The organism is Pseudomonas sp. FYR_5, assembly GCF_043106315.1.
GTDB classification, from domain to species: Bacteria; Pseudomonadota; Gammaproteobacteria; order Pseudomonadales; family Pseudomonadaceae; genus Aquipseudomonas; species Aquipseudomonas putida_Y.
Window position 1 is genome coordinate 1 of sequence record NZ_JBICMK010000081.1, and the last position, 102,997, is coordinate 102,997.

General features: G+C 62.2%; 95 protein-coding genes and 2 pseudogenes. 49 read left to right on the plus strand and 48 right to left on the minus strand.

The annotated features are described in order from the left end of the window. Positions 1–12: 12 nt before the first annotated feature. Together ACF8RA_RS13490 and aspA are read right to left on the minus strand one after the other, a co-directional pair. On the minus strand, positions 13–1,005 hold the full coding sequence (locus tag ACF8RA_RS13490) for an AraC family transcriptional regulator (RefSeq protein WP_392461483.1): 993 nt from the start codon (positions 1,003–1,005) through the stop codon (positions 13–15). Positions 1,006–1,235: 230 nt separating this feature from the next. Beyond that, positions 1,236–2,660, minus strand: coding sequence for an aspartate ammonia-lyase (aspA, locus tag ACF8RA_RS13495; RefSeq protein WP_176682916.1), 1,425 nt, complete (start codon positions 2,658–2,660; stop codon positions 1,236–1,238). Between the two features lie 182 nt (positions 2,661–2,842). Between aspA and ACF8RA_RS13500 the strand changes: the two genes are divergently transcribed. From ACF8RA_RS13500 to ACF8RA_RS13520, 5 genes are all read left to right on the plus strand, one after another. Then, a complete protein-coding gene (locus ACF8RA_RS13500) occupies positions 2,843–3,760 on the plus strand; it encodes a LysR substrate-binding domain-containing protein (RefSeq protein WP_176682915.1) in 918 nt (305 codons plus the stop codon). 528 nt (positions 3,761–4,288) lie between these two features. Further along, positions 4,289–4,780, plus strand: coding sequence for a 5-(carboxyamino)imidazole ribonucleotide mutase (gene purE, locus ACF8RA_RS13505; protein ID WP_176682914.1), 492 nt, complete (start codon positions 4,289–4,291; stop codon positions 4,778–4,780). A 10-nt stretch (positions 4,781–4,790) separates the two neighbouring features. Further along, on the plus strand, positions 4,791–5,873 hold the full coding sequence (locus tag ACF8RA_RS13510; RefSeq protein ID WP_176682913.1) for a 5-(carboxyamino)imidazole ribonucleotide synthase: 1,083 nt from the start codon (positions 4,791–4,793) through the stop codon (positions 5,871–5,873). Between the two features lie 108 nt (positions 5,874–5,981). Further along, positions 5,982–6,227, plus strand: a complete 246-nt coding sequence (locus ACF8RA_RS13515; RefSeq protein WP_176682912.1) for a GlsB/YeaQ/YmgE family stress response membrane protein — start codon at positions 5,982–5,984, stop codon at positions 6,225–6,227. A 48-nt stretch (positions 6,228–6,275) separates the two neighbouring features. After that, entirely contained in the window at positions 6,276–6,809 is a 534-nt protein-coding gene (locus ACF8RA_RS13520) for a DUF3299 domain-containing protein (protein ID WP_176682911.1), read from the plus strand. A gap of 124 nt (positions 6,810–6,933) precedes the next feature. On the opposite strand, the gene ACF8RA_RS13525 is transcribed toward ACF8RA_RS13520, so the two are convergent. Together ACF8RA_RS13525 and ACF8RA_RS13530 are read right to left on the minus strand one after the other, a co-directional pair. Next, positions 6,934–7,830, minus strand: coding sequence for a D-hexose-6-phosphate mutarotase (locus tag ACF8RA_RS13525; RefSeq protein WP_176682910.1), 897 nt, complete (start codon positions 7,828–7,830; stop codon positions 6,934–6,936). A gap of 71 nt (positions 7,831–7,901) precedes the next feature. Next, positions 7,902–8,300: an acyl-CoA thioesterase gene (locus ACF8RA_RS13530; RefSeq protein ID WP_003253317.1), complete on the minus strand. Its 399-nt coding sequence runs from the start codon at positions 8,298–8,300 to the stop codon at positions 7,902–7,904. A gap of 361 nt (positions 8,301–8,661) precedes the next feature. On the opposite strand from ACF8RA_RS13530, the gene ACF8RA_RS13535 reads away from it, so the two are divergent. The 8 genes from ACF8RA_RS13535 to ACF8RA_RS13570 all read left to right on the plus strand — a co-directional run bounded on the left by ACF8RA_RS13535 (position 8,662) and on the right by ACF8RA_RS13570 (position 19,174). Continuing rightward, positions 8,662–9,951: an MFS transporter gene (locus ACF8RA_RS13535; RefSeq protein ID WP_014592874.1), complete on the plus strand. Its 1,290-nt coding sequence runs from the start codon at positions 8,662–8,664 to the stop codon at positions 9,949–9,951. Between the two features lie 236 nt (positions 9,952–10,187). Continuing rightward, entirely contained in the window at positions 10,188–11,186 is a 999-nt protein-coding gene (locus tag ACF8RA_RS13540) for a phosphate ABC transporter substrate-binding protein PstS (protein ID WP_176682909.1), read from the plus strand. A 138-nt stretch (positions 11,187–11,324) separates the two neighbouring features. Continuing rightward, complete coding sequence (locus tag ACF8RA_RS13545) at positions 11,325–13,613, plus strand: ABC transporter permease subunit (RefSeq protein WP_176682908.1); 2,289 nt, start codon at positions 11,325–11,327, stop codon at positions 13,611–13,613. Positions 13,614–13,684: 71 nt separating this feature from the next. Further along, a complete protein-coding gene (gene pstA / locus ACF8RA_RS13550; protein ID WP_176683051.1) occupies positions 13,685–15,301 on the plus strand; it encodes a phosphate ABC transporter permease PstA in 1,617 nt (538 codons plus the stop codon). A gap of 72 nt (positions 15,302–15,373) precedes the next feature. Continuing rightward, positions 15,374–16,207: a phosphate ABC transporter ATP-binding protein PstB gene (pstB, locus tag ACF8RA_RS13555; protein WP_021785270.1), complete on the plus strand. Its 834-nt coding sequence runs from the start codon at positions 15,374–15,376 to the stop codon at positions 16,205–16,207. A 101-nt stretch (positions 16,208–16,308) separates the two neighbouring features. Further along, a complete protein-coding gene (phoU, locus tag ACF8RA_RS13560) occupies positions 16,309–17,079 on the plus strand; it encodes a phosphate signaling complex protein PhoU (RefSeq protein ID WP_176682907.1) in 771 nt (256 codons plus the stop codon). Between the two features lie 162 nt (positions 17,080–17,241). Then, on the plus strand, positions 17,242–18,132 hold the full coding sequence (locus tag ACF8RA_RS13565; protein WP_176682906.1) for a response regulator: 891 nt from the start codon (positions 17,242–17,244) through the stop codon (positions 18,130–18,132). A gap of 145 nt (positions 18,133–18,277) precedes the next feature. Beyond that, on the plus strand, positions 18,278–19,174 hold the full coding sequence (locus tag ACF8RA_RS13570) for a peptidoglycan DD-metalloendopeptidase family protein (protein ID WP_209969111.1): 897 nt from the start codon (positions 18,278–18,280) through the stop codon (positions 19,172–19,174). A 12-nt stretch (positions 19,175–19,186) separates the two neighbouring features. Here ACF8RA_RS13570 and ACF8RA_RS13575 read toward each other — a convergent pair whose 3' ends face one another. From ACF8RA_RS13575 to phoB, 3 genes are all read right to left on the minus strand, one after another. After that, complete coding sequence (locus ACF8RA_RS13575; RefSeq protein ID WP_176682904.1) at positions 19,187–20,527, minus strand: hemolysin family protein; 1,341 nt, start codon at positions 20,525–20,527, stop codon at positions 19,187–19,189. Positions 20,528–20,700: 173 nt separating this feature from the next. Continuing rightward, positions 20,701–22,008, minus strand: a complete 1,308-nt coding sequence (gene phoR, locus ACF8RA_RS13580; RefSeq protein ID WP_176682903.1) for a phosphate regulon sensor histidine kinase PhoR — start codon at positions 22,006–22,008, stop codon at positions 20,701–20,703. 48 nt (positions 22,009–22,056) lie between these two features. Next, complete coding sequence (gene phoB, locus ACF8RA_RS13585; protein ID WP_003253341.1) at positions 22,057–22,746, minus strand: phosphate regulon transcriptional regulator PhoB; 690 nt, start codon at positions 22,744–22,746, stop codon at positions 22,057–22,059. Positions 22,747–22,918: 172 nt separating this feature from the next. On the opposite strand from phoB, the gene ACF8RA_RS13590 reads away from it, so the two are divergent. Continuing rightward, a complete protein-coding gene (locus tag ACF8RA_RS13590; protein WP_176682902.1) occupies positions 22,919–23,290 on the plus strand; it encodes a hypothetical protein in 372 nt (123 codons plus the stop codon). A 33-nt stretch (positions 23,291–23,323) separates the two neighbouring features. On the opposite strand, the gene ubiA is transcribed toward ACF8RA_RS13590, so the two are convergent. Together ubiA and ACF8RA_RS13600 are read right to left on the minus strand one after the other, a co-directional pair. After that, positions 23,324–24,214 carry a 4-hydroxybenzoate octaprenyltransferase gene (ubiA, locus tag ACF8RA_RS13595; RefSeq protein WP_176682901.1) on the minus strand — a complete coding sequence of 297 codons (891 nt, stop codon included), beginning with the start codon at positions 24,212–24,214 and terminating at the stop codon, positions 23,324–23,326. Next, complete coding sequence (locus ACF8RA_RS13600) at positions 24,214–24,771, minus strand: chorismate lyase (RefSeq protein WP_176682900.1); 558 nt, start codon at positions 24,769–24,771, stop codon at positions 24,214–24,216. The genes ubiA and ACF8RA_RS13600 overlap by 1 nt, the downstream gene beginning before the upstream one ends. A 199-nt stretch (positions 24,772–24,970) precedes the next feature. Here ACF8RA_RS13600 and ACF8RA_RS13605 point away from each other — a divergent pair, with 199 nt between their 5' ends. From ACF8RA_RS13605 to ACF8RA_RS13620, 4 genes are all read left to right on the plus strand, one after another. After that, the gene (locus ACF8RA_RS13605) at positions 24,971–25,138 is read left to right on the plus strand and encodes a rubredoxin (protein ID WP_003253349.1); all 168 of its coding nucleotides are present in this window, start codon (positions 24,971–24,973) and stop codon (positions 25,136–25,138) included. A 16-nt stretch (positions 25,139–25,154) separates the two neighbouring features. Continuing rightward, positions 25,155–26,303 (plus strand): NAD(P)/FAD-dependent oxidoreductase, encoded by a 1,149-nt coding sequence (locus tag ACF8RA_RS13610; protein WP_176682899.1) that lies wholly within the window; start codon positions 25,155–25,157, stop codon positions 26,301–26,303. A 187-nt stretch (positions 26,304–26,490) separates the two neighbouring features. Beyond that, positions 26,491–26,790 carry an HU family DNA-binding protein gene (locus tag ACF8RA_RS13615; RefSeq protein ID WP_003253355.1) on the plus strand — a complete coding sequence of 100 codons (300 nt, stop codon included), beginning with the start codon at positions 26,491–26,493 and terminating at the stop codon, positions 26,788–26,790. 148 nt (positions 26,791–26,938) lie between these two features. Next, positions 26,939–27,313 (plus strand): helicase, encoded by a 375-nt coding sequence (locus ACF8RA_RS13620; RefSeq protein ID WP_176682898.1) that lies wholly within the window; start codon positions 26,939–26,941, stop codon positions 27,311–27,313. Positions 27,314–27,491: 178 nt separating this feature from the next. On the opposite strand, the gene ACF8RA_RS13625 is transcribed toward ACF8RA_RS13620, so the two are convergent. From ACF8RA_RS13625 to exbB, 6 genes are all read right to left on the minus strand, one after another. Then, the gene (locus ACF8RA_RS13625) at positions 27,492–28,895 is read right to left on the minus strand and encodes an aminoacyl-tRNA deacylase and HDOD domain-containing protein (RefSeq protein WP_209969127.1); all 1,404 of its coding nucleotides are present in this window, start codon (positions 28,893–28,895) and stop codon (positions 27,492–27,494) included. Positions 28,896–28,973: 78 nt separating this feature from the next. Beyond that, positions 28,974–31,052: an ATP-dependent DNA helicase RecG gene (gene recG, locus ACF8RA_RS13630; protein WP_176682896.1), complete on the minus strand. Its 2,079-nt coding sequence runs from the start codon at positions 31,050–31,052 to the stop codon at positions 28,974–28,976. A 3-nt stretch (positions 31,053–31,055) separates the two neighbouring features. Further along, on the minus strand, positions 31,056–31,982 hold the full coding sequence (locus ACF8RA_RS13635) for a hydrogen peroxide-inducible genes activator (RefSeq protein WP_012274839.1): 927 nt from the start codon (positions 31,980–31,982) through the stop codon (positions 31,056–31,058). A 94-nt stretch (positions 31,983–32,076) separates the two neighbouring features. Continuing rightward, on the minus strand, positions 32,077–32,808 hold the full coding sequence (locus ACF8RA_RS13640) for an energy transducer TonB (protein WP_176682895.1): 732 nt from the start codon (positions 32,806–32,808) through the stop codon (positions 32,077–32,079). Then, positions 32,805–33,233, minus strand: a complete 429-nt coding sequence (exbD, locus tag ACF8RA_RS13645) for a TonB system transport protein ExbD (protein WP_176682894.1) — start codon at positions 33,231–33,233, stop codon at positions 32,805–32,807. Before exbD ends, ACF8RA_RS13640 begins: the two co-directional genes overlap by 4 nt. A 3-nt stretch (positions 33,234–33,236) precedes the next feature. Further along, entirely contained in the window at positions 33,237–34,211 is a 975-nt protein-coding gene (exbB, locus tag ACF8RA_RS13650) for a tonB-system energizer ExbB (protein ID WP_209969130.1), read from the minus strand. Positions 34,212–34,401: 190 nt separating this feature from the next. On the opposite strand from exbB, the gene ACF8RA_RS13655 reads away from it, so the two are divergent. Next, complete coding sequence (locus ACF8RA_RS13655) at positions 34,402–35,259, plus strand: SDR family oxidoreductase (protein WP_176682892.1); 858 nt, start codon at positions 34,402–34,404, stop codon at positions 35,257–35,259. A 169-nt stretch (positions 35,260–35,428) separates the two neighbouring features. On the opposite strand, the gene ACF8RA_RS13660 is transcribed toward ACF8RA_RS13655, so the two are convergent. From ACF8RA_RS13660 to ACF8RA_RS13680, 5 genes are all read right to left on the minus strand, one after another. Next, a complete protein-coding gene (locus ACF8RA_RS13660) occupies positions 35,429–36,160 on the minus strand; it encodes a hypothetical protein (protein WP_209969135.1) in 732 nt (243 codons plus the stop codon). Between the two features lie 56 nt (positions 36,161–36,216). After that, the gene (locus tag ACF8RA_RS13665; protein ID WP_003253379.1) at positions 36,217–36,597 is read right to left on the minus strand and encodes a RidA family protein; all 381 of its coding nucleotides are present in this window, start codon (positions 36,595–36,597) and stop codon (positions 36,217–36,219) included. A gap of 23 nt (positions 36,598–36,620) precedes the next feature. Next, positions 36,621–38,729 (minus strand): bifunctional GTP diphosphokinase/guanosine-3',5'-bis pyrophosphate 3'-pyrophosphohydrolase, encoded by a 2,109-nt coding sequence (spoT, locus tag ACF8RA_RS13670; RefSeq protein WP_176682890.1) that lies wholly within the window; start codon positions 38,727–38,729, stop codon positions 36,621–36,623. A 59-nt stretch (positions 38,730–38,788) separates the two neighbouring features. After that, positions 38,789–39,052: a DNA-directed RNA polymerase subunit omega gene (gene rpoZ / locus ACF8RA_RS13675; RefSeq protein ID WP_003253383.1), complete on the minus strand. Its 264-nt coding sequence runs from the start codon at positions 39,050–39,052 to the stop codon at positions 38,789–38,791. A gap of 239 nt (positions 39,053–39,291) precedes the next feature. Next, a complete protein-coding gene (locus ACF8RA_RS13680; RefSeq protein WP_176682889.1) occupies positions 39,292–40,164 on the minus strand; it encodes a LysR family transcriptional regulator in 873 nt (290 codons plus the stop codon). Between the two features lie 204 nt (positions 40,165–40,368). On the opposite strand from ACF8RA_RS13680, the gene ACF8RA_RS13685 reads away from it, so the two are divergent. From ACF8RA_RS13685 to ACF8RA_RS13695, 3 genes are all read left to right on the plus strand, one after another. Then, a complete protein-coding gene (locus ACF8RA_RS13685) occupies positions 40,369–41,751 on the plus strand; it encodes a glutamine synthetase family protein (RefSeq protein ID WP_176682888.1) in 1,383 nt (460 codons plus the stop codon). Positions 41,752–41,755: 4 nt separating this feature from the next. After that, complete coding sequence (locus tag ACF8RA_RS13690) at positions 41,756–42,523, plus strand: gamma-glutamyl-gamma-aminobutyrate hydrolase family protein (RefSeq protein ID WP_176682887.1); 768 nt, start codon at positions 41,756–41,758, stop codon at positions 42,521–42,523. A gap of 119 nt (positions 42,524–42,642) precedes the next feature. Continuing rightward, on the plus strand, positions 42,643–44,184 hold the full coding sequence (locus tag ACF8RA_RS13695) for an APC family permease (protein WP_392461489.1): 1,542 nt from the start codon (positions 42,643–42,645) through the stop codon (positions 44,182–44,184). Positions 44,185–44,315: 131 nt separating this feature from the next. Here the strand turns inward: ACF8RA_RS13695 and gmk are convergent, their stop codons facing one another. Beyond that, positions 44,316–44,936, minus strand: a complete 621-nt coding sequence (gene gmk, locus ACF8RA_RS13700) for a guanylate kinase (protein WP_209969144.1) — start codon at positions 44,934–44,936, stop codon at positions 44,316–44,318. A gap of 13 nt (positions 44,937–44,949) precedes the next feature. Beyond that, positions 44,950–45,813 (minus strand): YicC/YloC family endoribonuclease, encoded by an 864-nt coding sequence (locus tag ACF8RA_RS13705; RefSeq protein WP_176682884.1) that lies wholly within the window; start codon positions 45,811–45,813, stop codon positions 44,950–44,952. 228 nt (positions 45,814–46,041) lie between these two features. Here ACF8RA_RS13705 and rph point away from each other — a divergent pair, with 228 nt between their 5' ends. Both rph and ACF8RA_RS13715 read left to right on the plus strand, forming a co-directional pair. Continuing rightward, entirely contained in the window at positions 46,042–46,764 is a 723-nt protein-coding gene (rph, locus tag ACF8RA_RS13710) for a ribonuclease PH (RefSeq protein ID WP_021785246.1), read from the plus strand. Positions 46,765–46,787: 23 nt separating this feature from the next. Continuing rightward, positions 46,788–47,156: a DUF4870 domain-containing protein gene (locus ACF8RA_RS13715; protein WP_392519249.1), complete on the plus strand. Its 369-nt coding sequence runs from the start codon at positions 46,788–46,790 to the stop codon at positions 47,154–47,156. 33 nt (positions 47,157–47,189) lie between these two features. Here ACF8RA_RS13715 and ACF8RA_RS13720 read toward each other — a convergent pair whose 3' ends face one another. After that, positions 47,190–47,969, minus strand: a complete 780-nt coding sequence (locus ACF8RA_RS13720; RefSeq protein ID WP_003253401.1) for an exodeoxyribonuclease III — start codon at positions 47,967–47,969, stop codon at positions 47,190–47,192. Positions 47,970–48,049: 80 nt separating this feature from the next. Here ACF8RA_RS13720 and pyrE point away from each other — a divergent pair, with 80 nt between their 5' ends. Beyond that, complete coding sequence (pyrE, locus tag ACF8RA_RS13725) at positions 48,050–48,691, plus strand: orotate phosphoribosyltransferase (protein WP_003253405.1); 642 nt, start codon at positions 48,050–48,052, stop codon at positions 48,689–48,691. Between the two features lie 182 nt (positions 48,692–48,873). Here pyrE and argB read toward each other — a convergent pair whose 3' ends face one another. The 4 genes and pseudogenes from argB to coaBC form a co-directional block, all read right to left on the minus strand. Next, positions 48,874–49,779 carry an acetylglutamate kinase gene (gene argB, locus ACF8RA_RS13730; RefSeq protein ID WP_176682881.1) on the minus strand — a complete coding sequence of 302 codons (906 nt, stop codon included), beginning with the start codon at positions 49,777–49,779 and terminating at the stop codon, positions 48,874–48,876. A gap of 30 nt (positions 49,780–49,809) precedes the next feature. Further along, a pseudogene (locus ACF8RA_RS13735) lies at positions 49,810–51,177 on the minus strand (phosphomannomutase/phosphoglucomutase); the annotation flags it as partial. A gap of 144 nt (positions 51,178–51,321) precedes the next feature. Then, positions 51,322–51,777, minus strand: a complete 456-nt coding sequence (gene dut / locus ACF8RA_RS13740; RefSeq protein WP_176682879.1) for a dUTP diphosphatase — start codon at positions 51,775–51,777, stop codon at positions 51,322–51,324. Between the two features lie 5 nt (positions 51,778–51,782). Next, the gene (gene coaBC / locus ACF8RA_RS13745) at positions 51,783–52,994 is read right to left on the minus strand and encodes a bifunctional phosphopantothenoylcysteine decarboxylase/phosphopantothenate--cysteine ligase CoaBC (protein WP_176682878.1); all 1,212 of its coding nucleotides are present in this window, start codon (positions 52,992–52,994) and stop codon (positions 51,783–51,785) included. Positions 52,995–53,119: 125 nt separating this feature from the next. On the opposite strand from coaBC, the gene radC reads away from it, so the two are divergent. Beyond that, positions 53,120–53,800 carry a DNA repair protein RadC gene (gene radC / locus ACF8RA_RS13750; RefSeq protein ID WP_176682877.1) on the plus strand — a complete coding sequence of 227 codons (681 nt, stop codon included), beginning with the start codon at positions 53,120–53,122 and terminating at the stop codon, positions 53,798–53,800. Positions 53,801–53,934: 134 nt separating this feature from the next. Here radC and ACF8RA_RS13755 read toward each other — a convergent pair whose 3' ends face one another. Further along, on the minus strand, positions 53,935–55,524 hold the full coding sequence (locus ACF8RA_RS13755) for an ABC transporter substrate-binding protein (protein ID WP_176682876.1): 1,590 nt from the start codon (positions 55,522–55,524) through the stop codon (positions 53,935–53,937). A 361-nt stretch (positions 55,525–55,885) separates the two neighbouring features. On the opposite strand from ACF8RA_RS13755, the gene rpmB reads away from it, so the two are divergent. Both rpmB and rpmG read left to right on the plus strand, forming a co-directional pair. Continuing rightward, positions 55,886–56,122: a 50S ribosomal protein L28 gene (gene rpmB, locus ACF8RA_RS13760; RefSeq protein ID WP_003253504.1), complete on the plus strand. Its 237-nt coding sequence runs from the start codon at positions 55,886–55,888 to the stop codon at positions 56,120–56,122. An 11-nt stretch (positions 56,123–56,133) separates the two neighbouring features. Then, positions 56,134–56,289, plus strand: coding sequence for a 50S ribosomal protein L33 (gene rpmG / locus ACF8RA_RS13765; protein ID WP_003253507.1), 156 nt, complete (start codon positions 56,134–56,136; stop codon positions 56,287–56,289). A gap of 65 nt (positions 56,290–56,354) precedes the next feature. Here rpmG and ACF8RA_RS13770 read toward each other — a convergent pair whose 3' ends face one another. Then, positions 56,355–56,558, minus strand: coding sequence for a hypothetical protein (locus tag ACF8RA_RS13770; protein ID WP_020190325.1), 204 nt, complete (start codon positions 56,556–56,558; stop codon positions 56,355–56,357). A 95-nt stretch (positions 56,559–56,653) separates the two neighbouring features. After that, positions 56,654–57,013 (minus strand): cupin domain-containing protein, encoded by a 360-nt coding sequence (locus ACF8RA_RS13775; RefSeq protein ID WP_010955786.1) that lies wholly within the window; start codon positions 57,011–57,013, stop codon positions 56,654–56,656. A gap of 196 nt (positions 57,014–57,209) precedes the next feature. Between ACF8RA_RS13775 and ACF8RA_RS13780 the strand changes: the two genes are divergently transcribed. Together ACF8RA_RS13780 and ACF8RA_RS13785 are read left to right on the plus strand one after the other, a co-directional pair. Then, positions 57,210–58,703, plus strand: a complete 1,494-nt coding sequence (locus tag ACF8RA_RS13780; protein ID WP_021785237.1) for an aldehyde dehydrogenase — start codon at positions 57,210–57,212, stop codon at positions 58,701–58,703. Positions 58,704–58,812: 109 nt separating this feature from the next. Then, the gene (locus ACF8RA_RS13785) at positions 58,813–59,952 is read left to right on the plus strand and encodes an MFS transporter (protein ID WP_064493078.1); all 1,140 of its coding nucleotides are present in this window, start codon (positions 58,813–58,815) and stop codon (positions 59,950–59,952) included. A gap of 35 nt (positions 59,953–59,987) precedes the next feature. Here ACF8RA_RS13785 and ACF8RA_RS13790 read toward each other — a convergent pair whose 3' ends face one another. Together ACF8RA_RS13790 and ACF8RA_RS13795 are read right to left on the minus strand one after the other, a co-directional pair. Further along, positions 59,988–61,541 carry a phospholipase D family protein gene (locus ACF8RA_RS13790; RefSeq protein ID WP_392519251.1) on the minus strand — a complete coding sequence of 518 codons (1,554 nt, stop codon included), beginning with the start codon at positions 61,539–61,541 and terminating at the stop codon, positions 59,988–59,990. 60 nt (positions 61,542–61,601) lie between these two features. After that, positions 61,602–63,032: a PLP-dependent aminotransferase family protein gene (locus ACF8RA_RS13795; protein WP_176682872.1), complete on the minus strand. Its 1,431-nt coding sequence runs from the start codon at positions 63,030–63,032 to the stop codon at positions 61,602–61,604. Between the two features lie 178 nt (positions 63,033–63,210). Between ACF8RA_RS13795 and ACF8RA_RS13800 the strand changes: the two genes are divergently transcribed. Continuing rightward, positions 63,211–63,441, plus strand: coding sequence for a DUF1127 domain-containing protein (locus ACF8RA_RS13800; RefSeq protein ID WP_176682871.1), 231 nt, complete (start codon positions 63,211–63,213; stop codon positions 63,439–63,441). Between the two features lie 200 nt (positions 63,442–63,641). On the opposite strand, the gene ACF8RA_RS13805 is transcribed toward ACF8RA_RS13800, so the two are convergent. Continuing rightward, positions 63,642–64,934 carry an NAD(P)/FAD-dependent oxidoreductase gene (locus ACF8RA_RS13805; protein ID WP_392487787.1) on the minus strand — a complete coding sequence of 431 codons (1,293 nt, stop codon included), beginning with the start codon at positions 64,932–64,934 and terminating at the stop codon, positions 63,642–63,644. A gap of 78 nt (positions 64,935–65,012) precedes the next feature. Then, on the minus strand, positions 65,013–65,990 hold the full coding sequence (locus ACF8RA_RS13810) for an RHS repeat-associated core domain-containing protein (RefSeq protein ID WP_392461496.1): 978 nt from the start codon (positions 65,988–65,990) through the stop codon (positions 65,013–65,015). Between the two features lie 130 nt (positions 65,991–66,120). Between ACF8RA_RS13810 and ACF8RA_RS13815 the strand changes: the two genes are divergently transcribed. Beyond that, positions 66,121–66,474: a YkgJ family cysteine cluster protein gene (locus ACF8RA_RS13815; RefSeq protein ID WP_176682868.1), complete on the plus strand. Its 354-nt coding sequence runs from the start codon at positions 66,121–66,123 to the stop codon at positions 66,472–66,474. Between the two features lie 2 nt (positions 66,475–66,476). On the opposite strand, the gene ACF8RA_RS13820 is transcribed toward ACF8RA_RS13815, so the two are convergent. Further along, on the minus strand, positions 66,477–66,965 hold the full coding sequence (locus tag ACF8RA_RS13820; RefSeq protein ID WP_003253520.1) for an Lrp/AsnC ligand binding domain-containing protein: 489 nt from the start codon (positions 66,963–66,965) through the stop codon (positions 66,477–66,479). A gap of 156 nt (positions 66,966–67,121) precedes the next feature. On the opposite strand from ACF8RA_RS13820, the gene dadA reads away from it, so the two are divergent. From dadA to ACF8RA_RS13850, 6 genes are all read left to right on the plus strand, one after another. Then, positions 67,122–68,426 (plus strand): D-amino acid dehydrogenase, encoded by a 1,305-nt coding sequence (gene dadA / locus ACF8RA_RS13825; protein WP_392461498.1) that lies wholly within the window; start codon positions 67,122–67,124, stop codon positions 68,424–68,426. Positions 68,427–68,568: 142 nt separating this feature from the next. Further along, a complete protein-coding gene (alr, locus tag ACF8RA_RS13830) occupies positions 68,569–69,642 on the plus strand; it encodes an alanine racemase (RefSeq protein ID WP_392487785.1) in 1,074 nt (357 codons plus the stop codon). A 107-nt stretch (positions 69,643–69,749) separates the two neighbouring features. Next, entirely contained in the window at positions 69,750–70,298 is a 549-nt protein-coding gene (locus ACF8RA_RS13835) for a cupin domain-containing protein (RefSeq protein WP_021785230.1), read from the plus strand. 154 nt (positions 70,299–70,452) lie between these two features. Next, positions 70,453–70,857 carry a cytochrome c5 family protein gene (locus ACF8RA_RS13840; protein WP_176683050.1) on the plus strand — a complete coding sequence of 135 codons (405 nt, stop codon included), beginning with the start codon at positions 70,453–70,455 and terminating at the stop codon, positions 70,855–70,857. 314 nt (positions 70,858–71,171) lie between these two features. Then, the gene (locus ACF8RA_RS13845; protein ID WP_392461500.1) at positions 71,172–72,014 is read left to right on the plus strand and encodes an RHS repeat-associated core domain-containing protein; all 843 of its coding nucleotides are present in this window, start codon (positions 71,172–71,174) and stop codon (positions 72,012–72,014) included. Between the two features lie 77 nt (positions 72,015–72,091). Further along, the gene (locus tag ACF8RA_RS13850; RefSeq protein ID WP_392487784.1) at positions 72,092–73,951 is read left to right on the plus strand and encodes an acetyl-CoA hydrolase/transferase C-terminal domain-containing protein; all 1,860 of its coding nucleotides are present in this window, start codon (positions 72,092–72,094) and stop codon (positions 73,949–73,951) included. Positions 73,952–74,060: 109 nt separating this feature from the next. On the opposite strand, the gene ACF8RA_RS13855 is transcribed toward ACF8RA_RS13850, so the two are convergent. Next, positions 74,061–74,633 (minus strand): xanthine phosphoribosyltransferase, encoded by a 573-nt coding sequence (locus ACF8RA_RS13855; RefSeq protein WP_003253535.1) that lies wholly within the window; start codon positions 74,631–74,633, stop codon positions 74,061–74,063. Between the two features lie 111 nt (positions 74,634–74,744). Beyond that, entirely contained in the window at positions 74,745–76,754 is a 2,010-nt protein-coding gene (gene rep, locus ACF8RA_RS13860; RefSeq protein ID WP_021785228.1) for a DNA helicase Rep, read from the minus strand. Between the two features lie 294 nt (positions 76,755–77,048). Between rep and ACF8RA_RS13865 the strand changes: the two genes are divergently transcribed. After that, positions 77,049–78,716, plus strand: a complete 1,668-nt coding sequence (locus tag ACF8RA_RS13865; RefSeq protein ID WP_176682863.1) for a bifunctional diguanylate cyclase/phosphodiesterase — start codon at positions 77,049–77,051, stop codon at positions 78,714–78,716. Between the two features lie 248 nt (positions 78,717–78,964). Here the strand turns inward: ACF8RA_RS13865 and ACF8RA_RS13870 are convergent, their stop codons facing one another. After that, complete coding sequence (locus tag ACF8RA_RS13870) at positions 78,965–80,353, minus strand: NorM family multidrug efflux MATE transporter (RefSeq protein ID WP_176682862.1); 1,389 nt, start codon at positions 80,351–80,353, stop codon at positions 78,965–78,967. A gap of 156 nt (positions 80,354–80,509) precedes the next feature. On the opposite strand from ACF8RA_RS13870, the gene ACF8RA_RS13875 reads away from it, so the two are divergent. Then, a complete protein-coding gene (locus ACF8RA_RS13875; protein WP_176682861.1) occupies positions 80,510–81,436 on the plus strand; it encodes a LysR substrate-binding domain-containing protein in 927 nt (308 codons plus the stop codon). Between the two features lie 99 nt (positions 81,437–81,535). Here ACF8RA_RS13875 and ACF8RA_RS13880 read toward each other — a convergent pair whose 3' ends face one another. Continuing rightward, a complete protein-coding gene (locus tag ACF8RA_RS13880; RefSeq protein ID WP_209969175.1) occupies positions 81,536–82,930 on the minus strand; it encodes a VOC family protein in 1,395 nt (464 codons plus the stop codon). A gap of 175 nt (positions 82,931–83,105) precedes the next feature. Further along, positions 83,106–83,996 carry a LysR family transcriptional regulator gene (locus tag ACF8RA_RS13885; RefSeq protein WP_209969177.1) on the minus strand — a complete coding sequence of 297 codons (891 nt, stop codon included), beginning with the start codon at positions 83,994–83,996 and terminating at the stop codon, positions 83,106–83,108. A gap of 135 nt (positions 83,997–84,131) precedes the next feature. Between ACF8RA_RS13885 and ACF8RA_RS13890 the strand changes: the two genes are divergently transcribed. Beyond that, positions 84,132–85,622, plus strand: a complete 1,491-nt coding sequence (locus ACF8RA_RS13890) for an aldehyde dehydrogenase family protein (RefSeq protein WP_003253547.1) — start codon at positions 84,132–84,134, stop codon at positions 85,620–85,622. 157 nt (positions 85,623–85,779) lie between these two features. After that, entirely contained in the window at positions 85,780–87,066 is a 1,287-nt protein-coding gene (locus tag ACF8RA_RS13895) for an NAD(P)/FAD-dependent oxidoreductase (RefSeq protein WP_392487783.1), read from the plus strand. Positions 87,067–87,364: 298 nt separating this feature from the next. On the opposite strand, the pseudogene ACF8RA_RS13900 reads toward ACF8RA_RS13895, so the two are convergent. Next, positions 87,365–87,566 (minus strand): annotated as a pseudogene (locus ACF8RA_RS13900) (mechanosensitive ion channel protein MscS); the annotation flags it as partial. Between the two features lie 148 nt (positions 87,567–87,714). Between ACF8RA_RS13900 and ycaC (ACF8RA_RS13905) the strand changes: the two are divergent. From ycaC (ACF8RA_RS13905) to ACF8RA_RS13920, 4 genes are all read left to right on the plus strand, one after another. Next, a complete protein-coding gene (gene ycaC / locus ACF8RA_RS13905; RefSeq protein ID WP_392487782.1) occupies positions 87,715–88,344 on the plus strand; it encodes an isochorismate family cysteine hydrolase YcaC in 630 nt (209 codons plus the stop codon). 117 nt (positions 88,345–88,461) lie between these two features. Continuing rightward, complete coding sequence (locus tag ACF8RA_RS13910) at positions 88,462–88,770, plus strand: hypothetical protein (protein ID WP_176682857.1); 309 nt, start codon at positions 88,462–88,464, stop codon at positions 88,768–88,770. A gap of 40 nt (positions 88,771–88,810) precedes the next feature. Beyond that, positions 88,811–89,629: an alpha/beta fold hydrolase gene (locus ACF8RA_RS13915; RefSeq protein ID WP_392487781.1), complete on the plus strand. Its 819-nt coding sequence runs from the start codon at positions 88,811–88,813 to the stop codon at positions 89,627–89,629. Between the two features lie 337 nt (positions 89,630–89,966). Next, the gene (locus ACF8RA_RS13920; protein WP_392461524.1) at positions 89,967–91,808 is read left to right on the plus strand and encodes an amidohydrolase; all 1,842 of its coding nucleotides are present in this window, start codon (positions 89,967–89,969) and stop codon (positions 91,806–91,808) included. Positions 91,809–91,985: 177 nt separating this feature from the next. On the opposite strand, the gene ACF8RA_RS13925 is transcribed toward ACF8RA_RS13920, so the two are convergent. The 3 genes from ACF8RA_RS13925 to ACF8RA_RS13935 form a co-directional block, all read right to left on the minus strand. Next, the gene (locus tag ACF8RA_RS13925) at positions 91,986–93,584 is read right to left on the minus strand and encodes an MFS transporter (protein ID WP_176682855.1); all 1,599 of its coding nucleotides are present in this window, start codon (positions 93,582–93,584) and stop codon (positions 91,986–91,988) included. 1 nt (position 93,585) lies between these two features. Beyond that, positions 93,586–94,848 (minus strand): OprD family porin, encoded by a 1,263-nt coding sequence (locus ACF8RA_RS13930; RefSeq protein WP_392519254.1) that lies wholly within the window; start codon positions 94,846–94,848, stop codon positions 93,586–93,588. A 208-nt stretch (positions 94,849–95,056) separates the two neighbouring features. Beyond that, positions 95,057–95,968, minus strand: a complete 912-nt coding sequence (locus ACF8RA_RS13935) for a LysR substrate-binding domain-containing protein (protein ID WP_010955764.1) — start codon at positions 95,966–95,968, stop codon at positions 95,057–95,059. Between the two features lie 262 nt (positions 95,969–96,230). Between ACF8RA_RS13935 and ycaC (ACF8RA_RS13940) the strand changes: the two genes are divergently transcribed. Next, on the plus strand, positions 96,231–96,860 hold the full coding sequence (gene ycaC, locus ACF8RA_RS13940) for an isochorismate family cysteine hydrolase YcaC (RefSeq protein ID WP_012274792.1): 630 nt from the start codon (positions 96,231–96,233) through the stop codon (positions 96,858–96,860). 195 nt (positions 96,861–97,055) lie between these two features. On the opposite strand, the gene ACF8RA_RS13945 is transcribed toward ycaC (ACF8RA_RS13940), so the two are convergent. The 4 genes from ACF8RA_RS13945 to ACF8RA_RS13960 form a co-directional block, all read right to left on the minus strand. Beyond that, positions 97,056–97,634, minus strand: coding sequence for a PBECR2 nuclease fold domain-containing protein (locus ACF8RA_RS13945; RefSeq protein ID WP_392487779.1), 579 nt, complete (start codon positions 97,632–97,634; stop codon positions 97,056–97,058). 170 nt (positions 97,635–97,804) lie between these two features. Next, positions 97,805–98,098, minus strand: a complete 294-nt coding sequence (locus ACF8RA_RS13950; protein WP_209969199.1) for a hypothetical protein — start codon at positions 98,096–98,098, stop codon at positions 97,805–97,807. Positions 98,099–98,787: 689 nt separating this feature from the next. Next, positions 98,788–100,575 carry a monovalent cation:proton antiporter-2 (CPA2) family protein gene (locus ACF8RA_RS13955; RefSeq protein ID WP_339442837.1) on the minus strand — a complete coding sequence of 596 codons (1,788 nt, stop codon included), beginning with the start codon at positions 100,573–100,575 and terminating at the stop codon, positions 98,788–98,790. Positions 100,576–100,729: 154 nt separating this feature from the next. Continuing rightward, positions 100,730–101,704: a GlxA family transcriptional regulator gene (locus ACF8RA_RS13960; RefSeq protein ID WP_176682851.1), complete on the minus strand. Its 975-nt coding sequence runs from the start codon at positions 101,702–101,704 to the stop codon at positions 100,730–100,732. Positions 101,705–101,884: 180 nt separating this feature from the next. Here ACF8RA_RS13960 and ACF8RA_RS13965 point away from each other — a divergent pair, with 180 nt between their 5' ends. Further along, positions 101,885–102,247, plus strand: a complete 363-nt coding sequence (locus ACF8RA_RS13965; protein ID WP_020192890.1) for an AraC family transcriptional regulator — start codon at positions 101,885–101,887, stop codon at positions 102,245–102,247. A 71-nt stretch (positions 102,248–102,318) separates the two neighbouring features. Further along, entirely contained in the window at positions 102,319–102,945 is a 627-nt protein-coding gene (gene ycaC, locus ACF8RA_RS13970; protein ID WP_003253573.1) for an isochorismate family cysteine hydrolase YcaC, read from the plus strand. Positions 102,946–102,997 lie beyond the last annotated feature (52 nt).

Genomic DNA, 102,997 nt, shown 5'->3' on the forward strand with positions numbered 1-102,997 from the left:
GGCCAGGACAGGTCAACCACGAAAATGGCTCGGCGCCACGCCGCTCCAGCGCTGGAAGGCATGCCGAAAACTGGCCGTCTCACTGAACCCCAAAGTCTCTGCAATCCGGTAGATCGGCATCTGTTCATCGGCCAGCAACTGCTTGGCCCGCTCGAACCTCAGCTCGTCCAGCAGCTGTTGATAACTGCAGCCCAGTGCCTGCAAATGCCGGCGCAGGGTGCGCGACGAGCAGTTCATTTGCCGCGCAAGCCCTTCCAGTCCAGGGGCTGCGTCCAGTTGCTGCGCCAGCAGCTGGCGAATCCGTCCCAGCCATGCCTGGCGACCGGTGAACTCAAGGTTCAGGCGCCGGCAGCGCTCACTCATGGCTTTGTGAGTAATCGGGTCGGCCAGCGGCAGCGGCATATCCAGCCATCGCCGTTCGAAGGCAAAGGCATTGTCCTCGGCGGCGAAACCGATCGGGCATTGAAACGCTCCGGCATAGAGCGCGTGGTAACCAGGGCGAGGGTGCTCAAAGCGTGCGCCAAGCAGCGGCAACGGACGGCCAAGCAGGTCGTCGCAGGTGACTTTCAGCGACACCAGGCAGAACTCGGCGTTGAAAGCGCTCAGCGCCGGGCTGTCCTGGTAATCGCTGGCGCTGAACCAGACACGTTGGCCGTCGTCGAGCAAGCGCAGCTTGAAGACTGTTCCCAGCAGTGCCGGATACTGCAGCGCCAGGCGTAATGCGTCACCCAAAGTGGCACTGGAGAGCAGTGCGTAACCGAGCATGCCGTAGCACGACACATGCATGCGCTGGCCCAGCTCCAGGCCAATGTCCTCGCGTCGGGCCACGGCATTGGCGCAAACCTGCAACTCCTGCTGGGTGGTGATGCGCGCATCGGCATGCCCCAGGTCTGCCGGGCCAATGCCGCTGCCGGCCAGCAGCGCTGAAGCCTCGCAACCGTCTGCCTGGAAGACGTTGAGAATCAGCGAAACTGCGTTGAGGGTGGTCAGGTGGCTGTGCAGCATGCTGGGTAATCCCGTGGGGCTGGGACGCATTATGGAGCAAGTTGTGTGCCGATATCGGGGCTGCAGGTAAACCACATACTCTGCAGGCGCGGTCTGGTGTCGCGAAGGCCCGCAAAAGCGGCCCCCAAAACCTTCAGGCAAAAAAAAGGCCCGAAGCAAGCGCTCGGGCCTTGGAAAGGTTGAGAGGTGTCTAGTCCCTCGACCTGGTGAGACTGTTTACAGCGGCCTGATTACGCCTTCAGCGGAACCAGACGTGGAGCGATCATGTTTTCCGGACGCAGGATGTCGTTGAGCATTGCGTCGTCCAGCAGCTTCTCTTCGCGCACCAGTTCCAGTACACCGCGGCCGCTTTCCAGGGCAACGCGGGCGATACGGGTGGCGTTCTCGTAGCCGATGTACGGGTTCAGTGCGGTAACCAGGCCGATCGAGTGCTCGACCAGTTCACGGCAGCGCTGTTCGTTGGCGGTGATGCCGACGATGCAGTGCTCGCGCAGCATGTCCATGGCACGTTGCAGCAGGCGGATCGAGTCGAAGATCTTGTAGGCGATCAGCGGTTCCATCACGTTCAACTGCAGCTGGCCACCTTCGGCGGCGACGGTCAGGGCCAGGTCGTTGCCCATGATGGCGAAGGCCACCTGGTTTACAGCTTCTGGAATAACCGGGTTGACCTTGCCTGGCATGATCGAGCTGCCTGGCTGACGCGCTGGCAGGTTGATCTCGTTGATGCCGGTGCGCGGGCCGCTGGACAGCAGGCGCAGGTCGTTACAGATCTTCGACAGCTTGACCGCAGTGCGTTTGAGCATGCCGGAGAACAGCACGAAGGCGCCCATGTCGGAGGTGGCTTCGATCAGGTCGGCAGCCGGTACCAGCGGATGGCCGCTGATGGTGGCCAGGCGCTGTACGGCCAAGGCCTGGTAGCCAGGGTCGGCGTTGATGCCAGTACCGATGGCGGTACCGCCCAGGTTGATTTCGGTCAGCAGTTCCGGAGCCAGCGAGCGCAGGCGCTGCAGGTCTTCGTTCATGGTGGTGGCGAAGGCTCGGAATTCCTGGCCCAGGGTCATCGGTACGGCGTCCTGCAGCTGGGTACGGCCCATCTTCAGTACGTGGTCGAATTCTTTACCCTTGGCAGCGAAGGCCTGGATCAGGCTATCAAGGCTGGCCAGCAGCGCGTCGTGACCCAGCAGCAGGCCCAGGCGAATTGCGGTCGGGTAGGCGTCGTTGGTCGACTGCGCCATGTTCACGTCGTTGTTGGGGTGCAGGTACTGGTACTCACCCTTCTGGTGGCCCATGGCCTCCAGCGCAACGTTGGCAATGACTTCGTTGGCGTTCATGTTGGTAGAAGTACCAGCGCCGCCCTGGATCATGTCAACCACGAACTGGTCGTGGTAATCGCCTTTGATCAGGCGGGCGCAGGCTGCGGAAATGGCAGCGTGCTTGGCATCGCTCAGGTGACCCAGCTCACGGTTGGCGTCGGCAGCGGCCTGCTTGACCATGGCCAGGGCCACGACCAGCTTCGGGTAATGCGACAGCGGAACACCAGAGAGGTGGAAGTTGTTGGCAGCGCGCAGGGTCTGGATGCCGTAGTAGGCATCTGCAGGAACTTCAAGGGTACCCAACAAGTCTTTTTCGACGCGGAACGATGCAGCAGAGGACATGATGTATATCATCTCGATTTTGACCCGGCACCTGCCGGAATGGCGCCAATCCTAGGCCTGAAGGTGTTTTTGCGGCCAATGCTATTGCACGCTAACCTATGCACAAACGGCATAGTGTTTCATGTGACGCCAATTGATATTCGAGCGTGTTCCATTTTGGTGCACGCCGGGAGATGTGCTTTGTGAACCTTGAAAGCAAATGGCTGGAAGACTTCAGCGCTCTGGCCGCTACCCGCAGTTTTTCCCAGGCGGCAGAGCGGCGTTTCGTTACTCAACCGGCCTTCAGCCGGCGCATTCGCAGCCTTGAGGCGGCGTTGGGCTTGCAACTGGTTAACCGCTCTCGCACACCCATCGAGCTGACCGAGGCCGGACAGCTATTTCTCGTCACGGCGCGTACTGTTGTCGACCAGTTGAGCGAAATTCTCCGCCATTTGCATCATCTTGAAGGCGGGCAGGGCGAAGTGGTGCAGGTAGCTGCGGCACACTCCTTGGCGTCGGGCTTCTTCCCCCGTTGGGTGGCCCAGTTGCGCAACGACGGTTTGAACATCGCCACCCGCCTGGTTGCGACTAACGTCGGAGATGCCGTACACGCACTGCGCGAAGGCGGTTGCGACCTGATGCTGGCTTTCTACGACCCGGACGCGGCCTTGCAGATGGATGCCGAAATCTTCCCGTCGCTGCACATGGGCACCACTGAAATGCTGCCGGTATGCGCCGTGGATGCCGATGGCAAGCCATTGTTCGACCTGGAAGGCGAGGGCAGCGTGCCATTGCTAGCCTATACCGCCGGCGCGTTCCTCGGCCGCTCGGTCAATTTACTGCTGCGCCAGCGCAACCTGCGTTATACCACCGTCTATGAAACCGCCATGGCCGACAGCCTCAAGAGCATGGCCCTGGAAGGGATGGGCATCGCTTGGGTGCCGCGTCTGTCGATGCGTGGCGAGCTCGAACGCGGTGAGTTGGCGATCTGCGGTGGTAGCCAATGGCATGTGCCGCTGGAAATCCGCCTGTATCGCTGCGCTTTGGTGCGTAAGGCTAACGTCCGCTTGCTATGGCGCAAGCTGGAGTCGTCTGGAGCACAAGGTGAAGCGTCACGTTGAGTTGCCTTTCAGGTAATCAGTGATATTTGCACGATTCCTGCCGCTGTAGCGGTAGCAGTTGGATCGTGTCGGTACACGGGGGCGTGTACGTTTCACACACCCAGCCATTGAACTTCAGTTCGGCGTCTTCATGCGTGGCACCTGGCAGATGGCCAATTTCATGAGCTGGGCACGGTGAGCGAGCGGGCTGCGGAAGCGCTTGGCAATTGCATGCCGAGTACCAGGCCAAACGAAAGTGCGAAGAAGCATGGAGCGTTCATGTAGACGTACCAAAATGCTCGAGTAAGGATGCAGGCTTACAGCACTCGTCGACCCCGAGGCGGCGGGAAAAAGTTGTCCCACGAGACAGCTTGCCCTTTGATCCGACATGTGCTTGTAGGGGTGGGCGGCCAGCCTTTAAATACGTTACAATCCCGCGCCTTCGGCCGACCTGGTCGATTCAGAATCCGTATGACAAGCCACGCCGGCCCACCTGCGTGGCTTGTTGCTTTTAGCGCGCCAGAAGGCGCTTGCAGGAGAGGCTCGACGATGAGTGCACTGGTTGGCGTGATCATGGGCTCCAAGTCCGATTGGTCCACCCTTAGCCACACCGCCGAAATGCTGGAAAAACTCGGCATTCCCTACGAAGTGAAGGTGGTCTCCGCCCACCGCACCCCGGATCTGCTGTTCCAGTATGCCGAGGAGGCTGAGGGCCGTGGCATCGAGGTGATCATCGCCGGTGCCGGTGGCGCAGCCCACCTGCCAGGCATGTGCGCCGCCAAGACCCACCTGCCGGTGCTGGGCGTGCCGGTGCAGTCGTCGATGCTGTCGGGCGTCGATTCGCTGCTGTCGATCGTGCAGATGCCAGCCGGCGTGCCGGTTGCCACCCTGGCCATCGGCCGTGCCGGTGCGGTCAACGCTGCCTTGTTGTCGGCCAGCATCCTGGGCGCCAAGTACCCGCAGTACCACGCGGCGTTGAAGCAGTTCCGCACGGAACAGACCGACACCGTGCTGGACAACCCAGACCCGCGCCAGGCTTGAGGCTCAACCCATGAAGATCGGTGTAATCGGTGGCGGCCAGCTCGGCCGCATGCTGGCCTTGGCGGGTACCCCGCTGGGCATGAACTTCGCCTTCCTCGACCCGGCCCCGGACGCCTGCGCTGCCCCCTTGGGCGAGCACCTGCGTGCCGACTACGGCGACCAGGATCACCTGCGCCAGCTGGCCGACGAAGTCGACCTGGTCACCTTCGAGTTCGAAAGCGTCCCGGCCGAGACCGTGGCCTTCCTCTCGCAGTTCGTGCCGGTGTACCCCAGCGCCGAATCGCTGCGCATCGCCCGTGACCGCCTGTTCGAAAAGAGCATGTTCCGCGACCTGGGCATTCCCACCCCGGCCTTTGCCGACATCCTCTCGCAGGCAGATCTGGACGCCGCAGTGGCCAGCATCGGCCTGCCGGCCGTGCTGAAAACCCGCACCCTGGGTTACGACGGCAAGGGCCAGAAGGTGCTGCGCACGCCAGAAGACGTGGTTGGTACGTTCGCCGAGCTGGGCAGCGTGCCATGCCTGCTGGAAGGCTTCGTGCCGTTCACCGGCGAAGTGTCGCTGGTGGCCGTGCGTGGCCGCGATGGCGAAACCCGCTTCTATCCGCTGGTGCACAACACCCACGAGAGCGGCATCCTGCGCTTGTCGGTAGCCAGCCAGGCACACCCGCTGCAGGCTTTGGCCGAAGATTACGTCGGCCGCGTGTTGCAGAAGCTGGATTACGTTGGCGTGATGGCCTTCGAGTTCTTCGAGGTTGACGGTGGCCTTAAGGCCAACGAAATCGCCCCGCGCGTGCACAACTCCGGGCACTGGACTATCGAAGGCGCCGAGTGCAGCCAGTTCGAGAACCATCTGCGTGCCGTTGCCGGCCTGCCACTTGGCTCGACCGCCAAGGTGGGTGAGAGCGCGATGCTCAACTTCATCGGTGAAGTGCCGGCCGTGGACAAGGTTGTCGCCATCGGGGACTGCCACCTGCACCACTACGGCAAAGCCTTCAAGGTTGGCCGCAAGGTAGGACACGCCACCCTGCGCTGCGCTGACATGGCTACCCTCGAGCGCAAGATTGCTGAAGTAGAGGCGCTGATCAGCAACTGATCGGGCTTCGAATCGAACTTCTGCAAGCGGCATGCCCTCTGAATATGGCAACAAGTCGAAGCCCGTCTAGGCTTTGGCTTGTTCCAACTTCACTGCAGAGGGATTGCCATGGGTATCATTGGAACCATCTTCATCGGCCTCATCGTCGGCCTGCTGGCCCGCTTCATCAAGCCGGGCGATGACAGCATGGGCTGGATCATGACCATCCTGCTGGGTATTGCCGGCTCCTTGGTGGCTACCTATGGCGGCCAGGCGCTGGGTATATACCAGGCTGGGCAAGCGGCGGGCTTCCTTGGCGCGCTGGTCGGTGCCGTGGTGCTGCTGGTGATCTACGGATTCATCAAGAAGCGCTGATTACTGGTTAGAATGCTCGGCAATTCATTCGAGTTGCCGAGCATTTTCATGCGTGCCTTTTTCCTCATCCCCTTGCTGTTGGCCAGTACCCTGGCCCATGCCGAACTGCCCGAAACCGACTGGCTGGAGCTGATGCCCAAGTCGGACCAGAAGGCACTCGAACAAATGCCTGAAATCGACCACAACTCGCCGGAAGCCATGGGCACTTTTACCGCCAAGGGTGGCCTCAAGCAGAGCAAGGGGCTGCCTGCGGTGATGTATTCGACCAAGACCGTGGCGGCCATGAATGGCAAGGACATCCGCCTAGGTGGCTACCCTGTGCCGCTGGAGAGTGACGCCAAGGGCAACAGCACGTTGTTCTTCCTGGTGCCGTACCCGGGTGCGTGCATCCATGTGCCGCCACCGCCGCCCAACCAGTTGGTACTGGTGCGCTACCCGAAAGGCCTGAAGATCGATGACATTTACACCCCGCTGTGGGTCAGCGGCAAGCTGAAGGTGGAAAAGGTCAGCAATGACCTGGCCGATGCGGCCTATGCACTGGATGCGGGGAAGGTGAGGGTGGTGGAGGATGCTGATCTCTGAACGGCTGTGCCGGCCTCTTCGCGGGTAAACCCGCTCCTACGGAACCTCCACAGGCCTTGCATGCCGCGAGGTATCTGTAGGAGCGGGTTTACCCGCGAAGAGGCCGGCACAGGCACTGTAAAACTCAGATCATTTCGCTGACAATCCTGACCCCCAGCGAACTGCTGCGCCCAGGCTCCAACTCCACCAGGTCATCCCACACATTCGCCGTCTCGATGCACAACATCCGCTGCCAGCCATCGTCAGCCATGTCTGCCAGCTCCTTGGCCCGCTCGGTCCAAGGGTTCCAGATCACCGCCGAGCGCGAGCCGCTGCTGGTCAAGGTAATCCGCCGATTCCAATGCGGGTCGACGATGCTCAGGGTCTGCGGGGTGTTCAGGTAGATCCGGTCAGTTTCCCCGGCAAACATCAGGGCCCCTTGCTGCTGGCGCTGTTCCCAGTCCGCCAGGGTCTCGATGTAACCCAGCCCGTCGACACCCTCGACTCGTGCCTGGCGCACATCGCTCACTGCGAAGTAGCTATGCAGGGCCTGGCTGATGGTCACGGGGGTATTGCCCATGTTGCGGCTGGTCAGGCTCAGTTTCAGGTCTGCGCCCATCTCCACCACCAGTTTCAGCTCGACATCATGGGGCCAACCGGGCAGGTCGCCCTGTGCTTCAGGCAGTTCGAACTCGATCCGCAGGGTCTCCTCCACGTCCTCGATACCCAGCAATTGCCAGTCACGCGTGCGCGCAAGCCCGTGGGCAGGCGCCTGTGCTCCGTGGTACATGGCCTGGACGGCCTGAGGGTTACGCTGCAGGTTGCCAAACCATGGCCAGCACACCGGTACCCCGGCGCGTACCGACTTGCCCTGGCGGAAGAGGGCCTGGTCGCTCAGCCACAGCAGTGGCGGTTCGCCTACCTGCTGGTAGCTGAGGACCTGTGCGCCTTGCTGGGCGATCAGGAGTTCGGCGCGGTCACTGCTGATACGCCAGCAGTTGAGTTCGCCATGTTGCTCGGTTACGACCTGAAAGGTAGCCATTGCGTTCTTCTCATTGATTGCCAGTGGGCCTTGGACCCGGGCAGATGCAATGAGTTTACCGCCAGCGTGGCTCAGCGACGAGGCACCGAGCGGGTACGACCACTGCCGTCGATGGCGACGAAGACGAATACCGCTTCGGTGACCTTGCGCCATTCGCTGGACAGCGGGTCGTCGCTCCACACCTCGACCATCATCTGGATCGAGCTGCGGCCGATTTCCAGGGTCTGGGTATAGAAAGACAGCTGTGCGCCGACCGCGACGGGCACCAGGAAGGCCATGCGGTCGATGGCTACGGTGGCTACGCGGCCGCCGGCGACACGGCTGGCCATGGCCGTGCCTGCCAGGTCCATCTGGGCAACCAGCCAACCACCGAAGATATCGCCGAAACCGTTGGTTTCTCGCGGCAGTGCGGTGATCTGCAAGGCCAGGTCGCCTTGCGGGATTGGATCTTCTTGTTCGAGCTCAATCATGCGATGGGGCCTCTGACCCGTGACGCTTTTCGTTGGTGTGGCGCAAAGGCCGGGTAAACGATTCAGCTTGAAACATACTACGCCGATTTCGTTTCACTGGGCGGCCGTAGGGAAACTCTGCGAAACCGCCCGACAATAGTGACCGGCGTTTTCGCACAACATCCCACGTCAGGAGCAACATAATCCTACGAACTGCCAGTATATAGGGCATAACGGCCAGCGACGACCGCGTATTCATGAATATCTGTGTGGATTTTGTATCGCTTTCGGCGTAGCTCGGCAATTTGCTATCTTCGCCTGTCTCCAATCCAGAAGCCGCGCGCCAAGCGGCCTGCATGCCCTACAAAGAGAACAACGAGCGATGACTTCCGTGCCGAGCAGTATCGAGCAGCCCTCGCGGCCGCTGACCCGCAGCGACTACAAGACCCTCTCACTGTCCGCCCTGGGCGGCGCGCTGGAGTTCTACGATTTCATCATCTTCGTGTTCTTCGCCACGGTGGTGGGCAAGTTGTTCTTCCCGGCCGACATGCCCGAGTGGCTGCGGCTGATGCAAACATTCGGCATCTTCGCCGCCGGCTACCTGGCGCGGCCGCTGGGCGGCATCATCATGGCTCACTTCGGCGACTTGCTCGGGCGCAAGAAGATGTTCACCCTGAGCATCTTCATGATGGCCCTGCCGACCCTGATCATGGGCCTGCTGCCGACGTATGCGCAGATCGGCATGTGGGCACCGATCCTGCTGTTGCTGATGCGCGTGATCCAGGGCGCGGCAATCGGCGGCGAAGTACCGGGCGCATGGGTGTTCGTCTCTGAACACGTGCCGGCTCGCAACACCGGCTACGCCTGCGGCACCCTGACCGCCGGCCTGACCGCCGGCATTCTGCTGGGCTCGCTGGTAGCGACCTTGATCAACAGCGTGTACAGCGCGGAAGAGGTGGCTGACTACGCCTGGCGTATCCCGTTCCTGCTTGGCGGTGTGTTCGGCCTGTTCTCGGTTTATCTGCGCCGTTGGCTGCACGAAACCCCGGTGTTCGCCGAAATGCAGCAACGCAAGGCACTGGCGGAGGAGTTGCCACTGCGCGCCGTGCTGCGTGACCATCGTGGTCCGATCATCCTGTCGATGCTGCTGACCTGGATGCTTTCGGCCGGCATCGTGGTGGTCATCCTGATGACCCCGGCGCTGCTGCAGAGCATCTACCACATCAGCCCGACCGACTCGCTCAAGGCCAACAGCCTGGCCATCGTGTTGCTCAGCTTCGGCTGTATTGGTGCCGGCAGCCTGGCTGACCGGTATGGGGCGGGTCGGGTGTTCGTGATCGGCAGCCTGCTTTTGCTGGCCAGTTCCTGGGTCTTCTACCACAGCCTGCCGACCCGGCCCGAGTTGCTGTTCCCCCTGTATGCCGTGACCGGCCTGTGCGTGGGCGTGATTGGCGCAGTGCCTTATGTCATGGTCAAGGCGTTCCCGGCGGTGGTGCGTTTCAGCGGGCTGTCGTTCTCGTACAACGTGGCCTACGCCATCTTTGGCGGGCTGACGCCGATGGTGGTGACCGCGCTGCTGAAGGTGAGCCCGATGGCGCCTGCCTACTACGTGGCAGGCCTGTGCGCCGTTGGTCTGGCTGTGGGCCTGTACCTGCTCGCCAACAAGCGCTGATCTGCGCTACGGCTACTGGCCTCTTCGCGGCTAAAGCCGCTCCTACAGGGTTTTGCACAAGCCTCAAGGCCGACACCAAACCTGTAGGAGCGGCTTTAGCCGCGAAGTGGCCAGACCAGCTTCCAGTGATGGCCTTTCATCCAATTGTCATAATGAAGTCATATCGTATTCATGCGGCCTGCCGATACTTGGGCCCGTTCCATCCAACACCCCAATATTCCTGCTAGGAGCAAGGCATGAAACTGAAGCGTTTGATGGCGGCCCTTACCTTTGCCGCCGCTGGCGTTGCAACCGCCAACGCGGTAGCCGCTGTCGATCCTGCGATCCCGACCTACACCAAGACCACTGGTGTATCGGGCAACCTCTCCAGCGTCGGTTCCGACACCCTCGCGAACCTCATGACTCTGTGGGCCGAGGCCTACAAGAAGGAATATCCGAACGTAAACATCCAGATCCAGGCTGCCGGCTCCTCTACCGCGCCACCCGCGCTGACCGAAGGCACCGCCAACCTCGGCCCGATGAGCCGCAAGATGAAGGACGTCGAGCTGCAAGCCTTCGAGCAGAAGTACGGCTACAAGCCGACCGCCATCCCGGTTGCCGTCGACGCCCTGGCCGTGTTCGTGCACAAGGACAACCCAATCAAGGGCCTGACCATGGCTCAGGTCGACGCCATCTTCTCCTCCACTCGCCTGTGCGGTGGCAAGGCCGACATCAAGACCTGGGGCGACGTCGGTGTGACCGGTGACCTGGCCAACAAGCCAATTCAGTTGTTCGGCCGCAACTCGGTATCCGGCACCTACGGCTACTTCAAGGAAGAAGCCCTGTGCAAAGGCGACTTCAAGCCTAACGTCAACGAACAGCCTGGCTCGGCTTCGGTCGTGCAGTCGATCAGCTCCTCGCTGAACGGCATCGGCTACTCGGGTATTGGCTACAAGACCGCCAGCGTCAAGACCGTAGCCCTGGCCAAGAAAGAAGGCGGCGAGTTTGTTGAAGACAACGAAGCCAACGCCCTGAACGGCACCTACCCGCTGTCGCGCTTCCTGTACGTCTACGTAAACAAGGCGCCGAACAAGCCTCTGGCCCCGCTGGAAGCCGAGTTCGTCAAGCTGGTGCTGTCGCAAGCGGGCCAGCAGGTGGTGGTGAAGGACGGCTACATCCCGCTGCCGGCAAAAGTCGTCGACAAGACCCTGGCTGACCTGGGCCTGTCGCACACCGGTAACGTTGCAAAGAAGTAAGTAATTAAGAAGAGGCCGGTGCCACTGCCCGGCCTCTTCCACGCATTTTCAGTCCGAAGCCAGGCTCCCTGTGCGGCGGGCTTTCGCGCGTCACCACTTTGTAATGTTTTTGTCACACGGGACCGCTAGGGTGTGCGCATGAATGATCTGGCCAATTCCAACATGACCCAAAACTCCCAGCCCGTGCGCATTGATTTCAATACGCCCGAGTTGCAACGCAAGCGGCGCATGCGCGCGCTCAAGGACCGCCTGACCCGCTGGTACGTACTGGTAGGCGGGCTTGCCGTATTGGCGGCCATCACGCTGATCTTCTTCTACCTGGCTTATGTGGTGTTGCCACTGTTCCAGGGCGCCGAGCTGACCAGCAAGAAGGCCCTGGAGCCGACATGGCTGCAGCAGGATGCCGGTAAGCCACTGATGATCGCGCTTGAAGAGCAGAATCAGGTGGGGATGCGTGTTTCGGACAAGGGCCAGGCACTGTTCTTCGATACCAAGACCGGTAACGAACTCAAGCGTGTCGATCTGGCAGTGCCGGCGGACACCCAGGTTACTTCCATCAGTACTGACCAGCCGGGCAGCGCGCTGGTGGTACTGGGCTTGTCCAATGGTCAGGCCCTGGTGTTCCACCACACCTACAAGATCACCTACCCGGACAACAAGAAAACCATCACCCCTGGCATCGATTACCCGTACGGCGAGCAATCGTTCGTGCTCGACGAGCAGGGGCGTGCGCTGGACCATGTCAGCGTCAACGTCAATGGGGACACCCTGCTGCTGGCCGGCTCTACTGGTGCTCAGCTGCAGGTGGTCGAACTGACCCGCACGGAAAACATGATGACCGAAGAGGTCACCACCGAGCAGAACCGCATCGACCTGCCGCAAATGACCGAAACGGTGAAGAATATCTTCATCGACCCACGCCAGCACTGGCTGTATGTGATCAACGGTCGCGCCACGGCCGATGTGTTCAGCCTGCGCGACAAGAGCCTCAACGGCCGTTATAAGCTGTCTGAAAGCGCCGACACCGAAATTACCGCCACCGCCCAGCTGGTTGGTGGCATTTCGCTGATCATCGGTGACTCCAAGGGGGGGCTGGCCCAATGGTTCATGGCCCGTGACCCGGATGGCGAATCGCGCTTCAAGCAGATCCGTACCTTCCAGATGGGCAAGGCGCCAATCGTGCAGATCGACGCCGAAGAGCGCCGCAAGGGCTTCATCGCCCTGGACGCCGAAGGCAAACTGGGCGTGTTCCACAGCACTGCACACCGAACCCTGCTGGTTGAGCCGGCTGCCGAAGGCCCTGGCACGCTGGCCCTGTCGCCACGCGCCAACCGCATCATCATCGAAGAAGGCGGCAAGCTGTTGCCGTTGAGCCTGCGTAACCCGCACCCGGAAGTTTCGTTCAGCGCGCTGTGGGGCAAGGTGTGGTACGAGAACTATGACGAGCCGAAATACGTCTGGCAATCGACCGCTTCGAACACTGACTTCGAGCCCAAACTGAGCCTGTCGCCGCTGACCTTCGGTACCTTGAAGGCCGCGTTCTACGCCATGATCCTGGCTGCCCCGCTGGCCATTGCCGCAGCCATCTATACCGCCTACTTCATGGCCCCGCGCATGCGCCGCAAGGTCAAGCCAGTGATCGAGTTGATGGAAGCGATGCCGACGGTGATCCTTGGCTTCTTCGCCGGCCTGTTTTTGGCCCCGTACCTGGAAGGCCACCTGCCCGGTGTGTTCAGCCTGTTCCTGCTGATGCCGATCGGTATCCTGCTGGCCGGCTTTTTCTGGAGCCGACTGCCGGAGTCGATCCGCCTGCGTGTACCGGATGGTTGGGAAGCGGCGATCCTGATTCCGGTCATCCTGTTCACCGGCTGGTTCGCCCTGACCATGAGCCCGCATCTGGAAAGCTGGTTCTTCGGCGGCGACATGCGCCTGTGGATCACCAACGACTTGGGTATCACCTACGACCAGCGCAACGCCCTTGTAGTCGGTATCGCCATGGGCTTCGCGGTCATCCCGAACATCTACTCGATTGCCGAAGACGCCGTGTTCAGTGTGCCGCGCAGTCTGACCCTGGGCTCGCTGGCACTGGGCGCGACGCCTTGGCAGACGCTGACCCGCGTGGTCATCCTCACTGCCAGCCCGGGCATCTTCTCGGCGTTGATGATCGGCATGGGCCGTGCGGTAGGCGAGACCATGATCGTGCTGATGGCGACCGGCAACACACCGGTGATGGAGATGAACCTGTTCGAGGGCATGCGCACCCTGGCCGCCAACGTGGCTGTGGAAATGCCGGAATCGGAAGTCGGTGGCAGCCACTATCGCGTGCTGTTCCTGGCCGCCCTGGTGCTGCTGATGTTCACCTTCGTCATGAACACCTTGGCCGAGCTGATTCGCCAGCGTCTGCGCAAGAAATACTCGTCGCTTTGATAGAAAGGTAGCGATCCGTGAAAAAGGATTCCCTCAAAGGCTGGTTCAAGAGCGGCGCCCCAGGCGTCTGGATGAGCGGCGGTGCGGTGGCCATGGCCGTGATCATGACCGTCGGCCTGCTGGCGGTGATCGCCGTGCGTGGCCTGGGCCACTTCTGGCCAGCCGATCTTGTCCAGGCCACCTACAAGGTGCCGGGTCAGGCCGATCACGTCGTCATTGGTGAAGTGGTGCAGAAGGAGGAAGTACCCCGAGCTCGTCTGAAGGGGGCTGGCCTGCCGGTGCCTGACCAGGGGCCGGAGTTCATGACCCGAGAGCTGATCAAGGTGGGTAACCGCGACCTCAATGGTAGCGACTTCACCTGGGTGGTCGGCGACTGGCTGGTCGATGAGCAACACCCAGCCGACCTGATTGCCGTGGAACGCCGTGAGTGGGGCAATTTTTACGGCTACCTGGTCAGCGTCAAGGAAGAAGGCCGCGTAGTCGCCGAGGGGCCTGCCGCCTGGAACGAACTGCAGGCCCGTCTCAAACGCGCCAACCAGCTCAACAACGAGCTGCAAAGCCTCGAGAAGAAGGATATCGGGGCCATCAACCATGGCCTCGAGCGCCTGCGCTTGCAGGCGCGCAAGCTGGAGCTGGACGGCAAGCTGGACGCCGCCGCGCAAGCCGACATGGACGCCGACCGTGCCGAACTGAACAGCCGCTACAAGGCTATCGAAGACCGCCTGACTGGCCTGCACCAGGCCTTTGCCCGTGACAGCCTGGTGGCCCGCGATGCCAATGGCCGTGAAGTGGAAATCAACCTGAGCAAGGTGGTGCATGCCATTCAGCCGAACGGCATGTCGGCGCTCACCAAGTTGGGTACTTATTTCGGCAAGGTCTGGGAGTTCCTCAGCGACGACCCGCGTGAAGCCAACACCGAGGGCGGTATCTTCCCTGCCATCTTCGGTACCGTGATGATGACCTTGATCATGGCTGTGATCGTCACCCCGTTCGGCGTGCTGGCTGCCGTTTACCTGCGTGAATACGCCAGGCAGGGTCCGGTCACCCGGCTTATCCGCATTGCGGTGAACAACCTGGCCGGTGTTCCTGCGATCGTCTACGGTGTGTTCGGTCTGGGCTTCTTCGTCTACGTACTGGGTGGTTCGATCGACCGCCTGTTCTTCCCGGAAGCACTGCCGGCGCCGACGCTGGGTACCCCGGGGCTGCTGTGGGCATCGCTGACTCTGGCATTGCTGGCGGTGCCGGTGGTGATCGTGGCCACCGAAGAAGGCCTGGCGCGTATCCCGCGCACCGTGCGTGAAGGCTCGTTGGCGTTGGGTGCAACCAAGGCCGAGACCCTGTGGAAAATCGTCCTGCCCATGGCCAGTCCGGCCATGATGACCGGCATGATCCTTGCCGTGGCCCGTGCCGCCGGCGAAGTGGCGCCGCTGATGCTGGTGGGTGTGGTGAAGCTGGCGCCATCGCTGCCGGTGGATGGTAACTACCCGTATCTGCATCTGGACCAGAAGATCATGCACCTGGGCTTCCACATCTATGACGTCGGCTTCCAGAGCCCGAACGTCGAAGCCGCTCGGCCGCTGGTATACGCCACTGCGCTGCTGCTGGTGCTGGTAATCGCGACCCTCAACCTCTCTGCCGTGTGGATCCGCAACCACCTGCGCGAGAAGTACAAGGCGCTGGACAGCTGACCCTGATAGCAAGCGTGCCGCCCGTAAGCCGGGCGGGCCTTTGAAACGAATTGATAGCGTATGGAGTTGACCATGCAGCAAGATTCCCACACCCATGGCATCGACATGTCTGCCTTGGGCCGCAACAAGCAGAGCCTGCGCCTGGCTGAAGAAACCGTGGCCATCGAAGTGCCGGGCCTGAGCCTGTTCTATGGCGACAAGCAAGCGCTGTTCGACGTACAGATGAACATCCCAAAGCAGCGTGTGACCGCCTTCATCGGCCCGTCCGGCTGCGGCAAGTCGACCCTGCTGCGTACCTTCAACCGGATGAACGACCTGGTTGACGGTTGCCGTGTGGAAGGTGCCATCAACCTGTATGGCAACAACATCTACCGCAAGGGCGAAGACGTTGCCGAACTGCGCCGGCGTGTGGGCATGGTGTTCCAGAAGCCGAACCCGTTCCCCAAGACCATCTACGAGAACGTGGTCTACGGCCTGCGCATCCAGGGCATCAACAAGAAGCGCGTGCTCGATGAAGCCGTCGAGTGGGCGTTGAAGGGCGCCGCCTTGTGGGACGAGGTCAAGGATCGCCTGCACGAGTCGGCGCTGGGCCTGTCCGGTGGCCAGCAGCAGCGTCTGGTCATCGCCCGTACCATTGCCGTGGAGCCGGAGGTGTTGCTGCTTGACGAGCCGTGCTCGGCGCTGGACCCGATCTCGACCTTGAAGGTCGAAGAACTGATCTACGAATTGAAATCCAAGTACACCATCGTCATCGTGACCCACAACATGCAGCAAGCGGCGCGTGTTTCGGACTACACCGCGTTCATGTACATGGGCAAACTGGTCGAATTCGGGGATACCGATACCCTGTTCACCAACCCGGCGAAGAAGCAGACCGAAGACTACATTACCGGTCGCTACGGCTAAGCGCCGCTCGCGAAACAGGCACCTCGGTGTCTGGCACCGGCGTTGCCGGTGTTCGCGGGTAAACCCGCTCCTACAGGGCCGCGCTACCAAAGGACAAAACGATGATCAACAAAGAAAGCCTTACCCATCACATTTCCCAGCAGTTCAACGCCGAGCTCGAAGAGGTGCGCAGCCACCTGCTGGCCATGGGCGGGCTGGTGGAAAAGCAGGTCAACGACGCGGTTACCGCGCTGATCGAAGCCGACTCTGGTCTGGCCCAGCAGGTGCGCGAGGTTGACGAGCAGATCAACCAGATGGAGCGCAACATCGACGAGGAGTGCTTGCGCATCCTCGCCCGCCGCCAGCCAGCGGCCTCGGACCTGCGCCTGATCATCAGCATTTCCAAGTCGGTGATCGACTTGGAACGCATCGGTGACGAGTCGACCAAGATCGCCCGCCGCGCCATCCAGCTGTGCGAAGAGGGCGAGTCGCCACGTGGCTATGTCGAGGTACGCCATATTGGCGACCAGGTGCGCAACATGGTCCGTGATGCGCTGGACGCCTTTGCCCGCTTCGACGCCGACCTGGCGCTGTCGGTGGCCCAGTACGACAAGACCATCGACCGCGAATACAAGACCGCGCTGCGTGAACTGGTGACCTACATGATGGAAGACCCGCGCTCTATCTCGCGGGTGCTGAGCGTGATCTGGGTGCTGCGTTCACTGGAGCGTATTGGCGACCATGCGCGCAACATCTCCGAACTGGTGATCTATCTGGTGCGCGGCACCGATGTGCGCCACATGGGGCTCAAGCGCATGACGGCAGAAGTGCAGGGCACTGCTGTCGCCAACGGCGAAAAGGCTAATGTTCTGGGCGAATCTGACGATAAGTAAGGTTGCTCCCGAGCATCGACGCCCGGCCTTGGCCGGGCGTTTTCGTTTGCGGTCGAGAGCCGGCAGGCACCCGCGAACGATGTGAAGAGGTCCCGGCGTGACCAGGTTGTGGCAAGTAGCCATCATTGGCAGTAGGCTAGACGGGATTCGTAAGGAGTATCGATGAGTAAAGTGAATGTGCTGGTCGTGGATGACGCCCCGTTTATCCGTGATCTGGTCCGCAAGTGTCTGCGTAATGCCTTCCCGGGTATGGCCATCGACGACGCGGTCAACGGTCGCAAGGCCATGGCCATGCTCGGCAAGGAAGCGTTCGACCTGGTCCTGTGCGACTGGGAAATGCCGGAAATGTCAGGCCTGGAACTGCTTACCTGGTGCCGTCAGCAGCCTGCACTGAAAAATCTGCAGTTCATCATGGTGACCAGCCGTGGTGACAAGGAAAACGTCATTCAGGCGATCCAGGCGGGCGTTTCCGATTTTGTAGGCAAGCCGTTCACCAACGAGCAACTGCTGACCAAGGTAAAGAAAGCCCTGACCAAGATCGGCAAGCTCGACAGCCTGATGGCCATCGGCCCGGCACGAGCCAATTCGGCGTTTGCCAACGATTCGTTGAACGCGCTGACTGCGGGCAAGCCGGAAGCGGTCAAGGTTGCGGCGCCAGCGCCGGCGTCGGCCAAGCCTTTGGTCGCGGCTCCTGCACCTGCTGCCCCCGCGCCGAGCGGTCGTGGCCAGGGCCAGCTGCGCCTGGCCAGTGGTACGCAGCCATGTGTGATCAAGGCGTTGAGCCTGAAAGAGGCACTGCTGGTGGTACGCCGCAGCGAAGCGCTGCCACAGGTGCTGGAAGGTGCGGTGCTGGACCTGGAGCAGGGCGAAAGTGCCGAAGTCGCTCGCCTGAACGGCTACCTGCATGCTGTCGCGGCGCTGGAGCCAAAACCAGACAGTGACTGGTTGCAGTTGACTTTCAAGTTTGTCGACCAGGATGCCCAGAAGCTCGACTACCTTTCTCGGTTGATCGCCCGCGGCACTGCGCAGAAGCACTTCACACCTGGTGGCTGACCCCGGCCCCGCGCCATGCTTTTGGCAGGAGCAGCACAAGGTGCTCCTGGCAAAAGCCCGCGTCGCCCATCCGACCAGCTGCAATACCGACCGTAAAACCCGCTGCTAGGCTTCGACAGATCATAACTGTCAAAAAGCCACTATCATGCCCGCCCGCCTGCTGCTGTTCTGTGCATTGCTCATGGCCTCAGTGTCGAGCCAGGGCGTGACGCTCTACAAGATCACCGACGATTCCGGTGTCATCTCCTATTCCGACCGGCCTGGCCCCGGCGCCAAGCCCTTGGTGCTGCGCGAGCCCATGGTCGAAACGCTCGAAGGCCAAGTGCGGCTGAATGCGAAAACCTTCGACGGTGGCGTGAGCTTTTCCGCACGTAACGAGCTGCATGTGCCGGTAGAGGTAGAGTTGCGGCTGGACAACCTGGTCAACGCACAAGGCGGCGATGCCCCGCGTATCGTGCGCCGGCTGCTGCCGCCGCGCAGCACGCAGATGCTCAGTGTGCTCAGGGGGCGGCCCGGGCTGCTGCTGAACTACCGTTCGACCCTGCTGCAGGCCATGGGTGACCCGGGCAAACGGCCCCAGGGCTTCCGCTATGCGTTCCCGTGGATTGGCGGGCCGTTCCGTGTCACTCAGGGCCCCAATGGTCGCGTCAGTCATTTTGGACCCAAAGGGCGCTACGCCATGGATATCGCCATGCCCGAAGGCACCACCATCATCGCGGCGCGGGAAGGGGTGGTGGTGAAGACGGAGAACAGCCAGAGCGGGCGCGGCCCCAACCCCTCGGGTAACTTTGTCAGGATTTTGCACCCCGATGGCACCATGGGCGTATACCTTCACCTGATGCGCGGTTCGGTGGTGGTGGCGGAGGGGCAACGGGTACGGCAGGGCCAGATGCTGGCCAAGTCGGGCAATACCGGCAACAGCACTGGGCCGCACCTGCATTTTGTGGTGCAGCGCAATGTGGGGTTGGCGCTGGAGTCGATACCTTACCGCTTCGACAGGCCGATCAGCGGGATGCCGGATTTCACTGCCGGCAACCCCTGAGCGATTTGGCCATCAATCCAGCTTCAGCACCTTGGCCAGTACGATCTTGGGCCCTTTCATCTTCTTGATGATGATGCGCAGCCCTTCGACCTCCAGCGACTCCTCTTCTTCAGGCACGCGCTTGAGCGTTTCGTAAATCAGCCCGGCCAAGGTTTCTGCCTCGATGTGGTCAAGGTCGATACCCAGCAAGCGCTCGACCTTGAACAGGGGGGTGTCGCCGCGCACCAGGAGCTTGCCCGGCTGGTAGGCGAGAATGCCACGCTCGGTCTTGCGGTGTTCGTCCTGGATGTCGCCTACCAGCACTTCCAGCACGTCTTCCATGGTCAGGTAGCCGATCACCTTGCCATCGGCTTCCTCGACCAGCACGAAGTGCGCTCCGCCCTTACGGAACTGCTCCAGCAACTGGGCCAGCGGCATGTGCCGCGACACGCGTTCGAGTGGCCGGGCAAGGTCCTCCAGGTCGATGGTCTCTGGCAAGTGCTCCAGCTCAGCCAGCTCCAGCAGCAGGTCCTTGATGTGCAGCAGGCCGGTGAATTCTTCGCGCTCGGCGTCGTACACCGGGTAGCGGCTGAACTTGTGGCGGCGCACCAGGGCCAGGATCTGCTTCAGAGGCGCATGAGCGTCGATGCTGATCATGTCCTCACGCGAGTTGGCCCAGTCGACCACTTCCAGCTCGCCCATTTCCACGGCCGAGGCCAGCACGCGCATGCCTTGGTCGCTTGGGTCCTGGCCACGGCTGGAGTGCAGGATCAGCTTGAGCTCTTCGCGGCTGTAGTGGTGTTCGTGGTGCGGGCCAGGCTCGCCCTGGCCGGCAATGCGCAGGATGGTGTTGGCACTGGCATTGAGCAGGTAGATGGCCGGGTACATCGCCCAGTAGAACAGGTACAGCGGCACGGCAGTCCACAGCGACAGCAGCTCTGGCTTGCGGATAGCCCAGGACTTGGGTGCCAGTTCGCCGACCACGATGTGCAGGTACGAGATGACGAAGAAGGCGACGAAGAACGAGATGCCCTTGATCAGCTCGGCGCTGTCCACGCCGAAATAGGCCAGCAATGGCTCCAGCAGGTGGGCGAAGGCGGGCTCACCCACCCAGCCCAGGCCCAGCGAGGCGAGGGTGATGCCCAACTGGCAGGCCGACAGGTAGGCGTCGAGCTGGTTGTGAACCTTGCGCAGGATGTTGCCGCGCCAGCCGTGCTTTTCGGCGATGGCCTCTACGCGTGTGGCGCGCAGCTTGACCATGGCGAACTCCGCAGCAACGAAGAAGCCGTTGAGCAGCACCAGCAGGAAGGCAAAAATGATCATGCCGAAATCGGCGAATAACGAGGTGAGGCTGATACCAGAAGAAGGGTCCATGATGGAGTTTTTACGGGGTCCGTCTTTGAGATAGAGAGAAAAAAAGTGCCAGCTTTTGCTGGCACGGGGAATCCAATGTAGCGGCTGGGGCCGTAAAAGCAAAGGGCAGCGGACTCATTGCGGTCCAAGTGGCAGCAGGCATGCCCGCGAAGGGCTGCGCCGCAGCCCCAATCTCAAGCCTTTTCGTTGGCCAATTGTGCTGGCGGAAAGTGGCAGGTGAAGGTGCTGCCATGCCCCGGTACACTGCTGATTTCCAGCTTGCCGCGGTGCCGCATCAGCACATGCTTGACGATTGCGAGCCCCAACCCGGTCCCGCCGGTATTCGATGCACGGCTGGAGTCTACCCGGTAGAAACGCTCGGTCAGGCGTGGCAAGTGCTTGGCATCGATGCCCACCCCCGAGTCCTGCACCGACAGGTGAGCGCCCTGGGCATCGACCCACCAGCGGATACGGATGTTGCCTTCGTCCTGGGTGTACTTGACTGCATTGAACACCAGATTGGAAAAGGCACTGCGCAGTTCCGACTCGCTGCCCTTCAGCTTCAGGCCGGGCGCAGCTTCCAGGCTGATGCGCTGGTTGCGCGGCCCGGACAAGGCCTGGGCGTCGTTCTTTATGGCGGCGAGCAGGGCATCGACTGCCACCGGCTGGTTGTCCGATGGGTAATCGGTGGCTTCCAGTTTGGCCAACAGCAACAAATCGTTGAGCAGGGTTTGCATGCGCGAGCCTTGCTGGCTCATCTGCTGCAGGGCGCGGCTCCACCGTGGGTTCACGTCTTCGACGTTGTCCAGCAGGGTTTCCAGGTAGCCGGTGATTACCGTCAGCGGCGTGCGCAGCTCGTGGGACACGTTGGCGACGAAGTCCTTGCGCATCTGTTCCAGCTGGTGGATGCGGGTGACATCGCGCACCAGCATCAGGTGTTCATTGTTGCCGTAGCGGGTGATGTGCAACTGCACACGCATGCGATCATTGATCGGCGAAGGGATTTCCAGCGGTTCAAGGTAGTTTTCTGCCTCGAAGTACTCTTTGAAGAGCGGGTGGCGCACCAGATTGGTCACTTGCTGGCCGCCGTCCTGTGGGGTCTTGAAGCCCAGCAGGGTCTCGGCGGCGCGGTTCCACCATTCCAGGTTGCCGTCGCTGTCGAGCATGATCACCGCGTCACGCAGCGCGGCGGTGGACTCCTGCACCCGGTCGATCACTGCCTGCAGGCGGCCGCGCACACGCTGGTCGCGGCGTTGCAGGTGGTAGATGCTATCGAACACCTCGCCCCACAGGCCGTAGCCATCGGGTGGTGCTTCGTCAGGTTGGTGATTGCGCAGCCAGTCGTGCAAGCGCAGCAATTGCTTGAGGGTCCAGCCCAGATAGAGCGCCAGGCCAATGGCCAGGCTCCAGCCGTAGTAGCCGCTGACCAGCCCGCCGATCAGGCAGACGGTAATCAGCAACAGCAGATGGCGAATCAGGGTTGCGTGCCAGTTCTGGTTCAATTGACGGTCCTTGTACAACGACGTGCAGCTTGGCGCTCTGGAACTCGATCAGCTCTTGGTCGAGAAGCGGTAGCCAGTGCCCCGGACGGTTTGTACCAGATTCTCGTAAGCTTCACCCAGTGCCTTGCGCAAGCGACGGATGTGCACGTCGACGGTACGTTCCTCGACATAGACGTTGCCGCCCCACACTTGGTCCAGCAGTTGGCCTCGGGTATAGGCGCGCTCCTGGTGGGTCATGAAAAACTGCAGCAGGCGGTATTCGGTAGGGCCCATCTCGGCCGGCTTGCCGTCGATGGTCACGCGGTGGCTGATCGGATCGAGCAGCAGGCCGCCGACCTCGATCGGCGCCTCGCTGTCGCTCGGGCCAGTGCGGCGCAGCACGGCTTTCAGTCGCGCCACCAGTTCACGCGGCGAGAACGGCTTGGTGATGTAGTCGTCGGCGCCCACTTCCAGGCCCTGGATCTTGTTGTCCTCTTCACCCTTGGCGGTGAGCATGATGATCGGGATATCACCGGTCAGCTCGTCGCGCTTCAGGCGACGGGCCAGCTCGATGCCGGAGGTGCCCGGCAACATCCAGTCGAGCAGGATCAGGTCCGGTTTGCGGTCGACGATGATCGCATGGGCCTGTTGCGAGTTTTCCGCTTCCAGGCAGTCATAGCCGGCCATTTCCAGGGCAACGGCGATCATCTCGCGAATGGGCGCTTCGTCGTCGACGATCAGAATGTTCCTGCCTACCATGCTCAAAACCTCTCCTGGATTCGGTGTCTTGGCCCGCATTAGATAACGGAATTATTGCAGCTGTGTGACAGGGTGTTGGCCGTTCTGGCGACATTCCGTGACTGAACTAGGCTACAGAGGGCCGCCGTAATGGCAACCCGAACTCATTTCCCCCGAAACAATGGTGAATCCAATGACACGACATACGCTGAGCTGGATGGCCCTTTTCACTGCGCTGGCGCTCCCGGGGGTGGCGTTGGCCCACCATGCCATGGAGAAGGACGGCATGTGGGTCGATCATGCCGGCATGACCCTGTACACCTTTGACAAGGATGCGGGTGGCAAGTCGATGTGCAATGGCGATTGCGCCAAGAACTGGCCACCGTTGATGGTCAAGAAAGAAGACGAAGCACCGAAAGATAAATGGACCCATGTAACGCGTGACGACGGTTCGATGCAGTGGGCTTACGACGGCAAGCCGCTGTATACCTTCATCAAGGACAAGAAGGCCGGCGACATGACCGGTGACGGCGTGAAAGACGTCTGGCACGTTGCCAAGCCTTGAGATAGCCGGGGCCGCACAGCGGCCCCAAAACACTCAGCGCAACGCGTAATCCAGCACCACCCCGATAAACACCAGCAACCCAGCCCAGTGATTGTGCAGAAACGCCTTGAAGCACGATTCCCGGTCCAGCTTGCGCGTCGACCAGTATTCCCAGGCAAAGCACGCCGCCGCACCCAGCAACCCGAGGTGGAACCAGCCACCCAGATCGAAGCGGCTACCGGCCAGCAACAGGCAGCCCAGCGACAGCAACTGCAGGGTCAGGATGATGCTGCGATCGGCGTCGCCGAACAGGATCGCGGTCGATTTCACGCCAATCTTCAGGTCGTCATCGCGGTCGACCATGGCGTAGTAGGTGTCATAACCCACCGTCCACAGCAGGTTGGCGATATACAGCAGCCAGGCACTGGCCGGCAGGTCACCACCGGCCGCCGTGAACGCCATCGGAATGCCCCACGAATACGCCGCTCCCAGCACCACCTGCGGGTAGTAGGTGTAGCGCTTCATGAACGGGTAGCAGAACGCCAACGCCACCGCCCCGAATGACAGCCAGACGGTTCGGCTGTTGGTGCACAGCACCAGCAGGAAACTCACTCCTACCAGAATCGCGAACAGTGTCAGCGCCTCGCGTGGCCGCACTCGGCCACTGGCCAGTGGCCGGTCGGCGGTACGCTTGACGTGGCCGTCAACCTTGCGGTCGGCAAAGTCGTTGATACAGCAGCCGGCCGCGCGCATCAGCACCACACCAAGGCCGAAGATGAGCACATTGGCCAGTGTTGGTGACCCGTTGCCGGCAATCCACACTGCCGACAGGGTCGGCCACAGCAGCAGGTAGATGCCTATCGGCCGGTCCATGCGGCTGAGCTGGACGAAGTCCCAGGCCCGCGGGTGCAGGCGGTTGAGCGACTTGAGCAGTTGCAGGTACATCAGCGGTTTTCCTCCTTGGCCGCTTGCCACAATGCCGGCAGAAACACTTCTGCCACCAGCAGGTCCAGGCCGTTGCGCTCGAAGCGCGAGCGGCGGCCCCACAGCGCCGCATGTGCAGCTTCGGACGGTAGCCAGGCCTGTGGATAACTGCACACTTCGAGTGGATGACGGATGAACGCCTGGTCGCAGAACAGCAGCTCGCCCAGCGAGCGGCTGCCCAAGGTTTCCAGGTCCAGTCCTCCGCGTTCCAGGGCGCTGCGGCTGGCCACGCTGCGGGCGAATACCCAAGGTTGGCCATGGCCGCGCAGGTACACTTCGCGCACCCAGCCTTCGGCGCCGGCAGCGATGCCCAGCGCCTGGCATTCGTCATCGCGCAGCGGCTGCCAGCCTTCGAACAGCGGGGTGACGGAAAAGTGATCGATGGACAGACGGGTCAGGCGGCGGGTCAGCGAGCCCTCGTCGAACAGCCAGTCAAGGGTGGGCTGGTCGATGTCGGTCGCCAGTTGTGAATACGGCAGCCACGCGACAGCGGCTGCTTGCGGGGATTCGTACGACACGTCGGTATGCTTTGTTACAGCCAGAGAGGCGGCGAGCTTAGCATGATTGCCCCAACTGCTTGCATACTGCCGGCAGGGCCGCTACAAAGCCCCCACGAATTGAGCACTGGCCCCATTCGCGGTCGCTGCAGGAGCGGGCTTACCCGCGAAGAGACCATCAGCAGCACAAGCCCCAGCCTGAACCGAGGAAATAGACCTGATGAAAAAGTGGCAATGTATTGTCTGTGGCCTGATCTACGACGAAGCCGAAGGCTGGCCCGACGACGGCATCGCCCCCGGGACCCGTTGGGAGGATGTACCTGAAGACTGGCTGTGCCCCGACTGCGGCGTCGGCAAAAGCGACTTTGAAATGATCTCCATCGGTTAATCGAGGAAAGCACGACATGACGTCCCCTGTGGTAATCATCGGTACCGGCCTTGCGGGCTACAACCTGGCCCGTGAATTTCGCAAGCTCGATGCGCAGACGCCGTTGTTGCTGATCACCGCCGACGATGGTCGCTCTTACTCCAAGCCGATGCTTTCCATGGGCTTTGCCAAGCAGAAGGACGCCGACGGCCTGTGCATGGCTGAGCCGGGCGCCATGGCCGAGCAACTGAACGCCGAGATCCGTACTCATACCCGCATCAGCGGCATCGACCCGGGCCACAAGCGGCTGTGGATCGGCGAAGAGACCGTGGAGTACCGCGACCTGGTGCTGGCCTGGGGGGCGCAGACCGTGCAGGTGCCGATCGAGGGTGATGGCGGCCATCTGGTGTTCCCGATCAACGACCTGGAAGACTACGCGCGCTTCCGTGCTGCCGCCGCTGGCAAGCAGCGTGTACTGATCCTCGGTGCCGGCCTTATCGGCTGCGAATTCGCAAACGACATGAGCCTGGGCGGCTTCAAGGTTGACGTCGTGGCGCCGTGTGAACAGGTCATGCCGACCCTGCTGCACCCGGCCGCTGCGGCGGCAGTGCAGGGTGGGCTGGAGGGCCTGGGTGTACGCTTCCACTTGGGGCCGGTGCTGACTCGCCTGCAGCAGGTAACCCAAGGCCTCGAGGCGCACCTGTCGGACGGCAGCGTGATTGCCTGCGACCTGGTGGTTTCGGCCATCGGCCTGCGCCCACGTACCGACCTGGCTGCCGCGGCCGGCCTGCAGACCAACCGTGGCGTAAGCGTAGACCGCGAGCTACGTACTTCACACGCAAACATCTTCGCCCTTGGCGACTGTGCCGAAGTCGATGGCATCAACCTGCTGTACGTGATGCCGCTGATGAGCTGTGCCCGGGCGCTGGCGCAAACCTTGGCCGGCAAGCCGACGGCAGTTTCCTACGGGCCGATGCCTATCACCGTGAAAACCCCGGCGTGTCCGCTGGTGGTCTCGCCAGCGCCACAGGGCTGCGAAGGCATCTGGCAGGTAGAGGGGCAGGGCAGTGACCTCAAGGTGCTCTGCCTTGATGCCGACGGCAAGCTGCTGGGCTACGCCCTTACCGGGACGGCGGTGATGGAGAAGCTGGCGCTGAATCGTCAGTTGCCACCGGTTATGGCGTAAATAGCGCGCGTTCTGTCGGATTTATCCTGTTGTTGCCTGCACAATGGCCGCCCAGATACTGGCGCGGCCCCTGAGCTCGTGCCATTCTCACTCCCGTCTGCCGCAGATTAGAGCCTGCGGTGCCTTGAGCGCTGCTCCCAGAGGCAGCACGGCATAACAACAAGAATTCCGTCAAAGAGGCTTCACTATGCGCAAACCAGAACTCGCCGCCGTCATCGCCGATAAGGCTGATCTGACCAAGGAAAAGGCCAATCAGGTTTTGAACGCGATTCTCGACAGCATCACCGGTGCCCTGGACAAGGACACAGTTACCCTGGTCGGTTTCGGCACCTTCGAAAAACGTCATCGCGGCGCGCGTACCGGCAAGAACCCGCAAACGGGTGAGCCGGTCAAGATCAAGGCCAGCAATACCGTGGCCTTCAAGCCTGGCAAGAACCTGCGCGACAGCGTTAACGCTCCCGCCAAGCCAGCCAAGAAAGGCAAGTGATCGCTCCCTGACAATTCCAGTGTCAGCCAAGCGGGCGCCTCGGGGCGCCCGTTGTGCTTTCTGCAGGCAAAATGTTTCGAACTTGCATAAATAGTTCTGGAAAAGGATAAACTGCGCGCCTTAGTCACTTTTCATTCGAGGCGCGTTGATGAAGTTTCGCTTTCTTCTCTGGGCCATGGGGCTGTTGATGGCCAGGGCCAGTCGTAATAACCCCGCATTCCAGCAGCAGCTCAAGGGCAAGGACCTGGTGTTCCAGATGCAGACCCTGGACGGCAAGGTCGCCCGGCACTTCATCGTCGAGAATGAGCGCATCAGCAGCAAGGGCGGCGCACACCCACAGCCGGCGTTCGCCATTGCCTTCAAGGACGCCGCCTATGGCTTCGCCACCATGCAGGCGGGTAACAAGCAGCTGGCGTTCATGCAGGGGATTCAGGACAAGCACATCCAGATCAAGGGCAACCCGGCGTTGGTGATGTGGTTCCAAGGGTTGATGAAATACCTGAAACCGAAGAAGAAAGGCTGAAGCCCGACGGGGATGCCGATGCTTTACCTGTGGGAGCGGGCGTGCCCGCGAAACAAGCGACGCGGTGCATGGCACCGGCTTCGCCGGTGTTCGCGGGCAAGCCCGCTCCCACAGTCAAATCGCGCCAGCTTTTAGAAATTGAGCAAGACAGTTGCTCCCACAGGGTATGCGTTAATGCTTAATGCGGTGCGTGGAACTGCGAAGCCAGCTCACGCAACAGGTTCTCGGCTTCGAGCACCTTGTTCACCACATCCTCGGCCTTGTCCCGGGTAATGCTCAGGCGTTCCAGCAGCTCGTCAGGAATCTCTTCCTGCGGCCCTGAGCCTATACCTCGCAAGCGCAGCAGGCGGGTGGCCAGGCATACCAGGTTGGGGAACGCGAAATATTCGCCGTCGTAGGCCGGATCGTGCTGAAAGCGCAAGGCAGTCGACAGCTCTTCCGGCATGTCCCACAGCTTCATCAGCCAGGCACCGATCTGTTCACGGCTGATGCCCAGCAAGTGTTGCTCCACATAGGTGTGGTTCAAATGCGGGTTGACCTCAAGGTGGCGGCAAATCAGCGAGAAGTGCGGCGGGAACACGTGCGCCAGCAGCAGGTAGCCGAAGTTGTGCAGTAGCCCGGCCAGGTAGGTCAGCCCGGCCTCGGGGCGTTCTGCGCGAGGCATGGCGCGGGTCAGGCCTTCGATGATCGCAGCGGTGTAGATCGACTGTTGCCAGTAGGGCGTGGCCTGCTGCGGGTGGTCCTTGGGCAGGCTCAAGGTCTTGCCTAGCGCCAGGCCCAAGGCCAGGTTGATCACAAGGTCGAAACCCAGCACACGCACGATGGCGTCTTCAACCGAGCGGATCTTGCCCGGCGAACCATAGTAGGGCGATGCAGCCCAGCTCACCACCTGTGCCGCCAGCGCCGGGTCGGTTTCGACCACGCCGGTGATGTCGTCGATGCTGGCGTTGGGATCTACCCGCAGCTTGATGATCTTCTGCGCGCTGTCGGCGAGCGGTGGGATTTCGATGGTTTCTTCCAGGCGCTTCTGAATGCGTCGGGCAGTGAAGGCCTGGACCGCATTGGTGATTTCCCGGGTGTCGTCATCGGGGCGGTCGAGGTTGGGGCTGATGGCTTCGACTTGCTGGCCGAAGCTGCTGGCGCTGGCCTTGGCCAGCATGCGCTTGAAGTGTGCGCGTTCGATTTCCAGCAACAGGCCGGCTTCGCCGGACTGGATAAAGACCGTTTCGGCGTCGAGCAGGGCCTTTTCGTACTGACATGGCGAGCTGGTCAGCGCCGGGATGCCCGGCAGCGCCTTGAGGTGGTGCTTGTCGAGCATCTGCTTCAGGCGCGGTACCGACACGGCGGTCAGCTTGCGCCCGGTCAGCTCGGCCAGGCGGTTGAGGTCCAGCAGGTGGCTCTGCGGGAACAGCACCATGAGGGCGCCGACCTCGTCGTCGAGAAGGACAGCCTGCACCCGCGAAGCCGCTGGCAGGTACGGGTGTTCGACCACCTGGCGGTAGGGCACGCCGAGCTTGTCGAGCAGCAGCCTGATGACAGAGGGGGCGTGTGGGGTTGCGGTGTCCAGGGCAACTTCAGTCATGGTCCGTATCCACTGTTTCTTTTAAACGCGAAGTATAACCAGCCTGCGAGCAAATCTGGATCCATTCTGGGACTGCCGTCACACTTGGCCATATTGTTGGCCATGGCGCAGCCAGCGGTCCAGCAGCGGGCTGACGTGTTCCGGCCAGCGTGATACCAGGGCCTGGGCCGCGTCGCGCACGGCTGGCAGCAGGTCGGCGTCGCGCATCAGGTCGGCGACCTTGAACTGCAGCAGACCGGTCTGGCGGGTACCAAGCATCTCGCCCGGGCCACGCAGTTCAAGGTCTTTTTCGGCGATGATGAAGCCATCGTTGGTCTCGCGCATGATCCCCAAGCGCTCGCGGCCGATCTGCGACAGCGGTGGGTGGTACAGCAGTACGCAATGGCTAACGGCGCTGCCCCGACCAACCCGGCCACGCAGCTGGTGCAACTGTGCAAGGCCCAGGCGCTCGGGGTTCTCGATGATCATCAGGCTGGCGTTGGGCACGTCCACGCCCACCTCGATGACCGTGGTGGCGACCAGAAGCTGCAGGTTGCCAGCCTTGAACTCGGCCATGATCTCGGCTTTTTCTGCCGGTTTCATGCGCCCGTGGATCAACCCTACCCTCAGCTCGCCAAGCGCGCTGCCAAGCTCCTCGTAGGTGCTTTCGGCGGCCTGGCAGGTGAGTTCTTCGGACTCTTCGATCAGCGTGCATACCCAATAGGCCTGGCGCCCCTCGGCGCAGGCGGCACGTACCCGCTCGACCACTTCGAAGCGGCGGCTGTCGGCCACCAGCACGGTGTTCACAGGCGTACGCCCTGGCGGCAATTCGTCGAGCACCGAAGTGTCCAGGTCGGCGTAGGCGCTCATGGCCAGGGTGCGCGGAATAGGCGTGGCGGTCATGATCAGCTGGTGTGGGCACAGCTCGCCGGCCACGCCCTTCTTGCGCAGGGCCAGGCGTTGCTGCACGCCAAACCTGTGCTGTTCGTCGATGATCGCAAGGGCCAGGTGCTTGAACCTTACCTCTTCCTGGAACAGCGCGTGGGTGCCGACCACCATGGGGGCGCCGTTGGCGATCTGCTCCAGGGAAGCGGCCCGGGCCTTGCCCTTGAGTTTACCGGCTAGCCAGGCGACTTCGATGCCCAGCGGTTCCAGCCAGCGCTTGAAGGTAATGTAGTGCTGCTCGGCGAGGATCTCGGTGGGTGCCATCAATGCCACCTGGTAGCCAGCTTCCAGCGCCTGCAACGCTGCCAGTGCAGCGACCACGGTCTTGCCGGCACCCACGTCGCCCTGCACCAGGCGCATCATCGGTTCGTGCTGGCTAAGGTCGTAGGCAATTTCGTTGGCTACCCGTTGCTGCGCGCCGGTCGGCTGGAAGCCCAGGTTAGCCAGGTACTGCGCCTGCAGGTGCGTGGCCTTGGGCAGTACCGGCGCACGCAGGCTGCGCAGGCTTTCGCGCAGGCGTTGTTGCGACAGTTGATGGGTCAGCAACTCTTCGAAGGCCAGGCGGTGCTGGGCCCAGTGCTGGCCTTCGGCGAGTTCGTCGAGGTCGGCATCGGCCGGCGGATTGTGAAGGTAGCGGATGGCTTCGTCCAAGGGTGCCAGCTGGTAGTCCCGGGCAAGTTCGTCAGGCAGCCAGTCGGGCAGGCTGCGCGGGCCAAGCAGGGCAAGGCTCTGCTGGCACAACAGGCGCAGGCGTTGCTGGGTAAGGCCTTCGGTGGACGGGTAGATCGGCGTCAGAGTCTGCTCCACCGGTGGCGGCGGCTCGCTGCCGTTCAGCGCGCGGTACTCCGGGTGGTAGATTTCCAGGCCCGAAGCGCCGGGGCGGGCTTCTCCGTAGCAGCGCAGGTGGGTGCCCCGCTTCAGGCCCTCCTTCTGCGCGTTGCTGAAGTGGTAGAAACGCAATGTCAGCACACCGCTGCCGTCGCCCAGGCGCACCACCAGGCTGCGGCGCTTGCCCATGGTCACATCGGTACCACTGACCACTCCCTCGATAACCGCATCCTGGCCCGGACGCAGCTGGCCGATTGGCACCACGCGCGTGCGGTCCTGGTAGCGCAGGGGCAGGTGGAACAACACGTCCTGCAGGTTTTCCAGGCCAACCTTGGCGAGTTTCTCCGCCATTGCCTCGCCCACACCTTTCAGTACTGTGACCGGGACCTTCGACAGCTCACTCATGACTCAGGCCGGTTGTTCCGCAGGGTTTTTGGCGACCGAGCACAGGCGGATCGAATCGGCGAGGATCTCGATCGCCTTTGGCCGCGGGAAGCTGGCGCGCCAGGCGATGGCTACCGTGCGGAACGGTGCCGGTGCCGTCAGCGGGCGCACTTCGATGACGCCGGGGGCGTAGTGATGGCTGTGCACTGCCGACAGCGGCAGGATCGAAACGCCAAGGCCCGAAGCCACCATGTGACGGATGGTTTCCAGCGAGCTGGACTCTACCGTGGTATGCCTTGAGCCTTCACCCCCCTTGTTCAGGGTCGGGCAGGCTTCCAGTACCTGGTCGCGGAAACAGTGGCCTTCACCGAGCAGTAACAGGCTCTTGTCGTTGAGCATGGCGGTGTCGATGGTCTTCTTCGCCGTCCATGGGTGGTCGGCAGGCATCAGGGCGCAGAACGGTTCGTCGTATAGCGGTAGCGTCAGCACGTCGGCTTCGTTGAACGGCAGGGCGATGATCACCGCGTCCAGTTCGCCGTTGCGCAGCTTTTCGCGCAGTACGTGGGTGAAGTTTTCTTCGATGTACAGCGGCATTTGCGGCGCCACGCGGTGCAGCTGCGGGATCAGGTGCGGGAACAGATAGGGGCCGACGGTGTAGATGGCGCCGACCTTGAGCGGGGCGGTCAGCTGATTCTTGCCGGCCTGGGCCAGCTCGCGAATGCCCTGGGCCTGCTCCAGTACCTTCTGCGCCTGGGCGACGATGCTTTCGCCGACCGGGGTCAGACGTACTGCGCTTTTGCTGCGCTCGAAGATCAGAACGCCAAGCTCGTCCTCGAGCTTCTTCACACCGACCGACAGGGTTGGTTGGCTCACGTGGCAACGCTCGGCGGCATGGCCGAAGTGCTGTTCCTGGGCGAGTGTGACGATGTAGCGTAATTCTGTGAGGGTCATAACGTGCGTCCATGAAGTTGCGGGCCCAGCATAGCGGCTGCAATCGATAGACGCACGTTATCAGACTTGCCGAATTGTGACAGAAACAAAAGTCTCAGCGGCGGTCCAGTGAGTAGACGAACGGTGCCACGACTTCAATCGTGCCATTGTTCAGCAACTCGGGTGGCGGCTTGGGTACCGTGCCGGCCCGACGGATCATTTCCAAGGTCGCCCGATCCAGTGAAGCACTGCCTGAACCACCGGCCATGGAGTACGACACGACCTTGCCTTCGGCGTCGACCACGAAGCGCAGGCGGTTCATACCTTGCAAGCCGCGACGGCGCGCGTCTTCCGGGTAGCGCTTGTACTTGGCCAGGTGGCGCAGCAGGTCGCTCTGCCAGGTTGGCAGGGCGTTGCTGTTGGACGCAATGCTCGGTGCCGGTGCCGCGGACTTCTGCGGTGGCGTGTTGCTGGGCGGCGCATCCACCGTTTGCTCGGTGGGGGGTGCTTCCTTCGGCGGCTCAGGCTTTTTCTCGGGCTTGGGCGGCTGGGGCTTGGCCTTCGGCTTGGGCGGCTTGGGGATGGCAATCTTGGGCTTGGGCGCTTCTGCCAGCTTCGGCATCGGCGGTTCCTCGACCGGGGCCGGTGGCTGCGGAGCTGCCTTTGGGGGTGGTGGTGGCGCAGGCTCCGGCAACGGTGCCAGTTCGACCATCATCGCTGCCGGGGGCAGCTCGATGGCCTGGGGCACCGACCAGTTGAGCGTCAGCAGCACGGCGACCACGTGCACGCCCAGCACGATCGCCAGGCTGCCACCGTAGCGCGCCATGTTAGAGCGCGTTTTCATCATTTCTTGGCTGCCGTCTCGAGACCTACCAGACCGACTTTCAGGTAGCCGGCCGCGCGCATGTTGTTCATCACTTCCATCAGGTCGCCGTAATCCACGCCTTTGTCAGCCTGGAAGAAGATGGTGGTTTCCTTGTCACCCTTGGTCTTGGCGTCGAGCATCGGGCCAAGCTGGTCGGGTGCAGCAACCAGATCGTCGCCGACATACAACTTCTGGTCGGCCTTGACGCTGACGAACACCGGTTTCTCGGGCCTTGGCGCTGGTTTGGCGGTTGAGGCCGGCAGGTCGACCTTGATGTCGACCGTTGCCAAGGGGGCGGCGACCATGAAGATGATCAGCAGCACCAGCATCACGTCGATGAACGGCGTAACGTTGATTTCGTGGTTTTCGGCGAGGTCGTCGCCACCTTCGTTGAGATGCAGGCCCATGGCTTACCCCACTTTCACCATGTGCGGGGCGGCGCGCTCGCTGCCCTGGTGGTCCAGATCACGGCTGACCAGCAGCAGTACCTGAGCAGAGGCATCGGACACCTGCGCCTTGTAACCGGCAATGGAGCGGGCGAAGACGTTGTAGATGACCACGGCCGGGATTGCCGCGACCAGGCCCAGAGCAGTGGCCAGCAGCGCTTCGGCGATACCTGGGGCAACTACGGCCAGGTTGGTGGTCTGGGTCTTGGCGATGCCGATGAAGCTGTTCATGATGCCCCATACGGTACCGAACAGACCGACGAACGGCGCGGTGGAGCCGATGGTGGCGAGGACGCCGGTGCCGCTGCTCATGGTACGGCCGCTGGCATGCACCAGGCGCTCCAGACGGAAACTGACGCGTTCCTTGATGCCTTCTTTTTCGCGAGCGTTCGCCGAAAGACGCATCTCTTCGAGGGCATCATGGACCAGGGTATGGGCCAGGGTGCCTGCCTTGTTGGAGACTTCGCTGGCTTCTTTGAGGGTGGTGGACTTCTTCAGCTGGGCGATTTCGCCACGCAGGCGGCGCTTGGCGCCCATCAGCTCGAAGCCTTTGGCAATCCAGATGGTCCAGGTGATGATGGAGGCGATGGCCAGGCCGATCATGACGATCTTCACCACGATGTCGGCGTTCTTGTACATGCCCCATGGCGACAGGTCATGGGCCATGCCCAGCGAGGTGTCTTCGACCAGGGCTTGAACGCTCGGGTCTGCCGCGGCCGGTGCATCTGCCGGGTTGGTGGCAGTGGCATCAGGCGCCGGCGCATCGGCTGGGGCAGCAGCGGGTGCGGCCGGAGCAGTGGCAGCAGCAGGTGTGGCGGCGTTGGTGGTTGGCTCATCGGCCATGGCCACCGGGGCCAGCACCAGGCTAAGTGTCAGCGCGGCGATGGCGCGCCAGGCGCGCGACGGGGTTGGCGAAGCGGAAGATTGAGTACGTGTCATGCTGGCCGGACCTGATGAAGAAAAAGTGAACGTTCTCCAAGGCCTCGATGCAGGCCGAGAACAAATTGGCGGCCATTATTGCAAGTAATTCTTGTTAACAAAAGTAATATTGTAGCTTTTTTCGCCTATGGTCTAGCCGCCCATCGTGTAGCGTGGCCAGGCTGATCAATTGGTCTAGGGGAGTTTAGAGATGTCAGACCTTTCCGTGATGGTGGTGGGTTGTGGTGATGTGGGTGGGCGTCTGGCCAGGCAGATGTTGGCTAAAGGTTGGAAGGTGAGCGGCCTGCGCCGTTCTGTTGATCAGCTGCCCGCTGGGGTTCAGCCGGTTGCTGCAGACTTGGCCGAACCGTCGATACCGCAGGCCTGGCCACAGGGCGCGCTGGACTACCTGGTGTACTGCGTGGCAGCCAGCCAGCACGATGAGGCGGGTTACCAGGCAGCCTATGTCGATGGTTTGCGCCATGTGTTGGCCTGGTTGGCCGAACGTGGCCAACGCCCGCGCCGGCTGTTGTTCGTCTCCAGCAGCAGCGTGTATGCGCAGAAGGGCGGCGAGTGGATAGAGGAGGGCGCTGCCACCGAGCCTGAGGGCTATTCCGGGCGGGTGATGCTGGAGGCTGAACGGTTGGCATTGGGCAGCGGCATCCCGGCGAGCGTGGTCCGCCTGACCGGTATCTATGGCCCGGGGCGCGAGTGGTTGCTGAGCCAGGTGCGTCAGGGTTACCGCGTGGCCGAGGAGCCGCCGCTGTATGGCAACCGCATTCATGCCGAAGATGCCGCCAGCCTGCTGGCGTTTCTGCTGCAGGCCGATGCTGATGGCAAGGCAGTGGATGATTGCTACATCGGTGTCGACGATGACCCGGCGCCGCTGGCCGATGTGGTGGCCTGGCTGCGGGCGTATATGGGGGTTACCGAGTGGTCCGATGAGCAACGGGTACGGCGTACCGGCAGCAAGCGCTGCAGTAATGCCCGGGCGCGGGCGCTGGGTTGGGCGCCGGTATATCCGAGCTACAAGGAAGGCTACGCCGCGATCCTGGCAGGAAAAGCCTAGCTGGCAACTGGCGCGATGCCTTGTGGGAGCAACTGTCTTGCTCAATTTCTAAAAGCTGGCGCGATCCCTGTGGGAGCGGGCTTGCCCGCGAACACGGGCGAAGCCCGTGCCATCCACCGCGGTGTCTTCTTCGCGGGTAAACCCGCTCCTACAGGGGGCGCGCATCATCTCAGGTGCGCTCCAGCGTCCACTGACGCTTGCCGGCTGCCAGCTCCGGCATTTCATCCGGCTGCGCACGGTTCACTGCCTGGAAAATCTCCAGCTTGTCGCCATCGCGCTTGATGATGAACGGTGCACCGCGCTGGTTGCGCTCCAGCCACAGGCTGTCATTGCTGCCACCCATGGTCGCACAATCACCCGCCAGGCACAGGGCGAAGCGGTCCGGCCCGGGTAGGCCGGTGACGTTGCCGGTGTCGCTGAAGCGCACGCTGGCACCTTTGCCTTGGCCTTCGACGATCTTCCAGTTACCGCCCAGGTAGGCCTGGTACAGCGCTTTCTCGAAGCTGCTGCCAAGTGGTGCGTTGGCTGACACCGACGCCTTTGCGCGCACGAAGGTTTGCTTGGCGCCGTTCTGGTCGACGGCCAGCAGCTCGTCGCCATCGAGCGAAAGCTGCTCGGTCTGGCCGCCCTGGAAGCTGGCCTGCCATTGCTTGTCATTGGCGCTCAGCTGGCCGTCAGCGGCCTCGAAACCATTGCTATAGCTAGCTTGCTGATTGGCCACGTCGAGCTTCCACTCGAACACTGGGCCGTGCTCATTCAGCGCCTGGCGCAGGCTACCGGCTTTGACCGCCGCAGTGATGGCTTCCTGGTTGATCCAGATGCCGTTGAAGTCTTCGGGTTTGTGGCTGGTGCAGCCGCCCAGTAGCAGGGCTGCCAGCGCGAAGGGCAGTGCTTGACGCATGACGGGGTAACCTTGCGGAGTAAGAAGGGTGACGGGCAGGGCCCGTCACCCGGGCATCATTCGATGACCAGGATGGCGTCCATTTCGACCTGAGAGCCTTTCGGCAGCGCGGCAACGCCGATGGCAGCGCGGGCTGGGTAGGGCTGTTCGAAGTAGCGGCCCATCACCTCGTTTACCTTGGCGAAGTGGCTCAGGTCGGTGAGGAAGATGTTCAGTTTCACGATGTCCTTGAACGAACCGCCAGCGGCTTCAGCCACGGCCTTGAGGTTCTCGAACACCTGCACGGTCTGGGCTTCGAAGCCTTCGACCAGTTCCATGGTCTTCGGGTCCAGAGGGATTTGGCCCGACATGTACACGGTGTTGCCGGCCTTGATCGCCTGCGAGTAGGTGCCGATGGCGGCAGGGGCCTTGTCGCTGTTGATGACGGTTTTGCTCATGATGACTCCTTGCGGTTGGCGGACTACGTACGCATGCGGGTGATGCGGACCACACCGGTCAGGGTACGCAGCTTCTTGATCACACGCGCCAGGTGCACGCGGTCGTGCACGCTGACCACCAGTTGGACCACGCTGATACGGCCGTCGCGTTCGTCCATGCTGATCTTTTCGATGTTGCCGTCGGCGGCGTTGACGCTGCTGGCCAGCAGGGCGATCAGCCCGCGCTGGTGTTCCAGTTCAACACGCAGTTCGACATTGAACTCGCCAGTGATGTCCTTGGCCCAGGAGAGCTGCACGCACTTTTCGGGGTTGTGGCGGATTTCACTGATGTTGCGGCAGTTCTCCAGGTGCACGACCATGCCCTTGCCGGCCGACAGGTGGCCGACAATCGGGTCACCCGGGATCGGCGTGCAGCACTTGGCGTAGCTCAGCACCAGGCCTTCGGTACCGCGGATCGCCAGCGGGCCTTCTGGCGCCGGCAGCTGTTCGCCTTCGGCCGACAGCAGGCGGCGCGCGACCACGTAGGCCATGCGGTTGCCCAGGCCGATGTCTTCGAGCAGGTCTTCTATCAGCTCCAGGCGGTATTCGGCGAGAATAGACTGGACGCGTTCCTGAGGGATTTTCTCCAGGCTGCTGTCGAAGCCTGTGAGCACCTTGTTCAGCAGGCGCTCGCCCAGGCTGATGGACTCCGAGCGGCGCTGTTGCTTGAGCGCGTGGCGGATATTCGTGCGCGCCTTGCCGGAGACCACAAAGTTGAGCCAGGCCGGGTTTGGCCGAGCGCCCGGGGCGCTGACGATTTCTACTGTCGAGCCGCTTTGTAGCGGTTCGGACAGTGGCGCCAGGCGGCGGTTGATGCGGCACGCGATACAGCTGTTACCAACGTCGGTGTGCACCGCATAGGCGAAATCGACGGCCGTGGAGCCTTTGGGCAACTCCATGATCCGGCCTTTGGGGGTGAATACGTAGACCTCGTCCGGGAACAGGTCGATCTTCACGCTCTCGATGAATTCCAGCGAGTTGCCGGCACGTTGCTGCAGTTCGAGGATGCCCTTGACCCACTGGCGGGCACGCGCGTGGCTGCCCTTGGGCTGCTCGTCGTCGTTGGACTTGTACAGCCAGTGTGCAGCGATGCCGTTGTTGGCCATCTCTTCCATTTCGCGGGTGCGGATCTGGATTTCGATGGGCACGCCGTGCATGCCGAACAGGGTAGTGTGCAACGACTGGTAGCCGTTGGCCTTGGGGATCGCGATGTAATCCTTGAAGCGCCCGGGCAGCGGCTTGTAGAGGTTGTGCACGGCGCCGAGCACGCGGTAGCAGGTATCCACCTTGTCGACGATGATGCGGAAGGCATACACGTCCATGATCTCGTTGAAGGCACGGCGCTTGCCGCGCATCTTCTTGTAGATGCCATAGAGGTGTTTCTGCCGACCGCTGACCTCGCCCTCGATGCCGTCGGCGGCCAGGCAGTTGGCCAGCGAGTGCTCGATCTTGGCGACGATCTCTTTGCGGTTGCCGCGTGCGCTCTTCACTGCACGGTAAATCAGCGACGAGCGCATCGGGTGCATGGCCTTGAAGCCAAGGTCTTCGAACTCCACCCGCACATTGTGCATCCCCAGGCGGTTGGCGATGGGGGCGTAGATTTCGAGGGTTTCCTTGGCGATGCGCCGGCGTTTTTCGCCAGACAGCACTTCCAGTGTGCGCATGTTGTGCAGGCGGTCCGCCAGCTTGACCAGGATCACGCGGATATCGCGGGCCATGGCCATGGCCATTTTCTGGAAGTTTTCCGCCTGCGCCTCGGCCTTGGTCTCGAAATTCATCTGGGTCAGCTTGCTGACCCCATCGACCAGTTCGGCCACGGTCTCGCCAAACTGCTGGCTGAGGGCTTCCTTGGCGATGCCGGTGTCTTCGATCACATCGTGCAACATGGCCGCCATCAGGCTCTGATGGTCCATGTGCATGTCGGCGAGGATGCTGGCCACGGCCAGCGGGTGGGTCACGTAGGGCTCGCCGCTGCGGCGGCGTTGCCCATCGTGGGCCTGTTCGGCATAGAAATAGGCACGCCGGACCAGGTTGACCTGTTCGGGGCCAAGATAGGTCGAAAGCCGTTCGGCCAAGGCTTCTATACCCGGCATGGGTTCACCTCCTGCCGAGGAAGAGGGCCTTGCGCCGTACGACGTCGACCTGGCATCAATCAGACAGCCTCGTTGTTCTCGTCCTCGAACGCGGCGAACACCGGATCCTCGGTGACGATCTCTTCAGCGGCGATGAACTCGTTGGTGACGATGCCTTCGGCAATTTCACGCAGGGCAACAACGGTTGGCTTGTCGTTTTCCCACGCAACGCGTGGCTCTTTGCCGCCGGTCGCCAGCTGGCGAGCGCGCTTGGTCGAGAGCATGACCAGCTCAAAGCGGTTATCCACGTGTTCCAGGCAGTCTTCAACAGTTACGCGGGCCATGGTCTTCCTCAGTAGCAATTGCGGTGGGCGTGCAGCCCATTAGTGGGCAGGCGGACTCGATAGTATAAAAATTCACCAGCCAATAGGGAAGCGCTGTTTTGCCGGGTGGTACCTTCAGGCCCGCGTCGGCTTCTTCGCGGGTAAACCCGCTCCTACAGGTACCACTTACCTCGTAGGAGCGGGTTTACCCGCGAAAGGGTCGCAACAGACACCCTCGACGCTTTGTCCCGACGATAACCTCAGAGCATCGCGTCACGCAACCGCGGGGTCAGCTCTTCGAACAAGGTCTGCACCGAGCGCAACGCCCGACAATCCGGCCGGGTCAGCAGCCACAACTGGGTGTCGCAGCCGGGCAGGGGGCCGCTCAGTGCATCCACCCCGGGCAGCGCATGCACCATGTAGTCTGGCAGTGCTGCCACGCCCAGGCCGGCCGTGACCAACTGGGCAATGGTCGACATGCTGCTGCACTGGTAGCGCGGGCTCAGGCCCGGGTGCTGCTGGTTGCGCCAGACCACCGTAGGGTGGTCCTGCATCGAGTCGTCAGGTGCGATCCATGGCACGCTGGCAGGCGACTCGCTCAGGCGCTCGCGCCACTGTGGCTGACCGCAGAGTACATAGGAGGTAGAGCCCAGGTTGCGGCCCACCAGGTGCTCCGGTGGCGTGTTGGTCAGGCGCAGGGCAATGTCGGCGTCGCGCCGGCTGAGGTTGGCGAAGGTGTTGGAGGTACCCATTTCCAGCGACAAGGCCGGGTAGTTGGGCATGAACTCGGCCAGTGCCGGCAGCAACAGGCTGTGCATCACCGCCTCGGTGCAGGTCAGGCGCACCGTGCCGCTGACCACCTGCTCGCCACTGGTCATGGCAATGCGCGCCGCTTCCAGCGCCTGCTCGGCACGTTCGGCCTGCTCTGCCAAGGCCTGGGCGGTGTCAGTCGGCAGATAGCCCTTTCGGCTCTTGACGAACAAGGCGGTGCCCAGCGCCGACTCCAATCGGCGGATCGAGCGGAACACGGTCGAAACGTCGACTTTGAGCAGTTCGGCGGCTTTGGCCAGCGAGCGGCCACGTTCCAGTGCCAGGACCAGAGAGAGGTCGGCGTGGGTAATCTGATATTGCATTGATGCACGCTCTGCTTGCCAAATTGCCAATGTCTGTTGCGTCTGAGCCATTTTATAGTGAAACGGCCCCCCGGAATCAATGCGCCCGGTCGGGTAACCAGTCCCCACGATGGGAAAGTGAAAACAACAACAGCTGCAACCATCGTCGCCCGTGAGGCGCCAGCCGTATCCCACATCGCCGCAGCACATCAAAGGATGTACACCATGACGTCGGTAACCCCGTGCGCCAGTTCTTCCAGCGAGATGAATGACTTCCTCCAGGCCCATCCGGACACGCAGTACGTAGACCTGCTGATCTCCGACATGAACGGCGTGGTGCGTGGCAAGCGCATCGAGCGGGCCAGCCTGCACAAGGTGTACGAGAAGGGCATCAACCTGCCCGCATCGCTGTTCGCCCTTGATATCAACGGTTCCACTGTCGAAAGCACCGGCCTTGGCCTGGACATCGGCGACGCCGACCGCATCTGCTTCCCGATCCCCGGCACGTTGTCGGACGAGCCGTGGCAGAAGCGCCCCACCGCCCAGCTGCTGATGACCATGCACGAACTGGATGGCCAGCCGTTCTTCGCCGACCCGCGTGAAGTGTTGCGTCAGGTGGTGAGCAAGTTCGACGAACTGGGCCTGACTATCTGCGCCGCGTTCGAGCTGGAGTTCTACCTGATCGACCAGGACAACCTCAACGGTCGCCCGCAGCCACCGCGCTCGCCGATTTCCGGCAAGCGCCCGCATTCGACCCAGGTGTACCTGATCGATGACCTCGACGAGTACGCCGACTGCTTGCAGGACATGCTCGAAGCGGCCAAGGAACAGGGCCTGCCCGCCGACGCCATCGTCAAGGAAAGCGCACCAGCGCAGTTCGAGGTCAACTTGCACCATGTGGCCGATCCGCTGAAGGCCTGCGACTATGCGATCCTGCTCAAGCGCCTGATCAAGAACATCGCCTACGACCATGAAATGGACACCACCTTCATGGCCAAGCCCTACCCGGGCCAGGCAGGCAACGGCCTGCATGTGCACATTTCATTGCTGGACAAGAAAACCGGCAAGAACATCTTCGCCAGTGACGATCCGCTGCAAAGCGATACGCTGCGCCACGCCATCGGTGGCGTGCTGGAAACCATGCCGGCGTCGATGGCCTTCCTTTGCCCTAACATCAACTCGTACCGCCGCTTCGGTGCGCAGTTCTATGTGCCCAATGCGCCGAGCTGGGGGCTGGACAACCGCACCGTGGCCGTACGTGTGCCCACCGACAGCAGCGACAATGTGCGCCTTGAACACCGTGTAGCTGGCGCCGATGCCAACCCGTATCTGATGCTCGCAGCGATTCTTGCCGGGGTTCACCACGGCCTGACCAACAAGGTCGAGCCCGAGGCGCCGATCGAAGGCAACTCCTACGAACAGTTGGAGCAAAGCCTGCCGAACAATCTGCGCGATGCCCTGCGCGCGCTGGATGACAGCGAAGTCCTCAACCAATACATCAGCCCGGACTACATCGATATCTTCGTGGCCTGCAAGGAAAGCGAACTGGCCGAGTTCGAAGTGTCGATTTCCGACCTCGAGTACAACTGGTACCTGCACACGGTGTAAGCCCATGAGCGCAAATGCGGTCCCTTTGATCGGTGTCAGCGCCTGCCGCCAGCAGGTAGGGAAGAACTCATCGCACACGGTCGGCGACAAATATGTCGAGGCGGCCGGCTTTGCCGGCTTGCCGCTGATCTTGCCGGCCCGTGATGGTGGCAGCGACTCGCATGCGCTGCTGGCCAGCCTGCACGGCATTGTTTTTACCGGCTCGCCTTCAAATATCGAGCCGCATCATTACAATGGCGCCCCCAGTGTGTCGGGTACCCGGCATGATCTGGCGCGTGATCGCCTGACCCTGCCGCTGCTGCAGGCAGCCATTGCCGCCGGTGTGCCCGTATTCTGCATCTGCCGTGGCTACCAGGAACTGAACGTAGCCCTTGGCGGCAGCCTGCACCAGCGTGTGCAGGAACTGCCTGGCTACCTTGACCACCGCGAACCTGAGGACGCCCCCCTGGAGGTGCAATACAGCCCTCGCCACTCGGTCAGTATCGAGCCTGGCGGGTTGTTCGAGCGCTTGGGCCTGGCGGCGCAGTTCGAGGTCAATTCGCTGCACAGTCAGGGCATCGACCGTCTGGCCCCTGGCCTGCGCGTTGAGGCGCGGGCCCCGGATGGCCTGATCGAGGCGGTGTCCATGCCGGCGGCGCCGGGCTTTGTGCTCGGCGTGCAGTGGCATCCGGAATGGCGCTTCAACGAAAACCCGGTCTCGCTGCGTCTGTTTCAGGCGTTTCGCGAGGCCTGCATTGCCTACGCAGTACGGGAGGGCTTACGGCAGGAATGATTCTGACGTCAGCCGAAGGTCTCGGATGACTCGTCCCCGATAGCAAAATTTCAATGAGTGAAAGCGAGCCTTGCACTCAAGGCTTGTGAAAACAATTCCAAAATCTACGGCAAATACTCATGAGCAATTACACAGAAGCCGGTCGCCCACCCGATGTGGCGGCCGACGCGGGCAACACTCAGCGCAGCAAAGGCCTGGCCAAGGGCCGCTTGGGCCTGTTGGCCAGCGTGGTGCTGGGCATTTCCACCATCGCCCCGGTCTATACCCTGACCGGCGCCCTTGGCCCTACCGTGCGTGAGGTGGGTGCCCACCTGCCTGCCGTGTTCATCGTAGGCTTCCTGCCGATGCTGCTGGTGGCCCTGGGCTATCGCGAGCTGAACTCGGCGGAGCCGGACAGCGGTACTTCGTTTACCTGGTCGGCGCGTGCATTCGGCCCGATGATCGGCTGGATCGGCGGCTGGGGACTGGTGGTTGCCACCACGATCGTGTTGTCGAACCTGGCAGGGGTCGCGGTGGACTTCTTCTACCTGTTCCTTGGGCAGATCACCGGCAAGCACGAATTGGCAGCATTGGCCGACAACCTGTTGATCAACATCATTACCTGTTGCGTGTTCATTGGCCTGGCAGTGTGGATCTGTTGTCGGGGTATCGCCACCACCATGACTGTGCAGTACGGCTTGGTGGCACTGCAGTTGCTGGTGTTGGTCGGCTTTGCTTTCGCCGCTTTCGGCGGCACGACCGCGCCTCCACCGCTGGCGTTCGATTTCGCCTGGTTCAACCCGTTCGGTGTCGAGTCGTTCTCGGCCTTTGCCGCTGGCCTGTCACTGTCGATCTTCATCTTCTGGGGCTGGGACACATGCCTGACCGTCAGTGAAGAGTCGGTGGGCAGTGAAGAGGTGCCGGGCAAGGCCGCCACCTGGACAGTGATGTTGATCCTCGGCCTGTACCTGTTCACCGCCATCGCCACCCTGCAGTTTGCCGGTATCAGCGAAACGGGCCTGGGCCTGAACAACCCGCGCATCCAGGAGAACGTCTTTGCCCACCTGGCCGGCCCGGTCATGGGGCCGCTGGCGATCCTGATGTCCATCGCCGTGCTGGCCAGTACGGCGGCGTCGCTGCAGTCCACCTTCGTGGCGCCGGCGCGCACCTTGTTGGCCATGGGTTATTACGGTGCGGTACCACAGAAGTTCGCCAGCGTCTGCCCGCGCTCGCAAACGCCACGCTATGCCACCATCTGCGCCGGCGTGGCCGCAGGCCTGTTCTACGTGACCATGCGTACGCTGAGCGAGAACGTACTGGCAGATACCATCACTGCACTGGGCATGATGATCTGCTTCTACTATTCGCTGACCGCGTTTGCCTGCGTCTGGTATTTCCGCGACAGCCTGTTCGACAGCCTGCGCCACTTCATCATGCGCGGCCTGTGCCCGCTGGTGGGCGGGGTGATCTTGTCGGTGATCTTCGTGCGTACCGCCATCGACAGTGCCTCTCCGGACTTCGGCAGCGGCTCGCATGTGGGTGGGGTGGGGCTGGTGTTCGTGATTGCTGCGATCATCTCGGTGCTGGGTATCGGGCTGATGATCCTGTCGCGCATGCGTGCGCCGGCGTACTTCCTCGGGGCTACCCTGCGCCAGCAGGCTACCTTGCCTCTGCAGGAATAAATCATTGGGGCCGCTTTGCGGCCCTTCGCGGGCACGCCCGCTCCCACAGGTACGGCACAAGCCTCAAGGCAGTGATTAACCCGTGGGAGCGGGCGTGCCCGCGAAGGGCTGCAATGCAGCCCCATCGATCTTTAGCCGATCATTTGCTCCAGCAGCGCCGCATGGCGCTGCTGTTGCTTCTTCAGCAGCAGCCGATTCGAGCGGAACACTGCTTTCAAATCTTCCAGCGCCACGTCGAAATCATTGTTGATGATCACGTAGTCATACTCGTCGTAGTGCACCATCTCGCTGACCGCTTCCTTCATGCGCCCGGCGATGATCTCTTCGCTGTCCTGCCCGCGTCCGTCCAGGCGCTGGCGAAGCGCCTCCTGGCTTGGCGGCAGGATGAACACCGACAGCGCCTGTGGCATCAGCTTGCGCACTTGCTGGGCACCTTGCCAGTCGATTTCCAGGATCAGGTCGTAGCCCTGGTCCAGGGTCTGCTGCAGCGCGCTGCGCGAAGTACCGTAGAAGTTGCCGAACACTTCGGCATGCTCCAGAAAGTCACCTTGCGCGATCAGCGCCTTGAATTCCTCGTGGACGACGAAGTGATAGTTCACCCCGTGCTGCTCGCCCGGGCGCATGGCGCGGGTGGTGTGCGAGACCGAGACGCGGATCTGCTGGTCGTCCTTGGTCAGGGCGGTGACCAGGCTGGTCTTGCCGGCGCCCGAAGGGGCCGAAACGATGTAGAGGGTGCCGCTGCTGTGGTTCATGGTCGGGGTGGCCTTACTCGATGTTCTGTACTTGTTCACGCATCTGTTCGATCAATACCTTCAGGTTGACCGCCGCTTGCGTGCTGCGTGGGTCGAAGGCCTTGGAGCCGAGGGTATTGGCCTCGCGGTTGAGTTCCTGCATCAGGAAGTCCAGGCGCCGGCCAGCGGCACCGCCACCCTTGAGCACCCGGCGTACTTCGGTGACGTGGGTGCTGAGGCGGTCGAGTTCCTCTGCCACGTCGCTTTTCTGGGCCAGCAGGACCATCTCCTGCTCCAGGCGCTGCGGGTCGAGCTCGGCTTGCATGTCGCCGAAGCGGTCGAGAATCTTCTGCCGCTGCGCCGCCAGCATCTGCGGCACCAGGGCGCGCAGGGTAGTGACTTCGCTGGCCATGTTGTCCAGGCGTTCGTTGATCAGCCGGGCCAGCTCCAGGCCTTCGCGCTGGCGCCCGGCCTTGAGTTCGGCCAGCGCTTCGTCGAACAGCGCCATGGCTTCGGCATTCAGTGCCTGTGGGTCGCTGGTGTCGGCCACCAGTACGCCTGGCCATGACAGCACTTCGAGCGGGTTCAGGGGGGCCGGCTGCTTGATCAGGCCGGCCACTTCCTCGGCGGCGGCAACCAATTGCGCGGCGCGCTCATGGTCCACTTTCAGCGGTTTGCCGTTGCTGTCTTCGTTGAGGCGCAAGGTGCATTCCACCTTGCCGCGTGACAGGCCCTGGCGCAGGCCTTCACGTACGCCGCCTTCGAGGTCGCGCAGGGCCTCAGGCAGGCGCAAATGCGGCTCCAGGTAACGGTGGTTGACCGAGCGCAGCTCCCAGACCAGGGTGCCTTGGCTGCCGGCGCGCTCGACACGAGCAAAAGCGGTCATGCTGTGCACCATGGGGAGTACCTCGCGTAGATGAATGAACGGTGGGAGCCTCTCGGCTGCAAGGCGCAGGATTGTAGCGCAGTGTCGCCGTGGCGCCCAATCCACCTATGTTACCGACGGGTGGCTACTGGGGTAGGAAAAGGCGACGGGCTGTGCCGGGCGCGACAATAGGCATGTCTTCCCTGGGCTACGGGCTCTATAATGCTCGGCAGATTCAAAGTCCCAGTACAGGTATCCCAGATGAAACGTCCAAGTGGTCGCGTTGCCGATCAGCTCCGCTCGATCCGCATCACCCGCAACTACACCAAGCACGCCGAAGGGTCGGTACTGGTCGAGTTCGGTGACACCAAAGTCATCTGCACGGTCAGCGTTGAAAACGGTGTACCGCGCTTCCTCAAAGGCCAGGGCCAAGGCTGGCTGACCGCCGAGTACGGCATGCTGCCGCGCTCCACCGGTGAACGTAACCAGCGCGAAGCCAGCCGTGGCAAGCAGGGCGGCCGCACCCTGGAAATCCAGCGCCTGATCGGCCGTTCGCTGCGCGCCGCGCTGGACATGAGCAAGCTCGGTGACATCACCCTGTACGTCGATTGCGACGTGATCCAGGCCGATGGCGGTACCCGCACCGCGTCCATTACCGGCGCCATGGTCGCCTTGTGCGACGCTTTGGCAGTGATCAAGAAGCGCGGCGGCCTCAAGGGCGGCAACCCGCTCAAGCACATGATCGCAGCCGTATCTGTCGGCATGTACCAGGGCGAAGCGGTGCTGGACCTCGACTACCTGGAAGACTCCGCAGCCGAAACCGACCTGAATGTGGTCATGACCAGCGCCGGTGGCTTCATCGAAGTGCAGGGTACTGCCGAAGGTGCACCGTTCCAGCCGGAAGATTTCAACGCCATGCTCGCTCTGGCGCAGAAGGGCATGGACGAGATTTTCGAGCTGCAGCAGGCGGCACTGGCTGACTGAAGCCAGCCCAGGAGGTGCGGGGCATGAGCGATTCGAACCTGTCGGTCACCCCGCCCAATGCCGAAGTGCGGCAATGGGCGATGCTCTGCCACCTCTCCGCGCTTCTGGGCCTGGTAGTGCCGCTTGGCCACCTGATGGGCCCGCTGGTGCTATGGCACCTCAAGCGCGAGCAAGACCCTTTTATCGACGCCCAGGGCAAAGAGGCGCTGAACTTTCAGATCAGCGTGACCATTGCCGGGCTCATCTGCTTCCTGCTGATGTTCGTGGTCATCGGGCTGGTGCTGTTTGCCATGCTCGCAGTGGCCGTGATGATCCTGATCATCATTGCGGCGGTGCGGGCGAATGAGGGCAAGCCTTATCGCTACCCGATGATCTGGCGGCCGATCAAATAACCATTGGGGCTGCAATGCAGCCCCAATGGCCTTTTAGATGGTCAGCGTCCAGTCATAGTCGACGATCAGCGGCGCATGCTGGGAGAAGCGTGGCTGACGCGGCAGGCGGGCGTTGCGCACGAAGCGGCGCAGGCCCGGGGTGAGGATCTGGTAGTCGAACCGATACCCCAGGTTGAGCATCTCGGCCTGCTCGTTGTCCGGCCACCAGCTGTACTGGTCGCCTTCACGGCTTACTTCGCGCAAGGCATCGACATACCCCATTTCGCCAGTGATCGCATCCATCCAGGCGCGTTCTGGCGCCAGGAAGCCCGGCGACTGCTGGCTGTCACGCCAGTTCTTGATGTCGAGCTTCTGCTGCGCCACGTAGAACGAGCCGCAATAGATGTATTCGCGACGCTTGCGACGCTGCTTGTCCAGGTACTTGGCGAAGTCGTCCATCAACTTGAATTTCTGGTTCAAGTCTTCGTCGCCGTTCATGCCCGAAGGCAGCAGCAGGCTGGCAATACTGACTTTGTCGAAATCTGCTTGCAGGTAACGCCCGTAGCGGTCGGCTGTCTCGAAGCCCAGGCCGGTGATGACTGCCTTGGGCTGCATGCGCGAGTAAAGGGCCACACCACCTTGGGCAGGCACTTCCGCGTCGCAGGCATAAAGGAAATAGCCATCGAGCTGGAAAGCTGGGTCGTCGAGTTCAAAGGCCGAGGCGCGGGTATCCTGAAGGCAGATGACGTCGGCATTCTGGGCTTGCAGCCAGCTGAGCAAACCACGCTCGGCCGCAGCCTGAATGCCATTTACGTTCACACTGATGATCCGCATAAATGGCCCCAAAAATCTCGTGCGTGTATGATACCCGAGCTCAACCCATTTAGCTAAATCCGTGGTGTCCGGGACTATTCATGCAGCCGTATCAGCGCGACTTTATCCGTTTTGCCATCGATCGCGGGGTACTGCGTTTCGGTGAATTCACCCTGAAATCGGGGCGTACCAGCCCGTATTTCTTCAATGCCGGCTTGTTCAACACCGGCTCCGCACTGGCTGAGCTGGGGCGTTGCTACGCCGCCGCCATCGTCGACAGCAAGATCCCGTTCGATGTGCTGTTCGGCCCGGCCTACAAGGGTATCCCTTTGGCGGCGACTACCGCCGTGGCCCTTGCCGACCAGCATCAGCTGGACGTGCCATGGTGCTTCAACCGCAAGGAAGCCAAGGACCATGGTGAAGGTGGCAGCCTGGTCGGCGCGCCGCTGGCCGGTGACGTGCTGATCATCGACGACGTGATTACTGCCGGTACCGCCATTCGTGAGGTCATGCAGATCATCAACGCCCAGCAGGCCAAGGCCGCTGGTGTACTGATCGCGCTGAACCGTGAAGAGCGCGGCAATGGCGAACTGTCGGCGATCCAGGAAGTGGAACGCGACTTCGGTATCCCGGTGGTCAGCATTGTTTCGCTGACCCAGGTGCTGGAGTTCCTGGCTGACGATCCACAGTTGAAGCAGCACCTGCCGGCTGTCGAGGCCTACCGGGCGCAGTACGGGATCTGATCCTGGCCCAGGAATGAAAAAGGCGACCTTCTTCAGAGGGTCGCCTTTTTTTGTGCCGCCTGATCTGGCCCTTTCGCGGGTAAACCCGCTCCTACATGGGGCAGCGCCAGACTCGAGGTCGGCGATTCCCTTTGTAGGAGCGGGTTTACCCGCGAAGAGGCCAGTGCAGGCTAACCGATCAATCAGCGCGGCTTGCGATTGGTAATCAGGGTGCCCACACCGCTGTCGGTGAAAATCTCCAGCAGCACCGCATTCGGCACGCGGCCATCGATGATGTGCGAGCTGTTCACGCCGCCCTGCACCGCATCCAGCGCGCACTTGATCTTCGGCAGCATGCCGCCATAGATGGTGCCGTCAGCGATCAGTTCGTTGACCTGCTCGGTGGTCAGGCCAGTCAGCACCTGGCCCTGCTTGTCCATCAGGCCGGCGATGTTGGTCAGCAGCATCAGCTTCTCGGCTTGCAGCGCCTCGGCCACCTTGCCCGCCACCAGGTCGGCGTTGATGTTGTACGACTCACCGTTGGCGCCCACGCCGATCGGCGCGATCACCGGAATGAAATCGCCCTTCACCAGCATGCTCAGCAGGTCGGTGTTCACGCTTACCACTTCGCCCACGTGGCCGATGTCGATGATTTCCGGAGTGGTCATCTCAGGCGTCTGGCGGCTGACAGTCAGCTTGCGGGCGCGAATCAGCTCCGCGTCCTTGCCGGTCAGGCCGATGGCGCTGCCGCCGTGGCGGTTGATCAGGTTGACGATGTCCTTGTTGACCTGGCCGCCCAGCACCATCTCGACAACGTCCATGGTCGCCGAATCGGTGACGCGCATGCCGTCGATGAAGTGGCTTTCGATCGACAGGCGCTTGAGCAGGTCACCGATCTGCGGGCCACCGCCGTGGACCACCACCGGGTTGATGCCCACAGCCTTCATCAGCACGATGTCACGGGCGAAGCCCGTCTTGAGCTCCTCGCTCTCCATCGCGTTGCCGCCGTACTTGATCACCAGGGTCTTGCCGACAAAGCGGCGGATGTAAGGCAGTGCTTCGGACAATACCTCGGCTACATGGGAAGCGGCATCGCGATCGAGGGTCATGCAGGGCTCCTGTAAGGAACAGATAGTCGGTCAGAACGGCAGTTGCAGCTCAGGCTCTACCCGCAGCAACTGGGTGCGGAAAACATCCTTGATACGTTGCAATTCGGCGTCGCTGTCGGCCTCGAAACGCAGCACCAGCACCGGGGTGGTGTTGGAGGCGCGAACCAGGCCCCAACCATTGGCGTAGTCGACCCGCACACCGTCGATGGTGGTCAGGCTGGCTTCGCCCCAGTCGGCGTCGCGTTGCAGTGCATCAATGATGCTGAATTTACCCTCGTCGGTCACATCAATATTGATTTCCGGCGTGGAAATATCGTTCGGGAAGGCGGCGAACAGGTTTTCGGCGCTCTGCTCGGTCTTGCTGAGGATCTCCAGCAGGCGCGCGGCGCTGTAGATGCCGTCGTCAAAACCATACCAGCGTTCCTTGATGAAGATGTGACCGCTCATCTCGCCTGCCAGCAGCGAACCGGTCTGCTTCATCTTCTTCTTGATCAGCGAATGGCCGGTTTTCCACATCAAGGCGCGGCCACCGTGCTGTTCGATCAGCGGGGTCAGGCGGCGGGTGCACTTGACGTCGAAGATGATCTCGGCGCCCGGGTTGCGCGCCAGCACGTCCTGGGCAAACAGCATCAGCAGGCGGTCGGGGTAGACGATGCTGCCGGTGTTGGTCACCACGCCGACGCGGTCGCCGTCACCGTCGAATGCCAGGCCGATGTCGGCACCGGTTTCCTTGACCTTGGCGATCAGGTCTTCGAGGTTCTCTGGCTTGCCCGGGTCCGGGTGGTGATTGGGGAAGTTGCCGTCGACCTCGCAGAACAGCGGGATCACTTCGCAGCCCAGGGCTTCGATCAGTTGCGGTGCAATCACGCCGGCGGCGCCGTTGCCGCAGTCCACCACCACCTTGAGCTTTTTCGCCAGCTCTACGTCACCGACGATCTGCTGGAAGTAGCGGTCGAGGATCTCGACCTTTTCCACGCGGCCCGGGGCCAGCGTCAGGTCGTTGGTTTTCAGGCGGGTCAGCAGGGCCTGGATCTGTTCGTTGGCCAGGGTGTCACCGGCGATGACGATCTTGAAACCGTTGTAGTCCGACGGGTTGTGGCTGCCGGTCAGCATCACACCAGACTTGCCGGCCAGCACGTTGGCGGCGTAGTACAGTGCCGGGGTGGGCACCAGGCCGACGTCGCTGACATGGCAGCCCGCATCGACCAGGCCTTTGATCAGTTGTTCCACCAGCATCGGGCCCGACAGGCGGCCATCGCGCCCTACCGATACCTGCGGTTCGCCCTGGGCCAGGCTTTGCGCGCCGATGGCACGGCCGATCCAGTAGGCGGTTTCGGCGTGAAGGGTCTTGCCGACCACACCACGTATGTCATAGGCGCGGAAAATGCTGTCGGGCAATGCGGCGGGGACCAGGTGGGCCATGTCGTTCATCTCTGGAAGCTCCATTAGTCAAAGGCTTTCTGGGCAGGCGCAAACTGAACGCTTGGACGGTGGTTTCGCCAGAGAGTTCGCCATCCTTGGCCTGAACGGTCATCTGCCGGCTCAGTGGCTGCCGGAGTGACCGAAGCCGCCAGCGCCACGCTGGCTTTCGTCGAACGCTTCGACGATGTCGAAGTGAGCCTGCACCACCGGTACCAGCACCAGCTGGGCGATGCGCTCGCCAACCGCGATGGTGAACGGCGTGTTTCCGCGGTTCCAGCACGACACCATCAGCTCGCCCTGGTAGTCCGAGTCGATCAGGCCGACCAGGTTGCCCAGCACGATGCCGTGCTTATGGCCCAAGCCCGAGCGTGGCAGGATGACTGCCGCCAGGCCTGGGTCGCCGATGTAGATCGACAGGCCGGTAGGAATCAGAATGGTCTGGCCTGGCTCGAGGACGGTGTCTTCCTTGAGCAGGGCGCGCAGGTCGAGGCCGGCGGAGCCGGGGGTGGCGTACGCGGGTAGCGGGAATTCGCTACCCAGGCGTGGGTCGAGGATCTTGGCTTGAAGAGCGTGCATGTAACTTATTGAACCTGGTTGAGCCGTTCGGCGATGAAGGCGACCAGTTGCCGGGCGATCTTGCCCTTGCTGGTCTGCGCGAAGAGGGTCTGGTGCTGCTGGCGGTCGATCACGGTCAAGGCGTTTTCTTCGCTGTTGAAGCCGATGCTGGGGTTGGCCACATCATTGGCGACGATCAAGTCGAGGTTCTTGTCCTTGAGCTTGCGCGTGGCGTAATCGAGCAAGTGTTCGGTTTCGGCGGCAAAGCCGACGCTGAACGGGCGGTCGGCGCGGCCAGCAATGGTGGCAAGGATATCGGGATTACGCACCATCTGCAGCAGCATGCCGTCGCCGGTCGTAGGATCTTTCTTCAGTTTTTGTGTGGCAACCACTTCGGGGCGGTAGTCCGCAACCGCTGCCGAGGCGATGAACAGGTCGCACGGCATGGCCGCTTCACAGGCCGCGAGCATGTCTCGCGCGCTGACGACGTCGATACGGCTGACCCGGTCAGGGGTTGGCAAGTGCACAGGGCCCGTGACGAGGGTAACCCGAGCTCCTGCTTCGGCGGCCGCTTCGGCCAAGGCGAAGCCCATCTTGCCGGAGCTATGATTGGTGATGTAGCGCACCGGGTCGATGTTTTCCTGGGTCGGCCCGGCGGTGATCAGCACGTGCTTGCCGGTCAGAGCCTGGCGTTTGAAGCTTTCTGCGGCGCACCAGGCCAGGTCGGTGGCTTCGAGCATGCGCCCCAGGCCGACGTCACCACAGGCCTGGCTGCCGGATGCCGGGCCGAACACCTGAATGCCACGGCTCTTGAGCTGCTCGAGGTTGGCCTGGGTGGCCGGGTCACGCCACATGGCCTGGTTCATCGCCGGCGCCACGGCGACGGTGGCGTCAGTGGCCAGCACCAGCGTGGTCAGCAGGTCGTCTGCCATGCCCTGGGCCATGCGTGCCATGAGGTCGGCGGTGGCTGGGGCGATCAGCACCAGGTCTGCCCACTTGGCCAGTTCGATATGGCCCATGGCAGCTTCGGCGGCCGGGTCGAGCAGGTCCATGTGTACCGGGTGGCCCGACAGTGCCTGCAGGGTCAGCGGGGTGATGAATTCTGCACCACCCCGGGTCATGACGACGCGCACCTGCGCGCCGTGCTCCAGGAGACGGCGAATCAGCTCGGCGCTTTTGTAGGCGGCAATGCCGCCACCCACGCCGAGAACGATGCGCTTGCGATACAGCCGCTGCATAGGCTTGCCTTTTTCCAGTGAGAGCGGGCGACGACGTTTGAAATGCCTGCGGCGGAACGTCGCATGTACGAGGCGAAATAGATTAACACAGGGCCGAAATGGGCCGCAGCAAAGGCAGGGGTGGAATGAACATCAGGGAGTGGCCGGCGGAAGAACGGCCTAGGGAGAAGCTGTTGCAGCGAGGGGCAGGGAGCCTGACAGATACGGAGCTGCTGGCCGTTTTTCTCGGCTCAGGCGTACGTGGGCGTAATGTCGTGGAGCTTTCGCGAGGCTTGTTGGTGAAGTTCGGCAGCTTGCGCCGGTTGCTGGAGGCTGACCGCGAGGCCTTCGTCGGCGAGCTTGGGTTGGGCCCGGTGAGGTACAGCCAGCTGCAGGCACTGCTTGAGATCGGCCGCAGGCACCTTGCAACGTCGATTGAGCGGGAGTCTGCCATGGACAACCCGGCAGCGGTGCGACGCTACTTGAAAGCCATGCTCAGGCATGAGGCCAGCGAGGTGTTCGGGTGTCTGTTTCTCGATACCAAGCACCGGCCACTGGCATTTGAGATCCTGTTCAGGGGCACGATAGATCGGGCGAGTGTCTATCCGCGAGAGGTGGTGCGGCGGGCGTTGGTGCACAACGCTGCGGCATTGATCCTGTGCCACAACCATCCTTCAGGGATCAGTGAACCGAGTCAGGACGATGTGCATTTGACCCTGTCGTTGAAGCGGGGGTTGGCGTTGATCGACGTGCGGGTGCTGGATCACATCATCATTGGTGACGGGGAGCCGTTGTCGATGGTCGAGCATGGGTGGATTGTGGCCTGAGGGAGTACTGAGCGCCTTGTAGGGTCAGTACGGGCCCTTTCGCGGGTGAACCCGCTCCTACAGGGGTAGCGTCAACTGCCAGGCTGGCGCTGTCCTGTAGGAGCGGGTTTACCCGCGAAGAGGCCGGTACAGGCTTACCTGGTGACCGACACCTTGCTGAAATCCAGCCGCCCGAACGGGCTCACCTGGTACCCCTCGACGCCTTGGCGCAGCAAGGTCGCCGCCGTCGGGTGCGCCAGTGGCACCCACAGCGCCTGCTGCTGGATCAGCGTCTGCGCCTGCTGGTACAGCCGGCTGCGCACGCTCTGGTCGTTGGTGGTACGCCCGGCGCTGATCAACTGGTCGAGGCGGCTGTCGCAGAAGCGTGCGAAGTTGGTCCCTGACTCGACCGCCGCACAGGAAAACTGCGGGCTGAGGAAGTTGTCCGGATCGCCGTTGTCGCCTGCCCAGCCCATGAACAGCAAGTCATGCTCGCCAGCCTTGGCGCGGCGGATAAGCTCGCCCCATTCGATCACGCGGATTTCCGCCTTGATACCAATCTTGGCCAGGTCGGCTTGCAGCATCTGCGCGCCAAGGCTGGGGTTGGGGTTGAGCAGGCTACCCGAGGGCCGGGTCCAGATGGTGGTGCTGAAGCCTTCTGCCAGGCCGGCCTTGGCCAGTAGGGCCTTGGCTTTCTTCACATCCAGCGGGTAGCCGGGCAGGTCCTTGGCGTAGCTCCAGGTGTTGGGCGGATAGGGGCCGTTGGCTGCCACTGCAGAGTCTTCGAACACGGCCTTGAGGTAGGCCTGCTTGTCGAAGGCCAGGTTGATGGCCTGGCGCACTTCCGGCTTGTTCAGGGGTGGGTGCTGGCTGTTGATGGCGACGAAGGCCGTCATGAATGCCGGTGTAGCGGCCACCTTGAGGTTGCCGTCCTTGCCCGCTTCGGCAATGTCCAACGGCTTGGGCGACAGGGCAACCTGGCACTCGCCACGCTTGAGCTTCTGCAGGCGAACGTTGGCATCGGTTGTGATGGCGAAGATCAGCGGGTCGACCGCCGGCTTGCCGGCGAAGTAGTCCGGGTTGGCGCGGTAGCGCACCACGGCGTCTTTCTGGAAACGCTGGAACACGAACGGCCCGGTGCCGATCGGTCGGCTGTTCAGCTTCTCCGGCGTGCCGGCCTTCAGCAGCTTGTCGGCATATTCGGCGGAGTAGATCGAGGCGAAGCCCATGCTCAGGGTGGCCAGGAAGGTGGCGTCCGGGTGGCTGAGGGTGAAGCGCACGGTGTTCGGCGCGGGTGCATCGATCGCTTTGATCAGGCTGCCCAACTGCAGCGATTGGGCATGCGGGTAGCCGCCCGGCGCAGTCTTGTGCCAGGCATGGGCCGGGTAGAGCATACGCTGGAAGCTGAACAGCACATCGTCGGCATTCAGCTTGCGGCTTGGCTTGAAATAGGCGGTGCTGTGAAACTTCACGTCATCGCGCAGGGTGAAGTCATACACCAGGCCGTCGGCCGATACCGTCCAGCTGGTCGCCAGGCTCGGCACCACCTTGCCTTGCGCCGCGTCGAACTCTACCAGGCGGTTCATCAGTACGTCGGCGGTGGCGTTGGTGGTGGTGAGCGAATTGTACTGCACCACGTCGAAGCCTTCGGGGCTGGCCTCGCTGCAAACGCTCAGCGGAGCGGCCTGGGCAACGCCGGCGGCGAACAGGGAAGTGAACAATAAGGAAAGTGCGGCGGCACGCATGGTGGCTCCTTGGCTGTCAGTGGCCCATCTGCCAGTGCAGTCTGGAAAAGGCCTACCCTAGTGCGCCCGCCGGTAAATGACCACACCCTTTTTTGCAAATGTTGCGACGAGCGGTCGACGACTGGCGGGGCCTGCCGCTATGCTGGCCCGGCGCGTTCTGGCTTGCGGCAATGTGCATCTACTGTTGTTGCAGCCAAGTCTTTCTGGTATAAAGCAGCGCTCTTTTCTAGGGGCTCGGCCTGTCGCATAAGCGGATCCGGTCGATAAGGCCTCCAGAATCACGGCGCCCAGGCGCCAAAGACTGAGAGATTAAGCGGCCAACCCATGCCGGGTTGGGCATGTGGTTTTAGAGGGCTGAGTCATGTCGAGAGTCTGTCAAGTTACTGGTAAGGGTCCAGTAACCGGGAACAACATTTCCCACGCAAACAACAAAACCCGTCGTCGTTTCCTGCCGAACCTGCAGCACCACCGTTTCTGGGTTGAATCCGAGAAGCGTTTCGTGCGTCTGCGCGTTTCCGCCAAAGGCATGCGTATCATCGACAAGCGCGGCATCGACGCCGTTCTGGTTGACATCCGTAAAGCTGGCGCCAAGGTTTAAGGGAGAGCATCATGCGTGAATTGATCCGTCTGGTTTCGAGTGCCGGTACCGGCCACTTCTACACCACCGACAAGAACAAGCGCACCACCCCGGACAAAATCGAGATCAAGAAATATGATCCGGTTGTTCGCAAGCACGTGGTGTACAAGGAAGCCAAGATCAAGTAATTGATCGGCAACCTGAAAAAACCCGCTTCCGAAAGGAGGCGGGTTTTTTTATGCCTGCTGCCGGGTCAGTTGAAGTCGAAGCCCTGGATCAGCAGGTCGGCACCGGCCTTGATCTGGATGCGCTCGACGTCGTACTCGCGGGTGCACATTTCGTTGGGGCCGACCACCCGGGTGCGGCCGGTAAGGGTGCGGATGGTGTCTTTGAGCGCTGGCGCGTAAGGGGTGCCGACCAGGTGGGCGAGGGTTCGCAGCACTTCTTCGTTGGTCATGGTGTTCTTCCTGTTGAAGTTGGATGGCCCGACATGGGCAGGGCCATCCTCACGCATGCCTGCGAATTGCCTGCGCTACATAGATACTGCTGTGGTTACTTCTGCTCGAACATCACATAGATCTTGCGGCAAGGCTCCAGCACCTCCCAAGTGCCTTTGAAGCCGGCGGGGATTACAAAGCGATCGCCGGCACGCAGGGTTTTCGCCCCGCCATCCTCGTCGCGCAGCACCGAAACGCCCTGGACGATCTCGCAGTATTCGTGCTCGGTGTAGTTCACTGTCCACTGGCCCACCTCACCTTCCCATACGCCAGCGGCAAACTGCCCGCACGGGCTGGAATAGTGGTTGTAGACAGCCTGGTCCGGCTCGCCCTTGAGAATTTTCTCCGCTGCCGGGCGGTAGCGTTCAGCTTCGGTGATGACCTGCGCGAAGTCGATGATGCTATCAATACTCATGGTTCGGCTCCTGTTGTTGTTTAATAAAATGAACATCAGTAGGCTTTTGAGCCTTCCGTGTCAAATATATTGATAGTTTACACCGGCTGGTTTAGGGTATCGCTTGCCAGTGTGCGCTCGGCGCCCGGCCAGAATTCTGACAACGCCTGTGAGTCCTCAGTGCGGCGTTGCACCTAAACAAGAGGAGGAGTTTCGTATGACCACCCTGACCCGTGCGGACTGGGAACAACGTGCCCAGCAACTGAAGATCGAAGGCCGTGCCTTCATCAACGGCGAATACACCGATGCCGCATCCGGTGAAACCTTCGAGTGCCTGAGCCCGGTCGACGGACGCTTCCTGGCCAAGGTTGCCAGCTGCGACCTGGCCGATGCCAACCGCGCTGTGGAAAACGCCCGCGCCACCTTCAACTCCGGCGTGTGGTCGCAGCTGGCCCCCGCCAAGCGCAAGGCCAAGCTGATCCGCTTTGCCGACCTGCTGCGCAAGAACGTCGAAGAGCTGGCACTGCTGGAAACGCTGGATATGGGCAAGCCGATCGGCGACTCCTCCAGTATCGATATCCCGGGCGCGGCCAATGCCATTCACTGGACTGCCGAAGCCATCGACAAGGTCTACGACGAAGTCGCCCCGACCCCGCACGACCAGCTTGGCCTGGTTACCCGCGAAGCAGTGGGTGTGGTCGGTGCGATCGTACCGTGGAACTTCCCGCTGCTGATGGCCTGCTGGAAGCTTGGCCCAGCGTTGGCCACCGGTAACTCGGTCGTGCTCAAACCGTCCGAAAAATCGCCGCTGACCGCCATCCGCATCGCCCAGCTGGCGATCGAAGCCGGTATCCCGGCTGGCGTGCTGAACGTGCTGCCAGGCTACGGCCACACTGTGGGCAAGGCGCTGGCCCTGCACATGGACGTCGACACCCTGGTGTTCACCGGTTCGACCAAGATCGCCAAGCAGCTGATGGTTTACGCGGGCGAGTCGAACATGAAACGCATCTGGCTGGAAGCCGGCGGCAAGAGCCCGAACATTGTCTTTGCCGACGCCCCGGACCTGCAAGCTGCCGCCGAAGCCGCCGCCAGCGCCATCGCCTTCAACCAGGGCGAAGTGTGCACCGCAGGCTCCCGCCTGCTGGTCGAGCGTTCGATCAAGGACAAGTTCCTGCCGATGGTTGTAGAGGCCCTGAAAGGCTGGAAACCAGGTAACCCGCTGGACCCACAGACCACTGTCGGTGCTCTGGTCGATACTCAGCAGATGAACACCGTGCTGTCGTACATCGAGGCTGGCCACAAGGACGGCGCCAAGCTGTTGGCCGGCGGCAAGCGCACCCTGGAAGAGACCGGCGGCACCTACGTCGAGCCGACCATCTTCGACGGCGTGACCAACGCCATGCGCATTGCTCAGGAAGAAATCTTCGGCCCGGTGCTGTCGGTGATTGCCTTCGACACTGCCGAAGAAGCTGTGGCCATTGCCAACGACACGCCGTATGGCCTGGCGGCGGGCATCTGGACTTCGGACATCTCCAAGGCCCACAAGACCGCCCGTGCCGTGCGTGCAGGCAGCGTCTGGGTCAACCAGTACGACGGTGGCGACATGACCGCGCCGTTCGGTGGTTTCAAACAGTCGGGCAACGGCCGTGACAAGTCGCTGCACGCGCTGGAGAAATACACTGAGCTGAAGGCGACCTGGATCAAGCTGTAATCCAGTAGGTCCTTTTCGCGGGCAAGCCCGCTCCTGCAGGTCTTCGCGACCGTGCAGGAGCGGGCTTGCCCGCGAATGGGCCTCTAGAAATATTGGCTGGGAGGCTGCAATGCGTTGGGGTACCTACTTCGCCGTACTGGCATCGGTGCTCAGTGTCGGGCTGGCGCTCGGCGTGAGCATGCCGCTGGTGTCCCTGCGCCTGGAGGCCTGGGGCTACGGCAGCTTCGCCATCGGCGTGATGGCGGCAATGCCGGCGTTGGGCGTACTGGCCGGCGCCAGCCTGGCCAGCCGCCTGGCAGGTTGGGTTGGCGTACCTTCGGCGATGCGCCTGTGCCTGTGGGGCGGGGCGCTGTCGATTGGTCTGCTCGCGCTGCTGCCTAGTTACCCGTTGTGGCTGCTGCTGCGGCTGATGATCGGCATGTCCCTGACCGTGGTGTTCATCCTCGGCGAAAGCTGGATCAACCAACTGGTGGTCGAACAGTGGCGTGGCCGGTTGGTGGCGCTGTATGGCAGCAGCTACGCCCTGAGCCAGCTGGCAGGGCCGTTGGTGCTGGGCTTTCTCGGCTCTGATGACGACTTCGGCTTCTGGGCTGCGACCGGCCTGCTGCTGGCCGCGCCGCTGGTTCTGCTGGGGCGTGGTGGAGCACCGAGCACGGAAGCCTGCAGTGTCACCTTTGGCGACCTCTTCGGCTTCTGCCGACGCTTGCCGGTAATCGCCTGGGCCATTGCCTTGTTCGCCTCGTTCGAGGCGATGATCCTCACTTTGCTGCCGGTGTATTGCCTGCAGCAGGGCTTCAGCACCGAAATCGCCCTGTTCATGGTAAGTACCGTGGTGGTGGGTGATGCGGTACTGCAGTTGCCCATCGGCGCGCTGGCCGACCATATGTCGCGACGTACCCTGTTCACCGGCTGTGCGGTGACCCTGCTGGTGTCCAGCCTGGCAATCCCGCTGCTGTTGCACACGCCGGTTATCTGGCCATTGTGGGTGTTGTTCGGCGCCAGTGCCGGCGGCTTGTTCACCTTGTCGCTGGTGCTGATCGGTGAGCGCTACCGCGATGATGAGTTGGTGCGTGCCAATGCCCACGTGGCACAGCTGTGGGGTATCGGCTGTTTGCTCGGGCCGTTGTTGGCGGGTGCGGGGAGCCAGTGGATCAGCGGGCATGCGTTGCTGTTCCTGATGGCGGCCGGGGCTGCAGGGCTGGTGGTATTGACCCGGCGGCGCGGAGCCTTCGAGCCGGTCTCTGCCTGATGGTTTTTGGAGCGCAAGGCCCCCGGAAGTCGCAGTTACAGCATCTTCTCCAAGCCAACCGCCTTGCTGATCCAGGCATTGAGCCGCCGCCAGACCCCACCCGGCTCAGACGTCAGCACGTGCCGTTGGCCATTGTCCTCGGTCGCCCACACTAGCTTGTCACCTATCAGTTTCACCTGATAGCTCAGCGCAGGCGCCATACCCTGCTGGGCCAGCTCGCGGGTGTATTCGGCCAGTTCCGGGCTGTCCACCAGTACCCCGACCTCGGTGTTCCACAACACGGAGCGCGGGTCGAAGTTGAACGAGCCGATGAAGGTCTTGCGTCGGTCGAACACGATCGCTTTGGTGTGCAGGCTTGAATCCGAGCTGCCACGGAAACTCAATCGTCCCGCGCTGGGGTCGCCTGGCTGGCGGCGAAGCTCGTAAAGCTGCACACCGTGTTCAAGCAAGGCACGACGATAGGGTGCGTAGCCTCCATGCACTGCCGGCACGTCGGTGGCTTCCAGCGAGTTGGTCAGCAGCTTTACCGAAACCCCTGCATCGGCGCGGCCGGTCAGGTACAGCAGCCCCGGCTCACCCGGTACAAAGTAGGCCGATGCCAGGACCAGTTCGCGGTGCACGTTAGCCAAGTCCGGTGCCAGTTGCTGGCTCAGCAGTAATTGCGGGTCCGGCTCGTCTTCGGCCAACACCTTGCTGGGCGCATCCCATAGCGCCTGAGCGTGAGCCCAGATCAGCTCGTTGCGCCACACATCCAGGTGCGGCTGCGACTGATAGGCCATCAACCGGTCGTACAGGGCCTTGCGCTGGGTCCTTGCTTCGGCCAGCGACACTTCCAGACGATGGCGGCTGGCACGCAGGTCGTTGGCATCCGGGTCATGCCAGAGGAAGTCGGTGATCGGCCGGCTGAGGGCGCTGTTCCAGTACTGGTCGAAGCTGTGCCCCAGTTGCTCGGCCACCGGGCCCACGCCCAGCAGGTCGATGTCGGTGAAGTTGAGGTTGGGCTCGGCATCGAAATACTCGTCGCCCAGGTTGCGCCCGCCGACGATGGCCATGCTGTTGTCCACCAGGAACAGCTTGTTGTGCATGCGCCGGTGCTGGCGCGACAAGTTGAACAGCCGGCCCACGGCGCGCGTGACGCCGGTACTGCGCCCCAGGTGCAGTGGGTTGAACACACGGATATGGATGTTCGGGTGGGCATCGAGGGTGCCCATGACGGTGTCCAGGCCATCGCTGGTGGTGTCGTCGAGCAGGATGCGTACGCGCACGCCACGGTCGGCAGCGCGTAGCAGTTCATGCACAAGGGCGCGGGTACTGAGGCCGTCGTGGACGATGTAGTACTGCAGGTCGATGCTCGCCTGGGCGTTGCGGATCAGTTCAGCACGGGCGCGAAAGGCCTCGTTGCTGTTGGGCAGCAAGCGAAAGCCCGAGCGGCCGCCATAGGGCGCGGCCTGGCGCAGCACCGAGCGGCCAAAGGCCGAGTTGTTGGCAGGCAACGCCTGACTGGTTTCGCGGGGCACGCTGATGCTTGTGCAACCGGCAAGGCCGAGCAACAACACCAGCAGCAGAGGCAACGCTCGCTGGAGTCTCAAAGGTGAACCGTCCTGTACAGCAAGGGCTTTAGGGATTTGACCGTGACGGGCGGCGCAAAGTTACGCGTCGACGCTTTCTTCATCCAGTAGACGAAGGGCGGTTTCACCGACCTTGCGCACGGAGGCTTCGATTTGTGGCGTTGGCCTGGCGGCGAAGTTCATGCGCAGGCAGTGGCGGAACTTGCCCGAGGCCGAAAAGATGCTGCCCACGGCAACCTGCACGCCCTGCTCCAGTAAAGCGCGGTTCAGCCGAAGCGTGTCGAGATGTTCGGGTAGCTCCACCCAGAGCATGAAGCCACCCTGGGGCCGGCTGATCCGGGTCCCCGCCGGGAAGTAGCGGGTCACCCAGTCGCTCATCAGGTCGCGGCCACGTTGGTACTGGCTGCGCATGCGCCGCACATGGGGCTGGTAGTGCCCGCCTGCGATGAAGTCAGCAATGGCCAGCTGAGGCTGGCTGGCGGTGCTGCCTGTGCTGATGTACTTCATGTGCAGCACTCGCTCCAGGTAGCGCCCGGGTGCCACCCAGCCGATCCGCAGGCCGGGTGCGAGGGTTTTGGAGAACGAACTGCAGAGCAGCACGCGGCCATCGTCGTCGAACGACTTCAGGGTGCGTGGGCGTGGGTAGGTATAGGCCAGGTCGCCGTACACATCGTCTTCCAGAATCGCCACGTCATAGCGCTGGGCAAGGCTCAGCAGGGCCTTCTTGCGTGCTTCGGGCATGATGTAGCCCAGCGGGTTGTTGCAGCTGGGAGTGATCTGTATGAGCTTGATCGGCCACTGCTCCAAGGCTAGCTCCAGCGCCTCCAGGCTGATGCCGGTGACCGGGTCGGTGGGGATTTCCAGCGCTTTCATGCCCAAGCCTTTGAGGGTTTGCATGGCGCCGTGGAAGCTGGGCGAGTCGACTGCGACGATGTCGCCTGGCTCGCAGACCGCGCGGATGCTGCATGACAGCGCCTCATGGCAGCCGGTGGTGATCACCAGGTCGGCGGGCCCCAGGCGGCAGCCGGAGTCGAGCATCAGCCGGGCCACCTGTTCGCGCAGGGCCAGGTTACCGTGGATGTTGTCGTAGTACAGGCCAGGCATGTCCTGGCGCCGGCTCAACTGGGCGAGGCTGCGCAGCAGCGGCTTCAGGGTAGGGCTGTCGATGTCGGGCATGCCGCGACCGAGCTGCACCACGTCCTGGCGCGGGTTGCTTCGTACCAGTTCCAGCACCTGCTCCCACTGGGAGATGTCCACCGGGCGCTGGGCCGGGCGGCTGATTGCGGGTAGTGCCGGCAACTGCCGTTGGTCGCTGACGAAGTAGCCGGACTTGGGCCGCGGCAAGACCATGCCGCTGTCTTCGAGCATGCGATAGGCCTGCTGCACGGTGCTCAGGCTGACCCCGTGCTCCTCACTCAGTGCGCGCACAGACGGCAGGCGCTGGCCGGGGCGATAGAGGCCCTGCTCGATGCGGGCGCCGAGTATTTCGGCGAGATTCAGGTAGAGGGTCACGGCATACTCCTGCGCTGCATTGGCATAGCGACCGGTACAGTTGGGCTGAAAATACAGCATTCAGTCGGCCAACGGCCAATTCTGTATGGGAATAATAAGGCTGTATTGGATCTGTATTGTCGAGGGTGCCGACGCGCATGCTTTCTCCACGGTAACAACTGAACGGGAGGATGCGGTGATGGGTGGCATGAGCGATGTGCGCTTGCAACTGTTGGCCAAGGAACTGGAAGCCGGGCAGCAGGCCAAGGTGTTCAACGCGCCAGAGGGTTTGGGGCGTTGGGGGCTGATGTTGCATCGCTGGCATACCCGCAGGGCGTTGCTGCAGCTGACCGATGACGAGTTGCGCGATGTCGGGCTGAGCTGGGAGCAGGCCCGGATCGAAGGGCGGAAAGCCTTCTGGAAGGACTGACACAGTGGTCGCTGGAGGGCCTGTTGTGCCCCAGACTTGAAACTTGCACCGACCCTGTGGGAGCGGGCATGCCCGCGAAGCAGGCGTCGCGGAGGATGGCACGGGCTTCGCCCGTGTTCGCGGGCACGCCCGCTCCCACAGGGGGCTAGTCAGCTTTTAGATTTTAAGCAAGACAGTTGCTGCCACAAGGATGGGGACTTTCAGGCCAGCTCTTTCAGGCGATGCCACAGCATCCCCAGCGCCAGCAGTGGCGAGCGCAGGTGCTTGCCGCCAGGGAAGGTGATGTGCGGCACCTTGTTGAAAAGGTCGAAGCGCCCGCTTTCCTGGCCACTGATGGCTTCACCCAGCAGGCGCGCGGCCAAGTGGGTGGCGTTGAGCCCATGGCCCGAGTAGGCCTGGGCGTAATACACGTTCGGCTGGCTGGCCAGGCGGCCAACCTGCGGCAGGCGATTGGCACCAATGCCGATCATGCCGCCCCACTGGTAGTCGATGCGCACGTTGGCAAGCTGCGGGAACACCTTGAGCATCTTCGGCTGCATGTAGGCGGCGATGTCCTTCGGGTCGCGGCCTGAATAGTGGCAGGCACCGCCAAACAGCAGGCGGTGGTCGGCGGACAGGCGGTAGTAGTCCAGCGCCACGCGCTGGTCACACACCGCCATATTCTGCGGCAGCAAGGCGCGTGCGCGTTCTTCGCCCAGCGGCTCGGTGGCGATGATGTAGCTGCCGGCCGGCAGCACCTTGCCGCCCAGTTCGCGGTTGAGGTCGTTGTGGTAGGCGTTGCAGCACAGTACCAAGGTCTTTGCGCGTACCAGGCCTTGGGCTGTATGCACCTGCACTTCAGTGCCGTAGTCGATGCGGGTGACTTCGGATTGCTCGAACAACTTCACGCCCAGGCGGGCGGCTGCGGCGGCTTCACCCAATGCCAGATTGAGCGGATGCAGATGCCCGGAGCCCATGTCGACCAGCCCCCCCACATAGCAGTCGGCACCGACCACGCTGTGGATATCGTCCTTGCCGACCAGCCGCAACTCATGTGCATAGCCCAGGCTGCGCAGCTCCTCGGCGTCTTCGGCGAAGCCCAGCAGCTCGGCGGGTTTGTTGGCCAGGTCGCAGTAGCCCCAGGCCAGGTCACAGGCGATGGCATGCTTTTCTACCCGCTCGCGCACGATCTGTACGGCCTCCAGGCCCATCAGCTTCAGGGTGCGCACGCCTTCCTCGCCGATGACCGGGAGGAACTGCTCCAGACCATGACCGACTCCACGGATCAGTTGACCGCCATTGCGCCCACTGGCACCCCAGCCAAGTTTGCGCGCTTCCAGCAGGATGACCGAGAAACCACGCTCGGCCAGCTCGATGGCGGTGTTCAGGCCCGAGTAGCCGCCGCCGATGATGCACACGTCGGCGTTGTGTTCGCCTTGCAGGAAGGCGTGGTCGGGGTGTGGCGCGCTGCTGGCGGCGTAATAGGAGGCGGCGTGCTGCGCGCTGTGGATCATTGGGTAGGTCCTGAGTTGTTATCGGCCAAAAATGGAGGATAAGCTCGGGATCAAGAAGGGGGCAACCAAACGGCCCATTCAGGGGCGTCTGGCTCTCTCAACCGGCAAGGCAAAGGCCTGCGTTGGCTCAGGCGCATCCATAGTGCCGGCACCACGAATGTCGTATAGCTGATGAGCGGTACGGATTGCGGCAAGTATTCCGCTGTCGGTTTGTGTGGGCAGATTGTTGCGACTCATGCGTATCAGCGTGTTTGATGCACTGAGGCGGATAGTCGCTGAAAGCGCTGGGTCATTGGCTTGCGACTTCGCCTGAGTAATCTCGGCGAGTGAGTTGACCATTATCAGTTTGCCTTCACGCAGTTCCAGAACCGACTCCCTTGGCTGCGGTGTACTGCTGTATGGCCGTGATCGATTGCTGCTGTTGATGGGCGGCGCATCTTGATCGTACAGGGGGGGAGCTTCCCCCCAGCCAAAGTAGGAAGGAGGAGCTTGTTCATTGTTTGCGGCCCCAAGCGGTTGAGCTGGCACGCCGGGAGGGGTTGGTGAGTAGGGAGGCGGAGTAGCCGGGGCCCGGTGATGGCGGCGCAGGACTTTTGAACTGATCCAGTTCCCGAACTCTCCAGCGCACCCCGACGGGTCGGTGTAGTTGATGGGGTCGTTCAAACAATAGGCATAAGCATTGGTCCCACCTTTGAAGAACGGGCTCTGTGAGTCACCGCTAAGGAAGCGCATCAACACAGGGCTATAGCTGCGGCGACCGGCGCCGAGCGGATAGCATCCACTGGCAAGATCCAAACGTTCCCCGGTGAAGCCAATGTTTGTTGAGCAGTTAGCGAAAATATGGCCAAAAGGAGTAAAGGTTAATGGTCGACCCGCACCATCCGAGTTTCCCATCAAAGGTGTTTTCCGATGATCAATAGCTTGCAGATTGGTGACTGTGGGCTTAATTTCGGCGAGGGAGAAATCTGATGCCCGGAAGATGCGTTGTGTTTCCCGAGTGCTTTTCAGCACGATAAGCTTCAGTCCGCTGTAAAAGAACAGAATGTGGTTCTTCATCAGCTGGGGCTCGCTTAGCTGAAGGGGGATGTCTCGTCAGTTTGTAGAATGAGTAGGCTTTCCCACAACTGCCAAAATTATCAGGTCCACTGCTTCCATCCAGCACAAGCGTTACGCAAATATTACAGCCATGTCCTGCAACCGCCACAAGATCCACTTCCTGCGCGAACTCATCCCTTCATTCGAGTGCGAGCCCGGCTGCCATGACTGCTGCGGCCCGGTCACCACCTCAGCGGAGGAAATGGCCCGCCTGCCGCGCAAGTCCCAGGCGGAGCAGGACGCTGCTCTGGAGCGCCTGGACTGCGTGCACCTGGGCCCCAACGGCTGCACGGTGTATGAAGAGCGGCCGATGATCTGCCGGCTGTTCGGTACCACCCCGCGTATGGCCTGCCCGCGTGGTCGTGGCCCTGACCCGATGATCGACCCCGCCGCTGAACAGTTGGTCCACCAGTTCATTGCCACCACCCGCCAGGTGCTGGTCTAGCCTCAGTCCGGGATCGGCAGGCAGAGGCTCTCCTTCACCTCTTCCATCACGATGTAGCTCTTCGATTCGCGCACGTGCGGCAGTTTCAGCAGGATGTCCCCGAGCAGCTTGCGGTACGAGGCCATTTCCGAAATACGCGCTTTCACCAGGTAGTCGAAGTCGCCCGACACCAGGTGGCATTCCAGCACGTGGGGCAGCTTCAAGACCGCTCGGCGGAACTCCTCGAAGGTGTCGCCCGACTTGTAGTCCAGGCTGATTTCCACGAACACCAGCAGGCTGCCCTTGAGGTGCTGCGGGTTCAGGCGTGCGTTGTAGCCCATGATGATGCCCTCGCGCTCCAGGCGGCGAACCCGCTCGGTGCAAGGGGTGGTGGACAGCCCAACTTTCTCGCCCAGTTCGGTGAAGGAAATACGCCCGTCATTCTGCAGGATACGCAGGATGTTGCGGTCGATCTTGTCCAGTTCACGCTTGGTCTGGTGCTGGGTTCTCATAGGGGATGCCCCTCCGTGAAAGGCGTTTTTGCCGAGAATTCTCGCCAATAATAGGCTTTTATATAGTGAATTGCACTGGTCTCAAATTCCTATACTGCGCTCATTCATGCCATTTCAATAAAAGTGTGCGGCGCGCCGCGTGTGAGGGATAAAACGATGCGAGTTCTGGTACTTGGTAGCGGTGTAATCGGAACCGCCAGTGCCTACTACCTGGCCCGGCAAGGTTTCGAAGTCACGGTGGTCGACCGCCAGCCGGCGGTGGCCATGGAAACCAGCTTTGCCAACGCCGGCCAGATCTCGCCTGGTTATGCCTCGCCCTGGGCTGCCCCAGGTGTGCCGCTGAAGGCCATCAAGTGGCTGCTGGAGCGGCACGCACCCCTGGCCATCAAGCTCACGGGCGACGTTGACCAGTACCTGTGGATGGCACAGATGCTGCGCAACTGTACCGCCAGCCGTTACGCGGTGAACAAGGAACGCATGGTGCGCCTGTCCGAGTACAGCCGTGACTGCCTCGACGAACTGCGCGCTGAAACCGGCATCAACTACGAAAACCGCAGCCTGGGCACCACCCAGCTGTTCCGCACCCAGGCCCAGGTCGATGCTGCGGCCAAGGACATTGCCGTGCTTGAACAGTCCGGCGTGCCCTACGAGCTGCTCGACCGCGACGGCATTGCCCGCGTCGAACCTGCCCTGGCTGGCGTGAAAGACATCCTGGCCGGCGCCCTGCGCCTGCCGAACGACCAGACTGGCGACTGCCAGCTGTTCACCAGCAAGCTTGCCGACATGGCGTTGAAGCTGGGCGTGGAGTTCCGCTTCGGCCAGGACATCCAGCGCCTGGACGTTGCGGGTGACCGCATCAATGGCGTGTGGATCGACGGCAAGCTGGAGACGGCAGACCGCTACGTGCTGGCACTGGGCAGCTACTCGCCACAGATGCTCAAGCCGCTGGGCATCAAGGCCCCGGTATACCCGCTGAAAGGTTATTCGCTGACCGTGCCGATCACCAACAGCGACATGGCCCCGACTTCGACCATTCTCGACGAGACCTACAAGGTTGCCATCACCCGTTTCGACAACCGCATCCGCGTTGGGGGCATGGCTGAGATCGCTGGTTTTGACCTGTCGCTGAACCCGCGTCGGCGCGAAACGCTGGAGATGATCGTCAACGACCTTTATCCTCGCGGCGGTGACCTGAGCCAGGCCAGCTTCTGGACCGGCTTGCGCCCGGCGACCCCGGACGGCACGCCTATCGTGGGTGCCACGGCGTTCCGCAACCTGTTCCTGAACACCGGTCACGGTACCTTGGGCTGGACCATGGCGTGCGGTTCCGGTCGCTTGCTGGCCGACCTGATTGCGCGCAAGAAGCCGCAGATCAGTGCCGAAGGCCTGGATATCTCTCGTTATGGCAATAGCGGGGAAGTGGCCAAGCACAGGCAAAGCGCGCCGGCTCACCAGCAGTAATAGCCTGTGCCGGCCCATTCGCGGGCTTGCCCGCTCCCACAGGAGCACCACAGCTTTTCAACGCTGTGCGCTATCTGTGGGAGGGGCAGGCCCGCGAAGAATCCACCACCGATTTCAACCCGAACACCATAAGGCAGCCGCCATGCGTCCCGCCCGCGCCCTGATCGACCTCCAGGCCCTGCGCCACAACTACCGTCTGGCCCGTGAACTGACGGGTGCCAAAGCCCTCGCCGTGATCAAGGCCGACGCCTATGGCCACGGCGCCGTGCGCTGCGCCCTGGCCCTGGAGGCCGAAGCCGACGGCTTTGCCGTGGCCTGCATCGAAGAGGCGCTGGAACTGCGCGCTGCCGGTATCAAAGCCCCGGTGCTGCTGCTGGAAGGTTTTTTCGAAGCCAGCGAACTGGTGCTGATCGCCGAGCACGACCTGTGGTGCGTGGTGCACTCGCTGTGGCAACTGGAAGCCATCGAGAAAACACCGCTGCACAAGCCGCTCACCGCCTGGCTGAAGCTGGACAGTGGCATGCACCGCGTTGGCCTGCACCCCAAGGACTACCACGACGCCTACCAGCGACTGCTGGCCAGTGGCAAGGTTTCGCGCATCGTGTTGATGAGCCACTTCGCTCGCGCCGATGAACTGGACGCTGACGCCACCTCCCAGCAGATCGCCGTGTTCGAAGCTGCCCGACAGGGCCTGGCCGCCGAATGCAGCCTGCGTAACTCGCCCGGCGTGCTGGGTTGGCCGCAAGCGCCCAGCGACTGGGTGCGCCCAGGCCTGATGCTGTACGGTGCCACGCCGTTCGGAGTGGCGCAGGCCGAGGCCGCACGCCTGCAACCGGTGATGACCCTGCAATCGCGGGTGATCAGCGTGCGCGAACTGCCTGCCGGCGAGCCGGTGGGCTATGGTGCCAAGTTCGTCAGCCCTCGGCCGACCCGCGTGGGTGTGGTTGCCATGGGCTATGCCGATGGCTACCCGCGCCAGGCGCCCAACGGCACTCCGGTGCTGGTCGCCGGCAAGCGCACCCAACTGATCGGCCGGGTGTCGATGGACATGCTCAGCATCGACCTCACCGACGTACCAGAAGCCGCTGTCGGCAGCCCGGTAGAACTATGGGGCAAACAGGTGCTGGCCAGTGAGGTGGCCGCGCATGCGGGCACTATTCCCTACCAGATCTTCTGCAACCTGAAGCGAGTACCACGGGACTACATCGGCGAATGACACGCTGAAGCGGACAGGTTGGGGGCGGTGTGTTGTAAATACTGAACGGCATTGCCATGATATCGTTCACAACCACCCCTTTCCCACTGTTTCAGGAGGCTCCAGCTTTGGACGTCGGCGAACGACTGCAAGCCATCCGCAAGCTCAAGGGCCTGTCCCAGCGCGAACTCGCCAAGCGTGCAGGCGTGACCAACAGCACCATCTCGATGATCGAGAAGAACAGCGTAAGCCCCTCTATCAGCTCGCTGCGCAAAGTGCTGAGCGGCATTCCCATGTCCATGGTCGAATTCTTTTCGGTCGAGCTGGAGCCCGAAAGCCCCACTCAGATCGTCTACAAGGCCCACGAGCTGATTGATATCTCGGACGGTGCGGTAACCATGAAGCTGGTTGGCAAGTCGCACCCCAACCGTGCCATCGCTTTTCTGACCGAGGTGTACCCGCCAGGCGCCGACACCGGTGCCGAAATGCTGACCCACGACGGCGAGGAGACCGGTATCCTGCTTGAAGGCCGCCTGGAACTGGTGGTCGGCAACGAGATTTTCGTTCTCGAAGAGGGCGACAGCTACTACTTCGAAAGCACCCGCCCGCACCGCTTTCGCAACCCATTCGACCAGCCGGCGCGGTTGATCAGTGCGGCGACGCCTTCAAACTTTTGATCCAGCGCAGTGCATTGATTCGGCAATACCCCTTTCCTGTGTGGGGTCGTTTCACGGCTTCTGGGTTCCCGCTATACTTTTCAACGCTCGCCGATCCGTGGCCGCGAGCGTGATTAGCCACCATGAGGGTGTTCGCGTGAATCAAATCAAGAAGATGCTGGCCGTACCAGCAGCCGTATTCGCCCTCTGGGCAATGAGCGCAACCGCTGCGACCGATGACGACATCGCCAAACGCCTGGAGCCGGTTGGCCAGGTCTGCGTCCAGGGTCAGGAATGCAAAGGCATGGAAGTGGCCGCTGCAGCAGGTGGCGGGGGAGCCAAGACGCCGGATGAAATCATCGCCAAGCACTGCAATGCCTGCCATGGCAGCGGCTTGCTCGGCGCGCCTAAAATTGGTGACACCGCCGCGTGGAAAGAACGCGCCGACCATCAGGGCGGCCTGGACGGCATCCTGGCCAAGGCCATTACCGGCATCAACGCCATGCCGCCGAAGGGGACCTGTGCAGACTGCTCGGATGAAGACCTGAAAGAAGCGATCAAGAAAATGTCCGGGCTGTGATTTACAGCTGAATTGCATGAGGCCCGCCGTTGATGGCGGGCTTTGTTTTTGTGGTGCCTGTGCTGGCCCTTTCGCGGGCACACTCGCTCCCACAAGCCCCCCTCAGAACCTGAGGATTATGGTTAACCTTTGGGAGCGGGCGTGCCCGCGAAAGGTCCAGTACAGGCAACCAACCCGCTAGAGCCATGTCCATGGATGTCTCCAGAAGCCCCGATCGGGCTGAGCCTGATTCCATGAGAACTAGCATTTTTACCAGTTCTATTTTTCAGGGTTCTGAAGAACACTGACGCTTCTGATTGCAGTGGTGGCTAACAATGGATCTGGGCGATAACTGTCCCGAGCAACATGCAGCCGGTCGAACACAGCCGCAAAAGCTGATCCCCGGCAGCGCCCCTCGGCATCTGGCCTATTCGCCTTATGGCTATCTCTCGATTTTCCAGGCCGTGCTCGGCTTTAATGGTGGCCGACAGGACCCTGTTACCGGCTGTTATCTACTGGGTAACGGTCGTCGAGCATTTAACCCATCATTGATGCGCTTTATTAGCCCGGACAGCATGAGCCCGTTCGCAGCGGGTGGTCTGAACTCTTATGTCTACTGCCTAGGAGACCCGGTTAACCGGGAAGACCCGAGCGGTTATTTCTCTTTAATCAAACCTATCTCGCGATTGTTCAGGTATTTTTTTCCAAAGAAAAAGCCTACGACGTCTGGTAAGTTGCACCGGGCGATTGTTGTTGAAACCGAAGTAATTACCAAGACCTACAGTGATATACCTTCCGATACCAAGATCAAGGTGGTCAAATCGCCGAAAAGTGTGCCGAATGGCTATGTATTGAGGATGGTGCATGGTACTCAGGAAGAGCATGTTCAATCATTGTTGAGCGGGCTCGATCCTGGCTATAAAAAGAATGGATCCTACGGCGCGTACGTTTATGGCACAACGAATATTGATGCGGCCAGCAACTACACAGGCCAGGACGGATCTATAGTAGGGTTTTACGTGCATGAGTCTGAGTCCTGGGTTCGCGGTAAGGACTATTGGTATGTTCATAAAAATGCGATAGCGATCGATAAGAGCGCGTATCACAAGGTTCATGTGAACGAAGAAGTGGTATTTCCATTTTTAATTAGTAAGACGCTTAAAGTAAGATGGGGTTGACCGGAGTATGCCCTAGGCAACCAACCCGCTTGAGCTCATGTCCAACCCCTGAACCCACGGATGTTTCAGGAGGCCCCATGCACCTCTGCTCCATCGACCAGGCTGTCGAGCAGGTCTTGTCCCGGCTGCCAGCCCATATCCATATGGGCCTGCCTTTGGGCCTGGGGAAACCCAACGCCTTCGTCAACGCACTTTACGCCCGCGTACGCGAGCTGCCCGAACGGCGCCTGACCATCTACACCGCACTTTCCCTCGGCCGCCCGCCACTGGGCGATGGCCTGCAGCGGCGCTTTCTCGAACCCTTCGTCGAGCGAGTGTTCGCTGACTACGAAGAGCTCAGTTACCTCGCAGACCTGCGCAACGACACGTTGCCACCCAATATTCGGGTCGAACAGTTCTTCATGCAGCCCGGTAGCCTGCTGCACAGCGAATCGGCCCAGCAGGACTACGTCAGCAGCAACTACAGCCATGCCGCACGGGATATCAACGCCAAAGGCCTGAACCTGATCGCCCAGTTGGTGGCCGCCACCCCCGAAAAGCCCGTGCACTTGAGCCTGGCCTGCAACCCAGACATCACCCTCGACCTGCTGCCGATGATCGCCAAGCGCCGCGCGGCTGGCGAAACCATCCTTATGCTGGGGCAGGTGCATGCCGAGCTGCCCTACATGCCAGGCGATGCCGAGCTGCCCATCGATTCCTTCGACCTGCTGCTCGACGAAGCCGAGCAACGCCGGTTGTTTTCCACGCCAAATATGCCGGTCGGCATCCAGGACCACTGCATCGGTCTGCACGCCAGCAGCCTGGTACGCGATGGCGGTACGCTGCAGATCGGCATTGGTGCCATGGGCGATGCGGTTGCCGCGGCATTGCTGGCGCGTCAGGGCGACAACGCCGGTTACCGTGCGGTGCTCAAGGCGCTGGATGTCGGACCGTGGCAGGCATTGATCGAGCGAGAAGGGGGTCTGGGCACCTTTGCCCACGGCTTGTACGGCTGCAGCGAGATGTTCGTCAACGGCCTGCTGGTGCTGGCTGAAGCAGGGCTGCTACGACGCCCGGCGGACGAGCAGGGCACAATACTGCATGGCGGCTTTTTCCTCGGCCCGCAGGCGTTCTACCAGCGCTTGCGCGAGATGCCGCTGGAGCAGCGCGCGCAGTTTGCCATGACCCGTATCAGCTTCATCAACGAGCTCTATGGGCAGGAGGAAATCAAGCGCCGACAACGTCGTGATGCGCGCTTCATCAACACCGCGTTCGGCATGACCCTGCTCGGCGCCGGGGTGGCCGACCAGCTTGAAGACGGCCGCGTGCTCAGTGGCGTGGGCGGGCAGTACAACTTCGTTGCACAGGGCCATGCGCTGGAGGGCGGGCGTTCGATCCTGCTATTGCGCAGCTGGCGCGAGGCAGGCGGGGAGGTGACCTCAAACCTGTTCTGGACCTATGGCCACTGCACCATCCCCCGGCACCTGCGCGATATCGTGGTGACCGAGTACGGCATTGCGGACTTGCGTGGGCAGACTGACAGCGAGGTGATAGCGCGGTTGTTGGCGGTGAGCGATTCGCGGTTCCAGCCGGGCCTGATCAAGCAGGCCAAAGAAGCTGGCAAGCTTGCCGACGACTTTCAGCTGGAGGCGCGCTTTACCGACAATACCCCGCAACGCCTGGAGGCGATCAGGGCACAGCATGCGCGGCTGTTCCCGGAGTATCCGATGGGCACCGACTTTACGGCCGAGGAGCGGGATCTGTTGCGGGCGCTGAACTGGTTGAAGAGCAAGTTCAAGCTGAGCGAGGTGCTGGAGCTGGGCAAGGCAGCGTTGGATGCACCGGGCCCGGAGGGGTATGAAAGCCACCTGGAGCGGATGCAGTTGGGGCAGCCGCAGGGGCTTAAAGAAGAACTTTACCAGCGCTTGTTGTTGGCGGGGCTGGCGGCAACCAGATAAAAGGGTTGCGGCCATTCGCGGGCACGCCCGCTCCCACAGGTACGGCACAGCGTTCGAGACCTGTGCTGTCCCTGTGGGAGCGGGCGTGCCCGCGAAGCAGGTGTCGCGTTTATTCGATGAAGCTGACTACACCACCTTCCAGCGACTTCACCCGGGCCAGCGATTCAACGCGGTAGCCCTGGCTGTCCAGTTCGGCACGGCCGCCCTGGAACGACTTCTCGATCACGATGCCCAGGCCCGCCACGGTGGCACCTGCCTGCTTGATGATCGAGATCAGCGCCTGCGAGGCCTTGCCGTTGGCCAGGAAGTCGTCGATCACCAGCACACGGTCGCTGCTGTTGAGGTGACGCGGCGAGATGGCCACGGTGTTCTCGGTCTGCTTGGTGAAGGAATACACCGAGGCGGTCAGCAGGTTTTCGGTCAGGGTCAGCGACTGGTGCTTGCGAGCGAAGATGACCGGCACACCCAGTTTCAGACCGGTCATCACCGCCGGGGCAATGCCTGAGGCTTCGATGGTGACGATCTTGGTCACACCGGCGTCGGCGAACAGGCGAGCGAACTCGTCACCGATCAGCTGCATCAGCGCCGGATCGATCTGGTGGTTGAGAAACGCGTCGACTTTGAGAACCTGATCGGAAAGCACGATGCCTTCTTCGCGAATCTTCTGATGCAGTGCTTCCACTGTGATTTCCTCGATGTAGATAGTGGTCTGTATGGCCGATCTGTGAGCTCAAATCGGCCATACAAACCACCGTGGCCGCTAACAGCGGCAAAGTTAAAGAGTAATGGTTGATCAGCGTTTGAGCATTGCCCGGATATCGGCCAGGGCGTTGTTGCCGCGTGCGGCCTTCACCTCGACCGGCGCATCGTCCAGGCCCTCCCAGGCCAGGTCGTCCGGAGGCAGTTCGTCGAGGAACCGGCTGGGCGTGCAGTCGATGATTTCACCGTACTGCTTGCGCTTGGCGGCGAAGGTGAAGGCCAGGGTCTGGCGCGCGCGGGTGATGCCCACGTAGGCCAGGCGGCGTTCCTCTTCGATGGTGTCGGCCTCGATGCTGGAGCGGTGCGGGAGGATTTCCTCTTCCATGCCCATGATGAACACGTACGGGAACTCCAGGCCCTTGGAGGCATGCAGGGTCATCATCTGCACACCTTCGGCGTTCTCTTCTTCTTCCTGCTGGCGCTCGAGCATGTCGCGCAGCACCAGCTTGCCGATGGCGTCTTCGATGGTCATGTCACCCTCTTCGTCCTTCTCGAGGGTGTTTTTCAGCGCTTCCACCAGGAACCAGACGTTGCTGATGCGGAACTCTGCGGCCTTGTCGCTGGCGGTCTGCTGGCGGATCCAGTTCTCGTAGTCGATGTCGCGGATCATCTCGTGCAGCGCGGCAATCGGGTCTTCCAGGGCGACCTTGTGGCGCACCCCATCCAGCCAATGCTTGAAGCGCTGCAAACGCTCGGTGTAGCGCGCGTCCAGGTGCTCGCCCAGGCCCAGTTCCTCGCTGGCGGCGTACATCGATATACCGCGCTCGGTGGCGTAGTTGCCGAGCTTTTCCAGGGTGGTGGAGCCGATTTCCCGGCGCGGTACGTTGATCACACGCAGGTAGGCGTTGTCGTCGTCCGGGTTCACCAGCAAGCGCAGGTAGGCCATCAGGTCCTTGACCTCCTGGCGGCCGAAGAAACTGTTGCCACCCGACAGGCGATACGGCACCTGGTGGTGCTGCAGCTTCAGTTCGATCAGCTTGGCCTGGTAGTTGCCGCGGTAGAGGATGGCGAAGTCGCTGTACGGGCGGTTGGTGCGCAGGTGCAAGGTGAGGATTTCCATGGCCACGCGTTCGGCCTCGGCTTCCTCGTTCTTGCAACGGATCACGCGGATCTCGTCGCCCACGCCCATTTCGCTCCATAGCTGTTTCTCGAACGCATGCGGGTTGTTGGCGATCAACACGTTGGCACAGCGCAGGATGCGGCTGGTGGAGCGGTAGTTCTGCTCGAGCATGACGATCTTCAGGGAGGGGTAGTCCTCCTTGAGCAGCATCAGGTTCTCAGGGCGTGCACCACGCCAGGCGTAGATCGACTGGTCGTCGTCGCCTACCACGGTGAACTGGTTGCGCATGCCGATCAGCATCTTCACCAGCAGGTACTGGCTGGCGTTGGTGTCCTGATATTCGTCTACCAGCAGGTAGCGCACACGGTTTTGCCAGCGTTCCAGCACCTCGGGGTGCTCCTGGAACAGTTTGACTGGCAGCAGGATCAGGTCATCGAAGTCCACTGCGTTGAACGCCTTGAGCGTACGCTGATAGTGGGTGTAGACGATGGCTGCGGTCTGCTCGCGTGGGTTGCGCGCTTTTTCCAGGGCCTCTGGTGGCAGGATAAGGTCGTTTTTCCAGGCACCGATCATGTTCTTGATCTCGTCGATGCCGTCGTCGCCGGAGTATTCCTTCTGCATGATGTCCGACAGCAACGCTTTGATGTCGGACTCGTCGAAGATCGAGAACCCCGGCTTGTAACCCAGGCGCTCGTGTTCCTTGCGGATGATGTTCAGGCCCAGGTTGTGGAACGTACACACGGTCAGGCCACGGCCTTCTCCCGGGCGCAGCAAGGTGGCAACCCGCTCCTTCATCTCGCGCGCGGCCTTGTTGGTAAAGGTCATCGCCACGATGTACTGGGCGCGGATGCCGCAGTTCTGGATGAGGTGGGCAATCTTGCGCGTGATCACGCTGGTCTTGCCCGAACCTGCACCGGCGAGCACCAAAAGAGGGCCGCCGACATAGTCACGGGCTTCCTGCTGCCGGGGATTGAGTCGGGACATGCTAGAAACCGGGGGTCGCCAGAAAATAGCCGCGCATTCTAACAGGCATGGGGCCGTTGTGGCGCGACCGTCTGACGTCTGAGTCAGACTTTTGTCCGTCTCATTATTAGTGCTACTAATGCTAGTGGCTGAAAAAATCATATTTGCCGGTTTGTGCCGTTTCGCGCAGGATGCACGACAAAATACGTCGGGATGCTACGCCCGAGAAACATGTATAAAATTGAAAATCATTTTCATTGAATGCAGTGGCATATCCGCCAGTCTCGTTGCACCGTGAAGCCCTAAGGAGCCCGCTTGTCCACGCCTGTCGAACCTTTGCGTTTGCTGCTGTTGGCCGATGAGCCGGAATGGGCCGCCTTGTTGCACGCCTGCATGCCTGCACTGGGTGGCAGCGCCGTGCTACTGACTGCGCCAAACTGGGAGGCGGTCGACAGCCTGTTCAGTCATGATCGCCAGGCCGTCGTACTGGCAACGCCAGGCTTGCAGCCCGCCGCCGGGCGTTGCGAGCTGCCGACCATCCTGCTGCTTGACCACGAGCCTGAGGCGGCGCCCAGCGCTGTCAGCGACTGGCTGGTACGCGACCAGCTCAACGCCGATACCCTGCGCCGCTCACTGCGCCATGTGCGAGAGCGCGGTGTGCTGGTCGCCACCTTGCAGCGCCTGGCCGAGCAGGACCCGCTGACCGGCATCGCCAACCGCCAGGGCTTCCAGGCTTTGCTCAATGCGCGCCTGGCCGAAAACGACGGCCGTGGTGTTGCGCTTGGCCACCTGGACCTGGACAACTTCCGCCACGTCAACGATGCCCTCGGCCACCAGTGCGGTGACCGGTTGATCCTGCAGGTCGTGGCACGGCTGAAGCATCAGTTGGAAGCGGGCGACCAGTTGGCACGACTGGGCAGCGACGAGTTTGCCCTGCTGATCGACACCCGCCGCGATGCCAACCGCGCCGAATGGATGGCCGACCGCATCGTCGAGGCCTTGGCCGAACCTTATTGGATCGACGGCGAAAGCCTGTTGTTGGGCTGCAGCCTGGGCCTGGCCCATGCTCGCGCACAGAGCGGCGCCGATCCGCTGATGTGGCACGCGCACATCGCCATGCGTCAGGCCAAGGGCAGCCAAGGCTGCACCTTCCATGTGTTCAACGAACGCATCAACCGCAACGCCCGCAGCCTTGCCGACCTGGAAAGCGAATTGCGCCGCGCCCTGCGCCGCGACGAGCTGGAGCTGCACTATCAGCCCCGCCTTAACCTGGCCGACGGGCGCATTGTCGGGCTGGAGGCGCTGGTGCGCTGGCGCCATGCCGAGCGCGGGCTGCTGCCGCCCAGCGAGTTCGTGCCACTGGCCGAGCAGAGCGGCCTGATCGTGCCCTTGGGCTATTGGGTTATTTCCCGTGCCTTGAGTGACATGCAGGCACTGTGCGAGCGCGGCCTGGAACCGCTGCACATGGCGGTCAATTTGAGTTTCCGCCAGTTCCAGGACAGCCAGCTACTGGCCACCTTGAGTCGCCTGATCCTCGAGCACGGTGTGGATGCCCGCTGGCTTGAGTTCGAGCTGACCGAGACGGCGGTGATGCGCCGCAACGAGGTGGTGCGCCAGACCATGGACGCGCTGGGTCGCCTGGGCGTGCGCTTCTCGCTCGATGATTTTGGCACCGGGTTTTCTTCGTTCGTGCACCTCAACAGCCTGCCGATCACCTTGCTCAAGGTGGATCGCAGCTTTGTTGCGGAAATGGAAATGCGTGAAGAAAACCGCAAGCTGGTGCACGCCATGATCAACCTGGCGCACAACCTCAACCTCGAGGTGGTGGCCGAGGGGGTGGAGAGTGAAGAGCAGCTGGCGTTGTTGCGTGGGTTTGGCTGCGACCAGGTGCAGGGTTTCCTGGTCAGCAAGCCGCTGCCGATAGAGGAATTGATGGCGTATTTGCTGCAGGCGCCTGGCCGCCAGTTGGAGGCTGTCCTTTAGGGCCTCTTCGCGGGCACGCCCGCTCCCACAGGGACCGCGCAATTTTGAGCCTGCGCAATCCTGTAGGAGCGGGTTTACCCGCGAATGGGCCGGGCCTGCTGGCCAATCTCCACCAGGCGTTCACCGTTGCCGCCACCATCGTATTCGCGGGTAAACCCGCTCCTACACACTGATCTGCGGTGGACACACACCGGGGGTTGGGCACAGGCCGTTGTAGGAGCGGGTTTACCCGCGAAGAGGCCCGCAAGTCAGGCCGAAGCCGTCGCCTTTCCGGAAGCCCAACCCTTACCCAGCAACCGCTTCATCCGCCATTCAAAGCCAAAGGTCAGCGCCACCGCCGCACATGCCAGCCCCAGCGCCAGCCCCCACCAGATCCCTACTGCACCACCGCCCAGGGTAAAGGTGAACAACCAGGCGCTCGGCGCCCCCACCAGCCAGTAGCACACCAGCCCGATCAGGAAGGTGGTCTTGGCATCTTTCAGCCCTCGGATAGAGCCCATGGCAATCGTCTGCATGCCGTCGAACAGTTCGAACCACGCCGCTACCATCAACAACTGCACGGCCACCTGGAAGATCGCGGCAAAGGCCGGGTCATTGCGGTCGATAAACAGCCCTACCAGCGCTTCGGGCAGCAGCAGGAACAGGGCGGCGAAGGCAAACATGATCATTGCCCCGAAGCCGATGCCCACCCGCCCGGCGCTGCGTGCTGCCAGCAGGTTACCGGCGCCGTAGTAAAGGCCTACGCGCATGGTCACCGCATAGGACAAGCCTGTCGGCACCATGAATGCCGTGGACACGATCTGCAGGGCAATCTGGTGCGCCGCCAGTTCGGTGCTGCCCAGCACGCCCATGCACAGCGCTGCGAAGGCGAACAGGCCCACTTCCACCATGTACGTGCCGCCAATCGGCAGGCCCAGCCGCCACAGTTCGCGCAAGGCCGCCAGTGATGGGCGTGACAGGCCCTTGCGCAGCGGGTAGGCGGCGTAGGCCGGGTGCCAGCGAATGTACAGCGCCAGGGCGATGGCCATGCCCATCGACACCACTGCAGTGACCAGGCCGATGCCCATCAGCCCCAGCTTGGGCAGGCCGAACATGCCCTCGATCAGCGCCACGTTGAACAGGTAGTTGAGCACCGTGCCTACCAGGCTGATGACCATCACCGGGGTCGAGCGGCCCAGCGCGCTGGTGAAGCCGCGCAAGGCCATGAAGGTCAGGTAGCCGGGCAGGGCCAGCGGTAGCAGGGTAAGGAATTGCGCAGCCGAGGCCACGTTCTCGGGCTTTTGCCCGAACAGCAGCAGCACCGGTTCAAGGTTCCACAGCACCAGCGCGGCGAACAGTGCAAGGCCCCAGGCCAGCCACAGACCGTTCTGCGCCAGGCGGGTAGCGCCCTCGATGTCGTTGGCACCCTTGCGAATGGCCACCAGCGTGCCGACTGCGGCGATCACGCCCAGGCAGAAGATCGATACGAACGAATAGCTGGCTGCCCCCAGACCACCACCCGCCAGAGCCTGAGGGCTGATGCGGGCCATCATCAGGGTGTCGGTCAGCACCATTAGCATGTGCGCCAACTGCGAGGCAATCAGCGGCCCGGCCAGGCGCAGCAAAGCCTTGAGTTCTGTGGTGGGCGCGACGTGCATGGGGCGGTCCTTCATTCTGGAGTGATCAACGAACGGCGATTCTGAGGCTTCGGTCAACTTTGCACAAAAGGATAAAAGCGATAGTTGGCATGAGTTGAACTCATGTATATAGGTTTCTCGGTGATTTGCCTCACACGCCTATATTGCAGGTGCCTCATGCCACGCCAGCTACCACCGCTGTATGCACTGCGCGCATTCGAAGCTGCCGCGCGGCTAAGCTCCTTCACCCGTGCGGGCGAAGAGCTTTCTATTACCCAAAGCGCCATCAGCCGGCATATCCGTACGTTGGAAGAGCATTTTGCCTGCCGCCTCTTCGTGCGCAGTGGCCGCAGCCTGCAACTTACCGAAGCGGGGCGGGTACTGCTACCGGGCGTGCGCGAGGGCTTTGCGGCGTTTGAGCGGGCCTGCGAAACCTTGAGTGGTGAAGACGACATACTGCGCATGAAAGCCCCCTCGACCCTGACCATGCGCTGGTTGCTGGCGTGCCTCAGTCGCTTTCGCCACCTGCAACCGGGCAATGAGGTGCAGCTGACCAGTGCCTGGATGGATGTCGACCATGTGGACTTCCACCAGGAGCCGTTCGATTGCGCGGTGTTGCTCAGCGACGGGGTATTCCCGCCGGAGTGGGAGGTGCGCAAGCTGTTCCCTGAGTTGTTGATCCCGGTCGGCGCGCCGGACCTGCTCGACGAGGAACCCTGGAATGTGTGCAGGCTGGCCTCTGTCGAACTGCTGCACCCCACGGTGGATAAGCGTGACTGGCGGGAGTGGCTGGAGCGTATGGGGCTTGGCGACAAGGTATCGCTCAAGGGCGGCCAGGTGTTCGACACCCTGGAGCTGGGCATGATTGCCGCAGCGCGTGGCTACGGGATATCCATGGGCGACTTGCTGATGGTGGCCGAAGATGTGGCGCAGAAGCGCTTGAGCCTGCCATGGCCGACGGCGGTGCCCAGCGGCATGGATTACTACCTGGTGTGGCCGCGTACCCGCCCGGGTGGCGAGCGTTTGCGGCGGTTGAGTGCGTTTCTGGAAGACGAGGTGGCGGCGATGGATTTGCCGGATGTGGAAATCTTGCCGCGTCTTTGATCACCTGCACCGGCCTCTTCGCGGGCTCGCCCGCTCCCACAGGTCATATGCCCTGTTACCTGTGGGAGCGGGCAAGCCCGCGAAGAGGCTGGTACAGATTTACATCGAGCCCAGATTCAACGCCTGTGCACAGGCCTGCAGCGACCGGCGCTCGCTTTGCGCATACAGCGCCAGCTCATCCTGTACCTGCAACCCCAGCGCCGCTTCGAACGCTTCGCGGTTGGCGTTGCTGCCGTATTCGGCCTGCGCATCGTCGCCCAGGTTGGACTGGAAGATCCCCGCTGCGCTCACTGGCAGGAAGTCCTCGTACACCAGCGCCTCGAAGTGCACGTGGCCCGCGTCGATCAAGCCTTGCAGGGTAGTCGGGCGGCCTTCCTGGTCGCGTGCGGCCAGGCCTTTCTCGGTGGCGAAGTAGCGGAAATATGCAAGGCCTTGTTCGCGCATCTGCGCCAGGTCATCCGGGAATTCGGCAAAGTTTGCCTTCAGCAGCGCCATGTAACGCTCGGCATTGGCTTCGGCTGGAGCGCCACCCAGCGCAGCGCGGGTAGCGTCGAGCAACTTGTCGTAGAGCTGGCGACCTTTCGGCGTCAACGCTGCACCGCGTTGCTCGATTTCGCCAAAGCGTGCGGTGTGGCTGCCTTTGCTGCCTTGCTGGTCGCTGAAGGCGACCGTTTCCTGCAGAGCCTTGAAGCTGGTCTGGCGCAGCAGGATTGGGTGGCGGCGGGTGGGCGGGCCTTCAACCACGGCCTTCGGCGGGATACCCTTGGCCGGCATGCCGCGCTGGATTGCATCGATATCCAGGGTACGTGGGGTCAGGTGGTTGATGTGCGGGCCCTTGAAGGCCACCACATCGGCGATCAGGCGGTGTTGGTCGTGCAACTGCTGGTATTGCTCGGCAGTGACGGTAGCGTCCTGGTGCCAGCGGAAGGTGTGCAGCGCTTCCTGCACGAACGTCTCTGCATCCGCGGCGTCAAGGCCACCCTCGCGCTCACACTGGGCGATCAGTTCGAGGGCGCGGGCGGTGAAGATCTGGCGCTTGGCCAGGATGCCCTGTGCCAGCTCGCGCAACTGCGGGTTGTCGATCAGCTCCAGGCGCAGCAGCGAGGTGAACACCCGGAACGGGCTGACATGCAGCGATTGCTCGTGCACCGCGCGGAAGGCAGTGGAATGCACCGGTACGCCAGCGGAGCTGAGGTCATAGTAGCCGACCGGCTGCATGCCCATGACGGCGAACAGGCGGGCGATGGTGGCCAGTTCTTCGGCGGTGCCGACGCGGATGGCGCCGTGGCGTTCCTGGTCAAGGCGCTCGATTTCGCCGGTCCAGCGCAGGGCCTCGGCCACTTCGGGTTGCCGGGCCATCACCTGCTGGTTGATTTCGCTCACCAGCTCCAGCAGCGTGCCGTACAGCGGCACTTCCTGTTTGTACATGAGCGACATGGCGGCAGAGAACTGCGCGCGGATGCTGTCTGGGCTGACGAAATCGTGGGCTGGCATCGCTAGCTTCCTGGTTGGGTTCGGACGCTTACATGAAAGCTGGGAATGCACTTTGCTCACAAGCGAAAAAAAGTGAGTGTGTCATTCCTTTTTTGATCGACCTCGACGGCACTTTCACGGCTAAAGCCGCGCTTACGCGGTCCCCGTAGGAGCGGCTTTAGCCGCGAAGAGGCCCTCAAGCCTGTAGCTGTTCGTGGATCCACTCCACCAGCGCCCGCACCTTGGGCACCTCCGCCGCATGCTCGGCATACGCCAGGTAATGCGCCCCGGCGCTGCGCATCGCATGATTCCACGGCACCACCAGGCTACCTTCCGCCAGTTCCTTCGCCGCCAGATAGCGTGGCACCAGCGCCACCCCGCAGCCGGCCTGCGCCGCGCTCAACGCCATATAGAACGTATCGAAGCGCGGCCCGTGGTAGGCGCTGACGCTTTGCAGGCCCTGCTCCAGGAACCACTCATGCCAGGCCTCCGGGCGCGAGGTGCTTTGCAGCAGCACCAGCTCGGCCAGCTCCTCGGCACCGGCCAGCTTGCGCCCGGCCAGCAGCTCTGGCGCACACACCGGCACCACCTCTTCGCGGAACAACTCCACGCAAGTGGCCCCCGGCCAGGTGCCCTGGCCATAGAAGAACACCACGTCAGCCGAGCCTTGCAGCAGGGCGAACGGCTCCATTTCGTTGCGAATGTCCAGGTGGATATTACTGTGCCGTTTGCCAAACCCCTTGAGGTGCGGGATCAACCAGCGCACGCCAAAACTCGGTTGAGTGGCTACCTTCAATATCTCGGTCTGCTCGCCGTAGGTGAGTACGTAGCGGCTGGACATGTCCACCTGGGTGAGGATTTTGTTGACCTCGGCCAGGTACAGGCTGCCGGCCGGGGTCAGCTGCAAGCGCCGGCGAATGCGCAGGAACAGGTGGTGGCGCAGCATGTCTTCCAGCTGTGCCACCTGCTTGCTGACCGCGCTCTGGGTCAGGTGCAGTTCTTCAGCGGCACGGGTAAAACTCAGATGGCGGGCTGCAGCTTCAAAGCACTGCAGGGCGGTCATGGAGGGTACCAGGCGTTTTGACATAGCGGTCTCTGCGGCTCAAATCATTACCTGACGGAATGATATGCGGAATAAAGGTCGTTTGTTGTACCTATGTGATCGGATTAATACTGATCCACATCATTTTTCCACCCCATCACCGATGTAGGAGATGCACAAATGGTTGCTGGATTGCTCGAGCGCCTTGGCGTTGCCGCCGAGGCTTACACCCAGGGCGACTACCCTGTTCACACGCCGATCGACGGCAGCCAGATCGCCTCGGTGAAACTGCTCGGCAAGGCCGAGACCATCGCCCGCATCGATCAGGCCCAAAGCGCCTTCGAAGCCTGGCGCAGTGTGCCGGCTCCGCGCCGTGGCGAACTGGTGCGCCTGTTCGGCGAAGTGCTGCGTGAGCACAAGGCCGACCTCGGCGAGCTGGTCTCGATCGAAGCCGGCAAGATCACCCAGGAAGGCCTGGGCGAAGTGCAGGAAATGATCGACATCTGCGACTTCGCCGTAGGCCTGTCGCGCCAGCTGTACGGCCTGACCATCGCTTCCGAGCGCCCTGGCCACCACATGCGTGAAACCTGGCACCCGCTGGGCGTGGTCGGCGTCATCAGCGCCTTCAACTTCCCGGTTGCCGTGTGGGCCTGGAACACCGCGCTGGCGCTGGTGGCCGGCAACTCGGTGGTATGGAAGCCGTCCGAGAAAACTCCGCTGACCGCCCTGGCCTGCCAGGCGCTGTTCGAAAAAGCCCTGAAAGCCTTCGGCGATGCTCCGGCTGGCTTGGCACAACTGGTTATCGGCGGCCGTGAAGCTGGCGAAGCCATGGTCGACGACCCGCGCGTACCGCTGGTCAGCGCCACCGGCAGCACCCGCATGGGTCGCGAAGTCGGCCCACGCGTGGCTGCCCGCTTCGGCCGCAGCATCCTGGAGCTGGGTGGCAACAACGCCATGATCCTGGCCCCGAGCGCCGACCTGGACCTGGCCGTGCGTGGCATCCTGTTCTCGGCTGTCGGCACTGCCGGCCAGCGTTGCACCACCCTGCGCCGCCTGATCGTGCACCGCTCGATCAAGGACGAAGTGGTTGCCCGCGTCAAAGCCGCCTACGGCAAAGTGCGCATCGGCGACCCACGTAAAGACAACCTGGTAGGCCCGCTGATCGACAAGCAGTCGTTCGACGCCATGCAAGGTGCACTGGCCAAGGCCCGCGACGAAGGTGGCCAGGTATTTGGTGGCGAGCGTCAGTTGGCCGACCAGTACCCGAACGCCTACTACGTTTCGCCAGCCATTGCTGAAATGCCGGCGCAGAGTGACGTGGTGCGCCACGAAACCTTCGCCCCGATCCTGTATGTGCTGGCCTATGACGACTTCGAAGAGGCCCTGCGCCTGAACAACGAAGTGCCACAAGGCCTGTCGTCCTGCATCTTCACCACCGACATCCGTGAGGCCGAGCGCTTCCAGAGCGCCTCGGGCAGCGACTGTGGTATCGCCAACGTCAACATCGGCACCAGCGGCGCCGAGATCGGCGGTGCGTTTGGTGGCGAGAAGGAAACGGGCGGTGGCCGTGAGTCGGGCTCGGATGCCTGGAAAGGCTACATGCGTCGCCAGACCAACACCGTGAACTACTCGCGTGAGCTGCCGCTGGCGCAGGGTATCGTGTTCGACTGATGTATTGATGCTGCATGGCCGGGGGCCTGGCCCCCGGTTCGCGGGTAGACCCGCTCCTACAGGGTTCGTCCAAGCGACACCGACCCCTGTAGGAGCGGGTTTACCCGCGAATGGGCCGCCTTGCGGCCCCAACAAGAACAAATTGCTGGAGCCGGCCATGTCCGAACTGCGTCAACAATGCTTGTGGGAACACGTCAGCAAACCGACCGTCGCCGCCCAGGCCCTGGCCGGTGAGCACAAGGCCGATGTCTGCGTGATCGGCGGCGGTATTACCGGCCTGTCGGCGGCCATCCACCTGCTCGAACAGGGCAAGTCGGTGATCGTGCTGGAGGCCTGGCAGATCGGCCACGGTGGCTCCGGGCGCAACGTCGGCCTGGTCAACGCCGGCACCTGGATCCGCCCCGACGACGTCGAGGCCACCCTTGGCCAGAAGCAGGGCAGCCGCCTGAACAAGGTGCTTGGCGAAGCCCCGGCTGAAGTGTTCGCCATGATCGAGCGCCTCGGCATCGATTGCCAGGCCCAGCACAAAGGCACGCTGCACATGGCGCACAACGCCACCGGCATCGCCGACCTCGAAGCGCGTCACGAACAATGGCGCCGCCGAGGTGCCGACGTCGAGCTGCTGACTGGCGCCCAGTGCCAGGAATACTGCGGTACCGACAAGATTTCCGCTGCGCTGCTTGATCGCCGCGCCGGCACTATCAACCCCATGGGCTACACCCAGGGCCTGGCGGCCGCCGTGGCGCGCCTGGGCGGCAGGATTTTCCAGCAGTCTTCGGTCGAAGGCCTGGAGCGTGAGGGGGATGGCTGGCGGGTGAAGACTGCGCGTGGCGCTGTGCGCGCCGAAAAGGTGGTGATTTCCACCGGCGCCTACACCGAAGGCGACTGGAGCAACCTGCAGAAGCAGTTTTTCCGTGGTTACTACTATCAGGTAGCCTCCAAACCGCTGCAGGGCGCTGCAGCCTACAAGGTGCTGCCACATGGCCAAGGTTCGTGGGACACCCGCACCGTACTCAGCAGCATCCGCCGCGACGACCAGGGCCGCCTGCTGCTCGGCAGCCTGGGCCGGGTAGACAACAAGCCAGCCTGGTTCGTGCGTAGCTGGGCTGACCGCATCCAGAGCCACTATTACCCGGAGCTGGGCAAGGTCGAGTGGGAAATGCACTGGACCGGCTGCATCGACTTCACCCCCGACCACCTGATGCGCCTGTTCGAGCCGGCGCCGGGGCTGGTGGCGGTAACCGGGTACAACGGGCGGGGTAACACAACCGGCACCGTGATCGGGCGTGCGTTTGCTGAGTTCCTGCTCAAGGGCGAGGCGGACAGCCTGCCCATTCCGTTCTCGCCGATGAGCGGCGTGAGCGCGCCTTCGCTGCGTACGGCGTTCTATGAGTCCGGGTTCTCGCTGTACCACGCGGGTCAGTGCCTGAGGGTTGTGTTGTAGCTGCTGGCCTCTTCGTGGGTGAACCCGCTCCTACGCGCGGAGCGGGGGGCACACATCGGTGGCCCGGCGCAGGCCATTGTGTAGAAGCGGGTTCACCCGCGAAAGGGCCGGACCTGCTGGCCAATTTCCAAAGGCCGATCACCGTTGCCGCCGCTACCGTCTTCGCGGGTAAACCCGCTCCTACAGGCGACTGCGCAGGTTGTTCAAATTTTGAGCAAGACAGTTGCGCCTGTTTACCGCCTGAGAGGTCTGTGGTGAACATGTGAGCGGGGTTACCCGCGAAGAAGCCAGCACAGGCTCACGTGTGCGACCAATCATGGAAGCCGCCCATCTTGATTGAAGCCGGCTTCTGCAGCGACAACGACTCCCGGCTCTGTCGCCGAACCGCTGCAACTTGCTCACGCCGTCGGCAGCTCTTCACGCTGCTGCAAACAACTCTTCATCTGCTCCTTGTCGATCCGTTACAGCACGCAGTGGGTCAGCGTGTGGAATTCGGCCAGTCAACCCATTACGTTCTTCATCGTTCCTAAAACAGAACGCTAAAGCCAAAAACCGCTATCTACCGCTCCAAAGGTGATGGTTTTAATCTTCTCCCATCAACGCGAAACACCCAGCTGACTGAACATCAAAACCTTAGGAGCAACGACCATGACCAACTTCAAATACAACCGCCTGAACAAAGACGACGCCGCTGTGCTGCTGGTCGATCACCAGGCTGGTCTGTTGTCGCTGGTGCGCGACATCGAGCCGGACGCGTTCAAGAACAACGTGCTGGCCCTGGCCGACCTGGCCAAGTTCTTCAACCTGCCGACCATTCTCACCACCAGCTTCGAGCAAGGCCCCAACGGCCCACTGGTACCGGAGCTGAAAGCCCTGTTCCCGGACGCTCCGTACATTGCCCGCCCTGGCCAGATCAACGCCTGGGACAACGAAGACTTCGTCAAGGCGGTGAAGGCTACCGGCAAGAAGCAGCTGATCATTGCCGGCGTGGTAACCGAAGTGTGCGTAGCCTTCCCGGCGCTGGCCGCCTTGGAAGAAGCGTTCGACGTGTTCGTGGTGACCGATGCCTCCGGCACCTTCAACGCCATGACCCGCGACGCTGCCCATGACCGCATGAGTCGTGCCGGTGCGCAACTGATGACATGGTTCGGCGTGGCCTGTGAGCTGCACCGCGACTGGCGCAACGACATCGAAGGCCTGGCCGCGCTGTGCTCCAACCACATCCCGGACTACCGCAACCTGATGACCAGCTACAACGCGTTCAACGCCGGCAAGTAAGCCGACCCGCCCCGGGCGCCGTGAGTCGGTGCCCGCGCAGGGCAGCACACCCATCCAATCCACCGCCCGTTCGCCGTTGCAGAGTGAATGCGGGCAAGCTCATCCCAAGGAACGCCGATGAACACCGCACTCCATGACAACCGCGAAGTGGTGACCGTATGCCTGCAACACAAGGTGCTTGATAGCTCGCCGGGCACCCCGGCGTTGCAACCGCCGCGTTGGAAGCAGGCACTGCTGACCTACCTGGTGATCTGCCCGATGACCATGGTCATCCCGCAACTGCTGGCGCCGCTGTTTGCACGCTTCCCGCAGTTGGGCGGCGTGATCACCGGCAACCTGATCGTCAACCTGTTCGTCATCCTGCCCGTGGTGTTCTACATCATGCCTTGGGTAACCCGCCGCTGCGCCAACTGGCTGCGCGGCTGAGCCGACGCCTTCACCTGGAAACTTTCAAGGAGATACCGCTATGAGCACGTTCGTTGCCCGCGATGGCACTTCGATCTACTTCAAGGACTGGGGCAGCGGCAAGCCTGTGCTGTTCAGCCACGGCTGGCCGCTGGACGCCGACATGTGGGATTCGCAGATGGAGTTCCTGGCCAGCCGCGGTTACCGCGCCATCGCCTTCGACCGCCGGGGTTTCGGGCGCTCGAGCCAGCCGTGGAGCGGTTACGACTACGACACCTTCGCCGATGACATTGCCCAGCTGATCGAACACCTCGACCTGCGCGACGTCACCCTGGTGGGCTTCTCGATGGGGGGCGGTGATGTCAGCCGCTACATCGCCCGCCACGGCAGCGAGCGGGTGGCCGGGCTGGTGTTGCTGGGCGCGGTGACGCCAGTGTTCGGCAAGCGTGACGATAATCCTGACGGTGTCGACCTGTCGGTGTTCGAGGGCATCCAGGCCGGCCTGCGTGCAGACCGCGCGCAGTTCATCGCCGATTTCGCCACGCCGTTCTACGGCCTGAACCATGGGCAGCAGGTGTCCCAGGGTGTGCAGACGCAGACCCTGAACATTGCGCTGATGGCGTCAATCAAAGGCACCCTGGACTGTGTGACGGCCTTCTCGGAGACCGATTTCCGTCCGGACATGGCCAAGGTCGATGTGCCGACGTTGGTGATCCATGGCGATGACGACCAGATCGTGCCGTTCGAGACCACCGGCAAGCAGGCGGCGGAGCTGATTCGCGGCGCCGAGCTGAAGGTGTATGCCGGGGCGCCGCACGGTTTTGCAGTCACTCATGCGCAGCAGCTGAATGAGGACTTGCTGGCGTTCCTTCAGCGGTAATTGTGGGAAACATTCGCGGGTAAACCCGCTCCTACAGACATAGGAGCGGGTTTACCCGCGAAGAGGCCGGCCCAGGCAGCAAAAAGCTTGACCAGGGCTAACCTTCTTCAACCCACCGCACATCCATTCAAGCCCAGGCCTTGCATCAACCGGCATGCTTCGCAGTCCCCCTGCCGGCCCCTAGTCGGAGAAGCCCATGTCCCAGGATCGCAACGACAAGACCCGTCGCCAGTTCCTCGCCACCAGCACTGTGCTCGGTGCCGCCGGCGCACTCTGGTCCGCATTGCCTTTTACCGGCCAAGCCGGTTCCGCTCACGCATCCACGCAAGGAGGTTCCATGACCGCCGACCTGATTCTGTTCAACGGCAAACTGCACACCGTTGACCGCGAAAAGCCCACCGCGACTGCTGTCGCCATCAAGGACGGCCGTTTCATCGCCGTGGGCAGCGACGCCGAGGCCATGGCCCACAAGGGTGCCGCCACGCAGATCATCGACCTCAAGCAACGCACGGTGATCCCGGGTCTCAATGACTCGCACCTGCACCTGATCCGTGGCGGTCTGAACTACAACCTCGAGCTGCGTTGGGAAGGGGTACCGTCGGTGGCCGATGCCCTGCGCATGCTCAAGGACCAGGCGGCGCGCACGCCCACCCCGCAGTGGGTGCGCGTGGTCGGTGGCTGGAACGAATTCCAGTTCGCCGAAAAGCGCATGCCCACCCTTGAAGAAATCAACCAGGCCGCACCCGACACCCCGGTGTTCCTGCTGCACCTGTACGACCGCGCGTTGCTCAACCGCGCCGCACTCAAGGCCGTTGGCTACACCAAGGACACACCGAACCCGCCGGGTGGCGAGATCCAGCGCGACAAGTTCGGCAACCCGACCGGCATGCTGATCGCCCGCCCGAACGCGATGATTCTCTACGCTACGCTGGCCAAGGGGCCTAAGCTGCCGCTGGAGTATCAGGTCAACTCCACTCGCCAGTTCATGCGTGAGCTCAACCGGCTGGGCCTGACCAGCGCCATCGACGCCGGCGGCGGCTACCAGAACTTCCCCGACGACTACTCCGTGATCCAGGAGCTGGCCGACAACGATCAATTGACCGTACGCATCGCCTACAACCTGTTCACCCAGAAGCCCAAGGAAGAACTCGACGATTTCAAGAAGTGGACCTCCAGCGTCAAGCTGCACAGCGGTACCGACTTCTTGCGCCACAATGGCGCTGGCGAAATGCTGGTGTTCTCTGCCGCCGACTTCGAAGACTTCCTCGAGCCGCGCCCAGACCTGCCGCAAACCATGGAAGAAGAGCTGGAGCCGGTGGTGCGCCACTTGGTCGAGCAGCGCTGGCCATTTCGCCTGCACGCCACCTACAACGAATCGATCACGCGCATGCTCGACGTGTTCGAGAAGGTCAACCGTGACATTCCATTCAACGGCCTGCCCTGGTTCTTCGACCACGCCGAAACCATCACCCCGCATAACATCGAACGCGTGCGTGCGCTGGGCGGTGGTATTGCCATCCAGGACCGCATGGCCTTCCAAGGTGAATACTTCGTCGACCGCTACGGCGCCAAGGCCGCCGAGCAGACCCCGCCGATCAAGCGCATGCTCGAGATGGGCGTGCCGGTGGGCGCGGGTACCGACGCCACTCGGGTGTCCAGCTACAACCCATGGACTTCACTGTACTGGCTGGTCAGTGGCAAGACGGTCGGTGGCATGGAGCTGTACCCGGAAGGTCTGAGCCGTGACACCGCGCTGCAACTGTTCACCCAGGGCAGCGCCTGGTTTTCCAGCGAGCAAGGCAAGAAAGGCCAGATCAAGGTGGGCCAGCTGGCTGACCTGGCCGCGTTGTCGCTGGACTTCTTCAGTGTCGATGAGGAAGCGATCAAGGGTATCGAATCAGTGTTGACCATCGTTGATGGCAAGGTGGTGTACGGTGCTGGTGAGTTCGACAAGCTTGGCCCGCCGCAGGTGCCGGTGCTGCCCGAGTGGTCGCCGGTGACCAAGGTGCCGGGGCACTGGCGCGTCGGTACGCCATCGTTGGCAGCCACCGTGCACCAGTGCAGCGGGCCTTGTGGTGTGCATGCGCACAGCCACGAAAAGGCGCGGCATTCGAGCGTGCCGGTAAATGACTTCCAGGGCTTCTGGGGGGCGCTGGGCTGTTCGTGCTTCGCTTTCTAAGCTGAGCTGATGTGACGAACGGGGGCCAATAACTGGCCCCTTTCTTGTGTCTTCAGTGCCGGCCCTTTCGCGGGTAAACCCGCTCCTACAACGGCCTGTTTCCAACGTCCGGTGTGTGTTTACCGCAGATCATGTGTAGGAGCGGGTTCACCCGCGAATGGGCCGTAAGGGCCGGCATCAATGGTGTGCCTTATGCTCCCCACCAGCCAATAGATGCCGAATCCGCACCTCAACCCCATCGGTCTGCAGCATCCTGACCCGCGCCTCGATCTTCAGTTCGCCACGGGTCACCCGATGGTGATGCCGCAGATGCTCCAGCCATGATTCCTCGAAGAAGAACTCCAGCCACAGCGCCGGATCAGCACTGTCCCGCATCAACCCCCACGACAATGCGCCATTGCGCTTGCGCATCGCTTCCAGCTCTCGCGCCGCCTGCTGGAAGGCCTCGGCTTTGGTGGGGGCGATGTGGTACTCGACGGTGACCATCACCGGTCCGACTTCCTTGTCCATGTCATCGCTCAGCACCGGCACCGGCCAATGCAGCGACGGCGTCAGCTCCTCTGCCTCGGTTTCCGGCAGCGTCACCTTGCAGGTCAGCAAGGTACCCAGCGCCAGGCCGCCTGCGGCCAGCAGCAGGCTGAAGGTGATCGTTGCATGGCTGGCCAGCGTGCCCCACAGCAGGCCGCCACAGGCCATGGCGCCGAAGAAGATCAGAATGTATACCGACAAAGCCCGCGCCCTTACCCAGGCTGGCACCGAAGTCTGCGCAGCCACTTGCAGGTTGGACAGCACCGCGATCCACGCCGCGCCGCTGAGCAGCATCGCGGGCAGCAGCGCATAGAAATTGCGCACCAACGCCAGGGCCAGCAGGAACAGGGCATACAGCAGGCTGGCCAGTAACACCAGGCGGTCACGGCTGATGCGCTCACGCAGGCGCGGCAGCAAGGTGGCGCCCGCCACTGCGCCAATACCGATGGCCGCCAGCAGCAGGCCGAAGTCCGCTGCAGTGCCGTGCATCTCGCCACGCACGATCAGTGGCAGCAGCGAAGTGCCGGCGCTGGCGCAGAAAAAGAACGCCAACGCGCGTAGCAACACGGCCTGCAAAGGCTTGGCACTGCGGGCAAAGCGCAACCCGGTGCGCATGGCGCCAACGAAGCGCTCAGCCGGCAGCAGTGGTTCCTTCACTTCGCGCTTCCACAGGAACAGCACCAGGATCACGCCAGCGAACGAGATGGCATTCAGGGCAAAGGTCAGCCACGGGCCGACCATGCTCACCACCACCCCTGCCAGTGCCGGGCCGATGGCCCGTGACACGTTGATGCCGACACTGGAGAGCGCCACCGCGTTGGCCAGGTCCTCCTTGCCCACCAGTTCCGGTGTCAGTGCGCTCCACGCCGGCATCATCAGCGCTGTTCCAATGCCCAGTGCCAGGGTCAGCACCAGCAGCAAGGTGACGTTCATCATCCCGAGCAAGGTCAGGGCCGCCAGCACCACCGCTACGCAAGACATCCACAGCTGCACCAGCAACAGGTAGCGGCGTTTGTCGACGATGTCCGCCGCTGCGCCGGCCGGCAGGGCCAGGAAGAACATCGGCAGCGAGCCGGCTACCTGGATCAACGCCACGTGCAGCGGGCTGGCCGACAGCGTGGTCATCAGCCAGCCTGCGCCCACCTCGTGCATCCAGGTGCCGATGTTGGAGGCGATGGTGGCGACCCACAGCATGCGGAAGGTGGTGTTACGCAACGGGCTCCAGGCACCTGAAGGGGATGTACTCATGTCAGAAGCTGCCTTTGAGTGGGTATTCGATGATCAGGTAGATGCGGTCGATATCACCGCCCGCCTGGGCCTGGTTGGCGCGGTGGCTGACGTGGGAGAACGACAGGCTCAGGTCCTTGGCAGCCCCTGACTGCACCACGTATTTCAGGTCGATGTCGCGCTCCCAGTGCTTGCCGCCGTCGCCGTACTGGTTCACATAGATGCCGCCCGCAGGCGCATGGCTGCCGTTGATGCCGCGGCCGATGACATAGCGGCCCATCAGGCTCAGGCCAGGTACACCGAGGGTGGCGAAGTTCAGGTCGTAGCGCAGTTGCCACGAGTGCTCGCCAGGGCCGTTGAAGTCGGCGTACTTGATCGCGTTGGCCAGGTAGATCGAGTCGCCGCCGACAAAGTCGAAAGGCGTGTTGCCCTCGACCTTCTGGTAGGCCAGGCTCAGCGCCTGGGCGCCGAAGCTGTACTTGGCCAGCAGGCTGTAGGCGAGGGTGTCGATCGCCCCTGCGCTGGCGTTGCCGGTGTCGCGGGTTTTGTACAGGTTGCCGTCCAGGCGCCAGTTGCCCTCGGCCAGGATCAGGTTGAGGTAGGCCTGGCGCCAGGTGTTTTCCAGCTGCCCGGCATACAGTGCGGCGCCGAACGGCCCGTTGGGCGCGAAGGTGGCACCGGCCAGGCTGATGGCCCGGTTGTGGGTGCTGGCGCCGTAGCCGCTGAAGTCGTCGTGGGTGGAACTGTTGTCCTGGTTGTTGAAGGCAGTGAAACGCCCGGCCTGCAGGCGCCAGTCGGGCAGGTCGGTGTTTTCCACCAGCCAGCCGGTGGCGTATTCCGGATGCAGGCGTTTGTCACCGGTGTCGAACACCGGGGTTTCCACCATCATCTCGCCATAGCGCAACCGGGTGTTGCCTAGCTGCAGTTTGAGCGCGGCCCCGGCGCTGGAGTACTCGGATTCGGCGCGGCCATCGCTGTTGCGTGGCAGCAGGCCGGTGCCGGCATGGCCGCGGCCGCCGTCGAGCTTGAGGCCAAGAAAGCCATGGGCATCGATGCCGACGCCGACAGTGCCTTCGGTGAAACCGGAACGCACCTCGCCGATGAAGCCTTGGGCCCATTCCTGGCGGTAGTTCTGGCCACTGCCGGAGGGCGAGCGGAAGTCACTGTGCAGGAAATAGTTGCGGCTGAGCAGCGACCAGCCGGGTTCATCGGCCTGGCTGAGCGCCGGCCAGAGGGCGAGGGTGGCGAGCAGGGCGCGGCCTGGTCCGTGAGTGGCGCGGATCATGAGGGGCTCCGGGGGATGATCCGGGAGTGTGGAAGAAGAGTAGACCCAAGGTCTTGTAAGGGTGTGCTGGGTGGGGATTTGCATTGCCTGTACCGGCCCTTTCGCGGCTAAAGCCGCTCCTACAGGGCCACCACCGGCCCCGAGCCTTGTGCAAATACCAGTGGGAGCGGGCATGCCCGCGAAGAGGCCGGCTCAGCCAGTCGGGACCTCAAGCCATGTCGCTGATGGCAAATTCCTCAGCCAGATGGTCGATCAGCGCCCGCACCGACGGCAGCAACCCACGCCGCGATGGGAAGATTGCATGCACGATACCGCAGCGCGGGTGCCAGTCCGGAATCAGCTCAACCAGACGTCCCGCCGCCAGGTCCTCACGCACCGCCACCCGCGGCAAGTGCGCAATCCCCACTCCAGCTACCACGAAGTGGCGCAAGGCAAACAGGTCATCAGTCACCATACGTGGCGTATGCGGGATGACGATGCTGCGGCTGTTGTCCTCACCCTGGAACAGTTCCCACTGGTACTCGCGCTGTGCGCTGCCCCAATGCACGCTGGGTAGTGTGCCCAGCAGCTGTGGGTCAAACCCTTTGGGCAGTTGCGCCAGGTATTGAGGCTGGCCGACCAGGCACTGGGTGCTGTTGCTCAGCACCTTCATCACCATGTCAGTGTTCTCCAGCGGCGGAAAGCGCACCCGCAGAGCAATATCGAAGCCCTCGTGCAACAGGTCGACACGGCGGTTGGTACTTTCGATGAACAGCTCCACCTGCGGGTACTTGAGCATGTAGCGGGTCAGCATCGGCCCGACCCAGGAGTTGAGCAGGGTGGTCGGGCAACTGATGCGCACCAGCCCGCGCGGTTCGCTGCGGTTGCGCTCGATGATTTCCGCCGCGCCCTCTGCCTCCACACGCATGGCCAGACAACGGTTGTAGTAGGCCTGGCCGATCTCGGTCAGCGAGCAGTGGCGGCTGGTGCGGTTCAGCAGCCGCACGCCCAGACGGTCTTCAAGGTCGGCGATTCGCCGGCTGAGTTTTGACTTGGGCATGTCCAGCGCCCGGCCGGCCGGGGCGAAGCCGCCATGTTCGACGACCTGGGTGAAGTAGTAGAGGGAGTTGAGGTCTTCCAATGATCGGTCTCCGGGTATTTGGTTGCCTTTGCCGGCCTCTTCGCGGCTGAAGCCGCTCCTACAGGGTTATGCGGTCCGTGTAGGAGCGGCTTTAGCCGCGAAGAGGCCGGCACAGCCCCCGACAAATCCATCGTTCATAAATCAGAACGCTAAAGCCAGATTCTGCTAACTACCGCCGCAAAGGTGATGATTTTAATCTGTGCCCATCAACGCGAAACACCCCGGATTGCTGAAAAATTCATAACCCTTAGGAGCACAGACCATGAGCAAATTCACCTACAACCGCCTGAACAAAGACGACGCTGCCGTACTGCTGGTCGACCACCAGGCTGGCCTGCTGTCCCTGGTGCGCGATATCGAGCCGGACAAGTTCAAGAACAACGTGCTGGCGCTGGCTGACCTGGCCAAGTTCTTCAACCTGCCGACCATCCTCACCACCAGCTTCGAGCAAGGCCCCAACGGCCCGCTGGTGCCGGAACTGAAAGCCCTGTTCCCGGATGCGCCGTACATTGCCCGCCCTGGCCAGATCAACGCCTGGGACAACGAAGACTTCGTCAAGGCCGTGAAAGCCACTGGCAAGAAGCAACTGATCATCGCCGGCGTTGTGACTGAAGTGTGCGTAGCTTTCCCGGCCCTGTCTGCCCTGGAAGAAGAGTTTGACGTGTTCGTGGTGACTGATGCTTCCGGCACTTTCAACGAAATGACCCGCGATGCTGCCCATGACCGCATGAGCCAGGCGGGCGCCCAACTGATGACCTGGTTCGGCGTGGCCTGCGAGCTGCACCGCGATTGGCGCAACGATGTCGAAGGGTTGGCTGCACTATGCTCCAACCACATTCCGGATTATCGCAACCTGATGACCAGCTATAACGCGCTGACTGCGGGTAAGTAACACTAAGTAACCTGATGGGTAGCCTCCCCTTGGGGCTACCGTTGACTTGATCGTAGAGTGTTGTTAGCGTTTGAACTGAGCGCGAAACCAGCTGCCATTCAGCGGTAAAAGCTGGCGTAGGAACCCCGTCGATGGCTGAATCATCAGCGTCGGGTGAGACCTCCACACCCCTGCTTGAGGGTGTGTATATGAATATCAAGCGCAAATACAGGGCCACTGGTGACAGTGGCCCTTTTCTTTTCTTGGCAGAAAATTGTACCGCTTGTAGAGCAGCAGCCCGTGGCGATGTTTGTTCAGTGCTTTTGCATCGCACTGCATGAAATTCCACAGCGTTTTGCCGTTGTCGAGGGGCACGATTACCAGCATCTGGCGCCTGGTTTCGTAGACGCCGATGAAGGCCAGCCTGAAAGTGTCATTGGTGTAAGCGACCTGCCATACCTCAAATGGTCCGATTAACGTATCCAGCGCTACCTTTACATAGCGTTCCCGGGCGTCCTGTCTCTTCTCGACGATGTGGTAGATACAGCTGCGCTGAATCCGGATGTCGCCCAGTGGGCTGCTGATGCTGACTACCTCAACGTTTTTGCTGTCCAAGCCCAGATGCAGTGCAGCAACCTCGACTGCAGCGTCATGCGAATCAGCAGGCGCTAGTTCTTCGATAGCCTGGGCGCGTAGTTCACGCGCAAGTGTTCTGAGGTCGGGTAATTGTTCGTCCAGCCAGGAGTTCTGGCCTTTCTTTTCGGCATTTTTTGCGGCTGGGCTGTTGGGGCTCAATGAAATACCTGACTGGGAACAGTCGCTGATGTGGCGGCGGCCAGGTGAGCCTATGGCGAAGGGGGGCCCCTAACAATCAGATGGAGGGTGACGCGTCGTGTAGGGTATTTCCGGCATTTGGGCAGAGCAGGCTAGTCATTGCAGCCTGCTCAGGGCTGATGTAAATCACTTCAACTTATTGGCTGTGACTCAATCCCATCCAGCAATGCCTCAACCAAACCTTCTGCCATTTCGAGTGCGTTCAGGTTGCTCCAGAACAGGCTCTTGCCTGTGTCATCCAGATGCTCCAAGGCTTTGTAGCCACAGTCGTAGGCACCGCGCAGGTATTGGGCGACATGCACCAGGGCATCGTGGGCGGAAACGCCGGGGTTTACGGTGAACAATGGGGGATGGCCGGCATCGCAGCGGCTGAAAGAGCGTTGTGTGGTGTTGGGGAGGGGTGGATCGGGGACGATTCTTTTCATGGCAATTCCTTCTCCAGGATTGAACTGCAACCACCCGTTTCCACGCAGAAGGCGGCAGTTGTGCGCGGGGTGGAAAACCGGTGAGAAGGCAAGCCGGTAGGCCAAACGGCCTCACGCGCACAACTGCCATAACGGCAGCCCTTCATCACATCCGGGTTTCCACACCCGATCGCTGAACCGACAGCGACCCGGTCAGCCTAGAGAGCAGGCCTTCCCCGGACAATCAGATGGGCGTCGACACGATGCGTAGGATAATTCCTTGGGATTGGCGTGAACGTAGGAAATGGTTCGCGGGGAAGTAGGACCCAGCTGAGAATTAGACGATTTTGTGATGGCTTTTGTGTGTTCGCGTCATGGCGGCGAGGTGATCGTCAGGAAATTGCAGGATGGCTTCCAGGTGCCTGGCGATAGTTTTTGGGCGCCCATGAGATCGAGCGCCGCCCGCGCGGCGCTTCGCGGGTAAACCCGCTCCTACGTTTGTTTCTGGCCAGTCCCTCCTGTGCCAGGCGCGCGCGACCGCCTTGTTTGTACGACGCGATATCGAGGCGTGCGCCAGGGGGCTCGCGTGCGCGTCCCACAGGAATAACTGGCCCGAAACAGACGTAGGAGCGGGTTTACCCGCGAAGCGCCGCGCGGGCGGCGCTCGATCTCACAGGCACTACAACCCTCAAGGCATGCGCCAAAAGGCCTCAATCCGCATCCGATTCAAACAACCGTTCCAGCTCCACCCGCGCCTCCTTGCCCGTCTGCATCACCTTGGCCCGGTCATCACGTACCTGCCCCTGGGCCTCCAGCACCTCTTCGTCATGCTGGGTGAACCGTGCAATGCGGTCCGCCGCCTGTTCATCGCTCAGGCCCAACCCCACCAGTGCCCGGCGGGCCATTTCCAGGCTGGAGTGGTATGTCTCGCGAATCGGTTCGGCGCCCACATCCGCCAGTTTGTGCACGTGCTGGCGGTTACGCGCCCGGGCCAGCACTTTCAGGTGCGGGTACAGGCGTTTTACCCGTTCAGCGCTACGAATGGCGGCTTCCGGGTCATCGATGGTGATGATGAAGTACTCCGCCTCACCCACCTTGGCCGCATGCAGTACCTCGGGGCGCAGCGGGTTACCGTAGAACACCGGCACCTGCTCGAACATACGGGTCATCTCGATGGCATCCACCGAGGTTTCCAGGGCAACGAACGGGATCTTCTGTGCCCGCAGGATACGCGCGACGATCTGGCCCATGCGGCCCATGCCGGCGATTACCACCCGCGGTGTGCCGGCGTCGATGGCCTTGTAATGTTCGGGCACTTCACGCACTGGCTGCGCACGTTTGAGGGCGTGGGCGCAGCCAATCATGAGCAGTGGGGTGATGGCCATCGACAGGGTAATGGTCATCAGCAGCAGGTCGTAGGTCTGGGTATCGAACAGGCCCTGGTCCTTGCCCAGCTTGAACACCACGAAGGCGAACTCGCCGCCGGCGGCCAGCACCATGCCCAGTTGCAGCGCGCTGGCGCCGCTCAGGCCGCCGGCCAGGCGACCGGTGCCGACCAGCAGCACCAGCTTCACGGCCACCAGCAACAGGGTCAGGCCCAGCACCACCAGCGGCATCTCCAGCAGCAGGTGCAGGTTTGCACCCATCCCGACACTGATGAAGAACAGCCCCAGCAGCAGGCCCTTGAAGGGTTCGATCTGTGATTCCAGCTCGTGGCGGTATTCCGAGTCTGCCAGCAGCAGGCCGGCGAGGAAGGCGCCCAGGGCCATGGAAATACCGGCTTGTTCCATGAGCCAGGCGGTGCCGATCACCACCAGCAGTGCGGTGGCAGTGGACACTTCCGGCAGGCCGGTGCGAGCCACGGTGCGGAACAGCGGGCGCAACAGGTAGCGGCCGCCGATGATGACCACGGCGATGCTGGCGAATACCTTCAGCCCATTCTCCAGGCTGTCGCCACTGCTGGTGTCCGGGCCAGTGGCGGCCAGCAGTGGTACCAAGGCGATCAGCGGGATCGCGGCGATGTCCTGGAACAACAGGATGGCGAACGCCAGACGGCCGTGCGGGGCATTGAGCTGTTTGTTCTCTGCCAGGCTCTGCAGGCCAAGGGCGGTTGACGAAAGCGCCAGGCCCAGACCGAGCACGATGGCCGCGGGCAGCGTCTGGCTGAAGCCGAACAGGGCGATGGCGCCGATAACCGCGCCGGTCAGCAGCACTTGGGCAGTGCCAACACCGAACACCGACTTGCGCATCAGCCACAAGCGTTTGGGCGACAGCTCCAGGCCGATGATGAACAGCAGCAAGACCACGCCCAGTTCGGAAATGTGCGCCACCCTTTCTGTGTCGTGGACCAGGCCAAGTGCTTGCGGGCCGATGACCACACCGGCGAGCAGGTAGCCGAGCATGGCACCCAGTTGCAAGCGCTTGGCCAGGGGGACGGCGAGGACGGCGGCAAGCAGGAAGATCACTGCAGTTTGCAGAAGGCTGCCTTCGTGTGGCATTGGCTCTTACTCCATGAGCTGCCGGGGCAGCGTTATTACAGGTTGGCCGACGATTCTGGAGGCTGGGCTGGCATTAGACAATCTGATGTCGGGAAGAAACATTGTCCTGAAAAAAGAGACGGTGGCTGCGGTCAGTTGTGGGAGTGGCCCGCGCTCATCCCCCACCAAACTGTGCCCGATACTGCGCCGGCGTCATGCCAATCCGCTCACAGAATACCTTGCGCAAATGCCGGTCGCTGCCAAACCCGCACTGCGCTGCCACAACCTTTAACGGCAGGTCGCTGCCTTCGAGCAGCTTGCGCGCGCTGTCGATGCGCGCATTCTGCAGGTACTGCAGCGGCGTCATTCCCACCTCGCGCAGAAACGTTCGGGCAAAGTTGCGCCCGCTCATGGCCACCAGTTCGGCCATTTTCTGCACGGTGAATGCCTGCTCGATGTGGTCGACTATATAGGCCTGTACCCGGGCAATCGGCGAGTCATCGCGTGGAACCGCAGCCAGCAACGGTCCGTAAGGTGTCTGCCCGCCCTGACGATGACGGGCAACCAGCAGCACCTTGGCCACTTCCAGGGCCAGCGCCTTGCCATGGTCCTCGGCAACCACCGCCAGTGCCAGGTCGATCCCTGCAGTGATACCGCCCGAGGTGATCAGGCAGCGGTCCATCACATAAATCTGCTCGGTCTCCACCTTGGCCTCGGGAAACGCCTGTGCCAGGCGCTCCACGTAATTCCAGTGGGTGGTGCAGCGATAGCCATTGAGTAACCCGGCCCGACCCAGCAGGAACACCCCGGTGCAGATGGCACCGAAGCGTTTGGCCTGGCGCACGGCCTTGGGTAGCCAGCGCTCGATCCCTGGCAAGGCGACGGCATAAGCCCCTGGGCCGCCCGGGACCAGCAACAGGTCGACGGCCTCCGGCAAGTCTTCCAGGCGCCGGTCTGCCACTACCTTCAGGCCGCATGAGCCGCGTACCACCGCTTGTCCCTCGGCCAAGGTCAGCAGCCGATATTGCCGTTCTGCTGGCAAGAACCGGTTGGCGATGGCGAATGCATCCATGGGGCCGGTGACATCCAGCAGTAGCACATCGTTGAACAGCACCATGGCCACGGTGCGGTGTGCGGGTTTTTCCTGCATACCTCTTTCGCCTTGAATGCCGGCCGCGGGTAGCGGCCAGAAGCTGAATACGAAACGCATCTTAAGGTATCGGCAAAACGCTCAGGGCCAGCAGCGCACAATTAACAATAATTCAGGTTTGGCTCAGGACTTCGTCATGTGCCGGGGGCGAGACTTTCTGCATTGAACAGGAGAGTCGCCATGTACCCTGGGACGCCCGAAGCGCCGCTGCAAACCCCCGGCGCACTCACGCCCGCGCGGCTGCGCCGGGCCAAGGAGCTGATGTTGCATAGCCCGTTGTCGATCATCGAGATCGCCGCGGTATGCAACCTTACCCGCAGCCATTTTTCCCGCGCGTTCAAAGTCAACACCGGCCTTTCGCCGCAGGCCTGGCGCCTGCTGGCGCGCATGGAAAAGGCCAAGCGCTTGCTTGCAACCGAGGCGCCTATCACCCACGTGAGCCTGGAATGCGGCTTTTGTGACCAGGCCCATTTCACCCGTGCTTTCAGCCGCCTGGTCGGCCAGCCACCCAAGGCCTGGCGGCAGGCGCAGACACTTTCTTAAGCCAATGCTATCCACCGGTATAACCCCTGCGGGCAGTGCCGGCCCGTTATCCCAACCCAAGGAGTCACCCCATGAGCCAACCCGATTACAAGCGCCTGAACAAAGACGACGCCGTGGTGCTGCTGGTCGACCACCAGACCGGTCTGATCTCGCTGGTGCAGGATTTTTCGCCCAACGAATTCAAGAACAACGTGCTGGCCTTGGGCGACCTGGCCAAGTTCTTTGGCCTGCCGACCATCCTCACCACCAGCTTCGAGCAAGGCCCGAATGGCCCGCTAGTGCCCGAGCTGAAAGAAATGTTCCCGGATGCGCCGTACATTGCCCGTCCGGGCCAGATCAACGCCTGGGACAACGAAGACTTCGTCAAGGCAATCAAGGCCACGGGCCGCAAGCAACTGATCATCGCCGGTGTGGTGACCGATGTGTGCGTGGCTTTCCCGACCCTGTCGGCGCTGGCGGAAGGTTTTGAAGTGTTCGTGGTGACCGATGCCTCGGGTACCTTCAACGAAACCGTGCAACAAGCGGCTTGGGTGCGCATGACCCAGGCGGGTGCGCAGATGATGAACTGGTTCTCGGTGGCCTGCGAACTGCACCGCGACTGGCGCAACGACATCGAAGGGCTGGGCAACCTGCTGTCGCAGCGTATTCCCAACTACCGCAACCTGATGAACAGCTACGCGGCGCTCGCCTCGCGATGATGTAAACCTGTATCGGCCTCTTCGCGGGTAAACCCGCCCCTACCATGGCTGC

What these genes read in the sequence shown, in the direction of transcription:
- ACF8RA_RS13490 (WP_392461483.1), bottom strand. Translation starts at nt 1,005, where the DNA reads ATGCTGCACAGCCACCTGACCACCCTCAACGCAGTTTCGCTGATTCTC.
- aspA (WP_176682916.1), bottom strand. Translation starts at nt 2,660, where the DNA reads ATGTCCTCTGCTGCATCGTTCCGCGTCGAAAAAGACTTGTTGGGTACC.
- purE (WP_176682914.1), top strand. Translation starts at nt 4,289, where the DNA reads ATGAGTGCACTGGTTGGCGTGATCATGGGCTCCAAGTCCGATTGGTCC.
- ACF8RA_RS13510 (WP_176682913.1), top strand. Translation starts at nt 4,791, where the DNA reads ATGAAGATCGGTGTAATCGGTGGCGGCCAGCTCGGCCGCATGCTGGCC.
- ACF8RA_RS13515 (WP_176682912.1), top strand. Translation starts at nt 5,982, where the DNA reads ATGGGTATCATTGGAACCATCTTCATCGGCCTCATCGTCGGCCTGCTG.
- ACF8RA_RS13520 (WP_176682911.1), top strand. Translation starts at nt 6,276, where the DNA reads ATGCGTGCCTTTTTCCTCATCCCCTTGCTGTTGGCCAGTACCCTGGCC.
- ACF8RA_RS13525 (WP_176682910.1), bottom strand. Translation starts at nt 7,830, where the DNA reads ATGGCTACCTTTCAGGTCGTAACCGAGCAACATGGCGAACTCAACTGC.
- ACF8RA_RS13530 (WP_003253317.1), bottom strand. Translation starts at nt 8,300, where the DNA reads ATGATTGAGCTCGAACAAGAAGATCCAATCCCGCAAGGCGACCTGGCC.
- ACF8RA_RS13535 (WP_014592874.1), top strand. Translation starts at nt 8,662, where the DNA reads ATGACTTCCGTGCCGAGCAGTATCGAGCAGCCCTCGCGGCCGCTGACC.
- ACF8RA_RS13540 (WP_176682909.1), top strand. Translation starts at nt 10,188, where the DNA reads ATGAAACTGAAGCGTTTGATGGCGGCCCTTACCTTTGCCGCCGCTGGC.
- ACF8RA_RS13545 (WP_176682908.1), top strand. Translation starts at nt 11,325, where the DNA reads ATGAATGATCTGGCCAATTCCAACATGACCCAAAACTCCCAGCCCGTG.
- pstA (WP_176683051.1), top strand. Translation starts at nt 13,685, where the DNA reads ATGAGCGGCGGTGCGGTGGCCATGGCCGTGATCATGACCGTCGGCCTG.
- pstB (WP_021785270.1), top strand. Translation starts at nt 15,374, where the DNA reads ATGCAGCAAGATTCCCACACCCATGGCATCGACATGTCTGCCTTGGGC.
- phoU (WP_176682907.1), top strand. Translation starts at nt 16,309, where the DNA reads ATGATCAACAAAGAAAGCCTTACCCATCACATTTCCCAGCAGTTCAAC.
- ACF8RA_RS13565 (WP_176682906.1), top strand. Translation starts at nt 17,242, where the DNA reads ATGAGTAAAGTGAATGTGCTGGTCGTGGATGACGCCCCGTTTATCCGT.
- ACF8RA_RS13570 (WP_209969111.1), top strand. Translation starts at nt 18,278, where the DNA reads ATGCCCGCCCGCCTGCTGCTGTTCTGTGCATTGCTCATGGCCTCAGTG.
- ACF8RA_RS13575 (WP_176682904.1), bottom strand. Translation starts at nt 20,527, where the DNA reads ATGGACCCTTCTTCTGGTATCAGCCTCACCTCGTTATTCGCCGATTTC.
- phoB (WP_003253341.1), bottom strand. Translation starts at nt 22,746, where the DNA reads ATGGTAGGCAGGAACATTCTGATCGTCGACGACGAAGCGCCCATTCGC.
- ACF8RA_RS13590 (WP_176682902.1), top strand. Translation starts at nt 22,919, where the DNA reads ATGACACGACATACGCTGAGCTGGATGGCCCTTTTCACTGCGCTGGCG.
- ubiA (WP_176682901.1), bottom strand. Translation starts at nt 24,214, where the DNA reads ATGTACCTGCAACTGCTCAAGTCGCTCAACCGCCTGCACCCGCGGGCC.
- ACF8RA_RS13605 (WP_003253349.1), top strand. Translation starts at nt 24,971, where the DNA reads ATGAAAAAGTGGCAATGTATTGTCTGTGGCCTGATCTACGACGAAGCC.
- ACF8RA_RS13610 (WP_176682899.1), top strand. Translation starts at nt 25,155, where the DNA reads ATGACGTCCCCTGTGGTAATCATCGGTACCGGCCTTGCGGGCTACAAC.
- ACF8RA_RS13615 (WP_003253355.1), top strand. Translation starts at nt 26,491, where the DNA reads ATGCGCAAACCAGAACTCGCCGCCGTCATCGCCGATAAGGCTGATCTG.
- ACF8RA_RS13620 (WP_176682898.1), top strand. Translation starts at nt 26,939, where the DNA reads ATGAAGTTTCGCTTTCTTCTCTGGGCCATGGGGCTGTTGATGGCCAGG.
- ACF8RA_RS13625 (WP_209969127.1), bottom strand. Translation starts at nt 28,895, where the DNA reads ATGACTGAAGTTGCCCTGGACACCGCAACCCCACACGCCCCCTCTGTC.
- recG (WP_176682896.1), bottom strand. Translation starts at nt 31,052, where the DNA reads ATGAGTGAGCTGTCGAAGGTCCCGGTCACAGTACTGAAAGGTGTGGGC.
- ACF8RA_RS13635 (WP_012274839.1), bottom strand. Translation starts at nt 31,982, where the DNA reads ATGACCCTCACAGAATTACGCTACATCGTCACACTCGCCCAGGAACAG.
- ACF8RA_RS13640 (WP_176682895.1), bottom strand. Translation starts at nt 32,808, where the DNA reads ATGATGAAAACGCGCTCTAACATGGCGCGCTACGGTGGCAGCCTGGCG.
- exbD (WP_176682894.1), bottom strand. Translation starts at nt 33,233, where the DNA reads ATGGGCCTGCATCTCAACGAAGGTGGCGACGACCTCGCCGAAAACCAC.
- exbB (WP_209969130.1), bottom strand. Translation starts at nt 34,211, where the DNA reads ATGACACGTACTCAATCTTCCGCTTCGCCAACCCCGTCGCGCGCCTGG.
- ACF8RA_RS13655 (WP_176682892.1), top strand. Translation starts at nt 34,402, where the DNA reads ATGTCAGACCTTTCCGTGATGGTGGTGGGTTGTGGTGATGTGGGTGGG.
- ACF8RA_RS13660 (WP_209969135.1), bottom strand. Translation starts at nt 36,160, where the DNA reads ATGCGTCAAGCACTGCCCTTCGCGCTGGCAGCCCTGCTACTGGGCGGC.
- ACF8RA_RS13665 (WP_003253379.1), bottom strand. Translation starts at nt 36,597, where the DNA reads ATGAGCAAAACCGTCATCAACAGCGACAAGGCCCCTGCCGCCATCGGC.
- spoT (WP_176682890.1), bottom strand. Translation starts at nt 38,729, where the DNA reads ATGCCGGGTATAGAAGCCTTGGCCGAACGGCTTTCGACCTATCTTGGC.
- rpoZ (WP_003253383.1), bottom strand. Translation starts at nt 39,052, where the DNA reads ATGGCCCGCGTAACTGTTGAAGACTGCCTGGAACACGTGGATAACCGC.
- ACF8RA_RS13680 (WP_176682889.1), bottom strand. Translation starts at nt 40,164, where the DNA reads ATGCAATATCAGATTACCCACGCCGACCTCTCTCTGGTCCTGGCACTG.
- ACF8RA_RS13685 (WP_176682888.1), top strand. Translation starts at nt 40,369, where the DNA reads ATGACGTCGGTAACCCCGTGCGCCAGTTCTTCCAGCGAGATGAATGAC.
- ACF8RA_RS13690 (WP_176682887.1), top strand. Translation starts at nt 41,756, where the DNA reads ATGAGCGCAAATGCGGTCCCTTTGATCGGTGTCAGCGCCTGCCGCCAG.
- ACF8RA_RS13695 (WP_392461489.1), top strand. Translation starts at nt 42,643, where the DNA reads ATGAGCAATTACACAGAAGCCGGTCGCCCACCCGATGTGGCGGCCGAC.
- gmk (WP_209969144.1), bottom strand. Translation starts at nt 44,936, where the DNA reads ATGAACCACAGCAGCGGCACCCTCTACATCGTTTCGGCCCCTTCGGGC.
- ACF8RA_RS13705 (WP_176682884.1), bottom strand. Translation starts at nt 45,813, where the DNA reads ATGGTGCACAGCATGACCGCTTTTGCTCGTGTCGAGCGCGCCGGCAGC.
- rph (WP_021785246.1), top strand. Translation starts at nt 46,042, where the DNA reads ATGAAACGTCCAAGTGGTCGCGTTGCCGATCAGCTCCGCTCGATCCGC.
- ACF8RA_RS13715 (WP_392519249.1), top strand. Translation starts at nt 46,788, where the DNA reads ATGAGCGATTCGAACCTGTCGGTCACCCCGCCCAATGCCGAAGTGCGG.
- ACF8RA_RS13720 (WP_003253401.1), bottom strand. Translation starts at nt 47,969, where the DNA reads ATGCGGATCATCAGTGTGAACGTAAATGGCATTCAGGCTGCGGCCGAG.
- pyrE (WP_003253405.1), top strand. Translation starts at nt 48,050, where the DNA reads ATGCAGCCGTATCAGCGCGACTTTATCCGTTTTGCCATCGATCGCGGG.
- argB (WP_176682881.1), bottom strand. Translation starts at nt 49,779, where the DNA reads ATGACCCTCGATCGCGATGCCGCTTCCCATGTAGCCGAGGTATTGTCC.
- dut (WP_176682879.1), bottom strand. Translation starts at nt 51,777, where the DNA reads ATGCACGCTCTTCAAGCCAAGATCCTCGACCCACGCCTGGGTAGCGAA.
- coaBC (WP_176682878.1), bottom strand. Translation starts at nt 52,994, where the DNA reads ATGCAGCGGCTGTATCGCAAGCGCATCGTTCTCGGCGTGGGTGGCGGC.
- radC (WP_176682877.1), top strand. Translation starts at nt 53,120, where the DNA reads ATGAACATCAGGGAGTGGCCGGCGGAAGAACGGCCTAGGGAGAAGCTG.
- ACF8RA_RS13755 (WP_176682876.1), bottom strand. Translation starts at nt 55,524, where the DNA reads ATGCGTGCCGCCGCACTTTCCTTATTGTTCACTTCCCTGTTCGCCGCC.
- rpmB (WP_003253504.1), top strand. Translation starts at nt 55,886, where the DNA reads ATGTCGAGAGTCTGTCAAGTTACTGGTAAGGGTCCAGTAACCGGGAAC.
- rpmG (WP_003253507.1), top strand. Translation starts at nt 56,134, where the DNA reads ATGCGTGAATTGATCCGTCTGGTTTCGAGTGCCGGTACCGGCCACTTC.
- ACF8RA_RS13770 (WP_020190325.1), bottom strand. Translation starts at nt 56,558, where the DNA reads ATGACCAACGAAGAAGTGCTGCGAACCCTCGCCCACCTGGTCGGCACC.
- ACF8RA_RS13775 (WP_010955786.1), bottom strand. Translation starts at nt 57,013, where the DNA reads ATGAGTATTGATAGCATCATCGACTTCGCGCAGGTCATCACCGAAGCT.
- ACF8RA_RS13780 (WP_021785237.1), top strand. Translation starts at nt 57,210, where the DNA reads ATGACCACCCTGACCCGTGCGGACTGGGAACAACGTGCCCAGCAACTG.
- ACF8RA_RS13785 (WP_064493078.1), top strand. Translation starts at nt 58,813, where the DNA reads ATGCGTTGGGGTACCTACTTCGCCGTACTGGCATCGGTGCTCAGTGTC.
- ACF8RA_RS13800 (WP_176682871.1), top strand. Translation starts at nt 63,211, where the DNA reads ATGGGTGGCATGAGCGATGTGCGCTTGCAACTGTTGGCCAAGGAACTG.
- ACF8RA_RS13805 (WP_392487787.1), bottom strand. Translation starts at nt 64,934, where the DNA reads ATGATCCACAGCGCGCAGCACGCCGCCTCCTATTACGCCGCCAGCAGC.
- ACF8RA_RS13810 (WP_392461496.1), bottom strand. Translation starts at nt 65,990, where the DNA reads ATGAAGAACCACATTCTGTTCTTTTACAGCGGACTGAAGCTTATCGTG.
- ACF8RA_RS13815 (WP_176682868.1), top strand. Translation starts at nt 66,121, where the DNA reads ATGTCCTGCAACCGCCACAAGATCCACTTCCTGCGCGAACTCATCCCT.
- ACF8RA_RS13820 (WP_003253520.1), bottom strand. Translation starts at nt 66,965, where the DNA reads ATGAGAACCCAGCACCAGACCAAGCGTGAACTGGACAAGATCGACCGC.
- dadA (WP_392461498.1), top strand. Translation starts at nt 67,122, where the DNA reads ATGCGAGTTCTGGTACTTGGTAGCGGTGTAATCGGAACCGCCAGTGCC.
- alr (WP_392487785.1), top strand. Translation starts at nt 68,569, where the DNA reads ATGCGTCCCGCCCGCGCCCTGATCGACCTCCAGGCCCTGCGCCACAAC.
- ACF8RA_RS13840 (WP_176683050.1), top strand. Translation starts at nt 70,453, where the DNA reads ATGCTGGCCGTACCAGCAGCCGTATTCGCCCTCTGGGCAATGAGCGCA.
- ACF8RA_RS13845 (WP_392461500.1), top strand. Translation starts at nt 71,172, where the DNA reads ATGGATCTGGGCGATAACTGTCCCGAGCAACATGCAGCCGGTCGAACA.
- ACF8RA_RS13850 (WP_392487784.1), top strand. Translation starts at nt 72,092, where the DNA reads ATGCACCTCTGCTCCATCGACCAGGCTGTCGAGCAGGTCTTGTCCCGG.
- rep (WP_021785228.1), bottom strand. Translation starts at nt 76,754, where the DNA reads ATGTCCCGACTCAATCCCCGGCAGCAGGAAGCCCGTGACTATGTCGGC.
- ACF8RA_RS13870 (WP_176682862.1), bottom strand. Translation starts at nt 80,353, where the DNA reads ATGCACGTCGCGCCCACCACAGAACTCAAGGCTTTGCTGCGCCTGGCC.
- ACF8RA_RS13875 (WP_176682861.1), top strand. Translation starts at nt 80,510, where the DNA reads ATGCCACGCCAGCTACCACCGCTGTATGCACTGCGCGCATTCGAAGCT.
- ACF8RA_RS13880 (WP_209969175.1), bottom strand. Translation starts at nt 82,930, where the DNA reads ATGCCAGCCCACGATTTCGTCAGCCCAGACAGCATCCGCGCGCAGTTC.
- ACF8RA_RS13885 (WP_209969177.1), bottom strand. Translation starts at nt 83,996, where the DNA reads ATGTCAAAACGCCTGGTACCCTCCATGACCGCCCTGCAGTGCTTTGAA.
- ACF8RA_RS13890 (WP_003253547.1), top strand. Translation starts at nt 84,132, where the DNA reads ATGGTTGCTGGATTGCTCGAGCGCCTTGGCGTTGCCGCCGAGGCTTAC.
- ACF8RA_RS13895 (WP_392487783.1), top strand. Translation starts at nt 85,780, where the DNA reads ATGTCCGAACTGCGTCAACAATGCTTGTGGGAACACGTCAGCAAACCG.
- ycaC (WP_392487782.1), top strand. Translation starts at nt 87,715, where the DNA reads ATGACCAACTTCAAATACAACCGCCTGAACAAAGACGACGCCGCTGTG.
- ACF8RA_RS13910 (WP_176682857.1), top strand. Translation starts at nt 88,462, where the DNA reads ATGAACACCGCACTCCATGACAACCGCGAAGTGGTGACCGTATGCCTG.
- ACF8RA_RS13915 (WP_392487781.1), top strand. Translation starts at nt 88,811, where the DNA reads ATGAGCACGTTCGTTGCCCGCGATGGCACTTCGATCTACTTCAAGGAC.
- ACF8RA_RS13920 (WP_392461524.1), top strand. Translation starts at nt 89,967, where the DNA reads ATGACCGCCGACCTGATTCTGTTCAACGGCAAACTGCACACCGTTGAC.
- ACF8RA_RS13925 (WP_176682855.1), bottom strand. Translation starts at nt 93,584, where the DNA reads ATGAGTACATCCCCTTCAGGTGCCTGGAGCCCGTTGCGTAACACCACC.
- ACF8RA_RS13930 (WP_392519254.1), bottom strand. Translation starts at nt 94,848, where the DNA reads ATGATCCGCGCCACTCACGGACCAGGCCGCGCCCTGCTCGCCACCCTC.
- ycaC (WP_012274792.1), top strand. Translation starts at nt 96,231, where the DNA reads ATGAGCAAATTCACCTACAACCGCCTGAACAAAGACGACGCTGCCGTA.
- ACF8RA_RS13950 (WP_209969199.1), bottom strand. Translation starts at nt 98,098, where the DNA reads ATGAAAAGAATCGTCCCCGATCCACCCCTCCCCAACACCACACAACGC.
- ACF8RA_RS13955 (WP_339442837.1), bottom strand. Translation starts at nt 100,575, where the DNA reads ATGCCACACGAAGGCAGCCTTCTGCAAACTGCAGTGATCTTCCTGCTT.
- ACF8RA_RS13960 (WP_176682851.1), bottom strand. Translation starts at nt 101,704, where the DNA reads ATGCAGGAAAAACCCGCACACCGCACCGTGGCCATGGTGCTGTTCAAC.
- ACF8RA_RS13965 (WP_020192890.1), top strand. Translation starts at nt 101,885, where the DNA reads ATGTACCCTGGGACGCCCGAAGCGCCGCTGCAAACCCCCGGCGCACTC.
- ycaC (WP_003253573.1), top strand. Translation starts at nt 102,319, where the DNA reads ATGAGCCAACCCGATTACAAGCGCCTGAACAAAGACGACGCCGTGGTG.